This window comes from Paenibacillus sp. EB106-06-01-XG199, assembly GCF_058791575.1.
Genome location: NZ_JBYTDQ010000004.1, coordinates 1 through 115343, shown reverse-complemented (window position 1 = coordinate 115343; position 115343 = coordinate 1). Strand labels below are relative to the sequence as shown.

82 protein-coding genes and 1 riboswitch (1 of these 83 running past the window's edge) are annotated in these 115343 nt (G+C 49.5%); of the genes, 63 read left to right on the top strand and 19 right to left on the bottom strand.

Translation table 11 applies throughout. The features are described 5' to 3' along the window. The 12 genes from AC3WT9_RS15765 to AC3WT9_RS15710 form a co-directional block, all read left to right on the top strand. A protein-coding gene (locus tag AC3WT9_RS15765; RefSeq protein WP_341091221.1) for a sirohydrochlorin chelatase crosses the window boundary here: on the top strand, positions 1-1097 show its 3' portion. It extends 214 nt beyond the left edge of the window; 1097 of the gene's 1311 nt are visible here — the last part of the coding sequence; its start codon lies off the left edge, out of view; its stop codon occupies positions 1095-1097. 5 nt (positions 1098-1102) lie between these two features. Further along, the gene (gene cobK / locus AC3WT9_RS15760; RefSeq protein WP_342481415.1) at positions 1103-1888 is read left to right on the top strand and encodes a precorrin-6A reductase; all 786 of its coding nucleotides are present in this window, start codon (positions 1103-1105) and stop codon (positions 1886-1888) included. 44 nt (positions 1889-1932) lie between these two features. Beyond that, positions 1933-2607: a precorrin-8X methylmutase gene (locus AC3WT9_RS15755; RefSeq protein WP_341091223.1), complete on the top strand. Its 675-nt coding sequence runs from the start codon at positions 1933-1935 to the stop codon at positions 2605-2607. A gap of 484 nt (positions 2608-3091) precedes the next feature. Beyond that, entirely contained in the window at positions 3092-4192 is a 1101-nt protein-coding gene (locus AC3WT9_RS15750) for a cobalt-precorrin-5B (C(1))-methyltransferase (RefSeq protein ID WP_341091225.1), read from the top strand. Continuing rightward, the gene (gene cbiE / locus AC3WT9_RS15745; protein ID WP_341091226.1) at positions 4185-5414 is read left to right on the top strand and encodes a precorrin-6y C5,15-methyltransferase (decarboxylating) subunit CbiE; all 1230 of its coding nucleotides are present in this window, start codon (positions 4185-4187) and stop codon (positions 5412-5414) included. Before AC3WT9_RS15750 ends, cbiE begins: the two co-directional genes overlap by 8 nt. A gap of 968 nt (positions 5415-6382) precedes the next feature. Then, positions 6383-7075, top strand: coding sequence for a precorrin-2 C(20)-methyltransferase (gene cobI, locus AC3WT9_RS15740; RefSeq protein WP_492407777.1), 693 nt, complete (start codon positions 6383-6385; stop codon positions 7073-7075). Next, on the top strand, positions 7072-7875 hold the full coding sequence (cobM, locus tag AC3WT9_RS15735; protein ID WP_492407729.1) for a precorrin-4 C(11)-methyltransferase: 804 nt from the start codon (positions 7072-7074) through the stop codon (positions 7873-7875). The genes cobI and cobM overlap by 4 nt, the downstream gene beginning before the upstream one ends. Further along, entirely contained in the window at positions 7868-8983 is a 1116-nt protein-coding gene (locus tag AC3WT9_RS15730; protein ID WP_341091229.1) for a cobalt-precorrin 5A hydrolase, read from the top strand. The genes cobM and AC3WT9_RS15730 overlap by 8 nt, the downstream gene beginning before the upstream one ends. Then, positions 8976-10724 (top strand): cobyrinic acid a,c-diamide synthase CobB, encoded by a 1749-nt coding sequence (locus tag AC3WT9_RS15725; protein ID WP_342481417.1) that lies wholly within the window; start codon positions 8976-8978, stop codon positions 10722-10724. Before AC3WT9_RS15730 ends, AC3WT9_RS15725 begins: the two co-directional genes overlap by 8 nt. 220 nt (positions 10725-10944) lie before the next feature. After that, the gene (locus tag AC3WT9_RS15720; protein ID WP_341091233.1) at positions 10945-11826 is read left to right on the top strand and encodes an ROK family protein; all 882 of its coding nucleotides are present in this window, start codon (positions 10945-10947) and stop codon (positions 11824-11826) included. Positions 11827-12034: 208 nt separating this feature from the next. Further along, positions 12035-13051 (top strand): HRDC domain-containing protein, encoded by a 1017-nt coding sequence (locus AC3WT9_RS15715; protein WP_341091234.1) that lies wholly within the window; start codon positions 12035-12037, stop codon positions 13049-13051. 216 nt (positions 13052-13267) lie between these two features. Continuing rightward, a complete protein-coding gene (locus AC3WT9_RS15710) occupies positions 13268-13564 on the top strand; it encodes an immunity 53 family protein (RefSeq protein ID WP_341091235.1) in 297 nt (98 codons plus the stop codon). 96 nt (positions 13565-13660) lie between these two features. On the opposite strand, the gene corA is transcribed toward AC3WT9_RS15710, so the two are convergent. Then, positions 13661-14596 carry a magnesium/cobalt transporter CorA gene (gene corA / locus AC3WT9_RS15705; protein ID WP_341091237.1) on the bottom strand — a complete coding sequence of 312 codons (936 nt, stop codon included), beginning with the start codon at positions 14594-14596 and terminating at the stop codon, positions 13661-13663. A 425-nt stretch (positions 14597-15021) separates the two neighbouring features. Then, a riboswitch (SAM riboswitch) is annotated at positions 15022-15155 on the top strand. A 118-nt stretch (positions 15156-15273) separates the two neighbouring features. On the opposite strand from corA, the gene metA reads away from it, so the two are divergent. From metA to AC3WT9_RS15685, 4 genes are all read left to right on the top strand, one after another. Then, on the top strand, positions 15274-16191 hold the full coding sequence (gene metA, locus AC3WT9_RS15700; protein WP_341091239.1) for a homoserine O-acetyltransferase MetA: 918 nt from the start codon (positions 15274-15276) through the stop codon (positions 16189-16191). Positions 16192-16256: 65 nt separating this feature from the next. After that, positions 16257-17435, top strand: a complete 1179-nt coding sequence (locus AC3WT9_RS15695) for a PLP-dependent transferase (RefSeq protein ID WP_341091240.1) — start codon at positions 16257-16259, stop codon at positions 17433-17435. A 235-nt stretch (positions 17436-17670) separates the two neighbouring features. After that, positions 17671-18807, top strand: a complete 1137-nt coding sequence (mqnC, locus tag AC3WT9_RS15690) for a cyclic dehypoxanthinyl futalosine synthase (protein ID WP_038588354.1) — start codon at positions 17671-17673, stop codon at positions 18805-18807. Between the two features lie 266 nt (positions 18808-19073). Next, positions 19074-23453 carry a bifunctional 2',3'-cyclic-nucleotide 2'-phosphodiesterase/3'-nucleotidase gene (locus AC3WT9_RS15685; RefSeq protein WP_492407728.1) on the top strand — a complete coding sequence of 1460 codons (4380 nt, stop codon included), beginning with the start codon at positions 19074-19076 and terminating at the stop codon, positions 23451-23453. A gap of 176 nt (positions 23454-23629) precedes the next feature. On the opposite strand, the gene AC3WT9_RS15680 is transcribed toward AC3WT9_RS15685, so the two are convergent. Further along, complete coding sequence (locus tag AC3WT9_RS15680) at positions 23630-23812, bottom strand: transcriptional regulator (RefSeq protein ID WP_341091242.1); 183 nt, start codon at positions 23810-23812, stop codon at positions 23630-23632. A 192-nt stretch (positions 23813-24004) separates the two neighbouring features. On the opposite strand from AC3WT9_RS15680, the gene AC3WT9_RS15675 reads away from it, so the two are divergent. From AC3WT9_RS15675 to glnA, 14 genes are all read left to right on the top strand, one after another. Beyond that, positions 24005-24847, top strand: a complete 843-nt coding sequence (locus tag AC3WT9_RS15675; RefSeq protein ID WP_341091243.1) for an SPFH domain-containing protein — start codon at positions 24005-24007, stop codon at positions 24845-24847. Between the two features lie 12 nt (positions 24848-24859). Beyond that, the gene (locus AC3WT9_RS15670; protein WP_038588362.1) at positions 24860-25030 is read left to right on the top strand and encodes a type II toxin-antitoxin system antitoxin; all 171 of its coding nucleotides are present in this window, start codon (positions 24860-24862) and stop codon (positions 25028-25030) included. A 522-nt stretch (positions 25031-25552) separates the two neighbouring features. Then, positions 25553-27490 (top strand): threonine--tRNA ligase, encoded by a 1938-nt coding sequence (thrS, locus tag AC3WT9_RS15665; protein ID WP_341091244.1) that lies wholly within the window; start codon positions 25553-25555, stop codon positions 27488-27490. Between the two features lie 310 nt (positions 27491-27800). Then, positions 27801-28388 carry a 3D domain-containing protein gene (locus AC3WT9_RS15660; protein WP_445745020.1) on the top strand — a complete coding sequence of 196 codons (588 nt, stop codon included), beginning with the start codon at positions 27801-27803 and terminating at the stop codon, positions 28386-28388. Between the two features lie 126 nt (positions 28389-28514). Beyond that, the gene (locus AC3WT9_RS15655; protein ID WP_341091245.1) at positions 28515-28652 is read left to right on the top strand and encodes a hypothetical protein; all 138 of its coding nucleotides are present in this window, start codon (positions 28515-28517) and stop codon (positions 28650-28652) included. Positions 28653-28929: 277 nt separating this feature from the next. Beyond that, positions 28930-30018 carry a cell wall-active antibiotics response protein LiaF gene (gene liaF / locus AC3WT9_RS15650; RefSeq protein WP_341091246.1) on the top strand — a complete coding sequence of 363 codons (1089 nt, stop codon included), beginning with the start codon at positions 28930-28932 and terminating at the stop codon, positions 30016-30018. A 2-nt stretch (positions 30019-30020) separates the two neighbouring features. Further along, positions 30021-31058: a HAMP domain-containing sensor histidine kinase gene (locus AC3WT9_RS15645; protein ID WP_038588372.1), complete on the top strand. Its 1038-nt coding sequence runs from the start codon at positions 30021-30023 to the stop codon at positions 31056-31058. A gap of 3 nt (positions 31059-31061) precedes the next feature. Next, positions 31062-31715 carry a response regulator gene (locus AC3WT9_RS15640; protein ID WP_341091247.1) on the top strand — a complete coding sequence of 218 codons (654 nt, stop codon included), beginning with the start codon at positions 31062-31064 and terminating at the stop codon, positions 31713-31715. A 224-nt stretch (positions 31716-31939) separates the two neighbouring features. After that, positions 31940-33592 (top strand): S1C family serine protease, encoded by a 1653-nt coding sequence (locus tag AC3WT9_RS15635; protein ID WP_341091249.1) that lies wholly within the window; start codon positions 31940-31942, stop codon positions 33590-33592. A 124-nt stretch (positions 33593-33716) separates the two neighbouring features. After that, positions 33717-34406, top strand: a complete 690-nt coding sequence (locus tag AC3WT9_RS15630) for a response regulator transcription factor (RefSeq protein WP_492407727.1) — start codon at positions 33717-33719, stop codon at positions 34404-34406. A 2-nt stretch (positions 34407-34408) separates the two neighbouring features. Beyond that, on the top strand, positions 34409-35857 hold the full coding sequence (locus tag AC3WT9_RS15625) for a sensor histidine kinase (RefSeq protein WP_341091252.1): 1449 nt from the start codon (positions 34409-34411) through the stop codon (positions 35855-35857). Positions 35858-35915: 58 nt separating this feature from the next. After that, positions 35916-36872, top strand: a complete 957-nt coding sequence (locus AC3WT9_RS15620) for a 4-hydroxy-3-methylbut-2-enyl diphosphate reductase (protein WP_038588386.1) — start codon at positions 35916-35918, stop codon at positions 36870-36872. Between the two features lie 335 nt (positions 36873-37207). After that, positions 37208-38254 (top strand): 3-deoxy-7-phosphoheptulonate synthase, encoded by a 1047-nt coding sequence (aroF, locus tag AC3WT9_RS15615; RefSeq protein ID WP_341091253.1) that lies wholly within the window; start codon positions 37208-37210, stop codon positions 38252-38254. A gap of 285 nt (positions 38255-38539) precedes the next feature. Continuing rightward, positions 38540-39964 (top strand): type I glutamate--ammonia ligase, encoded by a 1425-nt coding sequence (gene glnA / locus AC3WT9_RS15610; protein WP_341091254.1) that lies wholly within the window; start codon positions 38540-38542, stop codon positions 39962-39964. A gap of 654 nt (positions 39965-40618) precedes the next feature. Here glnA and AC3WT9_RS15605 read toward each other — a convergent pair. Further along, the gene (locus tag AC3WT9_RS15605; protein ID WP_341091256.1) at positions 40619-41665 is read right to left on the bottom strand and encodes a LacI family DNA-binding transcriptional regulator; all 1047 of its coding nucleotides are present in this window, start codon (positions 41663-41665) and stop codon (positions 40619-40621) included. 361 nt (positions 41666-42026) lie between these two features. Between AC3WT9_RS15605 and AC3WT9_RS15600 the strand changes: the two genes are divergently transcribed. The 8 genes from AC3WT9_RS15600 (at position 42027) to AC3WT9_RS15565 (ending at position 51220) form a co-directional block, all read left to right on the top strand. After that, positions 42027-43394, top strand: a complete 1368-nt coding sequence (locus tag AC3WT9_RS15600) for an ABC transporter substrate-binding protein (RefSeq protein WP_341377831.1) — start codon at positions 42027-42029, stop codon at positions 43392-43394. 121 nt (positions 43395-43515) lie between these two features. Continuing rightward, positions 43516-44409, top strand: a complete 894-nt coding sequence (locus AC3WT9_RS15595; RefSeq protein WP_341097598.1) for a carbohydrate ABC transporter permease — start codon at positions 43516-43518, stop codon at positions 44407-44409. Next, entirely contained in the window at positions 44409-45245 is an 837-nt protein-coding gene (locus AC3WT9_RS15590; RefSeq protein ID WP_341091259.1) for a carbohydrate ABC transporter permease, read from the top strand. The genes AC3WT9_RS15595 and AC3WT9_RS15590 overlap by 1 nt, the downstream gene beginning before the upstream one ends. 29 nt (positions 45246-45274) lie before the next feature. Then, positions 45275-48013 (top strand): GH36-type glycosyl hydrolase domain-containing protein, encoded by a 2739-nt coding sequence (locus AC3WT9_RS15585; RefSeq protein ID WP_492407726.1) that lies wholly within the window; start codon positions 45275-45277, stop codon positions 48011-48013. 122 nt (positions 48014-48135) lie between these two features. Next, complete coding sequence (locus AC3WT9_RS15580; protein ID WP_341091262.1) at positions 48136-49020, top strand: hypothetical protein; 885 nt, start codon at positions 48136-48138, stop codon at positions 49018-49020. Positions 49021-49125: 105 nt separating this feature from the next. Then, positions 49126-50217: a 3-phosphoserine/phosphohydroxythreonine transaminase gene (serC, locus tag AC3WT9_RS15575; protein ID WP_341097599.1), complete on the top strand. Its 1092-nt coding sequence runs from the start codon at positions 49126-49128 to the stop codon at positions 50215-50217. A 160-nt stretch (positions 50218-50377) separates the two neighbouring features. Beyond that, positions 50378-50842: a tRNA (uridine(34)/cytosine(34)/5-carboxymethylaminomethyluridine(34)-2'-O)-methyltransferase TrmL gene (trmL, locus tag AC3WT9_RS15570; RefSeq protein WP_076113061.1), complete on the top strand. Its 465-nt coding sequence runs from the start codon at positions 50378-50380 to the stop codon at positions 50840-50842. 123 nt (positions 50843-50965) lie between these two features. Beyond that, on the top strand, positions 50966-51220 hold the full coding sequence (locus tag AC3WT9_RS15565) for an AbrB/MazE/SpoVT family DNA-binding domain-containing protein (RefSeq protein WP_341091264.1): 255 nt from the start codon (positions 50966-50968) through the stop codon (positions 51218-51220). Between the two features lie 363 nt (positions 51221-51583). Here the strand turns inward: AC3WT9_RS15565 and AC3WT9_RS15560 are convergent, their stop codons facing one another. Further along, complete coding sequence (locus AC3WT9_RS15560) at positions 51584-52651, bottom strand: phosphodiester glycosidase family protein (protein WP_492407725.1); 1068 nt, start codon at positions 52649-52651, stop codon at positions 51584-51586. Beyond that, positions 52648-53055: a hypothetical protein gene (locus tag AC3WT9_RS15555; RefSeq protein ID WP_341091266.1), complete on the bottom strand. Its 408-nt coding sequence runs from the start codon at positions 53053-53055 to the stop codon at positions 52648-52650. The genes AC3WT9_RS15560 and AC3WT9_RS15555 overlap by 4 nt, the downstream gene beginning before the upstream one ends. A 280-nt stretch (positions 53056-53335) precedes the next feature. On the opposite strand from AC3WT9_RS15555, the gene AC3WT9_RS15550 reads away from it, so the two are divergent. The 5 genes from AC3WT9_RS15550 to AC3WT9_RS15530 all read left to right on the top strand — a co-directional run bounded on the left by AC3WT9_RS15550 (position 53336) and on the right by AC3WT9_RS15530 (position 58170). Beyond that, on the top strand, positions 53336-53992 hold the full coding sequence (locus AC3WT9_RS15550) for a response regulator transcription factor (protein ID WP_038588414.1): 657 nt from the start codon (positions 53336-53338) through the stop codon (positions 53990-53992). Positions 53993-54058: 66 nt separating this feature from the next. Continuing rightward, the gene (locus tag AC3WT9_RS15545) at positions 54059-55276 is read left to right on the top strand and encodes an aminotransferase-like domain-containing protein (RefSeq protein ID WP_341377836.1); all 1218 of its coding nucleotides are present in this window, start codon (positions 54059-54061) and stop codon (positions 55274-55276) included. Positions 55277-55828: 552 nt separating this feature from the next. Then, positions 55829-56491 carry an HAD family hydrolase gene (locus AC3WT9_RS15540; RefSeq protein ID WP_341377837.1) on the top strand — a complete coding sequence of 221 codons (663 nt, stop codon included), beginning with the start codon at positions 55829-55831 and terminating at the stop codon, positions 56489-56491. Positions 56492-56679: 188 nt separating this feature from the next. Continuing rightward, positions 56680-57372, top strand: coding sequence for an ABC transporter ATP-binding protein (locus AC3WT9_RS15535; RefSeq protein ID WP_341091270.1), 693 nt, complete (start codon positions 56680-56682; stop codon positions 57370-57372). A gap of 24 nt (positions 57373-57396) precedes the next feature. Beyond that, a complete protein-coding gene (locus AC3WT9_RS15530) occupies positions 57397-58170 on the top strand; it encodes a hypothetical protein (protein ID WP_492407724.1) in 774 nt (257 codons plus the stop codon). A 3-nt stretch (positions 58171-58173) separates the two neighbouring features. Here the strand turns inward: AC3WT9_RS15530 and AC3WT9_RS15525 are convergent, their stop codons facing one another. Further along, positions 58174-59025 (bottom strand): DUF2161 family putative PD-(D/E)XK-type phosphodiesterase, encoded by an 852-nt coding sequence (locus tag AC3WT9_RS15525; RefSeq protein WP_341091272.1) that lies wholly within the window; start codon positions 59023-59025, stop codon positions 58174-58176. 231 nt (positions 59026-59256) lie between these two features. On the opposite strand from AC3WT9_RS15525, the gene AC3WT9_RS15520 reads away from it, so the two are divergent. The 3 genes from AC3WT9_RS15520 (at position 59257) to AC3WT9_RS15510 (ending at position 67209) form a co-directional block, all read left to right on the top strand. Next, positions 59257-61152 carry a PrkA family serine protein kinase gene (locus AC3WT9_RS15520; protein ID WP_038588431.1) on the top strand — a complete coding sequence of 632 codons (1896 nt, stop codon included), beginning with the start codon at positions 59257-59259 and terminating at the stop codon, positions 61150-61152. A gap of 436 nt (positions 61153-61588) precedes the next feature. Continuing rightward, positions 61589-66118: an S-layer homology domain-containing protein gene (locus AC3WT9_RS15515; RefSeq protein WP_492407723.1), complete on the top strand. Its 4530-nt coding sequence runs from the start codon at positions 61589-61591 to the stop codon at positions 66116-66118. A gap of 203 nt (positions 66119-66321) precedes the next feature. Next, positions 66322-67209 (top strand): AraC family transcriptional regulator, encoded by an 888-nt coding sequence (locus AC3WT9_RS15510; protein ID WP_492407722.1) that lies wholly within the window; start codon positions 66322-66324, stop codon positions 67207-67209. Between the two features lie 347 nt (positions 67210-67556). On the opposite strand, the gene AC3WT9_RS15505 is transcribed toward AC3WT9_RS15510, so the two are convergent. From AC3WT9_RS15505 to AC3WT9_RS15495, 3 genes are all read right to left on the bottom strand, one after another. After that, positions 67557-68951, bottom strand: coding sequence for a SpoVR family protein (locus tag AC3WT9_RS15505; protein WP_341091277.1), 1395 nt, complete (start codon positions 68949-68951; stop codon positions 67557-67559). Positions 68952-69175: 224 nt separating this feature from the next. After that, positions 69176-69439, bottom strand: a complete 264-nt coding sequence (locus AC3WT9_RS15500; RefSeq protein ID WP_341091279.1) for a hypothetical protein — start codon at positions 69437-69439, stop codon at positions 69176-69178. Between the two features lie 98 nt (positions 69440-69537). After that, positions 69538-70455, bottom strand: coding sequence for an ArsR/SmtB family transcription factor (locus tag AC3WT9_RS15495; RefSeq protein WP_076113071.1), 918 nt, complete (start codon positions 70453-70455; stop codon positions 69538-69540). A 367-nt stretch (positions 70456-70822) separates the two neighbouring features. On the opposite strand from AC3WT9_RS15495, the gene AC3WT9_RS15490 reads away from it, so the two are divergent. From AC3WT9_RS15490 to AC3WT9_RS15470, 5 genes are all read left to right on the top strand, one after another. Continuing rightward, positions 70823-72139 (top strand): ABC transporter substrate-binding protein, encoded by a 1317-nt coding sequence (locus tag AC3WT9_RS15490; protein WP_341091280.1) that lies wholly within the window; start codon positions 70823-70825, stop codon positions 72137-72139. 96 nt (positions 72140-72235) lie between these two features. Then, entirely contained in the window at positions 72236-73114 is an 879-nt protein-coding gene (locus AC3WT9_RS15485; protein ID WP_492407721.1) for a carbohydrate ABC transporter permease, read from the top strand. Between the two features lies 1 nt (position 73115). Continuing rightward, complete coding sequence (locus AC3WT9_RS15480) at positions 73116-73997, top strand: carbohydrate ABC transporter permease (RefSeq protein WP_341091283.1); 882 nt, start codon at positions 73116-73118, stop codon at positions 73995-73997. Between the two features lie 63 nt (positions 73998-74060). Further along, positions 74061-75857, top strand: coding sequence for a glycoside hydrolase family 2 protein (locus tag AC3WT9_RS15475; protein ID WP_341377843.1), 1797 nt, complete (start codon positions 74061-74063; stop codon positions 75855-75857). Between the two features lie 73 nt (positions 75858-75930). After that, the gene (locus AC3WT9_RS15470; RefSeq protein ID WP_341091285.1) at positions 75931-77046 is read left to right on the top strand and encodes a glycoside hydrolase family 88/105 protein; all 1116 of its coding nucleotides are present in this window, start codon (positions 75931-75933) and stop codon (positions 77044-77046) included. A gap of 148 nt (positions 77047-77194) precedes the next feature. Here AC3WT9_RS15470 and AC3WT9_RS15465 read toward each other — a convergent pair whose 3' ends face one another. From AC3WT9_RS15465 to AC3WT9_RS15455, 3 genes are all read right to left on the bottom strand, one after another. Continuing rightward, complete coding sequence (locus tag AC3WT9_RS15465; RefSeq protein WP_341091286.1) at positions 77195-77428, bottom strand: hypothetical protein; 234 nt, start codon at positions 77426-77428, stop codon at positions 77195-77197. A 387-nt stretch (positions 77429-77815) separates the two neighbouring features. Continuing rightward, a complete protein-coding gene (locus AC3WT9_RS15460; protein ID WP_492407720.1) occupies positions 77816-78829 on the bottom strand; it encodes a glycosyltransferase in 1014 nt (337 codons plus the stop codon). Further along, positions 78826-79797, bottom strand: coding sequence for a phosphodiester glycosidase family protein (locus AC3WT9_RS15455; RefSeq protein WP_492407719.1), 972 nt, complete (start codon positions 79795-79797; stop codon positions 78826-78828). Before AC3WT9_RS15455 ends, AC3WT9_RS15460 begins: the two co-directional genes overlap by 4 nt. Positions 79798-80022: 225 nt before the next feature. On the opposite strand from AC3WT9_RS15455, the gene AC3WT9_RS15450 reads away from it, so the two are divergent. The 5 genes from AC3WT9_RS15450 (at position 80023) to AC3WT9_RS15430 (ending at position 85397) form a co-directional block, all read left to right on the top strand. Continuing rightward, complete coding sequence (locus AC3WT9_RS15450) at positions 80023-80751, top strand: response regulator transcription factor (RefSeq protein WP_341091291.1); 729 nt, start codon at positions 80023-80025, stop codon at positions 80749-80751. Continuing rightward, complete coding sequence (locus AC3WT9_RS15445) at positions 80748-81683, top strand: sensor histidine kinase (RefSeq protein WP_492407718.1); 936 nt, start codon at positions 80748-80750, stop codon at positions 81681-81683. Before AC3WT9_RS15450 ends, AC3WT9_RS15445 begins: the two co-directional genes overlap by 4 nt. A 143-nt stretch (positions 81684-81826) precedes the next feature. Beyond that, positions 81827-82744, top strand: a complete 918-nt coding sequence (locus tag AC3WT9_RS15440) for an ABC transporter ATP-binding protein (protein ID WP_341091294.1) — start codon at positions 81827-81829, stop codon at positions 82742-82744. Continuing rightward, complete coding sequence (locus AC3WT9_RS15435) at positions 82737-83435, top strand: ABC transporter permease (protein WP_492407717.1); 699 nt, start codon at positions 82737-82739, stop codon at positions 83433-83435. Before AC3WT9_RS15440 ends, AC3WT9_RS15435 begins: the two co-directional genes overlap by 8 nt. Before the next feature lie 282 nt (positions 83436-83717). Next, positions 83718-85397, top strand: a complete 1680-nt coding sequence (locus AC3WT9_RS15430; protein ID WP_341091296.1) for an ATP-binding protein — start codon at positions 83718-83720, stop codon at positions 85395-85397. Positions 85398-85605: 208 nt separating this feature from the next. Here AC3WT9_RS15430 and AC3WT9_RS15425 read toward each other — a convergent pair whose 3' ends face one another. From AC3WT9_RS15425 to AC3WT9_RS15400, 6 genes are all read right to left on the bottom strand, one after another. Then, positions 85606-86451: a DegV family protein gene (locus AC3WT9_RS15425; protein WP_341091297.1), complete on the bottom strand. Its 846-nt coding sequence runs from the start codon at positions 86449-86451 to the stop codon at positions 85606-85608. Between the two features lie 202 nt (positions 86452-86653). After that, entirely contained in the window at positions 86654-87514 is an 861-nt protein-coding gene (locus tag AC3WT9_RS15420; protein ID WP_492407716.1) for an AraC family transcriptional regulator, read from the bottom strand. A 100-nt stretch (positions 87515-87614) separates the two neighbouring features. Then, positions 87615-89303, bottom strand: coding sequence for a glycoside hydrolase family 13 protein (locus AC3WT9_RS15415; protein ID WP_492407715.1), 1689 nt, complete (start codon positions 89301-89303; stop codon positions 87615-87617). A 301-nt stretch (positions 89304-89604) separates the two neighbouring features. Further along, complete coding sequence (locus tag AC3WT9_RS15410; RefSeq protein ID WP_492407714.1) at positions 89605-91923, bottom strand: glycoside hydrolase family 65 protein; 2319 nt, start codon at positions 91921-91923, stop codon at positions 89605-89607. A 295-nt stretch (positions 91924-92218) separates the two neighbouring features. Beyond that, a complete protein-coding gene (gene pgmB / locus AC3WT9_RS15405) occupies positions 92219-92881 on the bottom strand; it encodes a beta-phosphoglucomutase (RefSeq protein WP_492407713.1) in 663 nt (220 codons plus the stop codon). Between the two features lie 193 nt (positions 92882-93074). Further along, positions 93075-94112 carry a LacI family DNA-binding transcriptional regulator gene (locus tag AC3WT9_RS15400; protein ID WP_341091303.1) on the bottom strand — a complete coding sequence of 346 codons (1038 nt, stop codon included), beginning with the start codon at positions 94110-94112 and terminating at the stop codon, positions 93075-93077. A 659-nt stretch (positions 94113-94771) separates the two neighbouring features. On the opposite strand from AC3WT9_RS15400, the gene AC3WT9_RS15395 reads away from it, so the two are divergent. Then, positions 94772-102367 carry a pullulanase gene (locus AC3WT9_RS15395; protein ID WP_342481428.1) on the top strand — a complete coding sequence of 2532 codons (7596 nt, stop codon included), beginning with the start codon at positions 94772-94774 and terminating at the stop codon, positions 102365-102367. 92 nt (positions 102368-102459) lie between these two features. Here AC3WT9_RS15395 and AC3WT9_RS15390 read toward each other — a convergent pair whose 3' ends face one another. Then, positions 102460-104205: an alpha-glycosidase gene (locus AC3WT9_RS15390; protein WP_341091306.1), complete on the bottom strand. Its 1746-nt coding sequence runs from the start codon at positions 104203-104205 to the stop codon at positions 102460-102462. A gap of 781 nt (positions 104206-104986) precedes the next feature. Here AC3WT9_RS15390 and AC3WT9_RS15385 point away from each other — a divergent pair. The 6 genes from AC3WT9_RS15385 to AC3WT9_RS15360 form a co-directional block, all read left to right on the top strand. Then, complete coding sequence (locus tag AC3WT9_RS15385) at positions 104987-106324, top strand: sugar ABC transporter substrate-binding protein (RefSeq protein ID WP_341091308.1); 1338 nt, start codon at positions 104987-104989, stop codon at positions 106322-106324. A gap of 106 nt (positions 106325-106430) precedes the next feature. Further along, complete coding sequence (locus tag AC3WT9_RS15380) at positions 106431-107747, top strand: carbohydrate ABC transporter permease (protein ID WP_341091309.1); 1317 nt, start codon at positions 106431-106433, stop codon at positions 107745-107747. Then, a complete protein-coding gene (locus AC3WT9_RS15375; protein WP_341091310.1) occupies positions 107744-108589 on the top strand; it encodes a sugar ABC transporter permease in 846 nt (281 codons plus the stop codon). Before AC3WT9_RS15380 ends, AC3WT9_RS15375 begins: the two co-directional genes overlap by 4 nt. Before the next feature lie 197 nt (positions 108590-108786). Beyond that, positions 108787-110898, top strand: coding sequence for a methyl-accepting chemotaxis protein (locus tag AC3WT9_RS15370; protein ID WP_341091311.1), 2112 nt, complete (start codon positions 108787-108789; stop codon positions 110896-110898). Positions 110899-111093: 195 nt separating this feature from the next. After that, positions 111094-111792: a thioesterase II family protein gene (locus AC3WT9_RS15365; RefSeq protein WP_341091312.1), complete on the top strand. Its 699-nt coding sequence runs from the start codon at positions 111094-111096 to the stop codon at positions 111790-111792. Between the two features lie 156 nt (positions 111793-111948). Further along, positions 111949-115343 (top strand): non-ribosomal peptide synthetase (locus AC3WT9_RS15360; RefSeq protein ID WP_492407712.1); only part of this gene is annotated, 3395 nt, incomplete at its 3' end.

The following is a 115343-nucleotide window of genomic DNA, read 5'->3' as shown; positions in this document are numbered from 1 at the left end:
CGGCTGGCCATTCCAAGCTGGACATTCCGCTGGCCATGGACCAGGCGAAGCTAAAGTATCCGGGCGTGGAATTTGTGTACGGACGTCCGGTCGGCGTGCAGGAGCGGGCGGTGGATATTTTGCTGGACCGGATCGCAGAAGCAACTGCGTGGAGACAGCCGGACCAGCCGGAAGACAAGATGCTGACATCGGGGGGGAATGCGAATGACGCGGGTCCGTGGGTAGCATCTTCTGTCTCCGTAGCTGGCAATACAGGCATTGCTGCAGTTGAGATGAACACCTCGAAAGTGGAGGACAAAGACACCATTATTCTTGTTATGGGCCGTGGAGGCAGCGATCCTGATGCCAACAGTGATTTCTATAAGCTGACCCGCCTGCTGTGGGAAAGGACTGCTTATAAAAGCGTAGAGGGCTGCTTTATCGCCATTGCCAAACCCTCGCTGCCCGAGGGGCTGGAACGTTGTCTGGCATTGGGTGCGCGTAAAATTGTGGTGCTGCCGTACCTGCTTTTCACCGGAGTGCTGATGAAGCAGTTTTCTGATATCATCTCGCAGTTCGCTGCCGGGCATCCGGAGGTCGAGGTGGAGCAAGGCAGTTATCTTGGGTCTCACCCGCTGCTGTCCGACATGCTTGCGGAGCGAATTGAAGAGACATTGGAAGGCCAATCCTTCGCCAACTGCGATAACTGTAAATACCGTGTTGAGGCGGCCGCACACCACCATCACCACCACCACCATGGTGAGGAAGGTGATGAAGAGGAACACGGGCATCACCATCATCATGCGGAAGATCACGGCCATGACCACAGATATGATCATCATCATGGGGAAGACCACGGACATGATCACAGACATGATCATCTTCATGGAGAAGATCATAATCACGAGCATGAGTATCACCATCATGGTGAGGAAGATCATAATCACGAGCACGGGCAATGTGGGCATAATTATACGGCTCATGGGCATCAGTGCTGCAGCGGGCAGCATGCACAGGAGCATCACTCCGAGATGGGTACGGAAGGCAAGATACAGCCGCGTCAGCGGGACCTTTCAGTACAGACAGTATCTTCGGCCAAAGGACCGAAGGAATTCTGAACGCTATGATATTTATGTTGTGCGGAACGAGTGATGCCCGGGAATTAGCACTGACTTTTTCATCTCACGGATTACCGCTGGTGGCTTCTGTTGTAACGCCAAGTGCAGCGGAGCGGCTTGAAGCAGCCGCAATACGGACTGCGGTTGGCAGGTTGGACAGCCCGGGAATGATCTCCTTTTTGCAGGAGGGGAATTACAGTGTTGTAGTAGACGCAAGCCATCCCTTTGCACTTGAGGCGCATGCCAATGCAATGGCTGCTGCGGAAGCGCTGGGGCTGCCCTATTTTCGCTACGAGCGGCGAAGCCTTCATTATGACAGTCATCCCCGGTTGATCTGTGTAGATTCTTATGAAGCTGCGGCCCGCAAAGCAAAACAATTAAAAGGCTCGGTCATGCTGACCACCGGTGGGAAGACACTGGAGATTTTTGCGGAGCAGCTGCTCGGCGATCCGGAGGTACGCCTGACGGTCAGGCTGCTTCCCTGCCTGGAGAACATCGATAAATGCCTTGCGCTTGGGATAGAACAGCGGAATATTATTGGGATGCAGGGACCTTTTTCAAGGGGAATGAACGAAGCGATGTACCGGCAATACGGCACGCAGGTCATGATCACTAAGGAGAGCGGCGCAGAGGGATCTCTTGATGAGAAGCTGCATGCTGCACTGGATATGGGGCTATATGTCATTTTGATAACGCGTCCAGACACGCCTTATTGCGATTTTGGCAGTGTCTATCATGCAATGGATGAGATAGCAGGTGCGGTAAAAGCAGTACTGGCGGTGCATGAATGAAACGATGTAGAAACATCTATTGAATTATGAAAAGGGGAATGGGCGTGGACTTTGGGACGGATTTCAAACCGCTGACGGTGCAGCCGCAGGAAATTGAAAGCTTGAGCTTTCAAATGATCACGAAGGAACTGGGAGTACATTATTTTAACGCTATGCAGTATCCGGTGGTGCAGCGGATCATCCACGCATCTGCCGATTTCGAGCTGGGGCGGAGTCTGATGTTTCATCCCCGGGCGATTGAAGCGGGTATAGCTGCCATCCTGCAGGGCAAGCCGATCATTGCCGATGTGCGGATGGTAGAGGCCGGTATCGCCAAGGAAAGGATACATAAATACGGCGGAGATGTCAGGGTGCATATTTCCGACCCGGATGTCATCGAAGAAGCCAAAATGCTGGGGACGACCCGGGCAATTGTCGCGACGCGCAAAGCTTGCAACGAAGCCCCCGGCGGGATATATGTTATCGGCAATGCGCCCACGGCGCTGCTGGAGTTGATTCGTCTGGTAAAAGAAGGAGCGGCCCAGCCCGGACTCGTTATCGGCATGCCCGTAGGCTTCGTATCCGCCGCGGAATCCAAAGATGAGCTGCGCAAGCTGGACATTCCCTACATTACGAATATAGGCCGCAAAGGCGGCAGTACGGTCGTTGTTGCAGCGGTGAATGCCTTAAGCCTGCTGGCTGTCCGGCAGGATACTGAACAACAGGAATCTGGCCGGTAGCAGTAAAGGGTAGGTTTTTATACGAATAAAGAATAAATAAACATAGAAGTCGTGAACTAAGAAGAAAGAAGCCAAGTCAAGCCAGCCAAGCCAAGCCAAGTCAAGACAAGAAGAAGCGAATTAATGAGAGCCAAACAGAGAGTAGAACATGCACAGACCACAAGTGAAAAGTAACGCCAAGTAAGCACTAAGAAGTACTAAGAAGTACTAAGAAGTACTAAGAAGTACTAAGAAGTACTAAGAAGTACTAAGAAGTACTAAGAAGCACTAAGAAGCACTAAGAAGCGCTAAGAAGCACTAAGAAGCACTAAGAGCACTAAGAAGCACTAAGAAGCACTAAGAGCACTAAGAGCACTAAGAGTGCTAAGAGTGCTAAGAGTGCTAAGAAGCTAAGAAGCAGCAATAAGCACAGAAGCACAGAAGCACTAAGTTAAAATCTAGTGAACCAAGCAAGCCCATAACATACAGCAAAGAAGGGATCGGCATGACTGAGGAGACCTCTTCGAAACCTATGCGCCGGGGTTATACCACCGGCGCCTGTGCTGCCGCCGCAGCCAAAGGCGCGGCACTCCTCCTGATCACCGGTGATGCGCCGGAGAGTGTGGAGCTTTACTTGCCGGCGGGATTCCGGCATACCTTCGAACTGACCGGATGGCAGCGTCAGGATGATTCCATGGCAACCTGTGCCACGGTGAAGGATGCCGGGGATGACCCGGATGCCACTCACCGGGCCTGGATCGAGGCCACTGTTAGTTGGCTCGAACATCCCGGTGTGGAGATTGACGGCGGGCGTGGCGTCGGCAGAGTAACGAAGCCGGGGCTGCCGGTAGCGGTAGGAGAAGCCGCGATCAATCCGGTGCCCCGTCGTATGATTCTGGAAGCTGTATCCGAGGTGCTGGAAGAGCATAGCGCCGCCCGGGGACTGCGGGTGGTAATCAATGTGCCCGAAGGCGAAGCCATTGCGCTCAAGACACTCAATCCGCGCCTAGGCATCGTAGGCGGTATTTCGATACTCGGCACAAGGGGAGTGGTTACACCGTTCTCCACTGAAGCCTATAAGGCGAGTGTGGTTCAGGCGATATCGGTTGCAGCTGCTACAGGGAACAGGGGGCTGATCCTCACTACCGGCGGCAGCAGTGAAAAATATGCCATGGCAATGTTCCCTGAGCTTCCGGAGGAAGCTTTTATTCAGATGGGCGAATACGTGGGGTTCTCTCTCAGCCATGCCAAAGCTTATGGATTCAGCAAGGTGACGCTTGTCGGCATGGCAGGCAAATATTCCAAAGTAGCACAGGGAGCCATGCTGATTCACTCGAAAAATGCGCCGGTTGATTTCGGTTTCCTGTCCCAAGTAGCGTCCGAAGCCGGGGCTGACGAAGAACTGGTGCAGGAGATTGCTGCCGCCAATACGGCTTCGCAGGTTGTGGACATGATGACGGCAGCCGGGAATTACGCTTTTTTTGAACAATTATGCCTTCATGCCTGCAGACATTGCCTGATTCACATGAATGGGGAGATGACGGTAGAAATGGTGCTGATCACGATGAAAGGCCGAGTGCTGGGAAGGGCGGAAATCTGTGGCTAATGTAATTTATATCATCGGTATCGGCGAGGATGGCGCAGGCGGGCTGACGCCGGGTAGCTTGAGAAAAGTCCAGGAGAGTGAGGTACTGCTCGGCGGGGAGAGGCAACTGTCGTTTTTCAGCCGGTACGATGGGGAAAAGATCACGCTGCAGGGCGGGCTAAAGCCTTTTGCCGACAAGCTGGAGGGATTGTGGAAAGCGGGAAAACGTATTGCTGTGCTGGCTTCGGGGGATCCGCTGTTTTTTGGGATTGGCGGCTACCTTGCCAAGAGGTTCGGGCCGGAGCAGGTCGAAGTGATTCCGCATTACAGCAGTGTGCAGCTTGCTTTTTCCCGGCTGGGTGACAGCTGGCAGGATGCAGAGCTTATCAGTCTGCACGGCAGGACGATTAACGGGCTGGCCCAGCGGATTGACGGCAGGCAGAAGATTGCTCTTTTGACGGATGAAGTCAATACTCCTGCGCGGATTGCAGCTTACCTGCGGGAGTTTGGCATGATGGAGTATGAGGCTTATGTCTGCGAGCGGTTGGGCGGCCCGGAAGAGGTCTGCCGGTTCTGGGAACTGGAGGCGCTGGAGCTGGCGGAATTTGCGGCACTAAATGTGGTAATTCTGCGGCGGAAGCCGGGAAGTACGGTGGAGGTGCGGCGCGGATTCGCATATCCCGATGAGGTGTTCCAGCAGCGGAAGCCGGAAAAGGGCCTGATTACCAAACGGGAGGTCCGCGCTTTTGTCCTGTCGGAGCTGAATCTGTCCGAGGATGCGATTGTCTGGGATATCGGCTCCGGCTCCGGTGCAGTAGCGGTGGAATGTGCGCGGATTGCCCGTCTTGGCAGGGTCTATGCCCTGGAAAAAGGGGCAGACAATCTGCCCAACATTGAAGCCAACCGGCGGAAGTTTCGTGCAGATTTTGCAATTATCCATGACAAAGCCCCGCAGGGGCTGGATAAGCTTCCAGACCCGGACGCCGTGTTCATCGGCGGCAGCGGCGGTGAGCTGGCAGCTATAATTGCACATAGTGCAGCCCGGCTGCGGCCCGGAGGGCGGATCGTTGTGGGAGCCATCACGATTGAGACGCTGCATAACAGCATGGAGGCGCTGGCACTCGCCGGATTTGCTCCGGAAGTAACGATGCTGCAGGCCTCACGGGGCAAACCGATTCTTGGCATGACCCGGTTTGAAGGGATGAACCCCGTCTATGTGGTCAGCGGCCATAAGACGGTTTAACTGTTGAACGCTGCAGGGCAGCGGGAGATAGGTATGAGGGGTACAGCGGCTTCGGTGCGAAAAAGATAAAGTTGTGAATGCGGCTACGATGCGAAGAAGATAGCGATACGAAGACGATTAGACGGCTACGATGCGAAGAAGACATCAATACGAGGACGACTAGATAGCCACGGTGCGAAGAAGGTAACATCACGAAGACAGCTACGTGCAGAGGCGGACCCCAGCGACGTTATTTTATCAATGAGCCATAGTTTTCCAAGTAAACGGACCCCAGCGCCGCTATTTCCTCGCTTGGGCTGTATCATGGAGATAAATGATGCGAATAACGTCTCTGGAGTCCGAGAAGAGCGAAAAACAACAAGAAATCTGCAAATAGCGCCTCTCCAGTCCGCGTAGCTACCAGTTGCTCGGATCATAAGCGATGGACCAAGCATTCTGTGCCAGTCCTCCCCTTGAGAAACTGAGTGCTGCATCCAGCAGCTGCAAGGGAATCAACTGACTATCGTCCGGATATGCAATCGGCAATCTAAAGCGAAGCACATGGAATATTATTCCATATCTGATTTGTCACTACCAGATTTAGTCACTACCAGATTTAGTCACTAATAGCTTCAGTCCATACGTGCACCCGTGCGTGCCAAACTGAACTCTTGTATGCATTCCTGAGCCGCAAAATGCCATGCCGTACATACACGAAACTGTCGCAGCATAAATCCCCTCCTGCCATAGGTAGTGATGACCAAAGGATATATCCAAGTAAACATACAGCTCAATAAAAGGAGAAACTGGAGATGACAAACAATCAAGCGGAACCGCAGCTAGTACCCTCAAGCGGGCAGAATATTGCCGGTGAAGAGACAGCCCAAGCGATGGCCCAAACGGCTATGGAAGAGTATGAGTTTATTGACGGCCAGCTGGAGGCCGAGAATGTAATTGAGTCTAACGCTGCCTTGCTGGCTGTAGGTACCATGTATGGAGTGGGTGTCGGTCCCGGGGACCCGGAGCTGATTACGGTCAAAGCCTGCCGTCTGCTGAAAGAATGTCCGGTGATCGCCTATCCGGCTGCCAAAAAAGGCGGCAAATCCTATGCCCAGGAGATCGTCGACACCTATGTAAATGAGGACGAAAAGGTCATGCTGGGACTTGTGTTTCCAATGACCAAGGACCCTGTGCAGCTGGAGAACGGGTGGCACTGGACTGTAGAGCTGTGCTGGAATGAGCTGCGCCTTGGCAATGATGTTGCTTTTGTGACGGAGGGTGACCCCAATCTGTACAGCACCTTTATTCATCTGGCCCGTTTAATGCAAGAGCAGCATCCCGTTGTGCCGATTATATCGGTTCCCGGAATTTCTTCGGTGCTGGGTGCTGCTGCGGCACTCGAACAGCCGCTTGCCGACGGTGACCAGCGGGTGGGTATCATTCCGGCTACCGAAGACCGTGAGGCGCTGAAGGAAGCGCTGCTGCATCATGATACTGTAGTGTTCCTTAAGGTGGCGAAGGTGCTTGATCTGGTGCTGGAGGTGCTGGATGAACTGGGTCTTGGAGGAAAAGCGTCCGTTGTCACCAAGGTGACTTCTCCCTATGAGACCGTCTGGCGGGATGCCCGCGAGCTGCGCGGCTCGGATCTGGAGTATCTGAGTCTGATGGTGGTGAGCAAATGACGGAAGCACAGCTGGAACCTAAGGTCTACATCGTCGGGGCAGGACCCGGCGATCCAGAGCTGATTACCGTTAAGGGCAGCCGTATTCTGCGCTCGGCCGATCTCGTATTGTACGCCGATTCGCTGGTCAGTGAAGAGCTGATCTCCAGCGCCAAGCCCGGTGCTGAGGTGCTGCAAAGCTCAGGGATGGATCTGGAGCGACAGGTGGAGCTGATGGCAGAAGCAGTGCAGGCCGGCAAAAGCGTAGCCCGTGTGCACACAGGCGACCCCTCGATGTATGGAGCGATCCTGGAGCAGATGTCGCTGCTGAAGCTGTGCGGCGTCGGCTATGAGATCGTGCCGGGTGTCAGCTCTGTTTTTGCCTCAGCGGCGGCGCTTGGCGCGGAGCTGACGGTGCCGGAGCTGACGCAGACGGTCATTCTGACCCGTGCCGAAGGACTTACGCCCGTGCCCGAGCGCGAGCAGCTGCGCCGTCTGGCCAGCCATCACTGCACGGTGGCACTGTTCCTCAGCGCTTCACTGGCCGGACATGCGGCGGAGGAATTCCTCGCCGCCGGGTGGAGTCCGGACACGCCTGTAGCTGTGGTCAAACGGGCCACCTGGCCGGATCAGCAGATTCTGCGGACAACGGTAGAGAAACTGGAGGCTGACCTGCGTGAAGCGGGCATTACGATGCATGCGATGATTCTGGCCGGCTGGGCACTGGATCCCGGGCTGGTCGACCGTGATGCTCACCGCTCAAAGCTGTACGACAAGACGTTTACCCACGCCTGCCGGGAAGGGACCGGCAATCATGGATAAGAAATATGCGGCTATCGCCATTACACGTAACGGCATTAAGCTTGCACTGACGCTGGGGGAGCAACTGAGCGGTACCGAAGTGTTCTGCTACGCCAAGTACAGCGGGGAGCTTGAAGAGATACCGGGGGAACGCCGGATATTTGCTGAGCCCCTAAAAGAGCTGCTGCCGGTTCTATTCCGACGTTATGAGGCTTTGATTCTTTTCTTCTCGCTTGGCGCAGCGGTAAGATTAGCTGCGCCTTTACTGCAGGATAAAAAAACCGACCCCGCCATCATCGTGATTGACGAACGCGGAGAACATGTAATCAGCATGCTCTCCGGTCATTTGGGCGGGGCCAACAGGCTGACGCTGCAGATTGCCGGGCTGCTGGGCAGCCATCCCGTGATCACAACCGCCTCGGATGTTCAGGGGACGTTCGCGGCGGATTTGCTCGGCCGTGAATTCGGCTGGCGGCCGGAGAGCTTCACACACATGAAGGCGGTGAGTGCCGCCTTGGTGAACGGCGAGCGGGTAGCCTTCCTGCAGGAGCATGGGGAGTGCGGCTGGCTGCACCCTGGAGCGGCATTGCCCGAGCATGTGCAGCTCTGCGGGGATATGGCTGAAATGCGCGCGGCTTCCTTCAGCGCAGCAATTGTTGTAACCGACCGGCTGCTGAAAGCGCCGGAAGCGGCGGCTTTGCCGGAACGGACCGTAGTGTACCGTCCGCGCAGCCTGGTGCTCGGCCTGGGCTGCAACCGCGGCACTTCGGCGGCGGAGCTGGAAGCGGTGGTGGCGGAAACCCTTGCACAGCTGGGGCTGTCTCTCCTAAGCGTGCGAAACGCGGCCACTGCCGGGATCAAAGGCGATGAAGCCGGCCTGCTCGCTTTGTGCGCCAAGCACGGCTGGGAGCTGGCTTTATATCCGCCGGAGCAGCTGAATACGGTTCCGCTGGACCAGCCGTCGGAGATCGTATTCAAGGCGACCGGAGCCTATGGTGTTTGCGAGCCTGCAGCCCTTTTGTCTTCAGGTGCGAAGGATTTGCTTTTGCCCAAGAAAAAAAGCGGCAATGTGACGATTGCTGTGGCCAGGGTTATTTTTGACAGAGGGGAGGCAAATGCAGATGTATGAGCGGGAAGGAGACGGGCTTCCGTTGCAGCGGCGTGCCCGCATCCTTGTAGCCGGTACAGGTAGCGGTTCGGGAAAAACGACGGTAACACTTGGGCTGATGCGGGCGTTTGCCCGGCAGGGACTGAATGTACAGGGCTTCAAATGCGGCCCGGATTACATTGATCCGGCCTATCATGCCGCTGTCACCGGACGTTCACCCCGGAATCTTGATTCATGGATGACCTCAGGCGAGTATTTGCTGGAGTACTTTCTGCGCTCCTCAGCGGAAGCGGATCTTTCGGTGATCGAAGGGGTCATGGGGCTGTATGACGGCAAAGAAGCGACAGGGCTAACCGGCTCAACCGCCGAGATCGCCATCCTGACAGACAGTCCGGTATTGCTGGTGCTTGATGTCCGCAGCATGGGCCGCAGTGCGGCGGCAATAGTGCTGGGCTTCCAGCAGCTGGAGCCGCGCGTACGTATTGCCGCGGTTATTGTAAACCGCTGTGGGAGTGCCAGCCATTACCAGACGGTGAAGGCGGCGATTGAAGCCGCCTGCGGAATTCCCGTGCTGGGCTGGCTGCTGCGGGATAGCGGGCTCGACATTCCGGAGCGGCATTTGGGCCTGCTGCCTGCCGTTGAGCGGGGGGAGCTGGAGCCCTTGTTCGACCGTGCCGCCGATCTGCTGGCGGAGGGCACCAACCTCCCGGCGCTGCTGCAGCTTGCCGGAGCAGCGCCCCCGCTGCGGCATCCGCTCCTCTTACCGGAGATCTCGCTGGCAGAAATCCCCCCGTTTGGCAACCCGTCACAGGGCGGGACGTCCGCTGAAGACTACCCGGCGGCGGCGTCCGGTTGCCTGCGTGAAGATCAACCGGCAGGCATCGCGGAAACGGGATTGCCAACTAATCCTGCTCCCGATTTGCACCTTTCCGGGGGTGTGGTAGGTGAACGGGGAGCGGCTTCCGAGCGGCCAGACCAGCCGACAACCGGCAGCGAATCTAAGGCGGGATCCCATGCCGTATCTCCAAACAGCCATCTTCCCATCCCTCCGTCACTTGCGTCAGCCAGCCACGAGCCGCCAGTTCACCCCATCCCTCCGTCCCTTGAACCAGCCGGCTACCGCCCGTTTCTTGCCGTTGCCCGTGATGCGGCATTTAATTTCTATTACACCGACAATCTGGAGCTTTTGATTCGCGCCGGTGCAAGACTGACTGAATTCAGCCCGCTGCGCGGCGAGGGCATTCCGCCGGATGCGGACGGAATCTATATCGGCGGCGGGTTTCCCGAAGAGTTCGCTTCCGTGATTGCGGGGAACAAGGCTTTCCTGAACGGCATCCGGTCAGCTGCGGCGGACGGAATGCCGCTCTATGCCGAATGTGGCGGCTATATGGTACTGGCACGCAGTCTGACCGACCGCAGCGGGAACTTGCATGAGATGGCCGGGATTATTCCGGCTCATACGGTTATGCAGGAGCGTCGTGCGGCGCTTGGTTACCGGGAAGTTACCGCGATCCGGGACTGCCTGCTGCTGCTGCAGGGAGAGACGCTGCGCGGACATGAATTTCATTACTCCGTCATGAGTTATGACCATGGAGAGCCGAGGAACTTTGCGTATGAGAGCAAAGGGAGGGGCGGCAGCCAGCCGGAAGGTTATGTAAGCGGCAATGTGATGGCAGCTTATGCCCATATTCATCTGGCTTCTTATCTGCCGGCCGCCGCACGGTTTGTCGCAGCATGCCGGGCCTATCATGAACGTAAGTAAGCCAGATATTTACCAGCTGTGACAAAGGACAAAACAGCAGCTCCGTTAAACAGGGGATAGCGTGTGATGTCCTTTTTTTTCGGAAAACAGAACTATGTCAACCGCTTGTCATAACCCTGCAACCCACGTATAATAAAGGCAAGAGAGCGCTTTAATATTATATAACTACCGGTAGAGCCGGTTAACGGCCAGCCGTTCATGGAGAAGGGGGAACACTGCAGTGAAATTGTTGGGAGCGATTGAAGCAGGGGGAACGAAGTTTGTATGCGGAGTGGGGAATGAGGACGGGACGATAATCGACCGGGTCAGCTTTCCAACGACAACGCCCGAAGAGACGATGGGACTCGTGATCGACTATTTTGGCAATAAACAAGTCGGCGCCATCGGCATCGGCTCATTTGGACCCATTGATCCGGTGCCGGGAAGCCCTACGTATGGATATATTACGACGACTCCGAAACCTCACTGGGGACAATATAATCTGGTAGGAGCCGTAGGCGGACAATTCAATGTGCCGATCGGTTTTGATACGGATGTGAATGGAGCAGCGTTGGGTGAATACAAATGGGGAGCAGCTCAGGGGCTGGACAGCTGTCTTTATATTACCGTTGGCACAGGCATCGGGGCCGGGGCAGTGGTCGGCGGTGAGCTGATTCACGGCTTATCTCATCCTGAAATGGGGCATATTCTGGTGCCGCGCCATCCGGAGGACAACTTTGCCGGCTTTTGCCCTTATCATGGGGATTGCCTGGAAGGCCTGGCCGCAGGTCCGGCGATCGGCAGCCGTTGGGGCCAGCCGGCAGGCGAGCTGCCTGCGGATCACCCGGCCTGGGCCATGGAGGCCCATTATCTGGCGCATGCACTAATGAATTATGTGCTTATTCTGTCTCCGCAGAAGATCGTTATGGGCGGCGGTGTCATGAAGCAAAGTCAGCTGTTCCCGTTAATCCATGCCAAGCTGCAAGAGCTGCTGGGAGGTTATGTGCAGCATCCTGCGCTAAATGAAGGCATCGGCAACTATGTTGTTTCACCACAGCTCGGAGACAATGCCGGACTGTCCGGAGCGCTTGGATTAGCCAAAATGGCATTGGACAGAGCCTAACACAAAAAGAGATTGACTGTTCGGCAATCTATGGTATCCTAGGATTTAACAGTATAGCATTTAAGAGGGAGCACCTCTTTCACGTTCAGCGTGAGAGAGGTGCTTTTTGTGCGTTCAAGGGTCTGTATAGCAGCCGTGCTCTATAGATCGGAAGCTCCGGCGTTGACGCGATCATGCTTGCTGTAAGACGAGGAAGGTAGGGATCGGGATGCAGATCGTATTTATGAACCGGTTGTCGAGAATGTCAGGGGCAGACCAGGAGGCGTTTGCCCAGCTATGGATTGGCGAGGAAGAAGGCATTTGGAGTCTGGGCTGGCGCGATTTTTCCGGTGCCGAGGAGCTGAGCGACAACATTTGGTATGAGGGCGGCTCATGGAATGAGATGTTATGTGTATACAGGCATGAGCTGGCGGTAAAGATGGGGGACGGCTACCGTCCGTTAATCGACGGTGCATTCCATGAAGAAGAGGGTCTGAACAGCCGTAATCAGGAGCAGCTCAAGCTGCAGCATTACAGCGAACAGCACGCCAACGAAGCCATTTATGAGGAGCTCTGCGCCTGGCGCAGGGGCAGAGCATCCAGTGAACGCAAAGCGCCTTATATTCTGGCCAGTAACCGTCTGCTGCGGATGCTTAGCGCATTTCTTCCCCGCACGCGGGAGGAACTGCTGCAAATCCCGGGGGTCGGCGAGGGTAAGGCTTTGCAATACGGGGCCGAATGGCTGAACATTACTTCGGGAGCTTCGCGTGATCACAGTTATCCGCTGAGCTGGGTCAACGAGGCTGTTGAAGAGGAGGCCTTCAGCTCATGGCTTTATAAGCAGAAAGAGCTTAAGTACAAGAAACAGCTGGAACGGCTGCGGCTGCGGCGCATAGTGCTACAGGGAATTGAAAACGGCCTGGGAATGGAACAGCTCAAAACGACGAGCGGCGTTAGCCGCCGTGAAGTGCTCGAAGCGGTAGAAGAACTGGAGAAGGACGGATATTCCGTGGAGAAGCTGATTGAGCTGGAACTACAGGGAATCTCACCAAACGAGCAGGACAGTATATGGACCGCCTATGAACTGTTGGGCGATTCATTCCTGAAGCCTGTGCTGTATAAAGCGTACGGAGAGGAATTTTCACCTGTCGAAGGGCTCGATATGTATTATGAACGGCTGCGGCTGATCCGGATCCGTTTCCGGCGCGGTACGGAGAACGGAGTGGAAATGGCTACGGGGTTTTAGAATAAGGCTTTCGATGCCAAGGCGAAATGGAGTTGCCTAAGCGAAAGAATTGTAGCTAAGCGGGATTCCTCCCTTGCAGGAGAGAGTTCCGCTTAGGTTTTTTTCGATTTGTATTACAAAATATGCAAACAGGGTAATGAACATTAACCTTTAGGCAGATGATCAAAGGGAATTTGCGGATTGCCGCTGAACATATTTTGGATTGGAGCTGTATATATGAATGTTTTACAATGGCTTGAAGAGTGGTATTCACGGCAATGTGACGGAGATTGGGAACACAGCCAGGTTGTCAGTATTACGACACTTGATAATCCCGGGTGGTCTGTTGACATTTTTTTGGGAGGAACCGAACTGGAGGATAAAGGTTTTGAACTGCTGAATATTGACAGGTCGGATGTCGACTGGGTATACGGCAAGGTAAGCGATAATATTTTCCAGGGAAGAGGAGGAGTGAACAATTTAGAAGAGATCCTACAAATATTTCAGCAATGGGCAATGCTTAACGAAGATTAGAATAGATGCTATTCAGCTTCTTCTGAACAAAAAGACGAAGGCTTCCATTCCCTTGCGGTAACGGTGCCTTCGCCTAGCGTATTCGTCCGTTGTTGTTCATAGCCAATCCTTTTTGCGGAAAACAAACAGCATCCCGCAGCCGAGCGTCACCATAACGGCAATAACGCCATAGTAGCCGTACTCTGAATGGGTCTCGGGAATATTGTCAAAGTTCATCCCGTAGATCCCGGTAATTACGGTCAGCGGCATGAATATCGTTGTAATGGCTGTAAATACTCTCATAATTTCGTTGGCACGGTTGGCAATACTCGATTGGTACGCCTCGCGTAAGTTGCCCATAAGATCGCGGTAGGTCTCGAAGGTTTCAGAGATTTTGACCGCATTTTCATAAATGTCGCTAAAATACTTCTGCAGCTGGTCATCAATCAGGCGGAGGTCTTTTTTATTTAGGGTGTTGATAACCTCTTTCTGCGGTCCAAGCATCTTCTTCAACCAGAGTATTTCGCTGCGCAGACCGATAATCTCGCTAAGATGCGATTTCTTGGTATGCATAAGGATATCCTCCTCCAGCTTCTCAATCCGCACTTCAATCCGGTCGCCGACGGAAAAATAGTTATCCACGACAGTGTCGATCAGATGGTACAGGAAGCGGTCCGGCTCGCTGACCTCCTGCTCCCACAGGATGGGTTTCAGCACACGCAGTTCATGGATCTTTTGTTTGGTGACGGTAATAATGTAATGTCTGCCGAGAAACACGTTCAGTGCACGAAGGAAAATCTCCTCGTCATCGAAACGGATGCTGTTGACAACTATAAAATAATGGCTTTCATAAATTTCAATCTTCGGGCGCTGCTCCTCTTCGCTGAGGCAATCCTCAACGGCCAGGTCATGCAGATTGTATAAGGGCTGAAGCAGCTCCAAATCCTCAATATCCGCATCAATCCAGTAGAAGCCCTCTGTAGGGGCTGTCAGTGTTTCTTCAATATCCTCAATAGTTGTAAAAACTCCTGCGTTCACCTGCCGAATTTTCATCTGATTCACTCCTTCTGTCCCCAGTCTTCTCCAGGGATATGCTAATTAAAGCACAGAGAAAAAAATCAGCTTGGCCGGTGGTACAATCAACGAATAAGGCCAAATGACGTTTCGAGAGCATGAAGAAGAACTGCTCCCGCCGCCGGCAAGCTGATGTTAATCCTGTGTGGTAGCTCACTTTGCACGCTTAACTGCGCACCCGGGTCGCCTTCCATTCTTCTCTCACCTCTTCTTTTCGTCATTTATAGTATGAAACACTTGTCTAGTATAACGCCGGGGTATGCCTCTTTCAAGCAAAATTCTTTTCACTTTCAGGGGCTCTTTAGCATTGTATGGGCTTGACGAAAAGGAGGTTCATGATTTAAAGTGAATTTTAAGAAAAACAACGTTTGACATTTTAGATTTTTCTAACTGAATACAGCTAAATCTTATCAAGAGCAGGTGGAGGGACTAGCCCGATGAAACCCGGCAACCGGCGTGTGAACGCACGGTGCTAATTCTTGCGGAAGCTTTGCAGGGGATATTTGAATCCCGGCAGAAGTTCTCTGGCAGATGAGAGAGGCGCATATGACTGCAAATCTATGACCTTTCTCGCCCGAGAAAGGTCTTTTTTGGTTGTATTTTAAACACAAGCCGTATTAGCGGCACTCAAATTCAGTTAAGGAGTGGACACAACAATGCCAATTAAAATTCCCGACAGCTTGCCGGCCAAAGAGGTATTATCCGGGGAGAATATCTTTGTAATGGATGAAAGCCAGGCCTTCCACCAGGACATCCGCCCCTTGAGAATCGCTATTCTGAATTTAATGCCGACTAAGGAAACAACCGAAACGCAGCTGCTGCGCCTAATCGGAAACTCGCCGCTTCAGGTTGATGTGATTCTGCTGCATCCCAGCTCCCATACCTCCAAGAACACTTCGGCAGAGCACTTGAAGAGCTTTTATAAAACCTTTGACGAAATCAGCCACCGCCGTCTGGATGGATTAATTGTTACCGGCGCCCCGGTAGAACAGATGGAGTTCGAGGATGTGAACTACTGGGAAGAGCTGAAAGAAATCTTCGAATGGAGCAAACACAACGTTACTTCGACCATGCATATCTGTTGGGCTGCCCAGGCAGGACTGTATCACCACTTTGGAGTGCACAAGGTTAGCTTGGACGAGAAATGCTTCGGAGTTTTCCCGCACACCCTGAGCCATAATAACGTCAAGCTGCTGCGCGGATTTGACGAAGTGTTCCATGTTCCACATTCCCGCCATACCGACATATCCCGTGAGGATATCCTCGCTAATCCGGATCTGCAGATTCTGGCCGAATCGGAGGAAGCCGGAATTTATCTGGTAGCGACACATGACGGCAGACAGATTTTCGTTACCGGTCATTCTGAATATGATCCTTTTTCCCTCAAATGGGAGTATGACCGGGATGCAGCCAAGGGGATGGATGTCGCACTGCCGAAGCATTACTATCCAAAGGATGATCCGCAGCGCACACCGCCGGCCGTCTGGCGGGCCCATGCCAACTTATTGTTTGCCAATTGGCTCAATTACTATGTATACCAGGAGACCCCTTACGATATTGGTCCGATTATTTAAAAGAGAAGACGTTAGCTGCTTCACACCATATAGAAATGATTACACCACATTTAGGAGGCTTACAGATGGACGAGAAACTTAGGATTGAAAGCAGACTGGCGCAAATTGGCTCACAGGAAGATCCCGCTACAGGGGCAGTAAATTATCCGATTTATAATGCAACGGCATTCCGCCACCCTAGACTCGGACAAAGCACAGGTTTTGACTACAGCCGCACCAAAAGCCCAACCCGCTCCGTGCTGGAAGAGGCGGCTGCGGAGCTGGAATCAGGAGACGCCGGCTTTGCCTGCAGCTCCGGGATGGCTGCGCTGACCACAGTGTTTGCACTGTTCGGGCATGGTGACCATCTGGTGGTCTCGCTGGATCTGTACGGGGGCACATACCGGCTGCTGGAGCGGATTCTGTCCAAGTACGGGATCACAGCCTCCTATGTGGATACAAACGATCTTGATGCGCTGGAAGCGGCGCGCCTTCCGAATACGAAGGCTGTATTTATTGAAACCCCGACCAATCCGCTGATGATGATTACGGATGTGTCAGCCGTGTGTACGTGGGCCCGCCGGCAAGGACTACTCACAATCGTAGACAATACGCTGCTTACCCCGTTCTTCCAGCGTCCGCTGGAGCTCGGCGCGGATATTATTGTCCATAGTGCCACCAAATATCTGGGCGGCCATAACGATGTCCTTGCGGGTCTTATCGTTACCAAGGGCACCGAGCTGTCGGCAGAAATGGCCATTCTGCATAACTCTCTGGGTGCCGTACTTGCACCAAATGACAGCTACCAGCTGATGAAAGGCATGAAGACGCTGGCCCTGCGTATGGAGCGGCATGAGAGCAATGCGCTGGAATTGGCTCATTATCTGCTGGAGCACCCGGCTATTGCAGAGGTATTCCATCCGGGGTTGCCTGATCACCCGGGCTACGAAATTCAGAACCGCCAGTCCTCGGGCAACACCGGGATCTTCTCCTTTAAGGTAAAAGACGCCAGATATGTGGAGCCGCTGCTCCGCCATATCCGCCTGATCGCCTTCGCCGAAAGCCTGGGCGGTGTCGAGTCGCTGATGACCTATCCGGCGGTGCAGACCCATGCCGACATTCCGGTCGAAATTCGCGATGCCGTAGGCGTGGATGACCGCCTGCTGCGCTTCTCTGTCGGAATAGAGCATGTGAATGATCTGAAGAGCGATCTCAGCCAGGCGCTGGAAGCAGCGCGGATCGAGCTTGAGGAAGCTGCGAATTAAAGAAAAGCAGACGGATGATAAAGGTACCGGCAGCAGCGCCGCTTGATGGCTCTGCTGTTTTTTGCTCTTATTAGGAATGTAAAAACATGCCTGCCTCGGCTGAGGAATCACGTGTACGCAAAAAGTTTCTCAAGCCGCCCGGATTGTGATACGATGAAGAAACGAGCTTATTCAAATGTTATACAAATTTAATTCATCCATCATACTAAATGGGCTTAAGAGGAGGCTGCGAACGATGAGTGCGATAGATCTTATTCTGGATAAGACGCTGAAGGGCGAACGTCTTCAATTGGAGGACACTATCCGGTTGTTCGAGAGCAACGAAATTGAGAAAATGGGCGCTGCCGCAGATATTATTATGAAACGCTGGCACCCGGACCCGCTGGCCACATTCGTGATCGGCCGCAATATTAACTACACCAATGTGTGTGATGTGTACTGCCGCTTCTGCGCATTTTACCGCAGACCCGGATCCGAGGAGGGCTATGTGCTTCCCGATGAGACCATCTATCAAAAAATTGCCGAAACCATAGCCGTAAACGGCACGGAAATCCTCATGCAGGGCGGCACGAATCCGAATCTGCCGTTCAGCTACTATACGGATCTGCTGCGTGGCATTAAGCAGCGTTTCCCGGAAATTACGATGCATTCCTTCTCTCCGGCGGAGATTATGAAGATGAAGGAAGTGTCCGGCCTTTCTCTGGAAGAGGTAGTGCGGGAGATTCATGCCGCAGGACTAGATTCGCTGCCAGGCGGTGGAGCGGAAATTCTTGATGACCGTACCCGCCGCAAGATCAGCCGGCTGAAAGGCTCCTGGCGCGAATGGATGGACGTCATGCAGACCGCACATAAAATCGGCATGAACACGACCGCAACGATGGTTATTGGCCTGGGAGAGAGTATGGAAGAGCGCGCGCTTCATTTACTGCGTGTGCGTGAAGCTCAAGATGAGTGTATCGCCAATAAATATGACTCCGAAGGGTTCCTGGCCTTTATCTCCTGGACATTCCAGCCGGACAACACCAACCTGAAGCTGGACAGACAGACGCCGGAGGAATACCTGAAGACGGTAGCCATCAGCCGCCTTGTGCTGGATAATATCAAGAACTTCCAATCCTCCTGGGTAACGATGGGGCCTGAGGTTGGCAAGTTGTCCCTGCAATACGGCTGCAATGATTTCGGCAGTACAATGATCGAAGAGAACGTGGTTTCCTCAGCGGGTGCGACCTACAAGGTCAACATCGAGTCGATCACCCAACTCATCCGTGAGGCGGGCAAGATCCCTGCGCAGCGTAACACACGCTATGATATTCTGCGGACGTTCGAGGATGCCAATGCGAAGATCGACAATGATTTTGTCATGCAGAACTAGGAAGCTCCGCTGATATTCTAAGTTTAATAAACCTTCATAACAATGCGTTAGAGCACCTGTCCGTGTACTTGGAATTCACGGGCGGGTGCTTTTTGCTGTGTGCCTGCGTGGTGATAACTGACCAGTACTATGTCGAATCTACTAATAGTTTAAATTTTTACAAAACTATTTAATAGATTTGATAAACTTCGACAGATTCCTTAACTTTGTCATGATACACTTTTTGCGGTCGGTATAAAGTGACAAAGTGGGAGGATTATTAACTTATGAAAGTAACAAGATGGAACAAGCCTATCGCTTCAATACTGGCGGCCACGGTTCTTGGTGCGCAAGTGTTGGGGGGGATGTTTGCAGGTTCAGTTTTGGGAGCGGAAAAGGCTGAAGCCGCAGGTGCTGCTGCAGACTCCTCGCCCACAGTTAAACTGCGGCTTATGAGCACAACGGACGTGCATACAAATGTCTATGGCTGGGACTACTTCAAGAATGTTAAATCCTTGACGGTAGGTCTGGACCGCACGGCAACATTGGTCAAAACGGCCAGACAAGAGAATCCGAACAATCTTTTGCTCGACAACGGTGATTTGATTCAAGGCACTCCGCTTGGCACTTATATGGCAACCAAATCGGACATTATGACAAAGGCGGGCAAAATTCATCCGCTGATCGCAGCAATGAACGTGATGGGCTATGACGCAGCAACCTTCGGTAACCATGAATTCAACTACGGATTGGAGTATTTGGATCGGGTAGTTAATGGAAGCAAGGAAGACAGCGAAGCTACGAATGCTGATTTTAAATATGTGAATGCAAACATTTATATTGACGACCATAATGCGGATCCTGCAGATGACGTCAATGCCTATAAGCCTTATATCATCATTCCTAAGACGGTTACTGACAGCAGCGGGCAGACGCAGACAATCAAGGTGGGACTCCTTGGACTGGTAACACCGCAAATTATGGAATGGGACAAAGTGAATCTGGAAGGCAAATATATCACCAAGGATATTGCCGAAACCGCAGAGAAGTTCGTTCCCCAAATGGAGCAAGCGGGCGCAGATGTAATCGTGGCGATGGCACATACCGGATTTGATGCATCTGCCGTGAAGGGCGATCTTTCCGAAAATGACGTCAATGCGTTGAGCAAAGTGCCGGGTATCGACGCCATCACCTTCTCCCACAGCCACAAGGTATTCCCGACCAACGGGAATGACACCCTGCTGGATGCTTCTTTTAAAGATCCCGTGACCAAGCTGCCGTACAACAACGATAAAGCGGTCATTGACAATGCAAAGGGACACATCAATAATGTTCCTGCTGTACAAGCCGGCTACGGTGGTGCATACCTGGGCATCATCGATCTCTCGGTTGTCAAAGACGGAGACAGCGGCTGGAAGGTGGATAAGGCCAACTCGGAATCCTCCACACGTTCGATCTACCGCACAGAAAACAAAGTGAACATCGCAAATGTTGCTCCGGATGCCGAAGTGGATGCGGCGGTTGCTGCCGACCATGAAGCTACAATCGCGTACACTGGCCAGAAGCTGGGCGAAACTACGGCTCCGATGAACAGCTACTTCGCTATGGTACAGGATGATCCGACAGTACAGATCGTAACCTATGCGCAAAAATGGTACGTGGAGAATTACATCGCCACCAGCGCACCGGAATACAAGGATCTGCCAATTCTCAGCGTCGGGGCGCCTTTCAAAGCGGGACGAAATGGCCCTGACGAATACACCAAAATTGATAAAGGCGATTTGACGATCCGCAGCGCCAGCGACCTCTATCTCTATGACAATACGCTGAAAGCAATTTTGGTCAAAGGCAGCACAGTCAAAGAATGGCTTGAAATGAGCGCCGGTGCCTTCAACCGTATCAAAACAGGCATTTCGACGCCGCAGTCTTTGCTTAATCCTTCTTTTGCCGTGTATAATTTCGATGTAATTGACGGAATTAAATACCAAATTGATGTGACCAAGAACGCAAAGTACAAGCCGGACGGGACTATCAATGACGGAACTTCCAGCCGGGTGACGGAAGTCACCTATAACGATCAGCCGCTGGATATGAATCAGGAATTCGTCGTTGTAACGAACAACTACCGTGCCAGCGGCGGCGGCAACTTCCCAGGTGTGAAGGACTCGGTCATGATCCTGAATTCCCAGGAAGAGAACCGTCAGGTGCTGATGGATTACATTACCACTGCCGGTACAATTGATCCAACGGCTGACAACAACTGGTCGATTGCTCCGATCAAGGGGAATGTCAACGTTACCTTTACCTCTTCACCAGCTGCAGCAGCAGTGATGACCGGGAATATTACGGATACCGGTGAGCGTGACGGACGTGATTTTGAAATTTACAATTTGAAATTGAAGGAAACCACTCCTCCGCCTACCGGGGATGTCGAGGTTCACCTTCTCGGAATCAATGACTTCCACGGCCAATTGGATACAACTTCTATGGTGGGTGATAAAAAGGCAGGTACTGCAGCTGTGCTCGCCACCTATTTGAAAGAGGCGCGCGCGAAATATCCGAATTCCCTGCTGTTCCATAACGGTGACTCCGTGGGTGCATCTGCACCGGTATCCTCGCTTGAACGCGACGAGCCGACCCACGAATGGATGAACCTGATGAAATTTGATGTGGGAACCTTGGGCAACCATGAGTTCGATCAAGGTGTTGCGGCAATGAAAACACAAATTTTCGGCGGTGTGGACCCGATAAACAGCAAAGTTAATCATGCGGGTTCGGATTTTGATTACATCAATGCTAATGCAGTTGACAGCAAAACCGGAGAACCGATCATCACGCCTTACGTTATTAAGGAAGTTGGCGGTATCCAAATCGGCTTTATTGGCGTGGTTACCAAAGCGACGCCAAGCAAAGTATCCCCTGCCGGTACGGCTGGCGTGAAATTCCTGTCAGCTGAGGAAGAAGTTGCGGCGATTGAGAAATACGCCAAGGAATTGCAGCAAAAAGGTGTGGAAACGATCATTGTACTTGCCCATGATCCCGCTACAACTAAAAATGATGTGACCACTGGCGAAGCTGCCGATCTGGCCAACGCGCTTCCGGCCAACTCGCCGGTAGACGTTATCGTAGCCGGAGATAACCATGCGCTGGCTAATGGGGTTGTGAACGGCAAGCTGGTTGTACAGGCTTACTCTTACGGCAGCGCTTTTGAAGACATCAAGCTTGTCATTGATCCTACTACCCGTGATGTGAAGAGCAAAACGGCTGTAGTTACGACCACATTCCAGGAAAATATCACACCTGATGCCGAGACTCAGGCACTGGTGAATAAGTATCTGGCGCTTCATCCGGAGCTGACTCAGCCTGTAGGCACTACAGACGGAACGATTAACCGTAACGATGCCTACACCAAGGAATCCAATCTCGGCAACCTGATTGCCGATGCGATGCGCCAAGCCGATTTCGGTGACGGCAAAGGGACTGCTGATTTCGCCTTTATGAATCCGGGCGGCATCCGCGCCGACCTTCCAAAGGGAAATGTAGCATTTGGCGATTTGGCCAAAATCCAGCCGTTCGGCAACACGCTGGTGAAGCTTACCCTTACCGGCGAACAAATCAAAACGCTGCTTCAGCAGCAGTGGAACGTTAAAGCTGATGGAACGGTAGATACAAAAACACTGCAGATTTCTGGTCTGAAATATACGGCCAATATGTACCTGCCGGTTGCTGACCGTGTGGCCAATCTTACCAAGGCTGACGGAACCGCGATCAGCATGACTCAGAGCTATACGGCAGTAGTCAACAATTTCATGGCTGCAGGTGGTGACAATTACAGCGTATTGACGAAGGCAAGCGCAACTTTGCCGGGACCTATTGACCTTGATGTGTTCTATGATTACGTTGTGAAGACATTCAAGGGCGGTGCCATTACTGCGGCGCTTGAAGGGCGTATCGTCAATAATCTTACGGCTCCTAGCACAGGGGGAGGCGGTACATTACCGACAGCAACACCAAAACCTTCTCCAACAACATCACCAAGCCCGTCGCCTAGCGCAACACCTGCGCCGGCGGGAACTTCAGCGCCTAGTGCAACGCCGGTGCCGAGTGCAACAGCGGTTCCTGTATTTAAGGATCTGGGCAAGGTAGCCTGGGCACAGGAAGCGATCAGTGCTTTGGCTGCCAAAGGCATAGTCAAAGGCCTGGACGGCAATACTTTTGCTCCGGCGAAAACTGTGACCAGAGCAGAGTTTGTAACCATGCTTGTTCGTTCACTGAACCTTAGCACGCCAGGAAGTGCAACGTTCAAGGATGTTAAGCAAGGAACCTGGTATTCTGAGCCGATCTCCATTGCGGTGAATGCCGGTCTTGTAAAAGGCTCAGGAGATAACCGCTTTGAGCCGGGACGTGTAATTACTCGCCAGGAAATGGCGATTATGATTGCGGGTGCGCTTAAAGAGCAGCTGCCTTCCGTAGACAAGACTGCGGTTTTGGCAAAGTTCACCGACAAATCCTCCATTGCCTCCTATGCGCAGGAAGCTGTTGCACAGCTGACAGAGCTTGGAATTCTGAATGGGATGGATGACGCCAAGTTTGCACCGAAATCTAATGCGAACCGTGCTCAGGCAGCGGTGATCATCTACCGCATGCTGGAGAATAAAGCATCTTAATTTCAGCTTGTACCCGGATGTTCCGCCGGCTCTCTTAGAGAGCAGCGGAACATCTTTTTGTTTATTTCCTTTATAAAAAAGGCCCATGCGGTTATGCGCATGGGCCTTCCATTGTTTACTACGAGGATTATCCGGCAGAAAATTGATCTCTGCAAACTGCTGCGGCTGCTCAGGGATTACTTCACTGCAGCTTCCCACTTGCAGCGGATGGGGGAAACAATCGCATTTTCTTTCTTCAGCTCGGTGAAGGCTTTGTCAATGGCTTTGCGTTCCAGTCCCGACAGCTTTTCCACTTCACCTGCGCTAAGCGGGTTCGGCGAAGCTTTGATAATATCCAATACCTGTTCTTTAACACTCATGTTTTCCACTTCCTCGTTTGATTTTTTGTGTATCACATTAGCTTTGCTAGATTAGTAGTATAGGAAAACATGAGGAATAATGCAGTGATATTTTTGGGGGAATAGAAAAAGTACGCGAGAAAATGGATTTACATATACAACCAAAAGTGATATCATAATTATATCAAATACATATCTAATGGAGGTATCTTTATGAAAGAGAAAACACTGCGCCCGGTCAGCGGTTTCTGGGTTGTCGCTTTAATTGTCATTTGTCTAGGCGGAGGCATTTACGGTGCGTCTCAGGAGTATGTGGCAGTACCGCTCATCCTGTTTGCTCTAGCTGCTGTGCTGTGTACGAGTATTACAGTAGTTCAGCCTAACAAGTCAGTGGTAGTGACCTTCTTCGGACAATATGTCGGAACCATTTCAAGCAGCGGATTATGGGCAGTTATTCCGTTCAGCATTCGCAAGACGGTATCGCTTCGTGTACGCAACTTCAACAGCGTCAAGCTGAAGGTCAATGATGTGGAAGGCAATCCGATCGAGATTGCCGCTGTCATTGTGTTTAAAGTGATCAATTCGGCCAAGGCGTTGTTTGATGTAGATAAATATATGGCTTTTGTGGAAATCCAGAGTGAGACGGCTCTGCGGCATGTAGCAAGCAAGTATCCCTATGACAATTTCAACGAATCAGGAATGTCACTGCGTGCCAATGCGGATGAAATTGCCAAGGAGCTGGCAACCGAATTGCAGGAGAGATTGTCTTTATCCGGTGTAGAGGTCATTGAAGCCCGGCTGACTCATCTGGCCTATTCTACGGAGATTGCCAGCACGATGCTCCAGCGCCAACAGGCATCCGCTATTCTGTCTGCCCGCCAGATTATAGTGGAAGGCGCAGTTGGAATGGTCGATTTGGCCATCCGCCAGCTTAAAGAGAGCGGAGTCGTTGAGCTTGATGAAGAGCGCAAAGCAGCAATGATCAACAATCTGATGGTAGCGATTGTGTCGGAGCGCGGAGCGAGTCCGGTCATTAACGCCGGCTCGTTGTACTAGAGGCGGTTCATCATGGCGGCCAAAAAAAGCTTTCCGCTGCGGATCGATCCTGAGCTCCATGAGGCGCTGGAACGTTGGGCGGCAGAGGAATTCCGCAGCGTAAACGGACATATAGAGTACCTGCTGCGTGAGTCTTTGAAGCGTTCGGGCCGCTTGCCGGGAAGTAAACGCCGGGAAGAATAATACAGCTTGCAGAATTTCGGGCAGGCTGCAGGCTTGACGGAAGGTGAGGACAGATTTATAATTACTCCATAATTCACGTTATCAGCTCCGACAAAGATATGGACCGTTAGCTCAGGACCGCTTCAGAGAGAGGAAACAAGGCTGCAAGTTCCTCCGGTATCCGGCTTCCGATTTACCCCTTTGTAGCTGCGGTTATGAACTCCCGAAATGCTTCTTGTTGAAGACAGCAGCTGCGGGACAGTAAGAACCGCCGGTTCATGGCCGTTATTCCCATGCTGACGAAGGATGTAATCCCGTAAATGGCTGCTTTTTAATTTAAGGTAGTTAGCCGGGAGGAATCGAATTTGGGTGGAACCACGGGTGCAATCACTCGTCCCTTTGCGGGACGGGTGTTTTTTGTGTGCGTGGATCATTCCGTTCCGAAGTAAATGCTAACAAAACTTAAGCGTATGCTTCCGAAGTAGTTTTGTACGAAGAAAACTCAAGAAGTAAATGCTAACAAAACTTTTAGGAGGAACAACAATGTCAGTAAGTATCAAGCTACCGGACGGCTCGGTCCGGGAATACGCCGATGGCAGCAGCATCGATGATGTGGCCGCCTCCATTAGCAGCGGACTCCGCAAGAATGCCGCAGCGGGCAAAATGAACGGGATTGTCGTAGATTTGTCGACTCCACTGCAGGAAGACGCGCTGGTCGAAATTGTAACGCTGGATTCGCCTGAAGGCCTTGAAGTCATGCGCCACAGTACAGCCCACTTGATGGCCCAGGCGGTCAGACGTCTATTCGGCACAAAGGAAGTCAAGCTGGGAGTAGGTCCGGTAATTGAGGATGGCTTCTATTATGATATGGATCTGGAGCATCCGCTGAATCCAGAGGATCTGCTGAAGATCGAGAAGGAAATGGATCGCATCGTTTCCGAGAATCTGCCGATTGTGCGCAAAGAGGTTAGCCGCAAGGAAGCGCTGGATCGATTTGGCGAGCTGGGCGATCCTTATAAGCAGGAGCTGATCGAAGCGCTGCCTGAGGATAGCGTGATTACTATTTATGAGCAGGGCGAATTCTTTGACCTGTGCCGCGGCCCGCATCTGCCGTCAACTGCCAAGATCAAAGTGTTCAAGCTGATGAATGTGGCCGGTGCTTATTGGCGCGGCGACAGCAAGAACAAAATGCTTCAGCGCGTATACGGCACAGCCTGGCTTAAGAAAGCACAGCTGGACGAGCATCTGCATCTTCTCGAGGAAGCTAAGAAACGTGACCACCGCAAGCTGGGCAAGGAGCTGGAGATCTTTACATTCAACCAGCTGGTTGGACAAGGTCTGCCGATCTGGCTGCCAAAGGGCGCTAAGCTGCGCAGCATTCTGGAGCGTTATATTGTGGATCTGGAAGCAAGCCTTGGCTATCAGCATGTGTACACTCCGGTGCTGGGCAACGTAGAACTCTACAAAACTTCCGGCCACTGGGAGCATTATCAGGAAGATATGTTCCCTAAGATGACAATTGACAACGAAGAATTTGTGCTTCGTCCGATGAACTGCCCGCATCACATGATGATCTATAAGAGTTCGATGCACAGCTACCGTGATCTGCCGATCCGTATTGCCGAGCTTGGCATTCAGCATCGTTACGAAATGTCCGGCGCATTGACCGGTCTGCACCGTGTACGCTCCATGACCTTGAATGACTCCCATATTTTCTGCCGCCTGGACCAGATCAAGAGCGAGTTCACACGCGTGCTTGAGCTGATCAAACAGGTGTACAGCGATTTCGGGATTTCCGATTACCGGTTCCGGTTGTCCTACCGTGATCCTAAGGATACCGAGAAATATTTCCCTAACGATGAAATGTGGGAGACTGCTCAGCGGATGCTGCGCGAGGTTGTTGAAGAAGCGGGCCTGCCGTTCTTCGAAGCAGAGGGCGAAGCCGCCTTCTACGGTCCGAAGCTGGACGTTCAGATCAAAACAGTTCTGGGTAAGGAAGAAACATTGTCCACTGTGCAAATCGACTTCCTGCTGCCGGAGCGCTTTGAGCTTGAATATGTAGGCGATGATGGTCAGAAACATCGTCCGGTTGTGCTTCACCGTGGAATTCTCGGCACCATGGAGCGTTTCGTAGCGTTCCTTCTGGAGAATTTTGCCGGTTCGCTGCCGTTGTGGCTTTCCCCGCAGCAGGTGAAGATTATTCCGGTATCCTCTGCTTTTGACGAATATGCCAAAGAAGTGGAAGCGAAGCTGTTGAAGAGTGGCATCCGGGCTGAAGTGGATCTGCGCAACGAGAAGATGGGCTATAAGATCCGTGAAGCCCAACTGGAAAAACTTCCTTATATGTTCGTCGTCGGCGAGAACGAGATGAACGCGGGATCCGTCTCCATCCGCAAGCGCGGGGAAGGCGATATCGGTGCCCAGCCGCTGCAGGAAGTTATTGATTCCCTTGCCAAAGAGATCGCCGAGCGTGTAATTTAGTCACCTGATATGAACCTCTGTCATAAGCCCCGTGAAGCCGGAAGCTGGTGCTTCATGTATAAAATTTTGTGAAACGGGAAACCTTCGCTAATAGGGGGAGGTTTAACAAATGAACAAAATGGGCTTATGTCAGAGGTTTTGGTGTCTATTCGTTACCATCGTGCTTATGCTGGCTGCTGCGGATATCTATCCGGATTATGGACGCAAGTCGGTTGAGGCGAGCGGGACGGGAGACACTGCCAATCCGCTAAACGTCCGTACAACGGAGTCAGAGGCTTCTCAAAATACAAAGGTTTCAGATGATATTACAATGATCTCCAGCGGAGCATCCTCACTAGGCGGCGCCTCAAGATCAACACGTCCTGCCGCAATACAGGCGCCTCAGCCTGCGGAAGGAACGGAGGGGCGCAAGAGGAACAATGCTGCTTCCAAGCAGCCGGCCACCGTGCCTGTAGCTGCCCCAGCGCCCGAGCAGATCATCACTTCGCTGAAGGTTATGGCAACCGGCTATACGGCCGGATTTGAGTCTACAGGCAAAACCTCGAAGCATCCGCAATACGGGATCACGTATTCAGGTGTCAAGGTACGCAGGGACAAAAATGCCGTCTCCACCATCGCAGCCGACCCGAAGGTTCTGCCGCTGGGCAGCATCCTTTATATTCCGGGTTATGGCTACGCTGTTGTTGCAGATACCGGATCGGCGATTAAAGGACGGAAGATTGACTTATATTTTTCCACTACCAAGCAGGTGTATAAGGAGTGGGGCAAAAAATCAGTTGTGGTTCAGCTCATCAAACGCGGTAATGGAAAATGCACGGAAAGCATGCTGAAGAGTCTCAGCCGGGCGATCCAGACTTACAAGACCGTTCCTCAAGACCTGCTGGAGGAAATCGTTTAAAAGCAATTACAGACGTTTGGCAGCTTGATGTTTTTTTCACTTGGGTATGCATAATACAGCACTTCACTTCCCATAATACGGACTGGGGCAAAACACTTGCCTCTTCCGAAAAGGGAGGTGAATTCCGTGGCTAAAAAACCAAAGGTACAAGAAAACTACAAAACACCGAATGAAAAATACAATGCTGAGTTTGCTGTTGAGAATGAAGGCACAACAACGCAAAGCAACACGATCTCCAAACCGGTCCAAAAACCGCAGCAGTAATGCGGTGATGGACTCTGGGTTACATCTAAAAGCAATGAAACAGGCTGTCCCAATCACGCTCATAATGAGCTGAGGGGCAGCTTTTTTTTTGCGGCTTTAAAGAGTAGCCATTGAAATAATCCATGAAATTTCTTACTATTAATACCAATGGACTCCGTCCAGAGACTGAGGCTTATTTACTTCTCGCGCCGCTGTTCCCCGCACCAGTATTTCTGTAGACTAAGGCTATAAGAAACGGATGACATGATTGCTATAACAACTAAAGGGGAAATGGATTATGAAAAGAAGGTTCACCAGCCAGGTACTTGGCGGTCTGATCCTGATTGGACTCGGCGCGGTGTTCCTGCTGAGACAGATGGGTTATACCGATTTCAGCATAGGATCACTAATTTCTGACTACTGGCCGGTTATTCTCATTTTTATGGGTGTACAGCGTTTACTATCCACCGACGACCATCAATCTAAATTTTCATCAGCGCTTGGCGGATTTTTCTTTCTGGCGCTCGGGGTCTTTTTTCTGGGGCGCAACTTGGACTGGTTTGATGTTTCAGCAGGCGACTTCTTTAAATTGCTGATACCCGTCATGCTGATCGGCGGAGGACTGTTTGTGATCTTCAAGCCGCGCAATGCTACACCACCGGTACCTCCCGTTCCGCCAGCACCGCCAGTGCCGCCAAGCTTCTACCCGCCGGGCCAGGGTTCGCCGGATGCCCCGCCTCCAAAGCCGCTGGAGTCGACGCTGGATGAGCAGTTTGAGCAGAAGTTCGGCAAACCTGCCGGAGAGCGTGACTGGAATGAATATTTAAATAAAGACACTAATGAAGACGAGATTGACCCTAAGGATGGCCGTTTTCAATCGGCTGCGGAATCGCGCTGGCAGGAGAACCGGGAACGTCATGAACGCAGACGGCAGGAGCGCCAGGACCGGCATGCCCGTAGACACGGCGAGTGGCATGAGGAGTTTCACCAGACAGAGGATCATAAGGAAACGACTAACCGGTCTGCTTTTATCGGAGATGTCCATATGGGACGTGAGCATTTTCAATTGAAGCATACCAACATTTCGCAGTTTATCGGTGACACGGTGCTGGACCTGACCAATGCGCAAATTCCTTACGGGGAGACGAAGATTAATATTTCCGCGTTTGTCGGCGACATCAAAGTGTATATTCCGGATGATATGAATCTTGGGGTATCTGTGACCAGCAGTTCCTTTATCGGTGACATGCAGGTACTGGAGCAGTCCCGTAGCGGGTTTATGAGCAATGTGCAGTGCAAGACACCTTATTACAAGGAAGCAGGCAAAAAGGTTCGTATTAACGTGAGTGCTTTCATCGGCGACATTAAAGTCAAAACGGTAGGTTAAGGATGGGGACGATCTTTAGCAATACCAAATGGATGCTGCTTGTTTACTTCCTGCTCAGCGGAGGTTTGGCTGCCGGACTTGTGTATGCCGGAACATGCCTGGGTTATATCGAAGTTGTGGATTACCGCATGTGGGTGTACCTGTGTGTTGGGATTGTACTGTTCACCGTGGTTATCGGCTATGTGGCTGGACAGCGGATTCAGCGCCGGATCGATCATCTGGATCTGAACATGCTGCAGGTGGCCAAAGGCAATTTGTCTGTACGGATGCCTGAAAGTGATGATCAGTCCTTTGCGCGGGTCTACCATGAATTTAACATTATGATGGACACCGTGGAGAACAAGATGCAATTGCTGCAACGGCTAGGGGAACAGGAAGTGATTGAAAAAGAAAAGGCAGCGGAGAGCGCGGTACTGGAAGAGCGGAGGCGAATGGCCCGGGATTTGCATGATACGGTGAGCCAGCAGCTTTTTGCGATTCATATGTCCGCTTCTTCGCTGCCTAAAGTTCTGGAACGCAATGAAGAGCAGGGCCAGATCGTGATGAACCAGTTAATTACGATGTCCCAAATGGCGCAAAAGCAGATGAGAGCGCTGATTGCACAGCTGCGCCCGGTGGAACTGGAAGGCCGTAATCTGTTTGAAGCGCTGGAGAAATGGTTTCCGGACTATTGCCGCCAGAATGGGCTAAAAGGCGTGAAGGAGCTTGAACTGCAGGGCGAATTGTCGGAAGCGATCGAGCATCAGTTGTTCCTGATTATTCAGGAGTCGATGGCCAATATCGTCAAACATGCAGGAGCAAGGGTGGTCAGCCTGTCGTTACGCGAAGTGCCGAGGCAGGTCGTACTGAGCATCAGCGATGACGGTCAGGGCTTTGAGCATGTGCAGCACAAGCAGGGGTCCTACGGGCTCACCACGATGCGCGAGCGTGCGGAAAAGCTTGGCGGCCAAGTGGAAATTATCAGCCGCAAGGGAGCGGGAACGACGATCCGCGTACATATTCCAAAGTTTGTGCAGGGCTATCAGGAACAGGGGGAATAGAACATGAGTCTTATAAAAGTGCTGCTTGTGGATGATCATGATATGGTGCGGATGGGGCTCAAAACGTATCTGATGCTGGAGCCCAGTTTCGAGGTTATCGGCGAAGCGGCGAATGGCCAGGAAGCGCTGGAAATGCTGAAGGCCGGCGGACAGGAAGGTCTGCCTGATCTTGTGCTGATGGATCTGATGATGCCGGTGATGAACGGTGCCGAAACGACGAGGGCCGTCCTAGCCGAATTCCCCGGGCTTAAAATTGTCATCCTCACCAGCTTCCTGGAAGATGATCTGGTTGTTGACGCTATTGAAGCCGGAGCGGTCAGCTATGTGCTCAAAACAGTCTCGGCCGAGGAACTGATCTACGCGCTGCAAGGAGCGTACCGCGGCATGCCGGTCATGACCGGCGATGTCTCACAGGCGCTGACCCGCGGCATCCGCCAGCGGACCGTACAGGGGGATTCCTCCGGCCTAACCGAGCGTGAGAAGGAAGTGCTGCTGCTTATTGCCGAAGGCAAGACCAACAAGGACATCGGTGAGGAGCTGCATATCAGCATCAAGACGGTGAAGACACATGTCAGCAACCTGCTGATGAAATGCGAACTGGACGACCGCACACAGCTGGCGATTTACGCCCACCGCAAGGGCTGGGCGCAGGGATAAAGGAAATGGATTCATTACAGATGAAGCTTGATTATTATAAGATGTTGTTAAGGGCCGGCGCGGCAATGTGCGCGCGGGCCTTTTTGTTTTGTCTGAACCCTATTATCTTTTATCTCCGCTTAAATTGTTTTTAATGTGACCTTAAGGTTTAAAGTACAAAATAAGAACAAGAGAACAACACAATACTCCTTGTCGAACAGGCAAGGCACGGGAGGAACGTAAACATGGACGATAACAAAAACAACTTCAATCGTGATAATGAACCTTCACCGGATCGGGAATGGGATAATACTAAGAACATTGACAGCAGCAATGATAACCAATCAACCGATTCAGGATCCTCATACTACTATTCCTATGGACCTTTTAAATCTTTGAACAAAGACGAGATGAATCCGGATGATGTACAGCATTACAACCGGATGGAGTCGGAGCGGGTAGAGGTCACTCCTCCGCAGCCGATCAAACCGGCCCCTTACAGCACTTCACTTCGCACTACCGGGAATGACGGCGGTGGACGGGGCGGCAATGGCGGCAACGGTTCGGATGGCGGCAACGGCTGGCAGTATAACCGCAAGCCCCAGAGACCGATAAAAACCGCCTTGATTTCTTTCCTCGCCGGGATGGTCGTGCTGTCAGGCTCGATGTTCATGGCAGACCGCGGTAACTGGTTCACAGGTGGTGAACAGGCGGTAACAGCTACAGTGGCCAGCCCGGCAGCCAAGACGGCAGTCGGCAATGCCCATATTACTCCTTCGACGTCCACCACCGCACTTGTTACCGGGTCAGGTGATGTGTCGAGTGTAGTAGATGGAGTTGGACCGGCAGTCGTCAAAATCGAGACATTGGTCAAAACGGGCTCCGGCAGAAGCTCAACCAATCCAAACACGAGCGATCCGTTCTCACAATTTTTCTTCGGTGATCAATTCGGAGGCAGTGGATCTTCCGGGACGGACAGGAATTCCCAGTCGGAACCAGAGTCGGATTCATCCCAGCTAACTCCTTACGGTATTGGAACAGGCTTCATTTATGATTCGACCGGATATATACTGACTAACCAGCATGTTGTTGATAATGCAGATGTTATTCAAGTAACTGTTGATGGAACCACCAAACCTTATGAGGCGAAGCTGCTCGGCGCCAGCAAAGATCTGGATTTGGCAGTACTGAAGATCGAAGGGGCAGACTTCCCTACAGTGGCTCTTGGAGATTCCGACAGCATCAAGGTAGGCTCTGAAGTTGTCGCGATCGGCAACCCGCAAGGTTTCGATCATACAGTCACTGCTGGTGTGCTGAGTGCGAAGGACCGCAGCATTGATATTAACGAAGAAGACGGCAGCGGGACACGCAATTACAAAAACCTGCTTCAAACCGATGCATCAATCAACCCTGGTAACTCCGGCGGACCGCTGCTTAACATGAACGGCCAGGTTATCGGAATGAATGTTGCCGTTAGCACGCAGTCTCAAGGTATCGGGTTTGCCATTGCGGTCAACACCATCAAAGAGGTAGTAGACAAACTTGAAGCCAACCAGGAAATTCCGAAAGAACCTGTTCCATTTATCGGTGCCTCGCTCATGACCATTACAGATGAAGTGGCGAAGCAAATGGGTACTGACATCAAAGAAGGATCTGTGGTTGCTGAGATTGTCTTTAAATCACCGGCTTATTCCGCCGACCTGCGTCCTTATGACATCATTACAGGTGTGAACGGAACGAAATATGCAACCAGCCAGGATCTGATTACTTTTATCCAATCCTTGAAGGTTGGAGACAAGGTCACAATGAATGTGGTCCGTGACGGCAAAACGCTGGAGCTTCCGGTTACCATCGGCAACAAAAATGATTTTGACACCACCCAAACTCAGAAGCAGTAAAATACACCGGACGGTAAAGTGAACAGCGGAAGGGGGGAACCCTTCCGTTTTTGCTGCACAGGGCGCTGGGCCGCGCATTCATGCTACAATAGAGATAAACGATTTAGACAATGGGGGCTACTTGATGCGACCGAATATTCTAATTATTGATGACGATGAAAAAATTATATCCATGCTGCGCCGTGGTCTTGCCTTTGAGGGGTATGATGTAAAAACTGCGGCCAACGGGGCCGATGGACTGCGTGCTGTACTGAACAGCGATCCCGATGTAGTTATACTCGATGTGATGATGCCGCAGGTAGACGGGTTTGAGGTTTGCCGTCGTTTACGGGAAGGCGGAAGCAGTGTGCCTGTACTGATGCTGACAGCCAAGGATGAAATCGAACAACGGGTCAAAGGGCTGGATCTTGGAGCAGATGATTATCTGGTAAAGCCCTTTGCGCTGGAGGAGCTGCTGGCCCGGGTGCGCGCACTGCTTCGCCGCAAGAGCGAGCAGGGGGGCGGCGCAGATCAGGCAGTGTCGTATGAGGATATTACGCTGGATGTGGACTCGCGTGAAGTCACTCGCGCCGGCAAACGTCTGGAGCTGACGGCCAAGGAGTTTGAACTGCTGCATTTGTTCATGCAGAATCCGAAGCGTGTATTGTCCCGCGACCTGATTATGGATAAAATTTGGGGCTATGATTATAGCGGGGAGTCCAATGTGCTTGAGGTCTATATTGCCATGCTGCGCCAGAAGACGGAGGAGCACGGCGGCAAACGTTTGATCCAGACGATCCGGGGAGCCGGTTATATTCTAAGAGGTGACAATTAAACATGTCTATTAAATTGCGGCTGACAGCCTGGTATTCAGGGGTTTTGGCCGTTATGCTGCTGGCTTTATCAGCCGCAATTTACGGTTTCGTCTATTTCAATACTTATGGTGATTTGAAGGACCGGCTTAAACTGCAGGCACAGCAGGTTCAACCCGACATGGGCCTGAACAATGACGGTACTTTGGGGCCGGTGCTTAGAGGACCTGCAGGGCAGAGCTTATTTGCCCAAGTGTATATTTATGACCTGGAAAAGCTGATTCTCAGCACGAACATGACACAGATCAATTTGGAATTCAAATATCCTGCGAAAGATAACGTCCAGAAACAGCAAGGATTCTCTCAGTCCTATTATGGCGGGAATCCCTTTCTGATCTACCAGCAGGCAGTTGATGTTGCTACTAGCAGTGGCAATCACGCAGGTGTACTTCAGGTTGCTGTATATATTGGGGAACAAGTGACAATGCTGACCCGGCTCAAGAACATCCTGCTCGTCGGCTCCTTTGCCACGCTGATCGCAGCCTTCACCTTCGGCCTGTTCCTGGCCCGTAAATCCATGAGCCCGATCGGCATGGTCATTGAAGCTGCGAACGGAATTCAGACGGGAACCGATCTGAGCTCCCGCATTGAATATGACGGTCCGCCGGATGAAATCGGGCGGCTGATTGAAACGGTCAACAGCATGCTCGGGCGGATGGAGGGCTTCTATAAGGATCTTGAGGATTCGTATGCAACCCAGCGCCGGTTTGTATCCGATGCCTCGCATGAGCTGCGGACTCCGCTTACCACGATTCGCGGGAACATCGACCTGCTGCAAAAAATATGGGAGATGGAGCCGGGAGAGAGCAGAATGACCGAGGCGGAAATCCGCCAGCTCTCTATGGAGTCGGTGAAGGATATTGCCGATGAATCGCAGCGCATGAGCCGGCTGGTCGCGGATATGCTCTCATTGGCACGCTCCGATACCGGGCGGACCTTTGATAAGGAGCCGGTAGCGCTCGAGCCGATGATGACTGAGGTCGCCCGCCGGGCGTCCTTCCTGCCGCGGCAGGCGGAATGGTCTGTAGGGGCTATGGGGCATCTGAACGGTAAATATATTGTCGGCAACAAGGATTATCTGCAGCAGATGTTATTCATTTTTATCGATAATGCCTTCAAATACACACCTTCCGGAGTAGTGACGCTGGACGCTGTCTTTTATCAGAGCCAGGTGGGGATCCGCATCACGGATACCGGAATCGGGATGGACAAGGATGAGGTGCCGCATATCTTTGACCGGTTCTACCGGGCCGATGAGTCGCGGGGCATTACGGAAGGAATTGGTCTCGGGCTATCCATCGCCAAGTGGATTATTGATGAGCATGGCGGTTCAGTGGAGGTCGTTACCCGCCAGGGCGAGGGGACTACTTTTGTCATCTGGCTGCCCCTTCTCTTTGCTCCGCCGCTGGAATAGGGTATAATTAGGCAGGTCCTATTACAGCCGTCATTGACAGCAGAAAGCCGGTGAATTCATGGAAGTTATCAAAATATCTCCCCGGGGCTATTGCTACGGTGTCGTCGACGCCATGGTAATGGCACGGCAGGCCGCACAAAATCTTGATCTGCCCCGGCCAATTTATATACTGGGCATGATTGTTCATAATAGTCATGTTACCAATTCTTTTGAGGATGACGGAATTATAACTCTAGACGGGCATAACCGTCTGGATATTCTCGATAAAGTCGACAGTGGTACCGTTATCTTCACCGCACACGGCGTTTCGCCGGAGGTACGCAAGATGGCCCGCGCCAAGGGGCTGACAACCGTAGATGCCACCTGCCCCGATGTAACCAAGACGCATGACCTCATCAAGGAGAAGGCAGAGGAAGGCTATGAGATTATTTATATTGGCAAGAAGGGCCATCCGGAGCCGGAAGGCGCTGTCGGCATTGCCCCGGAGCATGTCCACCTGATTGAGAAGGAAGAGGAGATTGCAGGGTTATCTGTGCCTTCTTCCCGTATCGTTATTACGAACCAGACCACGATGAGCCAGTGGGATATTAAAAATATCATGAAAAAGCTGCTGGAGAAGTTCCCCGGCGCTGAGGTGCACAACGAGATCTGTATGGCTACCCAGGTACGGCAGGAAGCTGTAGCGGAGCAGGCTGGTCAATGTGATCTGGTTATCGTTGTTGGCGACCCTAGAAGCAATAACTCCAACCGTCTGGCACAGGTGTCAGAAGAGATCGCAGGCGTGCCTGCCCACCGTATTTCCGACGTGTCGGAACTGAATACAGAGTGGCTTAAGGGAGTGTCCAAGGTAGGGGTAACGTCCGGCGCTTCGACGCCTACACCGATTACGAAGGAAGTTATCAGTTACCTGGAGCAGTATGATCCGGCGCTTCCGGAGACATGGGAAATCAAACGTACGGTGAATATGGCGAAGCTGCTGCCTCCGGTGAAGAACAAGACTGCGAGCGCTACCTAAGGTTTACCCCGGTATTTGAACTTATAAATTGGGTGAAAATGAAGCACACAGATTCCGGCAGCGGAGCCTGTGTGCTCTTTGTTATTGGATGGATATCCCTTTAATTATTCCATACTGTACCAGCTGATTTTCCAATGTACACCAGAGAGATAGCTTCGTTATGCAAATAAATGGTAACTAGTGCAGCTGGGACCGTAATTGAAGGTTGACGAAAAGAACAAAATGCGGTAAAATCACTTTAGTGCTTAAAAGCGTACACGCGTCGTAGCGTGATAGTATTGTGCGATTTATAAGGTAACATTTGCTAAATAATTGCTTAAAAGGGGAGCTATAATATGATCGTTATTACATCCAATCAAACACCGCAAGAGCAGGTAAATGATATTATTGCCGTTATCGAAAAGGAAGGGCTGCAGGTTCATCTCTCCCGGGGGGCGGATCATACGGTTATCGGCCTGATCGGTGGTGTCACACCGAAGCTTGCCGAGCATTTGCGCCAGATGAAAGGTGTAGAGAACGTAGTGAAAATCTCCAAATCCTATAAGTTGGCGAGCCGTGATTTCCATCCGGAGGATACGGTTATCGATATCCGTGGCGTGAAGATCGGCGGGGAGAATCTTGTCATTATGGGTGGGCCTTGTGCCGTTGAATCCCCGGAGCAGATTGACGAAATCGCCCGGCTGGTGAAAGCTTCCGGTGGTCAAGTATTGCGTGGAGGCGCGTTCAAGCCGCGTACCGGACCTTACAGCTTCCAGGGTGTCGGTGTAGAAGGACTGACAATGATGGCAGAAGCCGGCAAGCGGCATGGTCTGCTGACCATTACCGAGGTAATGACACCGGAGTATGTGGATATTTGTGCAGAGCATGCTGATATACTGCAGGTGGGCACACGCAATATGCAGAATTTCGACCTCTTGCGCAAGCTGGGCACCTGCGGACGTCCTGTCTTGCTTAAGCGCGGCTTCAGTGCTACTTACGATGAGCTCCTCAATGCGGCTGAATACATTCTGGCCGGCGGCAACCGCGATGTCATGCTTTGTGAGCGCGGAATTCGCACCTTTGAAACCTACACCCGCAACACGCTGGATTTGTCAGCAATTCCGGTGCTTCAGAACCTCAGCCATCTTCCGGTGATTTCTGACCCGAGCCATGGTACAGGACGGCGTGAACTGGTTGCGCCGATGGCCAAAGCTTCTGTTGCTGCGGGAGCCAACGGGCTTATTATCGAAATGCATACCGATCCCGACAATTCCATGACAGGCGATGGGGTCCAGTCGCTGTTCCCTGAGCAGTTTGACACCCTGCTGAGAGATCTGGAGAAGCTTGCTCCGCTGGTGGGACGCAAGTTCTCGGAGTCTCTTGAGGCTGCCCCGATTCTTTAGTACAAGAAGCAGAAATCAGCCTTTAGGCCGTCCTCTTCTCCGCTTACGGGCGTAGGGAGAGGACGGTTTTTATGTATCGTATTGAATGAATGTGACATAGGAATTGAGAAAGTTGCTTTTTTCACTAAAGCGTTAGAATATCTTACATTGTCTTCAAAAATACCTGACATAAGCATTGACGATGTTAGGTTTGAGATTTATAATGACGACAGCAAAAAAATTATAAACAAGAACATTTGATACTGTGAGCGGCCTAATGTTCGGAAATTGGGGAGGTATATATTCATGTCGGTTGAAAAAGTGTTGCAGACGATCAAGGAAAACAATATCGAGTGGGTGGATTTTCGTTTTGTAGATTTGGGTGGACGTGCTCACCATATCTCATTGCCAGCATCCGCAGTGGAAGCAGAAACATTTGAAAATGGTGTTGCGTTTGACGGTTCTTCCATCAAAGGATTCCGCGGTATTGAAGAATCTGACATGGTAATGATGCCTGATCCAAGCACTACATATATCGATCCTTTTACAGCTCATCCGACGCTGAACATCATGTGCGATATTTTCACCCCTGATGGTGAACGTTACGAGCGCGACCCTCGTGGTATTGCAGTAAAAGCAGAAGAATTCCTGCAGGCAAGCGGTGTGGGTACAGCAGCATTCTTCGCACCAGAATCCGAGTTTTTTATCTTCGACGATGTGCGTTATGAGAGCGGAATGAACAGCTCTTCCTTCTTCGTAGATTCTGAAGAAGCGGCATGGAATACCAACCGTAAGGAAGAAGGCGGCAACCTTGCATTTAAAGTTGGCGTTAAAGGCGGATATGTTCCAGTAGCGCCGGTGGATTCCCAACAGGATATCCGCAGCGAAATGTGCCGTTTGCTGGCTGAAGCCGGACTTGAAATTGAACGTCATCACCATGAAGTAGCAACTGCAGGCCAAGCGGAAATCAACTTCCGTTTTGATACCTTGAAGAAAACAGCTGATAATCTGCTGACTTACAAATATATTGTGCAAAACACTGCACGCCAATACGGAAAAGTGGCAACGTTCATGCCTAAACCGCTGTTCGGCGATAATGGTAGCGGCATGCACGTTCACCAATCTATCTTTAACGGCGACGCTCCTTTGTTCTACGAAAAAGGCGCTTATGCCAACCTGAGTGAGATGGCCTTGCACTATATCGGCGGTATCCTGTATCATGCTCCGGCACTGATCGCGCTGACTAACCCAAGCACTAACTCTTTCAAACGTCTGGTTCCTGGTTATGAAGCACCGGTTAACCTGGTTTACTCCAAAGGAAACCGCTCCGCTGCTGTTCGTATCCCGGTAGCTGCTGTGACGCCTAAAGGCTGTCGCATCGAATTCCGTACACCGGATTCCACAGCTAACCCTTACCTGGCATTCTCAGCTATGCTGATGGCCGGTCTGGACGGAATCAAGAAGAAGATTAACCCGGAAGAAATGGGTTACGGTCCTCTGGACAAGAACATCTACGAACTGTCCGATGCAGACAAAGAAAAAATCCGCAGCGTTCCGGGCAGCCTGAGCGAAGCGCTAGATTCTCTGGAAGCTGATTACGAATTCCTTACTGAAGGCGGCGTATTCACTAAAGACTTCATCGATAACTATATCGCTCTGAAACGTTCTGAAGCTCAAGAAGTTGCGATTCGTGTACATCCGCATGAATACTCTCTGTACTTCGACCTATAAGACGAAGCTCTTGGTCAGGTAGCCCGCAGGTTAGATCGGGAGCCACCAAAAGAGTCTGTAACGATAAGGGGTGTCTCAAAAGCCATGAAATGGCTGCTTGAGACGCCCCTTATTTTGTGTTTCAGCCCAAAGTCTAAATTTATCAATAGGTAGTTTTTGCATTGGGAGATAGTCTTTGAAGATATTTTTGGCTGGGGCGAATCAGAATGAACAAGGCCTCTTTCGAAGAGATCGCCTGAAGAAGACTAATGATAAGAATAACCATGGTTGTTTTATACATTTTGCAGCTAATAAAAGTGACGTGCTAATAACGCAGAGATTAGCGCTATGTGGATTGCGCGTATAGATGCCGTTAAAAAGAAAATACATAAAAGTTGGACTACATCATGATGAAAGATGAAGGGAAGCATGGCGAACATGTTCTTCAGTCTCAGATTGCCGCTGATGATCAGGGTGCTCGTATGTATCGTATTAGTAGTAACGGCCGTCCATTGTTCTTTTTGTAGAATCTGCTCTTAAAACACAAAAGGGGCTGTCCCAAAAGCCATGAAATGGCTGGGATAGCCTCTTTGTTTTTAAAGCAGGATCAACGTTAGCACTTGGGTGGACGCTGCTGCGAACGGAGCGTTGTACCAATCGCTGATATGCCGCGTGTTATTGAGCCGTATTCAGGCTTCGCTCAGCTGCGCCGCAGGACTCCCGTACAACGAGCTCAGGCTCTACTACGATGAAGGAAGTTGTGCCCGACTGGCTGTTTATAAGGTCATAAAGCATCAGAGCGGCCAGGCGCCCTATCTTGCTTTTATTTTGTCTAATTGTACTTAACTTCGGCGTTGTATAATTGCAGGCTTCGATGTCATCACAGCCAATAAGCGCAATCGTATCGGGAATAGATAGGGATGCTTCTTTAAGGGCCCGGATTGCACCAATAGCAAGCTGGTCTGAGGCAGCAAATACAGCCCTTGGCAGATTTCCGCCAGCAATCATTCGGCGCATGGCTTCATAACCGCTGGCTTCGTAAAAGTTACTTCCATTGATGAACCATCGTTCGTTGATTGGCAATCCTAAATCCTCAATCGCTTTACGATAACCACTTTCGCGCATATTTGAGATGTCTGATTCCAGTGTGCTGCCGATATACCCAAGCGCTCGATAACCAAGTAAATAAAAGTGTTCTACTACTTTGGAGGACATTTTAAAGTTATCTGACATGATATAACCGGAGTTACCTCCGGATAGCTTTAAGTCAACGCCAATACAAGGGATAGGGCTATTATCCAATTGGGCGATGGAAGGTTCCAGCTCTTGTCCAGAGATGAGCACGCACCCGTCCACATTATAATGCTGACAACGGGCTAAATAGTCGTTGGTGTCACCGCTTTGGAACTTTTCGTTCGAGAAGAATAAAAGGTCGTAACCAAGCAGGCCCATTTGTTTTTTGAAGGCATTAAGCACTTCGACAAAAAAAGGATGAGTAAAATCAACGTTCAGCTTCCCGGCAAATATAACACCTATGAGATTTGAGGATTTAGTTGCCAATGTCTTAGCTGAATTGGAAGGGGTATACCCGGTCTCTTTTATAATCTGTAGAACTTTCGTTTTGGTATCTTCCGAAATTTCACTGTAGTTATTGATGATTTTAGAAACTGTCGAAACAGAAACTCCGGCTATTTTCGCTATATCTTTGATGTTATAGGCCATTTAAAGCCCCCCTTATTGTAAAAATGGCTCTTCAGAGGATAATAATGAGAGTAATTTATACAGTTTAAATGATGCGAATGTAAACTTAACGAAATAGTTTCGTTTATTATATTATAGCTGATAAAGGGTGGAGTCAATGGAATGTTGCATAAATCCTTAGGTATATCCAGGTTACAAAAGGATTTTCAGAAAAAAATCTAACTTTTTGAATATAAAAAAAACTCTTTACAAAGATTATTAACGATGCAATAATAAATTCAACGAAACCGCTTTCTGTAAATAATGGATCAGTGTTTCGTGGATTCAAGAATTGAAGGTTGTTTCGTAGAAAATGACACCAATTATCTAGGGGGTAACAAAAATGGTAAAGAAGCTTTCTGCAATTTTGTTGAGCTCAGCTATAATGCTCTCATTAGCGGCATGTGGAGGCGGCAATAACAACACGAACGGCGAAGCGAAAAATGCTTCGGGAACCGATAAGGCTTCTGGCGGCAAGAAGGTTATTAAGATCCTGCACTGGAAGCAAGAGAACATTAACAAAGCCATTACAGAAATTAACAAGAAGTTCGAGGAAAAGTATCCCGAGTACAAGGTTGAGTACACAACAACTGGTCCGGATGATGAATTCAAACAAGCGCAGAGAGCGAGAATTACAGCTGGTGACGTTGACGTTCTCGCCGATCTGTCCGGCATGAGACTATCTCCGAAAGACTGGACTCCAGGTGCTAAAGTGCCGGACTGGCAACAATGGATTGATTCAGGATTGATTGCTGATTTGAGCAGTGAAGCTTTCGTTAAGAATTACAATGCTAATGATATTGCTAAAGCCGGCACTTACAAGGATAAAGTGTATGCGATTCCAACCGGTAAAGTTGCAATGTCAGGTTTCTTCTATAATAAAGCAATATTCGAAGAAAATGGTTTGAGTATTCCAACAACATGGACTGAGTTCATTGGTCTGCTTGATACTCTGAAATCTAAGAGCATTGTGCCAATCGTTGTAGCAGGTAAAGACGTATGGCCTCTGAAATTGCCGGCGTTCGGTCTGCAGGCTAAGATTTTGGGCGGCGGCAACCAACAGCAATGGATAGAAGGCGTTTGGAAGGGGACTTCGGCGTTCAATGATGCTGAGGCTGTAGAAGTACTTGAGAAAATGAAGACGCTTCAGGATAAATACTTTATTGATGGTTTCCTGGGAATCGACTATGCAACGGCGCCATCGTTTTTCGCAACAGGAAAAGCGGCTATGATCGCTGATGGAACATGGGATGCGCCTACAATCGCTGCAGCAAACCCGGATTTGAAATTCGGATACTTCCCAATTCCGGCTACAGAAGATGCAGCCAAGAACAATTCTCTTGTCGGCAAATACGATGTAACCTGGTATGCAGCAGAGAAAGGCCCGAACAAAGAAGGCGCATTGAAATGGCTTGAGTTCTTCTCTGAAAAGGAAAATTACACGCAATATGTAAAAGCGGCAGGATTCTTGCCTACGCAAGACAACATTGCGACGGATAGCGAATTCATTGATAAAGAACTTGCTCCTTACATGACTGGCGACTTTGAACTTGCTTATGAAATCATGATGATTAACCGTGACAACGTTGGTGAGCACATTGCTGCTGAAGGCGTGCATACGGAGTATCTGGCTCCAGGCGGTGAATTCAAAACCGCTAAAGAGCTTGCAGATGTACAACAAAAAGAATGGGAAGCTGCTGCACCTAAATAAGCTGCTAGCCTGATAAACTGACATCTACAACATACTGTGCACCAACATGTTCTACGGATTCGGGGTCTGTTCAGTGCAGACCCCGATCATTTATTGAAATAGGATTGGGTAGGTGAGAGAAATGTATCCGTTTGGGAAAGGTTTAAAACGATATATCCCGCTTTTGCTATTAATGATTCCGCTATCATTGTACGTTATTTTCTATTTTGCCCCATCTATGATGACGGTCATCTATTCATTTACGGATATTACCAATGTTCCAGGCAGCAAGATGAATTTCGTAGGCCTTGACAATTATTATGATGTATTTTACTCCGGAAATTCAGGCGAGCGTGTGGATTCTATTATACGTACTATTTATTTCATGATCATTGTTACGATTATACAGAACGGTGTTGGACTTCTGATGGCTGTAGTCATCAACCAGAAGCTGAAGGGCGATTATTTCTATCGTGCGGTTTTCTTTTTACCGGTTGTGCTTGGTGTAGCGGTAGTTGCGCTGGTATGGGGCATGATGTTCGATCCTCTGAGCGGTCCAGTAAATCAAATGTATGATTCTTTGTTCGGTTATAAAGATATGTTCTTTGGAAGCTTTAGCCATGCGTTCGGTTATATCATATTCACGCAAATTTGGATGTACATGGGTTATTCGATGCTGATCTTCCTAGCGGGACTACAATCCGTTCCGAAAGATTTATATGAAGCCGGGTATATTGACGGAACTACGAAGTGGCAATCTTTCAAAAACATTACGTTTCCGCTTATCGCTCCCTCCTTCACGATTAATATAATCCTGTCAATTATCGGCGCAATGTCAACCTTTGATATTATTCTAGCCACTACAGACGGCCGCTTTAACACAAGAACGATGGCGTATGATGTGTATAAAGAGACATTCCGCGGTTCCCTGGAGATGGGGCTGCCTTCAGCGCTTTCCGTAGTACAGTTCCTAATGATTTTGGTGTTTGTTGTAATTGCTGTTAAACAAATGCGTAAGAGAGAGGTGGAGTATTAATGAAAGAATCCAAAACCGCCAAAACTCTCTCTTATATGCTGATTGCAGTATTGTTAGTTTTGTATATCCTGCCGTTGCTATTTGTAATTAACATATCCTTTAAGCCCTTTACTGAATATTTGCTGGACCCTATCGGTCTAGTGAAAAATATCCAATGGGATAATTACAAGGAAGCTTGGGTTCAGGGCAGTTTCTCTAATTATTTCTTAAACAGCTTGTTATATACAAGCGTTGCAACAGTGCTGACACTGATCGTATCGTTATTTGGAGCTTTCCCGGTAGCGAGAAATTATGTGAAGTGGAGCGGGTTTATTTATCTGTTCTTCTTGCTGTCCCAGTTCCTTCCGAATCCTATGGTCGCACAGTTTAAGTTAATGCTTACTATGAAGCAGGAGCTCGGTTTTGTGGGTTACGATACGAAGCTGGGTTATATTCTGCTGAAAACCGGCGGTACAGGCATCGTATTCATGATGTTCGTAGGCTATATAAAAGGAATTAGCCGTGAAATGGATGAAGCAGCCGGTATGGACGGTGCTGGTTACATTCGCTACTTGTTTCAAATTATCCTGCCGCTGATGAAGCCGGTAATTGCAACAGGCGTTATTCTAACGGCAATCAGCATCTGGAATGACTTCGTAGGTCCAGTCATGTATTTGCCTAGTCCGGAACATTACCCCATTACCTTCGGGCTTAAAGAATTCCGTGGCCAGTACGGAAATAACTGGCCTATGTTAGCGTGCGGTATTATGATCGTTTCTGCACCGCTTATCGTGCTGTACACCTTCATTCAAAAGTATATTGTTGACGGAGCATTGGCAGGTGCGGTTAAAGCTTAGGCAGATGTGTAAATGAGAGGATGAATACTATGGACCGTAACAAAATATACGGCTTCGAATTCACCGGTAACGATGGGGAATTCAGGCTTCAGAACCCGGATCGCAGCAGCTTTTTATACTTCCCTCTGGTAAATGAGGGAGGAATGATGTCTACTGTAACTCCAAAGCTTCACGGTCAGGCGACCACCGGGCATAATACATTTCTTACTCCGCCGTTATCGGTTGAGGACTTGCATACTTCACGGGCTTCACGCAACTTCTGGGTATATGCGGATGGAAAGGGAGCATGGTCTGCAACCGGTAACTCTGCTAAGCAAAATGCGGAATTCTATTCTTCTTCAGCTGACGAAGCCTTGCTGGAGGCGGGATTCTTATGGCATCGCATAACCCGCAGCAACGCTGTGATGGGCGTTAAGGCAGTGACGACCAGCTTTGTGCCAAGCGGTAATGATAAGATAGAACTAATGAAAGTAACGCTGGAAAATACAGGTTCAAAGACGCTTACACTGACGCCGACTGCTGTAGTCCCACTCTATGCCCGTTCTGCAGATGACCTGCGGGATCACAGACATGTGACTTCTCTGCTGAACCGGATATACACTTCGCCTTATGGTGTGGAGGTTCAACCGGCCCTTTCCTTTGATGAGCGCGGCCACCGCATAAACCATACCTCGTATGGGGTTTTTGGAGCGGAGGGTGACGGCAGTCAACCGGCAGGATTCTTTCCTGTTCAGGAGGAATTCATCGGAGAAGGCGGAAGCCTGGATTGGCCTGAAGCTGTTGTCCTTAATACTGCTCCGGACATTGGTAAAGGCGGGGGTGTGCAAAGAGAGGGCTACGAGGCGCTTGGCGGTCTGAGGTTTGATCCGGTATCCCTGTCTCCCGGTCAAAGCCATTCTTATGTAGTAATTATGGCCATTGAAAGTGAAAGAATAAATACTAATGCGTTGATTGGCAAGTACGGGACAGCTGAAGCCTTTGATCGCCTGCTGGAGGAAACGAAAGCCTTCTGGGCAGAGAAGGTGAATAGGGTACAATTTCAAACCGGTGAACCCGATGTTGACCAGTGGATGAAATGGGTGACAATCCAACCGGTGCTTAGAAGACTCTATGGCAACTCTTTCTTGCCGTATCATGATTACGGAAGAGGCGGACGCGGCTGGCGGGATCTTTGGCAGGACTGTCTGGCACTGCTTATTATGGAACCGGCAGAAGTGCGCAGCCTGCTGCTGAACAATTACGCCGGAGTAAGAATAGACGGCAGTAATGCGACTATTATTGGTCAACAGCCAGGTGAATTTATTGCAGACCGCAACAATATCCCCCGTGTATGGATGGATCATGGAGCGTGGCCGTTCCTGACGACGATGCTGTATCTGGATCAAAGCGGGGATTTGGACTTCCTGCTCCAGAAGCAGACCTACTTCCGTGACAGCTTTATGAGCCGCTGCAAGGAACGGGATGCATCCTGGAACACAACAGTTGGCAGTTCCCTTAGAACTGATTCCGGAGAGGTCTACGAAGGTACGATTCTGGAGCATATTCTGCTGCAAAATTTGGTTCCGTTCTATAACGTTGGCGAGCATAACAATATTTTGTTGGAGGGTGCTGACTGGAATGACGGGCTGGATATGGCGGCTGACCAGGGTGAAAGTGTAGCTTTTACAGCCTTCTATGCAAGTAATCTGAAAGATATTTCACAGCTGCTGCGCATCCTCAAACAATCCAAAGGTCAAGAAACCATTGAACTGGCGGAAGAGATGAAGCTGCTGTTTGATTCACTGGAGGAAAGTGTGAATTATGAGTCTGTATCAGCAAAGCTGGGAAGACTCGATCTTTACTATGCCTCAGCACCTAATAAGGTTAGCGGGAAGCGTATTGCTCTTGATACGGATAAAATAGCAGATGATCTGGAGAAGAAAGCCGCATGGATATTCAATCACTTGCGCAATAACGAGTGGTTGCAAAGTGAAAAGGGTGACGGCTGGTTTAATGGTTACTATAATAACGACGGTGAACAGGTGGAAGGCGAGTTCTCTGAAGGTGTCCGCATGACGCTTACGGGCCAGGTATTCCCAATTATGGGCCATGCAGCAGCGCCGGATCAGATTCCGCACATCATCTCTGCAGTTGAGCGTAACCTGCTGGATGCCAAAATCGGATACAGGCTCAATTCCAGTTTTGGAGGTATCCAGCAGAATCTGGGCCGCGCCTTCGGTTTTGCTTTTGGTCATAAAGAAAATGGAGCGATGTTCAGCCACATGACTGTAATGTACGGGAACGCGCTCTACAAACGCGGTTATGTGAACGAGGGTCATAAAGTTATGAAATCCCTTTACAGCCTAAGCTCGGACTTCGAAACGAGCCGGATTTATCCGGGTATCCCTGAATATATCAATGAACAAGGCAGAGGGATGTACACGTATCTGACTGGCTCGGCTAGCTGGCTGCTATTGACCATGGTCACTGAAGTATTTGGTGTTAAAGGCAAGCTTGGAGATCTGTTACTGGAGCCAAAGCTGGTAAAAGAGCAATTCGATACGGAAGGAAGAGCTTCGATTAATACAATTTTCGCGGATCGCGAATTTAAGGTGGTCTACAAGGCCGCAGGAAGCTTTAATTATGGAGAGTACCAAATATACTCTGTTTCCCTTAATGGCAGCGAGGTGACGCTTCAGCGCGTCTCAGGAGGTGTGGTGATTCCGCGTGCGGAGTTGCTCTCTCTGCAGACTGGGGAATGTCATCTAATCGAAGTGACATTAGCGTAATCTAGACAGGGAACAATCAAACGTCTGTACCGTTGCTTATTACGGTTGCAGGCGTTTTTTGGAAACATATGAGAGGTATGACTCCATTTCATTCTTGGTAAACAGAAAGGACGCGTTAATATATGGGTATCACGTTGTCAAATGATATTTTAACTGTTGAAATCGCTGATCTGGGAGCATATAAAGGAACCAGGTTCGACTGGACGGGCTTTATAACGCAGGTAACCCTGGAACAGGGGAAACATATGTTTTGCGTTCCGGAAAGCCTTGTGCCCGGGCAGGGTACTGGCGGTATTGGGCTATGTAATGAATTCAGCATTTCCCGGGCAATTGGCTATGACGATGCAGAAGTAGGAGAATGGTTTCCGAAGCCGGGAGTAGGGCTGCTGCAAAAGCAGGAAGATGCCCCCTATTTTTTTGCCGGAAGTTATCCGCTCATTCCCTTTGAGGTGATTGAAGAACACACTACAGATTCGGTTACTTATTCGGTGCAGCCGATGGAGTGCCGGGGATACAGCATGCTTTTAACCAAGAGGATCTCACTGGATGAAGACAGGCTGAACATCTCTTATACTCTGGAGAATAGGGGGTCTAAGGAGCTTCGGATAGAGGAATACAATCATAATTTTATTGGAATCAACGGTGGAAATGTCGGCTCAGGGTATGAACTGAGATTGCCGGGGATTGCCAGGGTAGAGCAGGCGGAGTCCAGCTATACGGAGGAATTGCTTAGCCTGACCGGGGATAAACTAAGCTGGAATAATGAACCTAATCGCTCCTTTTATTGTAAGCTTGGCGGTTGGGAAGCTGTTAGGGACTCCTTTTATTGGGAAATTACTCATCGGCCAAGCAGAGCTGGGATCAGGGAATACGGAAATTTTCAGCCGGACCGGATGGCGCTATGGGGCGAGAAGCATGTTATTTCGCCGGAAGTTTTTGCGGACATCAGCATTTTACCGCGTCACAGCAAGGATTGGAGCCGCAGCTATCAGTTTTTCACCATTTAAGCCTGGAGATTATACTTTCCATGTGAATAATTATACTTGATGGTGTGTTAGATTACTGCTATCATAATCTCTATCCATATTCGCAGGAGAGAAAGGGTGGGGGCAATTTTGAGCAAGAGAGCATACAATTTTAATGCAGGTCCGGCGGCGCTGCCGCTTGCAGTATTGGAACGCGCACAAGCGGAGTTTGTCGAATTCCGGGAAAGCGGAATGTCCATTATGGAGATGTCGCACCGTGGGGCGGTATACGAGTCCGTTCATAACGAAGCTCAGGAACGTCTGCTGTCACTCCTTGGCAATCCGCAGGGCTATAAGGTATTGTTCATCCAAGGCGGAGCAAGCACCCAGTTCGCCATGCTTCCGATGAACCTTGTCTCCGAGGGCCAAGTGGGCAGCTATGTCATGACAGGAAGCTGGGCAGATAAAGCCCTCAAGGAAGCCAAATTGGTTGGTGGCGCCCATGTCGCCGCATCCTCGGAGGACAAGAAGTTTCTGGCGATTCCAGAGCTTAGCAGCATCAAGGCAGCGGATAACGCAGCGTATCTGCATGTTACGTCGAATGAAACGATTGAAGGAACACAATATGCGGAGTTTCCGGATTCCGGCTCCATCCCGCTGATTGCAGACATGTCCAGTGACATTCTGAGCCGTTCCTTTGACGTGAATAAATTCGGACTGATTTATGCCGGCGCACAAAAAAATCTCGGACCATCAGGCGTAACTGTAGTTATCGCCAAGGAAGAGCTGATCGAGAAGTCGCCTTCCAATATCCCGACGATTCTGCGTTACGATACGCATTATAAGAACAACTCTCTCTACAATACGCCGCCATCCTTTTCTGTATACATGGTTAATGAAGTGTTAAAATGGATAGGGGAGCAGGGCGGGCTTGCAGGTATCGAAGTTAAGAACCGCGACAAAGCCGGGCTACTCTATAATCATATTGACGGCAGTGATGGTTTCTACCGCGGAGTTGCGGAACAAGGCAGCCGCTCCATCATGAACGTTACATTCCGGATGCAGTCGGAAGAGCTTGAGAAGCAATTCGTCAAGGCTGCCGAACAAGAAGGTTTTGTCGGTCTTAAGGGCCACCGCAGTGTTGGAGGCTTGCGCGCTTCCATTTATAACGCGGTTCCTTATGAGAGTGTTAAGGCGCTTACCGATTTCATGCAGCATTTCCGGCAAACTCAGGGCTAATGTATAAAAGCTTTTGAACCTTCCGCCTGCAGGCGGAAGGTTTTCTGCGTGACACACCACGCGCCGTGTATGATCTATAAGCGCCGCCCTCACCTTAGAGGATCTCCTTACTAACACATTATAGGGCTGTTAGAGCCTACAGAGAGGAAGCATTCACACTATGGCACTTCATATTGTGCTGGTAGAACCGGAAATTCCGGCGAATACCGGCAATATTGCCCGCACTTGTGCGGCAACAGGCACGCATCTTCATCTGGTTCGCCCCTTGGGCTTCCGTACCGACGACGCTACGCTGAAACGGGCAGGACTGGATTACTGGCACGCCGTAAATATCGAATATCATGATTCGTTTGGGGAAGTGCTGGAGAAGTATAAGGAAGGCCGATTTTTCTATGCTACAACCAAGGCCGAGAAGCGCTATACCGATTTTGCCTTTCAGGATGGGGATTTCTTCGTTTTCGGCAAGGAAACCAAGGGTCTGCCAGCCGATATTCTGGAAGCCGGGAAAGAAACGAGAATGCGCATGCCAATGAGCGATGCTGTCAGATCGCTTAATTTGTCAAACTCGGCGGCCATTATTGTCTATGAGGCGCTTCGCCAGCTAGACTTTCCACAACTTTTCTAAAAACGGACATGATTTTTTATTTATTTCAGCAGGATTCGACAATTGATTAACGAAATAGTTGAATAGTGCCGAAAAAGTAGTAGTTACTAATTATTAGTTGAACAGGAGAGGTGTAAGTTAGATATGAAACCTGCTGGCGTTGTTCGGAAAGTAGATCAGCTGGGTAGAATCGTTCTGCCTAAGTCCCTGCGTAAAAGGTATCAAATGAATGAAGGCGATCCGGTAGAAATTCTGGTACAGGGCGACCATATCATTCTGGAGCGTTACCGCCCCAAATGTGTATTTTGCGGATCAGTTGAAGGTGTAAGTGAATATAAAGATCGTTATATTTGTGCTGAATGTCTTGGGGAAATGACTCAACTTTCAAGACACGCCTAGAAATTACGCTTTCTCCTGCTGAAAGCAAGCAAATTTAATTGTACATAGTATGGCCGCAGCAGGGTGTCTGCCGTCCCATTACTAAAAAAAGCACCGCACAGATGTGCGGTGCTCTTTTTTGAAGCAGCGAATGCTTGGGTCCATCCAGGCTTTTTATAAGCCCTTGGTCTTATCGTCGTTGTAGGAGGAGGTTAGAATTCCGGTCAGGAACAGCAGAAATACCAGGGTTATGATCCAAAAGGTCAAGGAAAACGACATGCTGGACACCTCCATAAGGATCTGTATTCGTTATCCTGATTATAACCTGGTCTATATCAAAAACAAAAGAAAAATGTGAGATGCCGCACAGACAACTGGAAAAGGTTATCTGAAAAACAGGAAACTGGTTGGCACCTGGCGGAGATTCCCGTCCGATGGATTGTTAATAACCTTTCCTCTAAAGATCAGGGACGAAGATCCCCCGCCATCCAGATTGTAGGCATCGATCACACCCATGTTGTACAGCTTGTTCTGGATTTCCTCCAGCGTAGCACCGGAGTTGCCGTTTTCGTTGTAGCCGTCCGCCACGAGCACGAGAAGCTGATCATCCTTGTACTTGCCGATTACGGTGCGCGGGGCACGTTTGGGGCTCGTCTTCCACTTATCCGGGATCACCGTCTTGGTGTTGTTCTTCAACAGGACCGGGACAAAGGTGGCGCCGAACAGCGGCTCCAGCTGGTCGAGTTGTGTCCGGCTGAAGAATTTGCCGCCGATCAGCTGTCCTGATTTATTCAGGCCAACGAAGCTGAGATCCTTGTAACTCGGCTCGAATCCGTACAAATATTGGCCGCCTACAACGGTCGTGGACAAGGGATAACGTTTACCGCCCTTATCGGCAAACCCTCCGGCATTGATGCCGGCTGTTGCACCGTAACGGTTGACGGCGCGCATGGTGGTTTCAGCTCCGCCGGAGCCATCCTCGGCCAGGCTCATTTTCATGGCAGAAGCATCCTTCAGCTTGATTTTTAGGGCATAGGCTTTATAGTTACCGGGATTTAAGCGGTAAAGTTCGATGGTAATGCGTTCGCTGTTCACAATATCGGCAGGAATTCCCAGCCTGGCTGAAATTCTCCGGTTATAGATTAGCTCCGGGCGGGATGCCTGGGTTTTGGCGGTATTAACAATGGCATTCATCGCGTTTGTTGTTTGTTTGTAAAGCTGTGCACTGGCACCTATTGAATCTATGGTATAGGAAGCGGAGGCCTCGGCCAGCTTCAAATCATTCTTCAAAGAGGTTGTTAATTCAAGCGGCCCCGGGGCTGCAGCGAACTGTTCTGTGTTCAGCTTCAGGTCAAGCGGCGGCTGATACCACCACAGACAGAGCAATAACCCGAAGAAGGGAGCAGTCAGCAGCATAAAGAACCGGTTGACTCGTTGGACAGGGGTTCTCATTTCAGCAGATCCATCTCTTTCTTCAGGGCATCGAGTTGCTTGCGGACCTCGTTTAACTGGGTATACAGCTTGTTGCTGTTGTCTGTCTTGCTGCTTGCATTGTCTTTGGTAAAGGTGAGCAGTTCATTAAAGCTCTGAACGGTGCTCTGCAATTCCTTCACCTCTTCAGAGAGAACGGCGATTCGCGCTTCATAATCGGTCTTCAAAACGGTAAGCTGCTGCTGGCTTTGAGTGCCAAGTTCGCTCAGCACCTGCTGCTTTAGATGGTTGGTATAGCTGTACACGGCATAGAAGCCGAGCCCGATCATCAAAATCCAGAACAGTAAAAACCATTTTACGGAAGGGCCGCTTCTCGCTGCAGTACGGCGCGAGTGTACCGGGGTCGATTCCGCTAGCGGTTGCATTACATCACCTCAGGTTGTTTTTTTCAAGTCCCCATTCTATCAGACTTTTTGAGATTTCGCAAAAGTGAAAGAGAGTCGGAAAAAGGGAAAAAGTAATTGCATCCTGTTAAACTACTGCGATACAATTTCTATAGATTGGAATATCTGATGGGCGTATACAAGGTAAAAGAAGGAAGAAAGGATAAAAATGCAACCATCCTTGCATACGTAATAACTGGAAAACCCCGAGGCGTTGTTCACTCTGGGTAAATTATATAGATAGCAGGAGGTCAGGGAGTTAATGATGAAGGTGTGGCGGGGGATCATCGTGGGATGTCATCCCACAAGTATGCTTGGAACAAAATTGATTTTGGAGGAAGGGGGAGAGCTGGAAATTCTGGGGATGTATTCGACTTGGAACGAAGGCGTTTACAATGTGCGTGAAAGTCAGCCGGATCTGGTGCTGGCGGATTATCAGATGCCGGAAGGAAATGTGGAGAGCATTTTGCCGGAGATGAAGAGCAGTTCGCCAAATTCTCATTTCATCATCATGACGGAAGAAGAGGACAAGACTTTATTTCAGCCGCTGCTTGAGCTTGGGGCAAGCGGAATACTCTCCAAGGGAGCTTCTCCCCGCCAGTTGCTGCTGATGATTGACGGATTGCGGGAAGGTTTCCTCTCTATACCGTTTGACTGGATTGAAAAAGGATTTCGGCTGGCACCATCGTCACAGGGGCTGGATGGTGTCATGCAGCTGACCCAGACCGAGATGTTCATTATGGAGCGTATTGTGCAGGGAATCACTTATGATAAAATTGCACTTGAAATAGAGGTAAGCCGGCGTTCCATAGACAATTATTTGCGCAAAATTTATGTGAAGCTTGAAGTGTCGACGAGAGCGCAGGCTATCGAGAAGTTTGCTCTTTTCTCAAGGCAGAACAAGCAAATCTACGCATAGGACCACGCTAACGACATATTGCCGGCTGGGCTGGAATATTCTTGGTACCAGGGGAGGGGGGAACATATGAGATATGAGTTTTCTGCCCGCGCACATACCTTGCTGTCTTCACCGCTGTTGAGTATACGCACCAAGACGCGCCGGGGCACGTTGATTTCACTGGCGGAAGAGCTTCCGGCGGAAGAATTGTTCCCGTTGTCCTTGCTTGCCGAAACCGCGTCTACAGTCATCTCCGCAGATGCCGGGGCACTGCAGTACGGTGATCCGGAAGGGTACGGTCCGCTGCGGGAGTGGCTTACCGGGGATTGGCTGAAAGCCAAAGGTGTGGCTGTTGCCGAGGGCGGAGTTCTTCTGACAACGGGAAGTCAACAAGCCATCGATTTGCTGTCCAGGGTATACATAGATCCCGGAGACCGGGTTCTTGTAGAGAATCCCACCTCACCAGGCATTCTGCAGGCGCTCCGTATGCAGGGTGCGGTGATTATTCCTGTGCAGGGAGACAGGGACGGACTGCTGCCGGAGCATCTGCGTACCCAAATCCGGCAGCACCGGCCTAAGATGCTGTTTGCAACACCGAGCTTTACGAATCCAAGCGGTATTCTCTGGAGTCTGGCAAGACGCAAGGAGGTGCTGGAGCTGTGCACCGCCCATAACGTGCTGATTGTCGAAGACGATTCCTATGGTGATCTGCATTTTCAGCGTAATGGCCAGCATCCGTCCGTAAAATATCCGTCGCTTTATGCGCTGGAGAATGTAAGCGAGGGTGGACATGTGCTCTACATCGGTTCTTTCAGCAAAACGGTCGCGCCCGCTCTGCGGACGGGCTGGGCGGCAGGCAGCCGGGAGCTTATCGGCATGATGGCTGCCGCAAAGCAGATGGCCGACTGGCAGTCCAGCTCCCTAAATCAGCGGCTGCTGCATCATCTGCTGGATGTCACCTCTTTTGATCTGCGTGAGCATATTGCCCTCTTGAACCGGGAATACAATACCCGCCTCAAGCTAATGGCTGAACTGCTGAAGCGTCCGGCCTGGAAGAGCAGCACCTATAGTCTGCCGGAAGGCGGCATGTTTCTGTGGGTATCGCTGCCGGCTGGGCTGGATGCTATGGCACTGCTTAAGGCCTCGCTGGCTAAAGGCGTAGCTTTCCTGCCCGGCCCCCTGTGTTGTGTCAGCGGCGGCGGTAACCGCATCCGCCTCAACTTCAGCCATCCCGGCCGGGATGAGCTGCTGCTGGGCATGAACCTGATGAGTGAGGCCGTGACGGAGTTTACGGCCCGGAGCTGAGGGGAATGGGGTATTGATGACAACTGGGTTGATTGGTTAGAGTTTAAAGTTAGGGGTTGTAGTTTGTGACATATGCGGCTATGAGTAGCGTCTGCTGTATTTAGTACAATAGATTTCCCGTTTTTGGCAGTCTGATAGGATTCTGTTGCATTCTGTGCAGTAGAATTGGGCGAGAATGGGCTTTTTGGGTGAACGCGGGGGCGTGATCTCTACCCTATGAGCGAAATACGCGATAATTGCACTTTATACAGCTAAAACTCCATATGGATGGGCGAATGAGGAGATAGCTGCACTTCGTACAACTAAATAGATGTCATTCGGGCAAAACGGAAGGATTCGCCATTTTTAATTGTAGAGCATACAACTATATCTTTGAAACAACTATATTGCTCCCGAATAGCTGCACCAAATACACTTATCGAAACTCGAAGCAAGCAACCTAAACCAGCGTTCATACGTAGCAAACAACAATCAAGGGGTTGGCGGAGGTTGGCCGGAGTCAGCAGCAGATAACTCAATAATAAACGCGCTTAAGTGTGGAAGGGCAGGAAGATGGAAATTAAAGCGGTGCTCTTCGATCTGGATGGAACGTTATTGGACCGCGAGTCCTCTCTGGTCTCTTTTGTCCGCGATCAGTATGAACGATATCCACAATTTCAGTCTGTTCCTAAAGAAAAATTTCTGCAGCGGTTTGTCGAGCTGGATCAGAACGGTTATGTCTGGAAGGATAAAGTGTATCAGCAGCTTCTTGAGGAGTTTTCTATCCGGGAGCTAAGCTGGGCAGAACTTCTGAATGATTATCTGCATGGTTTCCAAGGACATTGCATCGGATTTCCTAATATGATGAGTATGCTTACAACATTAAAGGCAAACGGAATCAAACTCGCGCTGGTATCCAACGGCTATGGTCAATTCCAATATGATAATTTTCAAGCACTGGGAATCAGCCCTTTGTTCGATGAGGTGTTGATTTCAGAGTGGGAAGGTCTGCGCAAGCCGGACCCGGCGATTTTCCTTCGGGCATTGACGAAGCTAGGGGTTAAGGCGGAGGAAACGCTGTTTGTCGGCGACCACCCGGACAATGATATCCGGGCGAGCCGCGCCGCTGGCCTCAGAGCAGCATGGAAACAAAGCACACTATTTTCTACAGATATAGAGGCGGATGTAATATTTGAAGATCTTGAGGAATTAGTTCAGTATGTAATAATCGATTAAGATAATGGCAGTGTGCAGGCTAGTATTGGTGAAAAGGCAAGTCTTCCGGTATGGGGGGCTTGCTTTTTGTTTATGCAAATACATGGCATTTCAGCGCAGCTTGCAGGGATGTTTCGAGTACAGGAGTCTAATGGATTGGAATGTATATATATGGATATAAGAAAGACCGAATGAAGAGGAGGGGCAATGTGGGAAATGTACTGGAATGTGCGAATCTGACGAAAATGTATGGAAAAAAGGCTGCTTTAAACGGACTGAATCTGACAGTTCCCAAGGGAAGTATAGTAGGGCTGCTCGGGCCGAACGGGGCGGGAAAAACGACGCTTATGAAGCTGATCGTGGCTTTGCTGCGGAATTATAAAGGGACGATTACAGTCGGTGGACAACGTCCCGGTGTGGAAACGAAAAAGATTGTATCCTATCTGCCGGACAGAGAATTTCTGTATTCATGGATGAGTATTGAGGAGTGTGTTGATTTTTATTATCACGCTTTTGCCGATTTTCAGCGGGACAAGGCCTGCGGAATGATAGAGATGCTCGGATTGAATCTTAAAGATAAGGTGAAGTCCCTGTCCAAAGGAATGCAGGAGCGTGTGAGCTTATCGCTTACGTTTGCACGCCGGGCCCAATTATTCGTACTTGATGAACCCTTAGCGGCTGTCGATCCATCAACACGTGATAAAATCATGCAGATTATCCTGGATAATTTTGACCCTGACAGCTCCATTCTGATCAGCACCCACCTGATTCGCGATGTCGAAAGCCTGTTTACGCATATAGCGATTGTGGACGAAGGAAAAGTGCAGCTGCAGGGGAGCGTGGAGGAATTGAAACGGGAGTATGGCATGCCCATTGAAGATTTGTTTAAAAACATCGTTTAACCATTTGAGAAGGGGAGTAGTTACGTGATTCTAGTCCATCAATTTAAACTGGAGTGCAAAAGACATTTTGCAATGTTCGCCTCATTAACTGGATTAAGCTGCTTAATCAACCTGTATTTCCTGTTCAGCCCAGGCCAAGATCTGGCATTTCTGATTCTCACCGTAAACATGGTCATCGGCATTCTAATCCCGGTGTACATCTATGTGGATTATTACAAGGAATTCTTCACGGGTACGATGCCGGTTAATCATATGCTGCCTGTCAAGACTTCATCGCTGTTTCTGGTGAAATCGGCTGTTTTTATGCTCGGCACCATGGCGGTATGGTCGACGACATTGCTGGAGGTGTTTTTAAATCCTGATGGCTTATATCAGGCGAGGATTGCTGATTCGGCCAGTCCGGCGTTAGGAATCCTGTATCTGTTGTTGTCCAAGCTGTGCAGTATCCCTGCCGGACTGGCCTTAATAGGACTGGCGCTGGCTGCAGGCAAAAGACAACGCAAACCGTTATTAAGCCATCTCTGCATTGCTGTCCTGATTGTTGCGGTTGTTGCTGTCCAGTTCGCTCTGGTTATCCAGGACAGCTCGCACTGGAGCATAGGAACGTCGGCTAATGAGTCCTTCAAGCAATACGCCAATCTGCTGACGGTCAGTCCCATCTATCAGGAGCAGGCGGCCAATATTAACGATACGATCAGTTGGCAGTCTATTGGCATGAATCTGCTGGTCGCCTGTATTGCGGGCAGCGGGGCAGCCCTTCTGCTGAACGGACGGAAATATGAGCTGTACGGAAAATAAAGCTTAGGCTCGGCTTCCGGTGATGTTCGCATATTCGATCAGCGCCGCTGTTCCGGCGGCCGTGAGCGTGTAGCGGCCGCGCCCCACCCGGAAGAACCACCCATAGTAGTTCTTCTGCAGGAATGCGGCGGCGCCCGGCACGCCGCTTCTCTTGCGCAGCTCGGCGGGTGTGACGCCGAGCGGAGCTTTCGCCCGGCTGTCCGCAGCCGCCGGGCCTAAGGCAGACACAGCAGCGGCGTCCGCTGCTGTGTCTGCCCCTGGCGCGCCGCCGCGTCCGGCGCGCTTCCCGGCGAGGCCGGCCGCCGCAAGGGCGGCTTCGGCCTCTGCGGCCTGCAGCGCGAGCGCCACGCGCAGCGCCTTCTCGCGGTAGGCCGTCACGAGCTTGACGCGCGTGCTGCCGCCGGTGTTGTAGTCGCCGCTGCGCTCGCGGAACTCATAGAGCAGCCGCTCGCGCCGCCGTGTGCGGCTGCGGGGCTGGGGCGGCGCGTCGCCTGGCTCCGCGAGCACCTCGACCAGCGGTGCCTTGGTCTTGTAAAAGACCACAGTGATCAGCCCAAGGCCAAGGCGGCGGCATAGCCCGCTGAGTTCGCCCCAGCGCTGGTTCACCGCGCCTTTTTTGTCACGTACGCGCTCCACGGCGAGATAAACGTTGGGACTTAACCGCAGTCGTTCAATCCCCTGCAGCAGCAGGGCGAGGTTGAACGATTTTTTCATCTCCACGATCAGCGGCTGCTCCTCACCCTCACGCAGGCCAACCAAATCACAGGTCCGCACCTCGCCTTTGATGTCATAGCCTTGTCTCTCAAAAAAGCTCTTCAAAGGAGCATAAAGCTCCGTTTCATGCCTTACGGCCATATTTGTCACTCCTGTGTCCTAATGTTGCGTCCCCGCTGAATCAATGGCAAAGTGTCTGAATAAGCTTGGAGGACAAGCCCGCACTTTGTGCCGGTATTTTATAAGGGAAATCATGATTCTCTATTATAGCACAGCAAAAAAGAGGTAAACTATTCCCGGCTCGCCGCATAGGTATGTAATACACTTTTAAAGCTGTGGAGCAAGTAGGAGCGCAAGAGGAGGTAGCGAGCAATGGATATTTTTGAGCGTATAGCTTCGTATCGGGCTGAGAACGACCGTTTGGCGTGGAGCGGCACCTTCAAGGACTATATAGAACTGCTGAGAAAAGACCCCTCTCCCGCTAAAACAGCTCATTCCCGTGTATACGACATGATCAAGTCACACGGCGTAGAGGACATTAATGGACGCAAGCGGTATAAATTTTTTGAGCAGGAGATATTTGGACTCGACCGGGCGGTGGAGAAGCTGGTGGAGGAATATTTTCATTCTGCAGCCCGGCGTCTCGACGTACGCAAACGGATATTGCTGCTTATGGGACCAGTTAGCGGAGGGAAATCGACATTGGTTACGCTGCTGAAACGTGGCCTTGAGCAGTATTCGCGTACGGATGCAGGAGCGGTGTATGCCATTGAAGGCTGCCCGATGCATGAGGACCCGCTACATTTAATTCCGCTGGAGCTTCGCCCGGAGATCGAGAGAGAACTGGGTGTGCGGATCGAGGGCAATCTCTGCCCTTCCTGCCAAATGCGGCTGAAGAATGAATACCACGGCGACATCGAGCAGGTGAAGGTTGTACGGGTGCTGCTGTCGGAGGAGGAGCGGGTGGGCATCGGGACCTTCAGTCCGTCCGATCCGAAGTCGCAGGATATCGCTGACCTCACAGGCAGCATCGACTTTTCCACGATTACCGAATTCGGTTCGGAATCCGATCCGCGCGCGTACCGCTTCGACGGGGAACTGAACAAAGCGAACCGCGGAGTGATGGAGTTCCAGGAAATGCTCAAATGCGATGAGAAGTTTCTGTGGAACCTGCTGTCGCTGACCCAGGAAGGCAACTTTAAGGCCGGGCGCTTCGCATTGATATCGGCGGACGAGATGATCATCGCCCACACGAATGAAACGGAGTACAAATCCTTTATCTCCAACAAAAAAAATGAAGCACTTCAGTCCCGCATGATCGTCATGCCTGTACCGTACAACCTGAGAGTGTCGGAAGAGGAAAAAATCTACGCCAAGCTGATCGCCCAAAGCGACATGAAGCATGTGCATATTGCGCCCCACGCGCTGCGCGCCGCTGCGATTTTCTCAATCCTGACCCGCCTGAAGGAGAGCAAAAAGCAGGGGATGGACCTGATCAAGAAGCTGCGCATGTATGACGGCGAAGAGGTTGAAGGCTACAAGGAAGCCGACCTTAAGGAGATGCAAACCGAATATTTGGATGAAGGCATGTCAGGCATCGACCCGCGTTATGTCATCAACCGGATTTCCAGCGCCCTGATCAAAGGCGACCTGCAGTGCATGAACGCACTGGATGTGCTGCGGGCGATCAAGGATGGCTTGGATCAGCACCCTTCGATTACCAAGGAGGAGCGGGAACGGTATCTGAATTTCATTTCCATCGCCCGCAAGGAATACGATATTCTGGCCAAAAGCGAAGTGCAGAAGGCATTCGTATACTCTTTTGAAGAGTCCGCCAAAACGCTGTTTGAGAATTATCTCGATAACATCGAAGCCTTCTGCAACTGGGCCAAGATTCGTGATCCGCTGACAGATGAGGAGATGGAGCCGGATGAGCGGCTGATGCGCTCCATTGAAGAGCAGATCGGCATTTCCGAAAATGCGAAAAAAGCTTTCCGTGAAGAAATCCTGATCCGTATTTCCGCCTATTCCCGCAAAGGCAAAAAGTTCGAGTACAACAACCACGACCGGCTGCGGGAAGCGATCGAGAAGAAGCTGTTTACCGATCTCAAGGATATCGTCAAAATTACCACCTCCTCCAAAACGCCGGATGAAAGCCAGCTCAAACGGATCAACGAGGTATCCAGACGCCTGATCGACGAGCATAACTACTGCCCGATTTGCGCCAACGAGCTGCTGAAATATGTCGGAAGTTTGCTGAATCGGTGACCGCATTCATTAGGCACATTCTCCGAACAAGAAATCTGCAAGCTGCATACTTTTGTATGTAACTGCAACACTGCGGACTGCCATAAGGCGGTCCTTTTTGTGGTGTTTTTTTAAGTGAAATGTACTGCTGAACGTCCATTCAAAACGCTGAAGCAGACAACTGGCGCACGATACATGCTGAACTTGCCAAGGGGGCAACGGACCGTACAGCACAATATTTATGTACTTTGGGCTCATATACCCAGATTCGCGGACCATATAGTTCTTGTGATGCTGCAAATCTATCCGAAAGACACCAAAAATACATACAAAAGCCGACATTTTCATAGGAATATCAATTTTTTCTTATAGTCGAAATTTAGGAGATGATGTAATTTAATAGCGGATTGATCTTTTATTATCATTGGGGGGAAGAATGTTGTCGAAGAGGAAGATTTTGAAGAGAGGTTTTGCCTTATTACTCGTGATTTGTTTCACGATATCTCCGTACGCCTCCGTATTCGCCAGGACGGCTTCGGATATTTCCGGAAATTGGGCCGAACCGCTAATTAGCAAGTGGATGGAAAAAGGGTTCATCTCCGGCTATCCGGATGGCCGCTTTAAACCGGCCAATCCCATCACCAGAGCCGAACTGGTTTCATTAGTTAACAAATCCTTTGGATTTGTGGAGACCAAGTCCGTGGATTTCAAGGATGTGGCAGCTTCAAACTGGGTGTATCCGGAGGTGTTAAAAGCAAATGCTGCTGGATACATTAGCGGATATGGCAACGGCTCTTTTGGACCGGGCAACAAGGTTACCCGACAGGAATTAGCGGTCATTGTCAGCAAACTGCTCGGATTGGCTGCATCAGCAGATGCCAACTTCAGCGATACAGCAGATAGTCCGGCATGGTGCAAAGACGCCATCCGTGCAGTGCAGGAGAAGGGGATTATGCAAGGCTTTGCAGACAACAGCTTTCATCCGGGTGATGCGGCGACCCGCGCCGAGGCTGTAGTTATTTTGGATAGAGCTCTGGACATACATAATTCAGTAGTTAGCGTAACATACAGTACACCAGGGACCTATGGCCCTGAAGCAGGGAATGCCGCCACCCTTCAGAATGTTATCATCAACTCGCCGGATATTAAACTCCGGAATACGACGATCAATGGTAATTTACTCTTGGGAGAAGGTATAGCAGAAGGCGAAGCGGTCCTTGAGAATGTGATCGTCAAGGGGACGACTACTGTCTCCGGCGGTGGTGCTCACAGCATTCATTTTAACAAGAGCACTCTTGGCACGGTCATCATCGACAAAAAGAATGGCAGTGTAAGAATTGTGGCAGAAGGAACGACGACGGTTGCCAATCTGCAGGTTCAATCGGAAGCGGCGATTGAATCGATCACGGGGGCAGCTGTAGGTGCAGTAACCTTATCGAAAGAGCTGCCGGGAAATGCCAAGATAAGCTTGAAAGGCAGCTTTAAGGAAGTCAACATTCAAGCACATAATATTGCTGTAGATATTCCTGAAGGAACGATTCAGAGTCTAAACGTGGCTAAAGAAGCCACAGGCAATAAACTGAAGAATGAAGCCAGCATCACAACGATGAATATCAATACTGGCCTGGATGTTACAGGCAAAGGCAAAATTGACACTGCGGTCATCAATGCCGTAGGCATTACGATGGAAACTTCGCCAGTCAAGCTGGAAGCTGGTAAAGACAGCGGCTCCGATGTTAAGGTCAAGATTGGCGGTGTTGACAAGTCGGCTGTGACGCCATCACCGACAGCGGCAGGAAACGCTAATCCGGCACCGTCGACAACGGCAACCCCGACACCAGCCGCGACAGCCACACCAGCCGCGACAGCCACACCAGCCGCAACAGCAACGCCAGCCGCGACAGCCACACCAGCCGCAACAGCAACGCCAGCCGCGACAGCAACACCAGCCGCAACAGCAACGCCAGTGGCGACAGCAACGCCAGTGGCGACAGCAACGCCAGTGGCGACAGCAGCGCCAGTAGCGACAGCAACGCCAGTGGCGACAGCAACGCCAGCGGCGACAGCAACACCAGTGGCGACAGCAACGCCGGAGCCAACTGGAACACCGCCAGTATCGGGCGGCAATGTTAAGGGAAGTTTTACGTATGCAGACGGATCAATGGTTGGGGATGGAAAGCTGTATTTTTACAGGATGGAGAATAGAGTCGGAACTTCTTATAAGGTGGAGCTGGAGGACGGACGGTTTAGTATAGAGCTGCCGGACGGTCAGTACTATTTAAACAAGCTTTATATCCAGGAGAATCAAGAAACTATCGCTTTGTTCCATCCATTTAAGGTTGCAGATGGGAAGCTGGATTCAGGGATGCTGGAACTCAAGTTGTCTCCTAAATCGACAGGAACCATTCAATTTTCAGATGGCAGCACCATCAGCAATGGAAGCCTGAGTATCAGCAGTTCCAATACCAATCCTTCTTTAAATTACAGTGTTGATCTCCGGAACGGAGCCTTCAGTCTGTATTTGCCTGACGGCAATTATCAGGTCCATAGTTTATATAGTTCTGATATCCAAGAAAATATTGCATTGAACTATACGTTCACCATTACAGGAGGACACTCCACACCGAGTCCCCTAAGCTTTATAATACCTGCAGCTGTTACGGGAAAGTTCAAAAATTTCGACGGAACACCGGTTGCTTCCGGAACGATGAATGTGAGCCGGACGGATTCCGGCAACAATTCAAGCTATTTTGCCGGAATAAAGGAAGGACAATTCACTCTCTACTTACCGGATGGGGATTATCGTATCAATAATCTGTTTTCTTCGGATAATACGATGATGATGGGCGTCAACCAGACGTTCAGTGTGACCGGCGGCCAGACTAATCCGAGTCCGCTTGAAATTACGCTGCCGAAGCTGTTCAAGGGAACGTTAAGTTATTCAGATGGAAGTCCTCTAGGCGATGGTTCCGTGTTCGTGCTGAACACTGCAACAGGTGACAGGAATCCTAGCTACTCTTCCCAGGTGATTGATGGGCAATTTAAGGTCTACCTGCCTGACGGCACGTACCAGTTGAGTGAATTCCATAATGCAGATAATTCTGAGAGAATATCACTGGACTACAGCTTGACCATTGCGGGCGGTCAATCTACTCCTAATCCAATCAAGATTGTCGTTCCCAAGAAGCTTACGGGAACCATTGTAGATGGAGACAACCATCCGATTGATTCAGGGAAACTGTATGTGTACAGTACGACCAGTCCCAAAGTCCAGTATAATGCGGATATCAAAGACAGCAGGTTCGCGCTCTTTCTGCCGGACGGTACTTATCAGGCAGAAATGTTCTACGACGCACAAAACAAGAGGACCCCACTCAGCTATTCATTCACAGTAACGGAAGGACGTACTGTTCCAAGCACTCTATACATTGTCGTTCCTTCGGAAAATGTCGCAGGGACTGTAAAGTATTCGGATGGCAGAGATATTGAGGATGGTACGCTGCACATTACTAAGCGAAATATTTCAAATCCTATTTCTATCGATGCCCAAGTGGAAAAAGGATCTTTCAGGCTCTATCTTGAGGATGGAGATTATGAGATCATCAGTCATTATAGTAAAGACAACAAGGAATCGTTACTGATCTCCTATAAGTTCAAAGTAGTGAATAAGAAAAGCGTGCCTGCACCATTGTCTGTAGTTGTGCAGCTCAAGAACGTAACGGGGACGTTGCAATTTGAGGATAGTTCAACAATAAAGGATGGATTTCTGTCCATTACGGAAGAGACCACCCAAGCCTATGTAACGATTCAAGTGAAGGACGGGAAGTTTAGCTCTTATCTGCCTGACGGCAAGTATAAAGTGCACAGATACAACGTCATAGGCTCAGAGGGGAACATGTATCTCACCTACAACTTTACGGTAGCCGGAGGGAAACCGGTCCCAGCTCTGCTGGATATTAAACTCCCCAATTATAATGTAACAGGTACACTTAAATATCCGGACGGGTCTGCGGTTCCCGATGGCATATTGTTAGTCAGAGGTCAGACGGCAGGAGCCAGAGCTACTGTGGCTAAAGGACAATTTACGCTTACCTTGGCGCCGGGTAAATATGATGTGTACAGTTACAACGATTCAGCTATTCCGGCCTACTCGTTCGAAATTGTTGATAAGCAAATGAAAATCCTGGATATTACCATCCCTTTCAAGAGCGAGATTAAGGTAACCTATGCTGATGGTGCAGCACTTGGTATGAGCTACTTAAATATTAGCACTGATGGAGGGACATATACGAGCTACGGTACTTCTTCACAAAATGGCGTATTCAGTCTTTATCTTCCCGATGGAAAGTATAAGATATATAGCGTAACCGTTAATGATACCAGCAAGAATATTCCATTATATACTGGCATCACTGTAACAGATGGACATCTTTACCCGCAGCCGTATATTCTGAAGCTTCCTCCAAAAGTTTCGGGCTCAATCATTAATGCAGATGGAACACCAATTGCTAATGGAACAATCTTTCTCCACAGTGGGGGGAGCAGCGATTCTAAGCCATACTCTGCTATAATCAAAGACGGACAGTTCTCCTTGTATCTCCCGGAGGCTGACTACACAGTGGATAAATTTACTGACGAAGCCAATCAGAAGGACATTAAAATCTACTATTCCTTTAGTGTTGCAGCTGGACAGTCAGTGCCCAATCCACTTGTGATTACCGTGCCTGTGGAGTATTCCGGTACAGTTACCAAAGGCGGTAAACCTATGACTGGCGTTGTTCTATACTTGCATGACACTGACAACAACAACTCGTATTCAGGACAAATAAAAGACGGGAAATTCACCGTACTCTTGCCTGACGGAAACTACCAGCTCGATAGGGTCAATGACATGAATAACTTCAAGGATTATACGCTCAATCTGAAGTTCAAAGCATCAGCCGGAGTCGTAGATCCAGTGGACACTCTGAACATTACGATTCCTTAAGCAGATCTCCTGCACGGCAACACAATATGCTTACAAGCATCAAGCATCATATATACAACAGGCGAGCCTACGGTATACGGGGCTTGCCTGTTGTTTTTTTAACGTGTGCTGCCGAGCAGTATTCTTTAGCAAACGAGGAACAGCCCGCTTGCAAACTGCTTGTTATAATGAAATCACCGTACGGGGAAAGGCTGGGTGATTCATTGAATTACAGCAAGGATATTGAGAGATGTATCGATTATATTGAGGAAAATATTAAAGACAACCTGACTGCTGAGAAGATTGCCGCCGAGGCCGGATATTCGCTATATCATTTTAGCCGGGTATTCAGCCTGTGCAAGGAGATGTCTGTAATGGAATATGTACGGAGCCGGAAGCTGTCACTGGCAGCGGTCGAATTGTTCAGCGGGCGGAGAATTATTGATATTGCGCTGGAGTATGGCTTTGAGACGCCAAGCGGTTTTACCAAGGCGTTTCGTAAGGCCTATGGCTATAGCCCATCACAGTATGCGTCGCGTATGGACGGTTATCTTCAGGGCGGTTCTGTTGTCAAAATCGGAGGTTATTTAATGAATCCTGTTATTATGCATAAACCTGCCTTTAAGGTCGCTGGTTACGGTATTGAAACCAATGTGGCCGAAGGCAATTATACCAAGGGCATCGCTTCTTTCTGGAGCCATTATGAAGGAGAGAATCTGGAATCCAAAATGTATGAAATTCTCGCACCCCCAAGGCACGGAGAAGTCGGATTATGTGTTCCAGCTGCTGAGAGCGGAAACGCCACTTACCTGCTTGGCGTGATCGTTGACGATTTTAGCAAGGTGACCGATGAGATGCTGACAGTTGAAGTGCCTGAGGCAGCCTATGCGGTATTCACCACACCGCCCGTGGATACATCGGGGGATAAGGAGCAGAAGGATTTTGCTCAGGTGATCAAGAGTACCTGGAAATATATCTTTGAGGAATGGTTCAAGGACAGCGGGTATGTCTATGACGAAGGCAAGCTAGATTACGAGTTCTACGACGAACGCTGCCATTCCAGGGTGGATACGGTGATGGAGATTTATGTTCCGGTGAGGGCGCGACTATAAAAAAGTAATACGTTGGCAGGCAAAGGCTGCTTGGTGAATGGGCTTCACTGCGCGAATGTTTGGACTTCCGGCCGCTGTTAAGGTTGGATTTCTTGATTTGAGCCGCTGTGCAGCGGTGAAAATCCAACCTTAAAGGCGGACGCTATTGCTCCTGCAGTTCCAAAATTCTCTCCGTTACGCTCACCTCCACAGCCTTTGCCTGGTTATTATTCCTATTCTTAAGGTCGCTGTGGGTAGCGACCTTAAGAAAGCCCGCTCGCACTAAGTATGTGCTCGCGGGCCATTCCTTTTTTAGATCGCCTGCAGCTATGTGCAGGCGACCATACAAGCAGGGTAACACCAATCTACTATACAAACTTCCGTTGCACCTTTTTACCATCATAGGTAAAAAGGGCTTTTTTGTCTTCCACCACGGTTTGGAGGTGCACGGTCCGGCCCCAGAGGGCATAGATGTGCGGGAGCGTGCGTTCCAGGTATTTCAGGTCCAGCTCAATACTCTCGTAGCGGTGGGCGATCAGCAGTTCGCCATTGCGCTCGTAATCTGCGTCCTGAACAACAAGGTAGGGAGAGCCGCCGTTGACCCGGGCAAGCACAAGCTGGTCGCGTACATTTTCCCAGGCCTTGTCGGTAATTTTCCATTCCGGTCCTTTTTTCTCAAAGACATAGAGGTCGAGGTCATTGACCAGCTCTTTGGAGAGGTAACTGCGGATAAATGAAATGTCCGAATCCAGTTCACGTACCTCAAACATTTTGTCGCGGTCCCAGCGGCGTTCGATGTCTTCAAAGATTTTCAGCCCCAGATAGTAAGGGTTCAGGCTCTGGCGCGAAGGCTGCACGACCGAGGAATTGAGCTTCGAGTATTCAATGGTCTCCTCCGGAGTCAGGTCCAGCTCGCGCATGATCCGCTGATGCCAATAGGAGGCCCAGCCTTCGTTCATGATCTTGGTCTCCATCTGCGGCCAGAAATAGAGCATTTCGTCACGCAGCATCGTCATAATGTCGCGCTGCCAGTCCTCCAGCACGGTCGAATACTGCTGGATGAACCAGACGATATCCTTCTCCGGCTCAGGCGGGAAGGCCCGTTTTCCTGCGGTTTCCGCTGCCTGTGGCTCTGCTGAAGCCGGATCCAGATTCCATAGCTCGCTATAAGGACTTGGTGTAGCGGTACCGCCGGCTGGGGCATCCTTACGTTCCTTCATCTTGGCTTCCAGCAGATGGGTTTTGCCCAGCTTGCGCGGCTGGATCAGGCTGGGGTCAATATGCTCCTGTATGGCCAGTACGGAGTCAATGAAGCTCTCTACAGTATCCGTTCCGTAGGTCACCGAATAGCCGGCAATCCGGTCGGCAGTGGCTGACATGCTCTCGACCATATCCCGGTTGGACATAGAGAAGCGCATGTTGTTCTTGAAAAAATCGCAATGCGCCAGCACATGCGCGACGATCAGCTTGTTCTGGATCAGCGAGTTTCCGTCCAGCAGGAAGGCATAACAGGGGTTGGAGTTAATGACGAGCTCATAGATTTTGCTAAGTCCAAAATCGTATTGCGATTTCATTTTGTGAAACGTTTTTCCGAAGCTCCAGTGTCCAAATCGGGTAGGCATTCCATAGGCCCCGAACGTGTAAATAATATCGGCAGGACATATTTCATAACGCATCGGGTAAAAATCCAGCCCAAATCCGGTCGCAATCTCCGTGATCTCGGCAATCGCCCGCTCCAGCGCTTTAATCTCATCCCCGGGCATGAATCCATCGCTCCTTCCAGCTTGCTGTGTTTGCTGCAACCTATTCCGGCTAGACCGCAGAGGTTCCGTTAGATCGGTTCTGTTCTTCTTAATGTATATGGGAGGAGGGGAGGGAGTATGATGGTGGGAATCGGGAGTTGGATAAATAGACTTCATGTAAATTGGAGTATGTAATCGAAGGGTAAAAAAATAGCTTAACAATAAACAGTCAGTTTATTGTTAAGCTATTCTTCATCTGGATCGGTTCCCCAAAACACATAATGAGACATTCCAGTATTAGCAAAGTAACAAGCATCAACATACACTTCACGAAGATCTTCATCAATCCTATATATAATGATCACATTACCGATTAACACCCAGTAGTATCCGTTAAACTCAAAACCAGGGAAGTCAGAAACTCCATCAGCTTTGTATTTGGGCTCATCGGCCGATACAGACTTAGAACGCCTGAAGACGTTCATGGGGTCTACTTTATATTCCTTCATGCGGGTAAGAGATAATTCCCGTCCAGCAGGAAGACGTAACAAGGATTATGGGCAAGTATGTTAATTGCTAATTTGTCTCACTCACAATGTAATATTCATTATTCTGCTTCGGTGTAGAATATTTTAAGTAGAATATTCTGCGAATAATTTCCAAAGTGCTCCCCGAAAATAGTAAGTCCACCTTTGTTTTTAGAATTATCATCAATACTTATCTTCAACTTGATGAAGGGGGAATCTTCGATCTTTAAATTGGCAAGTGTAACCGATGATATTTTTTGACCGTCTATTCCAGTATCTTTCTTGGTGACTCTTAAATGTTTTAAAAGGCCGTACTGGCTTAGTTTGTTATCCCACCAGGTTGGTGTTAATTTTCCGCGCACATCTGAAAAATTTCCTGGAGCAGTCCAGGTGCCTAAAAAAACATCGTTTATATAAAAAGCGATATCACTTGGCCAATTATTGTTGGATTCAGGAAACTCTGAAGAAAGTTCTAAGGATAACTCTAATAATTCTGCAGTGAAATTTTTGTTAAAATCATTCGGAATAATATATTCAACGAAGCCCTCCGCAAACCAAAGTAATGAAGCATCGATCCGGTCATTGGATACGAATGCCCGTTGATCATCTAACTTTCCGATTACTTTAGTTTGGCTAGCTAATCCACATGTAGGGGTGACTGAAAAATTAGAATAGTATCCAAGCTTTATTTCATTAGTAATTACATTAAAAGGAAGATGAAGTTTTTTTGGTAAGTTGATGGCAATATGATCAACAGCAAGAATAAAATTCTTCTTTCTGCTATCGGTAACCTCTAAGTTTTCCTGGAGCTTGATTATCTTGGCGTCCTCTAGTAACCGGATATGGCGTGAAACGATAGCTTTGCTTAATTTTAGTTTTTTGGCGAGCTCACTGACATTAAGAGGCGTATGTAACAATAATTTGAGAATTGAAGCTCTTGTGTCAGATGCCAGTGCTTTCAAAACAGAAATACCATTCTCATCGAGTTCTAAGAACATATGTACCTCCTCACTCGGATTTACTACCTCATAAATCTAGCTTCTAGCGGCTGTTGAACATTATAACTCACATCTCGTACCCCGCCAATACTTTCCGTATCAGCTTACCAGTTACTTGAGGATTTAAGCTGCGAAAGTTGATAGAGCTAGGTGTGAAGTTCTAGAAAAATCAAGTGTTTAACATATTGTTAACTTTTTTGTTTACAATAAAAGATCTAGTTAAGCGGTGATTTTTTTTTGTATACCACAAAGTTGAAAATCAGGAATAACGTTGATACAAGCTTGAAAGAGCGTTTTCATCATGATAGTATTTGCTTGCTTGGACAAGTGAACAAAGAAAAATAAGTTAATTTGAGGAGGGTTTACTATGAAACACACGAAAAAGTTAACTATTATTGTTGCGGGACTATTAGTGGTTTCACTTCTTTCAGGGTGTGGGAAAACCAGTGATTCAGCTAGTAATGGTGGAAAAGAAAATGGCGGAAAAGAAGAACTTCGCATCAGTTGGTGGGGAGGGGATTCGCGCAATAAAGCCGTGCAAGAAGCTATAAGTAAATTTGAAGAAGAAAATCCTAATATTAAAGTTAAGGCAGAATTCGCCGGATATGCTGGTTATCAAGAAAAAATGACTACCCAATTGTCTGGAGGGACTGCTCCTGATGTTATTCGTTTAGATTCCATGTGGGTTGATCAATATGAAAATCAATTATCAGATTTGAAAGAGTTGGGTGAAGAACTGGGTCTTTCTAATTTTTCACAAAATGTGCTTGCGCCCTTAGAAAAGGACGGTAAACTGTTAGGTCTTCCCCTTTCAACTGTCTATAGACCATTACTATATAACAAAACGGTAACTGATAAATATGGAATTGAAGCACCCCAATCTTGGGATGATCTTTTTGCAATGAGAGATAAGTTGCCAGAGGATCATTATCCGATGGCGAATTTGGTAGGGTCAAAATATGCGTCCCCGATCGTATTTTTCTCAATTTTCGCACAGCAAACTGGACTTCCGCTTTCTGATGATAATGGAAATTTAAATTATAAAGAATCTGATTTTGAGAACATGCTATCTTTCTATCGCGAATTGGTAGAGAAAAGAATTATGCCATCCAAAAAAGAAGTGGATAACTCAGGGTCAATAGAAGGTGCGACAGCAACAGAAATCATGGAAGGGAAGTGGGTTAGCTTATTTGAGTTTACATCGAATACGAATACCATTCAAAATCAACTAAAAGAACAAGGCTTTGATTTAGAGGTAGCTGGCTTTCTTTCAATGAAGGATGAAAAATCTACTGGTGTCTGGACGAAGCCTGCCATGGTATATTCCATTCCTGAAAAAACAAAACACAAAGAAAGTGCTGCGAAGCTAATTAACTTTTTAATGAATAGTGAAGAAGCAAATAAAATTCAAATGCTTGAAAATGGTGTTCCCGACAGCAAAGCGGGAAAAGAGGTGCTTGAAAAAAACAATCTGATTACTCCGCTAACAGCTGAAATCACAAAATTAGGCGATGAAAAAAATGATAGCAAGCTTTCTACTATGTTCAAATGGGATACAGCAAAGTTGAATGATGTGTCACTGGATGTAATCACTAAGCTGGATTATGGTGAGGTCGATACGAAAGAAGCTGCAAAGGAACTGTATGCGGCTTACAAGGAACAAGAACAAAGCTTTAAAAAGTAAACATAAATGAACAACAATCATTTACCGCCCAAAATTATATGCATAAGTTTATTCCAGTTTTGGGCGTTAAATGTCACGAGAGGAATGCGAATAGCCATGAATAAAAATAGGTATACAGGCTTATTCTATTTAACACCATGGTTAATAGGGATTTGTTTCTTTGTAATCTACCCATTTATCATGTCATTGTATTACAGCTTTACAGACTACTCCCTGCTGGATGAGCCTGCTTTTATTGGACTGGATAATTATTCACGGATGTTTACAAGTGACTCCACCTTCTGGATATCGGTGAAAGCCACGATCAAATTTGTATTCTTTACCGTGCCTCTTAAATTAACATTTGCACTGCTTATTGCCTATATTATGAATGCTAAATTAAAGGGAATCGGATTTTTTAGAACCGCCTATTATATTCCATCTATTTTAGGTGCCAATGTAGCTATTGCAGTATTATGGCAGTTCTTATTTAAAAGTGATGGGTTAATCAATATGGCGTTAAATATGATCGGTCTGGAAAGCATCGGGTGGTTCTCTAGCGCAAGTGGAGCAATGTTTACTATTGTTTTATTACGTATTTGGCAGTTTGGTTCTGCAATGGTAATTTTTTTGAATGCGTTGTCGGAAATCCCGCAAGAATTATATGAAGCAGCATCCATTGATGGAGCTTCAAAGTTTAGACAGTTTTTTTCAGTGACAATACCCCAACTAACCCCAATTATATTCTTTAATTTAATCTTGCAGCTTGTGCAAGCCTTCCAAGAATTTGAGGGGCCATTCTTAGTTACGGGTGGAGGTCCAATGAAGAGCACCTACCTATTACCAATGTATATATACGATAGTGCATTTAAAAACTTTGAAATGGGATATTCTGGTGCTTTGTCCTGGGTGTTATTTATTATGATTATGATATTCACGGCCATCCTGTTCAAAACGTCAAGTAAATGGGTGTTTTATGCTGACGGAGGGAAATAACATGGAGCAAGCAATGAGAAACAAAAATAACAGAAGTGAGTACCATAAAAGAAAAATCGCTTTATATTTCCAATATTTCTTTTTGATAATAGGGACTTTAATTATGCTTTATCCGATTCTCTGGTTATTTGGGGCATCTTTTAAGAGTAATACAGAGATTTTTAAATCAATATGGTTTATGCCTAAGTCTTTTGATTTCACACCTTATATCGAAGGATGGAAGACTTCTAGCCAGTATACATTTGGAACCTACTTTTTAAACTCTTTTTTGATTGTAATTCCAAAAGTGTTATTAACTTTGATTTCTTGTATTCTGACTGCATATGGATTTGCAAGATTTAACTTTCCTATGAAAAAAGTGCTATTCCCGGTTATGATCGCTACTCTTTTTCTTCCAGGAATCGTTACTAGAGTACCGATGTATATTTTTTGGAAGAATGTAGATCTTTTGGACACTTATATCCCTCTAATTGCCAATTCTGCATTTGCTTGTGATACATTTTTTGTATATATGTTGGTTCAATTTTTAAGAACGATTCCCGGGGAGCTGGACGAGGCAGCAACAATAGATGGGTGTAACTCTTTTAATATTTTAATTAAAGTATTGCTCCCTATTCTTAAACCTACCCTTATTACAGTAGCTTTATTCCAGTTCATGTGGACATTTACTGAGTTTCAGGGTCCTTTAATTTATATTTCTTCAGTCGAGAAGTATCCTGTTTCAATTGCGCTTCGAATGGCGATGGATACGACATCTGTTGATTTTAGCTGGAATAAAAATATTGCTATGTCAATTATAGGTTTAATACCTTCGATTATTGTATATTTCTCTGCTCAAAAGCACTTTATTGGCGGTTCTACAGCAGGCGGAATTAAAGGATGATAACAGATAAAGAACTGACCAATGCAGCAAGATATGAATGAATAGGATAGGAGATGAAGATAGATGTCACATAGGATGGAATATCCGCGTCCACAGTTAGTTAGAGACGCATGGCTTAACTTAAATGGAGCATGGCAATTTGAATTTGATGACAGGAATGTTGGAGCTGCACAGCGATGGTTTGATCCAAGTGAAAATTTTAGTCAGACCATTCAAGTTCCATTTGCTTTTCAAACCCCTGCAAGTGGAATACACGATACCTCTTTTCATGACTATGTCTGGTATAAGCGTAATTTTACACTTGATCCAGGTTGGTATAAGAAGCGTGTTGTATTACATTTTGGTGCGGTAGATTATAGAGCTTGGGTTTATGTGAATGGTCATTATATCGGCATGCACGAGGGAGGACACACTCCATTTTCTTTTGATATTACGCATGCATTAACCGGACAGGAGGAACAGGTGACTGTTCAGGTTGAGGATCTTTCAAAGGATGAAACTATACCTCGGGGAAAACAGTTCTGGTTAGAGAAGCCAGATAGCATCTGGTATACCCGCACGACAGGGATTTGGCAGACAGTGTGGCTAGAGGCGGTAAACCCTGTTTATATTCATCAGGTGAAGTTTGAGCCCGATTTAGATCAAGGGAGCATTGGAATAGAAGTTAAATCTGAGGGATATGGATCAGAAGAATTAGATTTGGATATTCGTATTTCTTTTCGAGGAGTACCTGTTATTCAGGATCAAGTACGATTGTTGCAACCAATAACAAGTAGAATGGTAGATCTATTTGGTTTGAATATATTTCGAACAAACTTTCATCATGCCGGCTGGACATGGACTCCGGAAACTCCTAATTTGTTTGATGTTGAAATGAAGCTTTACGATCATGGGGTTGAGGTGGATTGTATACAATCGTATTTCGGCATGCGGAAAGTTCATACAGAGAATGGTATGGTCTATCTGAATAACAAACCTTATTATCAAAAGCTTGTATTGGACCAAGGGTATTGGCAGGAAGGATTACTTACTGCGCCAACGGATGAACACCTGAGGAAAGATATTGAATTAGCTAAAGAATTAGGGTTTAACGGTTGCCGTAAGCATCAAAAGGTAGAGGACCCGCGATTTTTATACTGGGCAGATCGAATAGGGTTCCTTGTATGGGGAGAATGTGCTGCCAACGCCTCTTTTAATAGTGATGCTGTAGCCCGGTTAACCAAAGAATGGATTGAAATTATTGACCGTGATTTCAATCATCCATCTATTGTTGCATGGGTTCCGCTAAACGAAAGCTGGGGAATTCCGATGGTGAAATCGAATAAGAAGCAGCAGTATCACAGCTTAGCCATGTATAGTCTTATTCATTCATTGGATGATACCCGATTAGTGATATCGAATGATGGATGGGAAATGACACTAACTGACATTTGTGCGCTACACAATTATCAGCATGGCAGAGCAGATGAGCCCGAAAAGTATGAAGAATTTAAGCGAATTCTTTCCACGAAGGAAACGATGCTTGCTTCAAAGCCATCAGCTCGCAATGTATATGCAGATGGTTACCAACATCGGGGAGAGCCAATCTTGTTAACTGAATTTGGTGGTATAAGCTATAAGGCTGGCGCTGACGATGGTTGGGGATATACCAGTGCACAATCTTCAGAGGATCTTGTTCTAGAATATGAAAGAATTATGAAGGCTGTATACGCTTCTAAGATTATTTATGGTTATTGTTATACGCAATTAACAGATGTTGAGCAGGAAATTAACGGTCTATTGGCATATGATCGAACACCCAAATGCGATATGTCGTTAATTAAAGAAATTAATAGTCAATGGCATCTACGGACAGTTTAGTATATACAGTCATAGGGAAGAATGCACAAGCTTGCTTTCGGAACATATTTAATGATAAGGAGTTTATGAATCCATGACAAATGAAATACTGCTTCAGAAAATTGAACTGGTAGTAGACAAGCTTATGAATCTGGGCGGTAGCGACTATGAAAAGGATAAAACTGTGGTTCAGGCCGATACAAAATTAGGGATTGTGCAACGGGATTTCGGAATTGAAGAATGGGACTGGCCTCAGGGCGTCGGTCTTTATGGTCTTTACAAGCTGCAGAAGTATTACAGCGATCACCGCTATATGGAATTTTTTCAAAATTGGTATTCCCGTAATCTAGAGGTTGGACTGCCTTCAAAAAACATTAATACGACAGCTCCTTATTTGGCTTTGGTTCTGCTCCTGGATCAACTTGAGCCTTCCAGCCAACTGAAACAGCTATGCCGGGAACATGCGGATTGGCTCGTTCATGAGTTGCCCAAAACCAAAGAAGAAGGCTTTCAGCATACGGTCACTGCCATTGGCAATCGGGATGGAGTTCACTTGCACAATGGACAGTTATGGATTGATACGCTCTTTATGGCGGTTCTGTTTCTGAACCAGGCCGGGCGCAAGTTTAACCGGCCGGAGTGGGAGCATGAAGCTGAACACCAGATTCTGCTCCATATCAAGTATTTGTTTGACAAACATACCGGCCTGTTCTTCCACGGCTGGAGTTTCGAACGCAATGATAATTTCGGCAGTATCTTCTGGTGCCGCGGCAATTCCTGGTTCACCTATGGTATCGTCGATTACCTGGAAACTTGCCAGGATACGATTAGCCCGGGTATCCGGAAATTTCTGGTTGATACGTATAAAGCTCAGGTCAATGCCTTGGTTTCACTCCAGGCAGCTTCCGGTCTTTGGCATACAGTCCTGCAGGACCGGGCCAGCTATGAAGAGGTATCCGGATCGGCCGCAATTGCCGCAGGTATTATAAAAGGCATTAAAGCCGGTATTCTGGATTCCTCATATCAGGCTGCGGCAGACAAGGCCATTCAGTCGGTATGTCAAAATATTAGCGGAGATGGAACCGTACTGAATGTGTCGGCCGGAACCGGTATGGGATTGGATAAAGATCATTACAAGAACATTACCCTCATGCCAATGGCATACGGACAGTCCTTGGCTCTTATTGCCTTGTATGAAGCTTTAAAATAAACCCTGCGTAAGCGCATTTATTCATCTCTTCTTGGATACAAATAGCCTAATCCTTGAGCATTTACGCCAAAGGATTAGGCTATTTTATCTTCTTTACCCAGTTACTCGTAAACCCGCACCTCAATAATCTCCGCATACTGGTCTTCCGTTAGTCGCCCCGATCATAAACGCGCAGGCGATCAGTTGTTACAACTTCGGCAAGTGTGTGCACATGCTTGCGCTTGTGATTGTCACTTCCTGCGGCGACTGCCGTCCAGTTGCCGTCCATGTAAGCTTCAATACGATAATCCTTGACGAGCGTTGGCAGGATTTCGTAAGGCGTGATGTGATGATGCAGGTTGATCAGGTCCTCATTCACATCATCATTGAAGGTGACATGCACCTGGCGGAGGGTAACCGGGGCGGTCCAGGCCAGCTCCAGCCGTTCCTCGCGGCTGGACGATGCTTTTCGTTCGTTGAGAGCTTATTTGAACACCCGACGATATGACTCGCAGACTTTGGGCTTGAAATTGAACTTGAGCTCTCAACTTTGAGCTTGAACTTGAATTTTGATTTTGATTTAGATCTGAAACCCAACCAAAAGGGAAAGTGACGGAGGGGAAGTTTGGAACTGGAGGAGCGAACGCGTCCGCCTTTATGGACCAATTTCTACCGCGATCAGCGGTTTGAAATCAGGAAATTGGTCCATAACAGCGGCCGGAAGTCCAAACATTCCACGCAGTCACGGCCGAACCCTAATGGATTTTTTTCAAGCTCTTTTGCTATAAGACTAGTACACAAACCTCCGCTGCGCCCAGTAGCTGAACAGGAAGATCGAAACCTCGGTCAGCAGCTTGGCGGCGACAAGCGGGATGATCAGCTTTTCATTGTAGAAATAGAGCAGCCCGTAATTGAACAGCAGCACGAGAATGACCAGCGCGAAGTATTTGGGCAGCGATTCATGGAGCCTGGACGCCTTGCCGCCGGTGAACACATATTTCCGGTTCATGGAATAGTTGAAGATGGAGCTGCACAATCTCGCGGCGGCGACTGACAGGAACAGGTTGTGGCTGAGACTCTGGAACAGGAACAACAGCGTGAAGTCGAGCAGGGCCGACAGCAGCGATGAAGTGCTGAACATTAGAATCGGCAGATAAATCCGGAAGGAGTCCACCAGAGGCCGGAAATGAGACGATTTATTATCTTCCAGATACACGGTATCAATATATTCCTCGGTAAGGGCATACCCCTCCCTATGGGCAGTCAGCAGCATGTTCATTTCATATTCAAACCGTTCCCCGGGAATCTGGCACAGCCAGTCAAGCATCGGGAAGGAGAAGCCGCGCAGGCCGGTTTGGGTATCATAGATTTTGGAGCCTGTAGTGAGGGAAAAGACTGCCCGTGTCACCGAGTTGCCGAAACGGCTGCGCAGGGGAATGGTTCCGCTGAACCGGCGGCTGCCCAGCACAATTTCGGGAGTGGCCTGGTGCTGGAGCACCTCGACAATCCGCTTAATGTCATGAGGCAGATGCTGGCCGTCACTATCCGCGCAAACTACATAGCCGGACAGTCCGGTCTCCTGGATATACCGGAAGCCTGTCTTCAGCGCGCGTCCTTTTCCCAGGTTGGTCTCATGCGTCAGGACAGTGCAGCCGAAGGCTTCGGCCATGTCGAAGGTTCCTTGGTAAGCCGGACCGCTCCCGTCATCTACAAGGACGATCGGTCCAAGCTGATACTCTTGCAGCTGCACAATTAACTCCAGCAGCCGTTTATCTGGCTCATAGGCCGGGATAAGGATCGTCATGAGGTTACACCCTCCTTGATATAAAGTATGTCGCTGACGCCGCGCTCCTGATTTTTGCCCAGCGGATTATTCACGACCCGTCCCATGAAATACATCGTGGATGAACCGCCGCCGTCCAGATTGTAGGCTTCGGTGGCTCCGAGATCCGACATCACATCAGCAAGCTCGGCAAGGGTCATGCCCCGGCTGTAGCCTTCACTTCGCCCGTCCACGACAACGAACACATAATGGTTCGGTGCGATCATGCCAATCGCAGTCCGGGGATTCGCATTCTGGATGGAGCGGTTACCGAAGTTGCTGTCGATTTTGACGCTGCTGGAATCACTGACGATGTTACCGTCCTGAATCAGAATCGGCCCGAAGGAGAGGGTATTGCTGGCTCCCTGCGCCAGCAGATCGGACGAAGAAATCTCTTCCTCGTCATACGTCTTCATGGTCCCGTCATCGAACAGCGCCATCGCATCCCGCACCGGATCATCCCGGTACACCGTTCCATTGCGGATAATGACCCCATCCTCGCGGAAGCCATAGTAATCGCCATTGACTGCAAAGATCGCATTGTTGCTGGAGGCAATCTCTGAGGTGTCCTCTATGATGTTCTTGCCAAAGCTGCTGTCGGCAAAAGCAGAGCGCAGGCTGCTTGCCTCCTTAAGCACGACATCAGCGACAAAATAAGTGATCTGGTCTGAACCGGACCCGGTCTGTACCTGGTCGATCTGGATCTGGATACCATCGCTGGAATAACTCCAGTCGTCGGAAGTCGCGTTAACCTCGGCTGCAACTGTGGTTGCTGCTGTGCTTACGCCGGCTGTGGCTGTGTCATCCGCTACGACGACTTCGACATGTTCGATCAAGTAACGGTCGGCCAGGCTATAAATCACCGTGCCGAGACTCAGGAGGACCACGATCATCACGATCAGAAGTTTGCGTTTGAAACTCCAGGGTTGTTTTTTTCTTATGTTCATCATTGAACCATCACCTCATCATGTAAGTTGTTAAGGTCATCATACCGGGGCTACCTTTAGTGAAACTGAAATAGTAACCGCACCGGACAATAGGTATACTTTGACCTGCAATTTAAAAAGGGCAAGCTGTGGATTACATATGACACTTGATTTTAGCTTTTGTATCAAGGAATCTATTGCTATACTTTAATAACAAGACGGTTATTAGAGCTGCTGGGAGGTTTAGTCATGACGCATCGTATACTGTTGGTTGAGGACGATGAAGATATTAGTAGAATGGTATTTTCTTATTTGGTAAAAGAGGGCTATGAGGTGGAGACTGCATTTGATGGTGAGGCAGCGGAAAAGCTTTTTCACCGCGGCGCCGCCTATGATCTGGTTCTGCTGGATCTGATGCTTCCGAAAAGAAGCGGCAATGATGTGCTGCAGACGATTCGCCGGGACAGTCTGGTGCCTGTGCTGATCATGTCGGCCAAGGACAGTGATGTGGACAAGGCGCTGGGCCTTGGCTTCGGCGCGGATGATTATATTACGAAGCCGTTCTCGATGATCGAGCTGGCGGCACGGGTGAAGGCGGCGATCCGGCGGGCGGGATATGCCGCTGCTGGAAGTCCTGTTCAGGAAACAGCTGCCGTTCAGGAGCGCGCCAACACGATAGCACTGCGTGGACTCACTGTCGATCTCGATAATTTCTCAGCGCTGAAGAACGGGGAAGAGGTCAAGCTGACGGCCAAGGAGTTCCAGATTCTTAAGCTGTTCGTGAGCAGCCCCGGCCGGGTGTACACCAAAGCGCAGATTTACAGCGTCGTCTGGGAAGATGATTATTACGGGGACGAGAATGTTATTAATGTACATATGCGCAGACTGCGTGAAAAAATTGAAGATGACCCGTCAAAGCCGGAATACATCAAAACGTTATGGGGCATTGGCTACAAGCTGGGGGATGTGCTGGAATGACCGCTTTTTTGAGTGTGGTTATCCTGCTGCTGCTGATCGTAATCCTCTGGCAGTACCTGCGTCTGCGGGGGCATTCCCGCCAGCTCGATTATATCCACACCAAACTTACGAGCATTGTTGACCGGGGCTCGCATGAAAGGCTGCTTCTGTTCAATAGCAACCCTCATCTGCAAACGCTGCTGACTGATCTCAACCGGCTGCTGGACGTCAATCACAAGGGAGCGGTCGAGCTGGCCAAGCTGGAGAAGTCTATGCGCAGCATGCTGGCGAACATCTCCCACGATCTGAAGACTCCGCTGACGGTGGTGCTCGGCTATATTGAAACGATTCTCCATGATGGGAATATAACGGAAGAGGAGCAGGGACATATTCTGCGGATGATTCATGCCAAAGCAGGAGAGGTGATCCGGCTGATGAACAGCTTTTTTGATCTGGCTAAGCTGGAGTCCGGGGATAAGCAGATCGCGCTGTCGCGGGTGGAGCTGGGCGAGGTCTGCCGGCGGAACATTCTTTCCTTTTACGATATCCTGAATGCCAAGGGCAGTGAGGTGGAGATCGGGATTCCGGATGAGGCGATGTACATGATGGGCAACGAGGAGGCGCTGGACCGGGTGCTGTCCAATCTGCTGTCCAATGCGATCAATTACGGGGATGCCGGAGGTGTGCTTGGACTCACCCTCTACAGCGCTGGAGACCAGGTGTGCATAGACGTATGGGACCGGGGCAAAGGTATCACCGAAGGGCATCAGGATAAAGTCTTCGAACGGCTCTACACGCTGGAGGATTCCCGCAACCGCGACTATCAGGGGAGCGGTCTTGGGCTGACCATCACCAAACGGTTGACGGAACAGATGAACGGCAGCATTACCTTACGCAGCAAACCTTACGTCAAAACGGTATTTACGCTTTCTTTTCGCAGGCTGACCTTCTAAAAACTATACTGGTCCGGCGGCTTAACCTGCGCTTACAGCTGCAGCTTAAGATTTTCGTAAGAATCAGGTAATAAAAAAGAAAATTCCGCTGTGTACAATAAGAACCAGGAAGACAAACGAAGAAGCCAAAGGGGATAACGGAAATGACCACCATACTGCGTACTTGGGATTTAACCAAAGAGTATCAAGGCAAAGAGGCTGTCAAAGGCGTGAATATGAATATCAAGCAAGGCGAAATCTACGGGTTCCTGGGCCCAAACGGTGCGGGCAAAACCACGGTGATGAAAATGATCACCAATCTGGTGAAGCCGACGGCGGGAGAGATTGAATTTTTTGGCGAGTTCATGACAAACCGTTCCTATGAAATGCTGAAACGTATGGGCTGCATTATTGAATATCCGGTATTCTACGACAAGCTGACCGCGAGAGAAAATCTCCAGCTGCACGGGGAGTATATGGGTTACTACGATGCCAAGGCCATGGAAGAAGCGCTGGAGCTGGTGAAGCTGAAGGGTGTGGACAAAAAGCCGGTCAAGCAGTTTTCCCTGGGGATGAAACAGCGGCTGGGCATTGCCCGGGCAGTCATGACGAAACCGGAGCTGCTCATTCTGGATGAGCCGATCAACGGGCTGGACCCCATGGGCATCAAGGAACTGCGTGAGGTGTTCCGCATGCTGAGCCGCGAATACGGAATGACGCTGCTGATCTCCAGCCATATTCTGGGTGAAGTTGAACAGGTCGCCGACACCATCGGCATGATCCGTGACGGAATTCTGCTGGAGGAAGTGGCGATGGATACGATACGCAGCCAGAACACGCAATACATCGAACTGATTACCGGAGAGAGCAGCAAAGTGGTGTATGTTCTGGAGCACAAGCTGGGACTCACCAACTTCAAGGTACTCGACCCGCGGACGATCCGCATTTATGATGCTGTACAGCAGCTTGAACTGAATAAAGCAATGGTAGAAGCGGGTGTGGAGCTGGAAAGCCTGAGTAAAAAGAATCATTCGCTGGAAGATCATTTTGTGGAACTGATGGGGGGTGAGGGCATTGCTTAAGCTGATACAACTGGAAATCCGTAAAAACAAACTGGCAGGCATGCTCAAAGGCGTTGCAATCGCCAACCTCGCAATTTTTGCTTTTATGCTGCTGCTTACTTACGTTGATGCTGAAGGCGGAGGTGGTGGCGGGGAATTTAATTCATATGCAGAGATGTTTTCCGGCCTGTATGTTTTGGTCAAGGCGACCTTTGTGGTGTTTGCTTCAGTTGTGCTGAGCAAGCTGGTTATTGAAGAGTATAAGAACAATACCATCACTTTGCTCTTTATGTATCCTATCTCCCGTAAAAAGCTCTTAGGTGCCAAAATTATCATTGTGTTCCTCTTTACACTACTCAGTATTTTTGTATCGGATGTTCTGATTAGCGCTCTTCTGATCGGACTTAACTCTTTCACCCATGCGATTCCGGGACAGATGGATTTATCTGTTATTCCTGGAGAGATGATCCAGATAGGGGCAGATGCGGTATATGCGGCAGGGATTGGACTAATTCCTCTATATATCGGAATGCGCAAAAAATCCGTACCAGCTACCATAGTTACTGCAGTATTGCTTGTCAGCATGATTGCCTCCAATCTTAGTGAGTTCCAGCCGGGCTATCTGGTAGGGCTCTCCATCTTCCTCAGTCTGCTTGGCGTAGTCATTGCTTATCTGTCGATCCGGAATATTGAACAGAAGGATATTGCGTAAAGGTAATCGGAAGTACAGCTTTGAGTGTTTTCATTTCCTAAGTTCCTCTGCGGTGAGGTTAAGGATGGTCCAACCATTCTTACTCATCTGCCGGAGGGACTTTTTTGCTGTAAAACCGCTTGGCATCAATGTTTTGATGGCGACCAACTGCGGTTTTTTTGCTATAATAGTTTATAATTCAGCAATTTTCGAGCGGAGTACAAATTAAAGTTACATATACAGTTTATCCGCAGTTTATGAATAGAAGGGGATACATGATTGAAGCAGCAGAGGAGGTGGGCTATGACTAAACAATGGTCTTTTATTCTGGATCGGGTACTTTCGGAAGAAGGTGCTTATAAGGCGTTATACGATCATCACCCCGACCTGATCATTGTGCTGGACAGGCAGGGAAACTATGTGGACAGCAACCGTGCCTTTGAAGTTGCTGCTGGCACAGATCCGGAACTTCACGAGCCACTGTCTGGTTTCCGGCCACAGCCTCCCGGAGAAGAGCATTTTGCTGCAGCGCTTGGAGGCATCGGCTCCGGCTTTGAACTGGAGGCGGATGAGAGCCGCGGAAGCAGCCCGGCTGCGGTTACGTATGTGCCGGTAAAAGCTGAAGAAGGTATCGCAGGTGTATTCGCTATTATCCGATATGACCAGAGCCGTGTTCTGCCTCTTCTGCTTCAGGAATGGTTCGGCAGGCTCCTGACCGGGGATTTTTCTCCTATGGAATACACGGATGGGTGGATACCTGGGTGTGAAGAGGAGCTTATAGAACTGGCTATGGTGGAGGAGCAGCAGAAGGCAGAGCTGGTGCTGGAGATGTCGGAGGACAGGCATCTTAGCCTGATATTCAACTCGATTGCAGCCGGAATCTTCGGGCTCGACACGTTGGGCCGGACCTTCTTTATCAACCGCGAGGGAGCAGATATGCTGGGGTATAAGCCCTACGAGCTGAAGGGGCTTCCTTTGATGGATGTGATTCATCACATCCGTGGAGACGGGTCAAGGTACCAGCAGCATGAATGTCCGATCTGGCAGACCCTGCAGGATGGTGTCACCCGCAGTAGAGGGGATGAAATCTTCTGGCGGAAGGACGGCACCAGCTTTTTTGTCAGCTACCGGATTGCGCCGCTTCTGCATAAAGGAATCATCTGCGGTGTAGTGGGCTCTTTCAGTGATATAACTAATGAACGGGAGATTCTCCGGGCCAAGGAATCGGCAGAGCAGGCGGCTCAGGCTAAGTCCGATTTCCTGGCGATGATGAGCCATGAGATCCGTACCCCGATGAACGGAATGATCGGCATGGCCGACCTGCTGCTGGAAACAGAGCTGGAAGAGGAGCAGCGCGGCTACGCCGAGATTCTGCGCAGCAGCAGCTACAGTCTGCTGCAAATTCTAAATGACATTCTCGATTTCAGTAAAATGGAAGCCGGCAAAATGCCGCTGCTGTCGGAGAAATTTGATCTGCGCGAAATGCTGGAGAGCATTATAGATTTATTCACCCCCAAAGCTGAAGAGAAAAATCTGGCGCTGCGCTGGTGGGCGGATACAAGCGTTCCGGCCATTGTGAAGACCGATCCCAGCCGCCTGCGCCAAATCATCGTCAACTTGGTCGGTAATGCGCTTAAATTCACGGAACGTGGAAGCGTAACCTTGTCGGTGAAGAACATTCCGCTGCCGGGTTCACCGGAATATCTGCTGGAATTTTCTGTCCGTGATACAGGAGTGGGAATTGCCGACAGCAAGCTGAATCTGCTCTTTCAATCCTTCTCGCAGCTGCATCCGTTCATTAACCGCAAATATGGCGGAACGGGACTGGGACTGGCCATCTGCAAGCAGCTCGTAGAGCTGATGGGCGGAACGATTTTTGTGGAGAGTGAAGAAGAACGGGGCTCGACCTTCCGCTTTATGCTGCCATTCGTCCATGAAGAAGCTGAATCAGAAGCAGAAGCGGGAATCACACCTTACCTGTGAACAAACCTTCTTTGTATTGAATGTTCGAACTGAATTAAACATAGGCATATCAAAAACCAGCAAGCTCCGGTTATCGGGGCATTGCTGGTTTTTTTGAAAATATAAGAATTTATATGCTTCGCGCTATAAATTATCCTTCTATTTCCCGCTGAAACGGATACCGTCCTTTTGAGGACGGCGAAGCCGTTTCCACATGGCTGTTCAATAGTTAGTGCATATACATGAGGCCAACAGTAGCGGGTCCGCAGTGGCTGCCAATGACACAGCCGGCATGAATAACGGCAATCTCTTCAACATCGGTCTGTTCACGCAGCGCCGCCACCAAAAAGTTGGCATCCTCTTCACCCAGTGTGTGGGCCACGATGAGCAGCTCCTTATCCATTTCCCCGGCATTGGCAAGGGCATGCTGGAGCATCTGTTCCACAGCTTTTTCTTTCTTGCCGCGAACTTTGCTCACTGGTACAATCGCACCGTCAATCAGGCGCAGTACAGGCCGGATCTTCAACAGGCTGCCGATAAAATTCTGCATACCTGAGCAACGTCCCCCCATATATAAGTAATCCAGTGTATCCACAACAAACTCTGCCTCCACCCGGTCACGGCATTGCTTCAGCATAGCGGCAATTTCCCTGCTGCTGTGGCCTTTGGCTGCGGCACGTGCCGCTTTCATCACTAGGAGCGCAATCCCTCCGCATAACGTCTGGGAGTCGACCACTTGAACGCGTCCTTCAGGAAATTCCCCTGCAGCCAGCAGGGCATTCTGATATGTAGAGGATAAAGAAGAGGAAAGACTGATATAGACGACGTCTCCTCCGCTGCTGATGACCGGCCCAAAGGCGGCCATGAAGTCGGCGGGCGAAGGTGCAGCGGTCTTCGGCAGTGCTCCATTTGCGGCGACACGACGATACACTTCCTCAGGTGTAATGTCTACACCATCCTTGTAGGTACCGTCTTGAAATACTACATACAGCGGGACGATGCCAATATCATACGTTTCCTTCCAGCCTTGCGGCAAATCGGAAGTACTGTCTGAAAAGATTTTTACGATAGACATGAAATTCTCCTTCACCGAATCTCGGATGACAATATGACATAATAGAATAAGCCATATAATCTGTTTATTATACCAAGCTATTGCCAATTCTCAAAATGAAAATTAATAGAGAAGGAGCTGGGAAATATACCAATCTCTTTACACGGTTGCTTCCGGCAAGGTTTAAACAAAAAGGACTACCCTAATCGGGTAGCCCAGTTGCTTATTTCTTCATCACCGGAATCCATACTTCACAGACATAATCCTCTGCATCCGGGTCGCCTGGTGGATAAAGCTCGAATTCCGGACCACCTGCATGCTCATAGCCGGTACCCGGGAACCACTCCTGGAAAATCCGCTGCCACACATTTTGAATCGCATGCGGCATGGGGCCGACTGAGGTGAATACGGCCCAGCTTGCAGCTGGAACCACCGCGGTTTCATAGCCTTGGGAATCCGTCTCCGGAGTACCTTCCACTCCGATCCAGTAGGACAGCCGTTCTTTCTCCATGTCCATACTCATACAGATGCCGAGCCAATCTTTGCCTGTGCCGATGTCAATCAGCTTATCCGAAGTGCCGTCCGCATTGCATTCATTCCAAAACTCAGGGATTCTGCGGAAATTCTCTCCCTCCCTGGTCGTAACCTCCATTGATTTGCCGATGACGGTAAATGCGTCTTTCTCCACGATTCTGTATTCCATTTCCTGATCTCCCTTCAATGATAGATGGAAGGAGAGGCGGGGGAATGCTTTGAGCTGTACACCCGGTTCACGCGCGGCAGAGGGGGTGAGTCCATGCGCTTTGCGGAACGCTTTGGCGAAGGCTTCCGGGGAGTCATATCCATATTTCAGCGCTACATCCAGCACCCTGACTTTGGAAATGGCCAGCTCCTGGGCGGCCAAAGTCAATCTGCGTTTACGGATATAGTCTGCCACCGTTACCCCTGTCAGCATGCCGAACATGCGCTGGAAATGAAAAGGGGAGACATGAGCCACCTTAGCCACTTCTTCTATGCGCAGGGGTTCGGTCATCTTGCTCTCCATATAATCCAAGGCATTTTTCATTCGGATCAGCCATTCCACGTTTGCCATCTCCCTTTTGCATTTATACTATCATGAGCCAGTCAACCAAGCCTGTTATTCTCTGCTCATTAATGACAGGTTAACACAAATCGGGTGTATGCTATAGACGAATTTGATAGACCCGGGCTTCATAAGGCCGCAAGGTTGCAAGGCTGGCAGCATCCGGCTCTCCCGGATAATTGCCGATAATGAGGCTGGTTACAGCCGCCAGCTCAGCAGGGAGATCAACCGGCTGCGGGTCAGCGCTGAAATTCAGCAGAATAAGCCACTGTTCATCGTCTAATGTCCGGGTATAGGCATAAATGTATTCATGCTCCGTCAGCAGCAGCTTATATTCGCCGTAAGCCATAATCTGATGTTCTTTACGCAAGCTAATCAGCTTCTGGTAATAATAAAACACGGAATCCGGATCAGCCAGTGCCTGCTCTACATTGATATCCTGGTAGTTCGGGTTAAGCTTCAGCCATGGCGCGCCTTGGGTGAAACCTGCATTTGCGGAGGCATCCCACTGCATTGGAGTACGGGCATTGTCCCGGCCTTTCGTGTGAATGGCCTGTAGAATCGTCTCATGCTCCGCGCCGCCTTCCGTGACCTTTTCCCGGTACATATTCAGGATCTCGATATCCTTATAGTCTTCCAGCACAGGGAATTTCACATTCGTCATGCCGATTTCTTCGCCTTGATAGATGTAGGGCGTGCCTTTCAGCGTATGCAGCAGTGTAGCCAGCATTTTGGCCGACAGAACACGGTATTCACCATCATTACCGAACCGGGAGACCATCCGCGGCTGGTCATGGTTATTCAGGTACAGGCTGTTCCAGCCGCGTTCGGCTAAGCCAACCTGCCATTTATGCAGAATGTCGCGCAAGCCTTTGAGGCTCCAAGGGGTGACATCCCATTTGCCGCCGGGACCGGAGTCCACATCCATATGTTCAAATTGGAACACCATCTGCAGCTCCTGCCGGTCTTCGGCTGTATACAGAATCGCATCCTCAACACTGGCCCCCGGAGTTTCACCAACTGTCATCACCTCATATTTGGAGAGGACCTCACGGTTCATTTCCTGCAAATATTCATGGACCCGCGGGCCGTTCATAAAATATTCGCCGCCACCGGCCAGTTCTCCCGGAGCCAGCCCCTCTCTGTGAGCGGAAGGCAGGCCTTCCACCTTGGAGATCATATTGATGACGTCCATCCGTAAGCCATCGACGCCTTTGTCGAGCCAGAACGCGATCATTTTGTAGAGGGCTTCGCGAAGCTGCGGATTCTCCCAGTTGAGATCCGGCTGCTTGCGCGAGAACAGGTGAAGATAATATTCTCCGGTAGCTTCATCCAGCTCCCAGGCCGGACCGCTGAAGATGGAGCTCCAATTGTTGGGCCGTTCGCCATTCGGTCCGCCGGGCCGCCAAATATAATAATCGCGGTAAGGATTGTCCAGGGAGGAACGGGATTCGGCAAACCATGCGTGTTCATCCGAGGAATGGTTGATCACAAGGTCCATCATCAGCTTGATGCCGCGTTCATGCAGTCCGGCCAGAAGCTCCTCCCAGTCCTTCAAAGTGCCGAACTCATCCATAATATCCTCGTAATCGCTAATGTCATAACCATTGTCGTCGTTGGGGGATTTATAGACCGGGGACAGCCAGACGACATCGACGCCAAGCTTCTGCAAATAATCGAGGCGGGAGATAATTCCTTGCAGATCCCCGATTCCGTCTCCGTTGCTGTCCTGGAAGCTGCGAGGGTAGATTTGATAGACTACGGCTTCTTTCCAAAAGGCTCTTTTCATTCTAAACGACTCCTTTGAGTGATTTTATAATGAAACCATAAAACTATATAAGATGAACTTGTAACCTAATTAGCAAGTAAGGTGGAGGGGAAGTTTGGAAGTGGAGGAGCGATAGCGTCCGCCTTTGTTTTCAGATTTCATCCGCAAAATTGGGTATTCAATATAGAAATCTGAAAACAACAGCGGCCGGAACTCCAAATCTTCCACGGAACCGTGACTACTGCTTAATTGATTTTGAGTTCATCATATATAAAAAACAACCCCGAAGGAGATTGAAGCCTTCGGGGCCAATTAACCGGAATTATGCCGTGACGGTGGAGCCTTCAGCAGTGACGCTGCTGAGTCCGTTCACAGTATACTCCTTGCCGTGAATCGTGATGGACGCCGGAATATCGGTTTCATTGACAACCGTAACCTGTACATCGGTAACAATGACTTTAAGCCGTGAGCCGCGGAACATGATCTTGAAGGAATACGAAGTCCAGTGTCCCGGGTTGGAAGGCTTAAGGATCAAGCGGTCTTCCTGAACGCGCAGTCCGCCGAAGCCATGTACAATCGACATCCAGGTTCCCGCCATGCTTGTAGTATGGCAGCCGTCTTCCGTGTCATTGTTGTAATTGTCGAGATCCAGTCTCGAAGTCCGCAGGTACATTTCATAAGCCTTATCCTTATACCCCAGCTCACAGGCAAGAATTGCATGGATACATGGGGAGAGGGAGGATTCATGCACGGTAATCGGCTCGTAGAAGTCGAAATTCCGTTTCTTGGTGTCCAGATCGTAACGGTCGCCAAGGAAATATAAACCTTGCAGCACATCGGCCTGTTTAATGAAACAGGAACGCAGAATGCGGTCCCAGGACCATTTTTGATTCAGCGGCAGATTCTCTGGCAGAACATCCTTCACCTGAATGATCTCTTTATCGAGGAAGCCGTCCTGCTGCAGGAAGATGCCGCGTTCTTCATTGGCCGGATAGTACATTTTGGCGATGATTTCATTCCATTGTGTGGTTTCGCTGTCCAGCAGCTCCAGCTTATCGGCAAGCTCTGCGTACCGGGAAGCCTCGTTCTCCTGCAGATAGGCCAATGCTTCCAGCGTGTATTCCATCGTCCAGGCAGCAATCCGGTTTGTATACCAGTTGTTGTTGACGTTATTCTCATATTCATTGGGGCCGGTTACGCCGAGCATCACATATTTGTCCTTGTGTGCCACGTAGTGAACGCGTTCTTCCCAGAAGCGGGAGATTTCCACAAGCACTTCAAGACCATATTGGCCGAGATAAGCTTTGTCCCCGGTGTAATTAACGTAGTTGTAAATCGCATAGGCAATCGCGCCGTTACGATGAATTTCTTCGAATGTGATTTCCCACTCATTGTGGCATTCTTCACCATTCATCGTTACCATTGGATATAGCGCACCTTTTTTATAACCAAGCTTAAGCGCATTTTCTTTGGCTTTTTCCAGATGCTTGTAACGGTAAATCAGCAGGTTGCGGGCGATTGAGGAATCCGCTGTACTTAAGTAGAACGGCACACAGTAAGCTTCTGTATCCCAATAGGTGCTGCCGCCGTATTTTTCCCCGGTAAAACCTTTTGGTCCGATGTTCAGACGGTCATCTTCACCGGTGTAGGTCTGGTTAAGCTGGAAAATGTTAAAGCGGATCGCCTGCTGTGCTGATACATCACCTTCAATGATAATGTCGCTTTCCTTCCATTTATCACCCCACGCAGTAGCCTGTTCTGTCAAAAGTGCGACGAATCCGGCTTCCTGGGCGCTTTGCAAGGCTGTCTGCGCAGCATCAACCAGCTGTCCCAGGCCGTAATTACGGGAAGTGACATTGGCAGCATATTTATAGATGACAACCTGATCGCCGGTTTGCACGGGGAGAGTTACCGTACTGCCCACATATTTCTCCTCTTCGGTGACTTCAGCTTCTGCAGTAAGCTTTTCGCCATTGACCAGAATATCAAAGGTAAATGCCGAGGTGACGTGAAAATCAAGTTTTTTCGTCTTCAGGGTGAGATATCCGCCGTCCGGCTCGCCTTTCTTCTCCACTTCGTTCCAGAATTTCTCGTCATAGTTGGCATCCTTGTTCTTGATGTCGCCGTCAAGGTAAGGGGTAACGGTAAGCTTTCCGGCAAAATTCACCGGAATGATCGAGTAGCGGATCGCACCGATCTCATGGCGGGCCATACTGACGATACGGATACTTTCCACCTTAACTTCCTTGCCGTCCTCAAGAGTGGCGGTGAAGCTGCGGGAAAGTGTGCCTTCCTTCATGTTGAGCACCCGGCGGAACTCAGTAACGGTGCAGGTAGCCAAATCCAGCGGTGTGCCGTCGATGTCGATGTTAATGCCAATCCAGTTGGTGCTGTTCAGCACTTTGGCAAAATACTCCGGATAGCCGTTTTTCCACCAGCCGACCCGGGTTTTGTCCGGATAATACACACCGGCCATGTAGCTGCCTTGCAGGCTGTGTCCGCTGTATTGCTCTTCAAAGTTGGCTCTTCCGCCCATATATCCGTTTCCGATGCTAAATACGCTCTCAGAAATTTCTTGGGTCTGGGGATCGAAGGATTCTTCAATGATTGACCATTCATCAATTTTTAAATATTGCTTCATTATTACCGGCTCCTTTTTAGGTGGGGATGTTATAAATGGAACTATGAGTTCGACTATACAGGTTACGTGCTGGCTGCCCCTCAGGCGAATGGATGTTACGATCGCTGTTGTCCCCGGATGCTCGGAAATGGGATTATTGGGCAAACATCCGGGGACAAAGACGAACGCAGGGTCTTCTTCGAAGGTCCGTCCGCCTTCACTGCTGCTCAGCGTAACTTTGTTCTCACATATAGTTCTGGTAAATAGAGTAGGGTAAAAGAAAATTCACAGGGTTTCTGATAGGTATTAATGTTCGTCAAACCGCTGCAAAAGATTCCCGCAATTCCGCTAGCGCGATCTGCTGGAGAGAAGGCACAACGATGTTCGCTGCCCCCAGTGTTGCAGGAGAACCGATGCCTACGCTGCGCATACCGGCGCGGGTGGCAGCTAGGATTCCGGCCTCGGCGTCCTCAAAAACCACGCAGTGCTCAGGGGATACGGCGAGTGCCTGAGCCCCCAGCAGGAACACTTCAGGATCAGGTTTGGCCGCGCTGGTATGGGTGCCGTCGATGATCGCATCGAAATACGGTGTCAGACCGGTGTTATTCAAGATGGTCATCGCGTTTTTGCTGGCGGAGCCAAGGGCGACTTTGATGCCGGCTTCCCGGCATTCCTTCAGAAAGCCCAAGGCACCGGGCAGAATCTCCGAGCTGTCCATCTTGGCGATGTATTCGACATAACGGTTGTTTTTTTGCTCGGCCAGCCGGGCTTTTTCTGCCTCGTCCAGTGAAAGTCCGCCGATTTCCAGCAGGATGTCCAGGGATGCGGAGCGGCTTACGCCTTTAAGGCGTTCGTTATCCTGTTCAGTGAATTCAAATCCAAGGTTTTCCGCGAGTTCTCTCCAGGCGATAAAATGATATTTGGCAGTGTCGACAATTACACCGTCCAAATCGAACAGGCAGGCTTTAATTTCTGACATGTTAATCCTCCTAAAAGTTTTGTAAGCACAGCTTCCTAAAATCGACTTCGTACAAAACTCACTTCGAAAGCATAAACTTAAGTTTTGTAAGCTATTTTGACGGATATATTGTGTTTTATAAGTAGCGCAAACGTTTGAACAAAGTTCGAAAAAATAAATGAAGCATTTTTGCTTCATTTATTCTTGTACTAGGTCATTTCTTCCCTGGAGCATACATAGACGACTCTCTGACGATCAAGCGGTGGGGAATGACGAAACGGTTCGTATATCCGGCCTGATTACCCGGCTTCTGGATGCTTTGAATCAGCACTTGGGAGGCCGTATAGCCAAGATGATAAATTCCGATGTCAATGCTGCTGATCGGCGGGCTGGACAGTTCCGATAGCGGAATGTTGTTAAAGCTGACAATCGCCAAATCTTCCGGAACCTTGTATTTCAGTTCATTCAGTCCTCGCAATACTCCGAAAGAGACCATATCATCCACTGCAACAAGTGCCGTTGGACGGTTCGGAAGATTCATGAAGAATGACATCGCCCTATATCCGCTATCCTGCAGAAACTCGCCCTCTACAATCCACTCTTCACGCATCTCCAGGCCACTGCCCAGCATGGCTTTGCGGTATCCTTCGAGGCGGTCGCGTGAAACGATGAGGTTCGGCGGTCCGCTGACAAAACCAATACGTTCATGGCCCATGGAGATTAGGTGGTTTGTAGCGTCGTAAGCGGCCATGACATTATCATTATCCACGGATAAAATATCCTCATAGCGGTCGCTTCGCCCAACAAGCACGAAGGGGTAGCCGCCTGATTCCAGAAAATCAATAACCGCATCATCTTTGCGTGAATACAACAGAATAACGCCATCTACACGGCGGCCCTTCAGCAGGCGGGAAACAGCTTCAAGCTCTTCCTTTTCGTTTGCTCCGGAGCTAATCAGCACATCATAACCCGATCGGCTCGATTGAGTCACAATCCCGCGGATTAATTCCATAAAAAACAGATTGGAGAACAGTTCTTCAGCTGGTTTCGGTAAGATGATGCAAATGCTGTTAGTGGTCTTCGAAACGAGGCTTTTAGCCATCATATTCGGAGTGTAGCCCATTTCCTCCATAATCACTTTGACCTTGCGGGAAGTTTCTAGGCTGATTCTGGGATGACCTGACAACACCCGGGATACAGTGGAGGGAGAAACTCCCGCTTTCTTAGCCACGTCCTTGATGGTAACTGTCATAGAAACCTCCTCATGGAACCGTTTGCTTTACAAAGTAATATTAATCGAAGTGCTGTAAATTGTAAATAGACAAAGTCTTTCTAGAGGTCCTTTAGAGCCGATTTGGGAATAAGGACTAGAACCTTCGCTTAAAATTTGCACATTTCCACAAATGAAATGGGGAAATATAAGAAATATTTGTATTTTGATGTAAAAGTGCTGCCGGGTAAGCTGAAATGTAAAGCCATAAAATGCGCAAACGATTTTTCTTTATAACTCTTACGTTACATATGTTTATTTTATTGATGATGCAAATCTGTGCAAAAAATAGCATTACTGCAGACCCATTAGTATGAACTCTCAGTCCCGGCTGACGGGTGGTTTAGCAATTTATTTTTTGGGTTGACAACAAGTTGAGACTAAGATTAGTATGTTAAACAAGGAATAAAAGCGCTTACAAGCGCTTATTTTGTGCAACATATCTAATGCACAAAATAAAGTTTTCAGGGAATGAGTAGGTTTGATATTTTTGCAAACGTTTGCGCAATGACTTCGAATTAAAATCTATAAGGGGGTGTCATTCCATCAGGCTTTAGAAGCATGAAATGTTGGATCAAGGAATAAGAAATCAGTGTTTTCTCTGTTCAGGAATCAAATGCAAATATGGGGGGATTGAAGGAATGAGATTGGCTTTATGGGGTAAAAAGGCTTTTGCCATTAGTATGATCCTTATTCTTGTGTGCTCTTACTTTACAGGGTACACGGCAAAAGTGGATGCTGCCACATCCAAAGTCGTGCTTGTAGGCGACCTCCAGTCAGAATTGTCTGCTGGTTCAGGGCAAGCGGATGACTGGTCACCAGATGCAACAGTCACTCAGATGACCTATACAAACAATGGTACTTATGTCTTTACAGGCACGCTGCCGGCAGGGACCTATAAGTACAAGGTAGCCCTTAACGGCACCTGGGACGAAAGCTATGGATACAGCAGTTATACCCATACTGAAGGAACTGATGACGGCGGCAACATCGTGATTACGTTGGCTGCTGAAACAACGGTTACCTTCTATTTCAACGAGATTACCAAAAAAATTGCCGACTCGACGTATTACTCGCCAATCGCAGACAACAGACTGCCGCGGCTGGTGGGTACTCTGCAAAGTGAGCTTGGCGATGCGGGCGATTCCTCGCCAGCCGACGCGAAGACGACATTGTCCGATCCGAACTTTGACAATGTGTATGAGCGGACGGCTGATCTTCCTAAAGGCGACTATTCGTACAGCGTCTTTGTGCCGGGAGCAACCCCGCAGGAGGATAAGTTTTATCCTGAGCATGAACAGGCCTTGAATCTGCCGGCGGATCTGCCGGTCACCTTCAAATACAACGCGGCGGATCATGTCGTCAGTGCCAAATTTACGGCTCCGGTTGTTCCGGGTAACAATGCCCCTGTACCGGATGGGCATCTGCGGGTTCACTACCAACGTACAGCCGGTGATTATGCGGAGCAGGGTTTATGGCTCTGGGATGATGTAGCTGCACCTTCCTCCGGGTGGCCTGCGGGTGCCACGCCATTCCCTGAAGGTCAAACTGATTCTTATGGGGCGTATACCGACGTGCCGCTTAAGGCAGGAGCCCAAAAAGTCTCCTTCTTAGTTGTCAACCGCAACAATCAGGCCAAAGACGGCGGCGACAAGCTGTTCACAATCAATACTCCGCAAGCGAATGAAATCTGGATCAAGGAAGGTTCGGATCAGGTGACGCCGTATGAGCCGGCAGTAATTCCTGCAAATACCGTCCGGATTCATTACATGAGAAGCGATAATCAGCAAAGCCAGTATGGTTTATGGCTGTGGGATGATGTCGCAACAGCACCGGTTAACTGGCCGTCGGATGCTGCTACGTTTCTCCCTGAGAATGTGGACCGCTTCGGTGCGTATATCGATATTCCACTGAAAGAAAATGCCAAGAAAATTGGCTTCCTCATCGTTAACCCGACAAATGAGGACAAGGACGGCGGCGATAAAGCTTTCAGCCTGCTGGACCGTTACAATCAGCTGTGGGTAAAAGAAGGGGATAACAATGTCTATGTTTCTCCGTTCGGGGAACAACCGGTAGGACTCGTGTCGGCTGAAGTACTATCGACCAGTAAAATCCTTCTGGGCTTCACCTTAACCGACGGTTTAGATGCTGCTGCATTAAAAGCTGGAATTACCGTCAAGGACAAAGAAGGTACAGCTATCCCGGTAAATGCAGTAACCATTAAGAGCCCGACTTCCATTGAGGTGGATACAGCAGCTTTTGATCTGGGTAAAACACCGTTGAGTGTATCTTTTTCCGGCAAAACGGTGTCCGCTTCCGGCGGCTGGAGAATGATCGATGAAATATACAATTATACTGGGGACGACCTTGGGGCTGAGTATAGTGCGGCTGAGAAGTCGGCCACGCTCAAGTTATGGGCTCCTTTGGCCAGTTCTGTTGTAGCAAATGTGTACGATAAGAGTGATGCTGCCAAACTTGTCGGCCATATCAGTCTGATTAAGGGCGAACAAGGCGTTTGGTCTGCGAAGCTGAAGGCGTCTGATTTAACTGGCGCTCCCGGGGAGTCAGATGTAAGCGGATACTATTATCAATATGAAGTTACCAATGACGGGGTTATGAAGCAGGTGCTTGATCCGTACGCCAAGTCCATGGCCGTGTTCACTGTGGATACCACAGGTGCTGCGGGCGCTGGCGGAGATACAGTGGGTAAAGCAGCCATCGTTGACCTAAGCCGGACCAATCCGGCTAACTTCCATAAGGCAGATATCGCCGGTTATGAACAACGCGAGGATGCCGTCATTTATGAAGTCCATGTCCGTGATTTCACGTCGGATATTTCAATCGAAAGCAGTCTGGGCGGCGAACGCTGGGGCTCCTATGCCGCTTTTGAGAAGAAGCTGGATTATATTAAATCTTTAGGCGTAACCCATATTCAGCTGATGCCTGTAATGGCATGGTATAACGGCGACGAGACGAAGATGGGGCAAAGAGAAAGTGAATATTCAGCGCAAAATAATCAGTACAACTGGGGATATGATCCGCATAGCTACTTCTCCCCGGATGGCGCATATTCACAGAATCCTGCCGATCCAGAACTGAGGATCAAGGAGCTTAAAGGGCTTATCGACGCAGTGCATGAGGCCGGGATGGGCGTCGTTCTGGATGTTGTATATACCCATATGGCGAAGAAGGAATTCTTGAACGATATCGTGCCTAATTATTATGCGTTCCAGGATGCAAACGGCAACTTTATCGGCGGTTTCGGCAACAACCTGGCGACAAACCATAAAATGGCGGAGAAGCTGATGGTGGATTCCGTCAAGTACTGGTTCAGTGAATACAAAATCGACGGCATGCGCTGGGACATGATGGGCGATGCCACGGCAGATGCTGTGCAGGCTGCCTATGATGCCGCAGCAGCCATTAACCCGCAGGCGCTGTTCATCGGCGAGGGCTGGAAAACGTTCGGCGGAGCCGCTTCCGATCCTTCTCTTGCAGGTAAAGGCGCGGATCAGGATTGGATGAATAAGACGGATAGTGTCGGCGTATTCTCCGATGAATTCCGCAATGAATTGAAATCAGGTTATGGTTCGGAAGGTGAACCGAGGTTTATTACGGGCGGGGCACGTTCCATTGAGGCGATACTGGACAATATTAAAGGCCAGCCGTCCAATATCCCGGCGGATGATCCGGGGGATATCGTGCCGTACATTGAAGCCCATGACAATCTGACACTGCATGATGTAATTGCGCAGTCCATCAAGAAGGATCCGGCAATTCCCGGGAACGAGCTGGAAATACAGAAGCGGATCAGGCTCGGCAACATGCTGGTATTCACTTCCCAGGGTACCTCCTTCCTGCAGGCAGGCCAGGAGTATGGACGCACCAAGCAGTGGAAGGCAGATACTATTCCTGAGCAAAAAGCTACAGAGCTAAAGGACGCAAACAATAATTCATTCGGGTATTTCATTCATGATTCCTATGATTCATCGGATGCGGTCAACATGTTCGATTGGTCCAAGGTAACCGATGAAGTGAACTTCCCGGTGCAGAACATGACCAAAGATTATACCTCAGGCCTCATTAAGCTGAGAAAGTCTACAGATGCATTCCGTCTGGGCGACATGAGTCTGGTGGATTCTAATGTCAGCCTGATTCCGGCGCCGGAAATGCAGGAGACCGGTCTTGTGATCGGGTACAAGAACAAGGCCACTGATGGTACCGGCATCTATTATGTGTTCATGAATGGCGACAATGTATCCCGAACGCTAACACTTTCCGAGGATTTAACAGGCGGCAGCGTACTGGCCGACGATGACGAAGCGGGTACTGAAGTTATCCCTGCTGCAGCCCAGTCCGGTTTTGCATTAACGGCTACGTCCATTGAACTGCAGCCGTTGACTGCTGTAATTATCAAGATGGATGCCGCAGCAGCTGTGCTGAGTTCTCTGGAAACGGACAGCAGCAGCTACTCCCTGCAAATTGGCAGCACACATCAATCGGCTGTATATGCCAAATATGATGACGGCAGCAAACGTTCGGTTACGAATACTGCCACTTATATTTCCGATAAACCGGAAGTGGCTGCCGTTACAAGCAAAGGTCTCGTAAGGGGGCTCAAGGCTGGAACAGCCAACCTTACCATTACCTATGGCGGAAAAACAACGAAGGTAACCGTGAAGGTAACGAAAGAGCCGGTGGATAGCAAACGTTATGTCCAATTGACCTATGTCCGTGACGACAAGGAATATACGGATTGGAATCTCTGGATATGGAACACTGGAGTTAAAAATGATCAAATTGATTTCACAACGTTTAAGGATGGTAAAGCCAGTGTTCTGATTGAGGTGGCGCCAAATGCCACAAGCGTGGGCTTCGTACTGCGTAAAGGAACGGACTGGAATACAGGCAAACAAGACTACCCGGATGATCGTGTTATTCCGCTTACCCCGGGTGAAAATTTCACCAAGGTCATTGTGACCAGTATGGTGAAGGAGCTTGACATCAAACCGGTTATTAGCGGTCCAGTCATGAAAGACGGGACGATTACCTTCAAGTACCGTGATGACGAGCTTTTCCGCGGCGGCAACCTGGAATCTATCAGCGAGGCCAAAGTGAAAGTAAACGGCAAAGAATACCCGATGGTGTATGATCCGTCGAGTGAGTGGTTCAGTTATGAACTGACTGGCGTGGAGGAAGGAACGTATAAGTATACCTTCCTGATCACTAAGGATGGAGTTACTGAAGAACTCACCGATCCGAAAAATACGGTGAACGGTGAATCGGTTGCCGTATATCATCGTCCAGTCGTTACAGTCAGTGCAAAAGTACAACCGGAAGCTGTTACATCGAGTGAAAATGCAATTGTGACGGTCAGTGCAGCCTCCGAAGAAGCTGTAACCTATAAGCATGGATTCATGGATCTGACTGTCATTGGGGGTCCAAGCGAAGTGAAGCTCGATACCGGGCTCATGAAACAGACCATTGCGGTGAAGGATACCGTAGCTGCGGGCATCAAAACCATTCCGGTCACGCTTATTGACCAATACGGAAATACGCATAAAGGCAGCGCCTCCATTGAAGTGAAAGCCAGAACCTATACGGGAGCCAAGCTGGATTTCGATTGGGATGAGGCACGGATCTATTTTGCCCTGACCGACCGCTTCAAGGATGGTGACCTCACCAACAATGAGAACGTCGATAAAACACATCTTGAAGCCTACCACGGCGGAGACTTCCGCGGGATGATCAACAGTCTGGACTACCTTCAGGAGCTAGGGATCAACACGCTCTGGATCTCGCCGATTGTCGACAACATTGATTTCAATAAGGGGGTTGATTTCGGCGGTACGCAGCAGGCTTACCATGGTTATTGGGCCAAGGATTTCACCCAGCTGGATGAACATCTTGGCGATATGGCGACCTTCCGCGAACTGATTGAGAAGGCACATGACAAGGGTATCAAAATCATGGTTGACGTTGTGCTGAATCATGCAGGCTACGGTTTGGAAGCAGAGGATAACTATCCGGCCGTTACCGCAGAGGATAAAGCGCGCTTTGACGGCATGCTCCGTACGGACAATGTATCGGCCGATACTGACCCGATCAAGGGCGAGCTTGCCGGCTTGCCGGACTTCAAAACGGAAGATCCTGCAGTTCGCGCAAAAATTATTGAGTGGCAAACGGGCTGGCTGGATAAGGCACGGACAGCTCGCGGCGATACGATTGACTATTTCCGTGTGGATACCATTAAGCATGTGGAAGATACGACATGGAAAGCATTCAAAAATGCGCTGACAGCAATTGACCCCGGCTTCAAGCTGGTCGGTGAATATTACGGCGGCACCATTGATAGCGACGGTGGCATGCTGCAAACCGGGCAAATGGACGGCTTGCTGGATTTCGGCTTTAAGAATGCGGCGAGAGATTTCACGAACGGCAAAATCAGTGATGTGGATGCTTACCTTCAGGACCGTGAATCGAAGATTGACAATACCCGGATGATGGCTCAGTTCTTGAGCAGCCATGACGAGAACGGCTTCCTGTCCGACTATGTGGACGGGGACAAAGGCAAGCTGAAAATCGCTGCCGCTCTGCAGATTACAGCTAAAGGACAGCCAGTTATTTACTATGGTGAAGAACTCGGACGTTCAGGCAGAAATGCCGGAGACATGTCGAAGGGAGAATTCAGCGAAAATCGTTCGGATATGCCGTGGGATCAGCTTACTGCTGAGCAGGGTCTTCACGACCACTATCAGAAGCTGCTGAATATCCGTGCCAAATACTCTGCGGTATATGCCAAGGGTACACGTACGAAGCTGGCAGGTTCGGATGAACTGGGATATTTGGCTTTTGACAAGCAGTACGGTTCCCAAAATGTTGTGACGCTCATCAACACCAGCACGAAGGCTGTAACTGCAAGTATTCCAGTGCCGTACACAGCATTTGCTTCTGTAATAGATGAGTACAGCGGCAGAACATATGCCGTATCGTCCGACCGGAAAGTAACGCTTGAGATCCCGGGCAGAGATGAGGGAGGAACCGTTATTCTAGCGGTGGTATCTGATGGAACGCCGGGACCCGTACCCACTCCGGCACCGGCACCAGCACCAACGCCAACAACCACAACTGCAGATCCGCAAATTATTGGGGTAGACAGCTTGAAAAATGGCAAGGACGGCAAGGTAGAGGTGCAGGTTGCTGCCGGTAAGCAATCGGTGCTCTTACCGATTCAGGCAGCGGAAGTCCTCGGAACAAATGGCTTGGTACTCCATATGGGCGGGCTTTCTGTAACTCTGCCGAGTGCAGTGCTGAGCGGGATTCAAGGAAGCTTGACCGGGACTGAGGGGGAGGGGGCGCACATTCTGTTCGCAACCAGTCCGCTTCAAGGCATGGCGGCAGACACCTTCCTGGCCGGGCTGAAGCTGCAGGATACCAGAGTGACCGCTGCATCGGATGTATATGAGTTTACACTGCATATTGTCAAAAAAGACGGCACCCGTATTCCGGTTACGACCTTTAAAGCGCCGGTTACGCTTGCTTTCAAGATTACCGGCAATCCGGATAAAGAGCTGCTCGGTATCTATGTTCTGGGCGATAGCGGAAGTGTGGCATACGCGGGTGGAGCCTTGAACGGGAATGTCATTACGGCACAAGTTACGCATTTCAGCAAATATGCGGCACTTGAGCTCGACAAGACCTTTAAGGATGTTCCGGCAGCCAATTGGGCGGCAGCGGCAATTAAATCGCTTAGCGCCAAACAAATCATTACGGGTGTTACCTCTTCCGAATTCAAACCAAAGAGCAATGTCAGCCGCGCGGAATTTACCGCACTGCTGGTTCGTGCGCTTGGTGTGACTGCGGAAGGTCAGGCTGCATTCGCTGATGTGAAGCCTGCTGCCTGGTACTCTTCGTACGTGGCAACAGCGGTCAGTCAGGGAATTGTGACGGGACGAAGCCAAGAGAGCTTTGCGCCAAATGCTGCCATCAGCCGCGAGGAAATGGCCGTTATGGTTATTCGTGCGCTGGAAGTCAAACAAGGTCAGAAGGTTGAGGTGGCCTCCGGGTCAACCCGGTTTGCAGATGCTGCCGGCATCAGTGCCTGGGCGGGCTCTTATGTAAATACCGCTGCAGAGCTGGGGTTGGTGCAAGGAAAAGCCGGTCATAAGTTTGCTCCCAAAGAGCTAATGACCCGCGCTGAAAGCGCACAAGTGATTTACAATCTGCTTGACGAATAAATAGCCATATAACGAAAACGGCACTCTTCATCGCGAAGAGTGCCGTTTTTTATTTGTGAATGATATCTCGTCTGGATTGAAGTGATGGATTGTTATACTATCGCCTTAATGACGGTATAGCCGTATGCTGGCAGCTTAACGGAGAGCTTGCCTCGCTCAGCGCGCAAGGATTCGCCGGTGAACAGGTTCTCCCATTGACGTTCTTCTACGCTAATGTGGAAGGTCTGGCCTGTCCCTTCTGTGTTCATCAGTACGATGATAATATCATCGCCAAGACTGCGTTCATAAGCCAGCTTGCTGCCCTGCGGGGCCGCCTCCAGGAAGGTGAGGGCGCCGGTGCGGAGTGCAGGATGGCTGCCGCGGATCTCGATCAGCTTGCGGAAAAAGCTGAACAGCTCGCGGTCCTGCTTCTCGGGATCCCACTCCATGCATTTACGGCAGCCCGGATCGCCTTCGCCATCCATGCCAATTTCAGCGCCGTAGTAGATGCACGGCGTGCCCATAAACGTGAACTGGAACAATGTGGCCAGTTTCAGCTTCTTCTTGTCTCCTCCGGCCACAGTCAAGAGGCGCGGCGTATCGTGGCTGTCCAGCAGATTGAAGGCCACTTCGCTGGCCTGCAGCGGATAACGCGACAGCTGCTTGCCGATGGCATTGGCAAAACCTTCGGCATCAAGCGCACCGGAGATGAAGAAGTCAATTACGGCATCGGTGAACGGATAGTTCATTACTGCGTCGAATTTATCGCCTTCCAGCCAAGGGGCGGATTCATGCCAGATTTCACCCAAAATATAAGCTTCGGGATTCGCGCGTTTTACCACTTTGCGGAAGTCGCGCCAGAATTCATGATCCACCTCATTGGCAACGTCCAGACGCCAGCCGTCAAGGCCGACCTCACGAATCCAGTATTCAGCCACATTCAGCAGATATTCCTTTACTTCGGGATTCTCTGTATTCAGCTTTGGCATCAGGGGTTCGAAGGCAAAGGAATCATAATTCGGGATGTTGTCCACCACCTGCAGTGGAAACTCGCGGATATGGAACCAGTCTTTGTAACGGGAGTTTTCCCCGTTCTCCAGTACATCAACGAAAGGGGCAAAGGTTCTGCCCGCATGATTGAACACGGCGTCCAGGAGCACACGTATGCCGCGTTCATGGCAGGCATCGACGAGTTTTTTGAGTGTCTTCACATCACCGAAATGCGGATCAACCTTCATATAGTCCTCTGTATCATACTTATGGTTGGTAGTCGCCGCGAAGATCGGAGTGAAATAGATGCCGGTAATGCCAAGCTCGGTCAAATGATCCAGATGGTCAATGACTCCTTGAAGATCTCCGCCGAAGAAATTTTCCGGTGTAGGCGTACCGCCCCATGGCTGCACATTCTCGGGATTCAGACTGGGATCACCGTTTGCAAAGCGCTCCGGAAAGATCTGATAGAAGACAGCGTCCTTCACCCATGCCGGTGGTGCGAACACATCTACAGGGTTTATGTACGGAAATTCAAACAGCCGGTTCGGATTCGCCGGACGTTCTGTCTGAAAGTCGCTTTCCGTCATCCAGATCCGCTCATGACCTTGTTGCAGCAGGAAACCGTATTTCAGCCTGCGGTACAGGGGAACCGACTCACATTCCCAATAATCAAACATCGCATCCGAAGTGAAAAGCTTCATCGGAATCAATTCTTTGGTAGTATCCCAGGCATATTTATCGCCGGCCCAGGCGAATACCTCTGTCAAATCTCCTTTTTTGGCACGTAGACGAAGATGAATGGTTTGGCGGTCATAGGCATAAGACCAATTCAAGCGCGGACGGTGGTATACAGCTTCTAATAACATGATAATTCCTCCTAAAAAGTTGGTTTGTCTTGTGGAATCCCAATGCAGAACTAAGACGGTGCATTATGCGCAATTTGCATGAAGTGGATATATAAGGAACTTAAGGGGTGATATACGGACATGTGCCCGCGGTGCGCAAACATTGTGCCACGATTGCACAATATCGCCCTTACATTCGCCCATAGCAAAGAGGCACAACCGCCGCCGAAGAGATAGTTCCGAGGTTGTACCTGTGTCAAGTAACATTGCCTTTTAGTTATAAAAGAACAAAGGGCGGATGCTTCTGCTGCTTCCAGCAGATCAAGCTGCTCATAATGGTTTGGATTATAGCACGGAATAAATAGCCGTTCAATACTATTGTTCAAACCATTGCACAATTATTCACTTGCGATCAGGCACTTTTACGGTGATCTAATTTTCAAAAGATTCATTACAGAAGATAAGTGCGGCTATAAATTGTTAATGAAAACAAATAATTAAGTAGAGACTGAAGAAAACAAAAGGAAATAAGAGTAATCTTGCGAATAAGGGATATATTGTATTGTGACCATGGATAATTAGCCGAAAATGGACGAATATACCATGTGCAAACGTTTTAACAATTAAGATTCCTGTTGTATTATAAATTAAGTAATGAAGCGCTTTCTAGAACTTGACTAAAGCGGATACAGAAGGTTGGAAGAATAAAACAGACATTTTTTTTGGATCTTCTGAAATCGTTTGCGCAAGTTCTGCAGGATCATTGTTGGCAAGCGTACACAAATTAGGAGGGGTTAAAGCAATGAAGTTGAAAAAGCTTATGGTTCTCACCGCCGCAGCGTCAATGGCACTTTCTGTTACTGCCTGTGGATCTAGCAACAACGGAAATAACGGGGGCAGCAACTCAGCCGCAACGAACGCACCATCAGAAAGCACGGCTCCGGCCGGAAACGCAGGCACAGACAACACTGGCGCCGAAACCGCACAAATCACCCCAGAAGATGGCGCAACCCTGACCGTATGGGAAAGTAAGGAAGAAAGAGCCTTTACAGACGCAATTGCGAAGGAGTTCACTGAAAAATACAAGGTTCCGGTAAAAATTGAAGAGTTGTCACCGGTGCAGCAAGTTACCAAGCTGTCCCAAGACGGTCCTTCCGGTTTGGCTGCCGACGTTGTTCTGATTCCGCATGACAACCTGGGCAGAGCAGCAAGCGCACAGCTTTTGCTTCCAAACGATGTGTTCGAGAAAGAAACAGTAAAGAACAATACAGAATCCTCGATTACCGGTGCCAGCTATGACGGTCTCCTGTACGGCTACCCGCGTGCAGCTGAAACTTATGCTTTGTACTACAATAAGTCTCTTGTTACTGAAGCGCCTAAGACCTTTGATGATGTACTCGCCTTCGGCAAAACCTTCACCGACAAATCCAAAAACCGGTATGGAATCATGTGGGAAGTCGGCAACATGTATTTCGACTATCCGTTCATCGCTTCCAACGGCGGTTATCTCTTCGGGGATAACGGCACGAACAAAGACGATATCGGGATCAATACCGACGGCGCAATCCAAGGCTTGAGTGAATTTAAGAAACTGAAAGAAATTCTGCCAATCAACAGTGGCGATATTAACCCGGATATTAAGCGCAGTCTCTTCAACTCCGGCGATGTCGCAATGGATATCAACGGACCTTGGGAACTGGCCGGATACAAAAAGGCTCTGGGCGATAATCTGGGACTGACACCGCTGCCGACTGTCGGTGGAAAGACTGCCATCTCCTTGGCCGGCTTCAAGATCTTCGCGGTTAACGCGTATACGCAATATCCAAATGCCGCTAAGCTCTATGCTGAGTTCGCTTCCAGCAAGGATGCCCAGCTTAAGCTGAACAAACTGGTCGGATCGATTCCAACCAACTTGGAGGCTCTGGAAGATCCGCAAATCAAGGATGACCCTTATGTATCCGTTTTTGCTGAACAGGCTAACAACTCCCAGCCAATGCCTTCCATTCCTGAAATGGGCAATGTGTGGAGTCCTGTAAATGCAGCCCTGCCGGAAATCTGGGACAAAGGTGTAGACCCTAAGACTGCAATGGACAAAGCAGCCCAACAGATCAAAGATCTGAACAACGGCGCTTCGAAGTAAACATCCGCAGGTCTATTCCAACAGTATATTTATGAAATCAAATCACCCGCCGCCTGGTAGCGGCGGGCGATTCTCTGATTTCCCAGGAGAGGAGAACGGAAGGGAAATGCAGCGACACCATACTAGAACAGCAACGATACTGTCTACATTATTTATGGGATTGGGACAAATATATAACCGCCAATTTATCAAAGGTTTTATTTTTTTGATTGTAGAGGCATTAAGCTTAACTTACTTTATTGAGAAGCTGGGACGGGCGTTCTGGGGTATCGTTACCTTAGGGACAACCTCCCAACATTTTGAGAAGGTCAAAGGGATTGCCAAGTTGGTCAAAGGTGATCATTCTATATTTATTCTAATTCAGAGTTTGATTACAATTATATTCTTTGTTCTGTTTCTGCTTGCGTGGTATATGAACATTAAAGATGCCCGAAAGACTGGAGCTGTACGGGACGCAGGCCGTACTCCGGCTACATTTAAACAGAGCATCCGTTATATCCTCGACTACAAGTTTGCGCAGACATTTCTTATCCTGCCGTCTGTAGGTATTCTGTTCTTTACAGTAATGCCGATCATCTTCATGATCATGCTGGCGTTTACGAACTATGCTGCGCCTAACCATATGCCTCCGGCCAAGCTGGTAGATTGGGTTGGCTTTGAAACATTCCGTAATCTGGTGGTACTTAAATCATGGAGCCAGACCTTTTACGGGGTACTTACTTGGACTATTACATGGGCGATCTTGTCCACGGTTACTACCTATTTCGGCGGCATGCTGGTCGCGATGCTGGTCAGCCAGCAAGGCATCCGTTTCAAGGGCTTCTGGAGAGCCATTCTGATTGTTCCATACGCTATTCCGCAGATGATCTCCCTTCTGCTCATGCGTAACCTGTTCAACGGCCAGTTTGGTCCGATTAACCAATATCTAAAATTTTTCGGGCTCGGTGGCCTTCCTTGGCTAACGGATCCATTCTGGGCCAAAGTAACGGTTATCGTGGTTAACTTGTGGGTCGGTATTCCGGTATCCATGCTGCTGATTATGGGGGTTCTGACAACGATTCCGCGCGATATGTATGAAGCGGCCGAAGTGGATGGGGCGACCAACTACCAGAAATTCCGCATCATAACATTGCCTATGGTGCTGTTCTCGACGGCGCCTACACTGATTGCCCAGTTTGCAGGTAACATCAATAACTTTAATGCGATCTTCCTGTTAACAGCCGGTAATCCCCCAAACGGGGATTATCAGTACGCCGGTTCCACCGACTTGCTCGTGACGTGGCTTTACAAGCTCACGCTTGACCAGAACAAATATAACATGGCATCTGCGGTCGGAATCATTATCTTCTTGATCGTAGCCAGCTTCTCGCTTTACAATTACCGGCGGTCGAAATCATTCCAGGAGGAGGACATGATCCAATGAGCGGAGTAAATATTAAAAGAAAAATACGTCTCGGATTAAGTTATTTAGCGTTGCTGATTCTGTCTGTTGCAGCACTCTATCCTGCCATTTGGATTCTGTTATCGTCGCTGCGGCCGGGCAAATCCCTTTACAGTAAAACGCTGATTCCTGAAACGTTTACGCTTGAACATTACCGGGCGCTATTCTATGATAACACCCTGCTGTTCCCTACCTGGTGGCTTAATACGTTTAAGATTGCCTTGTTCTCAATGATCCTGGGCGTTTTCTTGACATTGCTTACAAGCTATGCAGTTTCCCGGTTCAGATTCAAGACGCGCAAGACCACCATGTCCGGACTGCTGGTGCTTGGAATGTTTCCAGGCTTCATGAGTATGATTGCCATCTATTTGCTGCTGAAAGAGTTTGATCTGCTGGATAAACATTTGGCTCTGATTATCGTATATGCAGCCGGTGCTCCGCTAGGCGGGACACTGATCGCGAAAGGGTTCCTCGATACGATACCGCGTTCGCTGGACGAAGCTGCCCGCATTGACGGAACAAGTAACTTTGGAATCTTCTGGAGAATTATTCTGCCTCTGTCGAGACCGATGATTACCTACATGGCGCTTACGCAATTTGTCGGACCGTGGGTTGACTTTATCTTTGCAAGACTCATTCTGCGGACCAAGGATAAATGGACCGTTGCCGTCGGTATGTGGGACATGGTGGATTCGAATCAGAACTCCAATTTCACGACTTTTGCGGCAGGCGCTGTACTGATCTCTATTCCGATCATGATTCTCTTTGGCTTCCTGCAAAAATTGCTCGTCGAAGGGTTGACTGCCGGGGCGAGCAAGGGGTAATCTGGCCCTTTGCCAGTTTGCACGATTTAACGAAAACAAGGTACAGCCTTCATTTGACTGCGAAGGGTGTACCTTGTCTTATGTATTTTTATTTAATTTATGGGGTTATTCAAGGACTACAGCTGGGTACCTGATTAGGCTTTAAGGATAAAACCCACTAATGTGGCGTTATTTTATTCTATGGGGAGAGTAGACTTATGAAAGGGCAACGAAGCCTGCATCTGCAATCGGTTGGCGTCAAATTATTCATAATCCTGTTCAGCACCATTCTGTTGTTGTCCTCCGTGCTTGGTTTGACTTCTTATTACGCCGCCAAAGGTATTATTACCGATGAAGTAGCTGCTGCTTCATCGCAAGCGATTGTCCAGGCAGCTGACAAACTGGATTTCCTCTTTGTCGAGTATGAAGCGCTCTCGCGGCAATTTGCCGTGGATCAGGCGCTCAAGGCAGATCTGGAGGCGGTAAATGATCCGGGTATCGGGATCGTGGCTAAGGTTGCCGCCGAAGGGCGTATCCGCAGCAAGCTGGATGCAGTCAAAGGCTCCGATGAGCGTCTATTGGGCATCCGGCTTGTTTCCCGCAGCCTCGCCGAAGTTGAATCTTATACAACCTCGGGCGTTACGGGGATCCGCACCGATGAGGGGATCCTGGCGAGATTCAAGCAGATTGACGAGGCCAAGGGTAATCCAGTGTGGTTCCCGGTCCGGCCGACGGGCTTCTTCGATACATACTCTGAAGCTTCTCTCACGATGGGACGGCTTCTGCGCAATATGCAAAATCCGCAAGCGGAATATTATATGCTGATTGAGATCAAGCGAAGCTCTCTCAACGACATATTAGCGAATCTGCGCATTGGAGAAGACGGTGAACTGCGCATCCTTGATGCTGACCGAAAGGTTGTGTATGCGAAGGATGATGCTCAACTGGAGCAGACCTCATTCATCAAGCCGTCGAGGGCAGAGGTCGAGCCGCAGGCGGCCCAAGAATTGGATCGTTCCTTTATGGCAGACGATGAAGCCGGAACGGAGCAACTGGCGGTGTACCAGCCGCTGACCACAGGTGGTTGGACACTGCTTGGCTATGCGCCGGTCAGTGATTTCACCAAGTCGGCCGACCGCCTGTTGTACATTACACTGCTCGTAGTATTCGCGGCGGCACTGATTGCTCTCTTGATCGGCTATGTGCTGGTCCGTCTGATTGGCCGGCCGCTCGGTAAGCTGGCCCGGCTGATGGAGGAAGGGGAGCGAGGCAACCTTAATGTTCGTACCAACTTCAAGGGCCGCGATGAAATCGGCCGGCTTGGGCATAGCTTCAACCGGATGATGGAGCAGATTTCCATGCTGGCCGGCCAGAGCGGCGCTTCGGCGACAGAGGTTCTGGCGACATCCGAACAGCTGGTTCATGCTTCGGCAACGATCTCGGACCACGCCCGTGAGCTGGCGGTAGCCACGGATGAAATTGCCCAAGGTGCTGCCAGTCTGGCGGCGGAAGCCGAGAGCAGCAACCATGATGTGGAGCTGATGGGCGGCAAGATGCATGAGGTGGACCAGATTAACCGGGTAATGGATGCGGCAGCCGAGAAAGTGATCGCGGTCAGCGAGCAGGGAGCGGCGCTAATGAAGACACTGGTTGCACAAAGTGAGTCGACGGTGGAGATGATGCGGCTGATTGAAGAGAATTCGGCCAAGCTGCAGGAAAGCACTCATTTGATCCGCAATATTCTGGCGCCAATGATTGCCATGAACAAGCAGACCAATATTCTGGCGCTTAATGCTTCCATTGAAGCAGTCCGTGCCGGAGCGGCCGGCAGAGGCTTTATTGTTATCGCCGACGAAATCCGCGCCCTGGCCGGCCAGTCCAGCCAATCGATTGCCTCAGTCTCGCAAATTACGGAGGAGATCGGGCGGAGTATCGAGGACACCGTCAAGGTGGTGGGCGAAGCTGTGCCGCTGTTCAGCGAGCAGATCGGCTCGGTGCGGGAATCGTCCCAGATTTTCGCGGCTGTACGCAAGGAAATGGAAGACTTCATTGAATATCTGGGTCAATCGTCGGCTGCGGTTTCTGAGTTGACCATTTTCCAGGCACGTCTTGGCGAGTCGATGGGTAGTGTCCGTTCTGTGGTGCAGCAGACCAGTGCATCTACAGAGGAAGTGGCGGCAATGTCTTCGCGGCAATTGACAGTAAGCGGCGAACTGGTGGCGCTGTCCAAGCAGCTGGAGGAACTGGCAGAGAGCTTGAAGCAATCGCTGATTTCTTTTCACGGACAAGCTGAAAATCCGCAAGCGGACAGCCCGGAACAAATGCAGTAGAGTTGTTCCGAAGAACCTCAAAATTAGTTGTGTATCTTTCCAGGCAGGCAGCGGATAGCAGAATTTCAGCACAAGTTGCCACATATCAAGAAACCTCCAACCCCGCTGATGCGGGCTGGAGGTTTCTAGTCTGGATATCCTCAGTTAATTGGGGTTTTCTTTTCAATTATTAATAAAACATGAAAGAGATGGACTATGAAATTATTCTGTATACCTTATGCAGGTGGTTCGGCCTTCTTCTACAGTCAATGGTCAAGCTACTTAAACGGAATCGCTGAGATTATTCCTGTGGAGTTGGCTGGCAGAGGCAGGAGAGTGCACGAGCCGTTTTATCGATCCTTTGAAGAAGCAGTTGAAGATATTACGTCGCTTATTCTGCCGCAATTAAGTGGAGATCCCTATGGGATTTTCGGGCATAGCTTGGGGGCAATTCTTGCCTATGAAACGATTCATCAACTGAAAAGTAGGGGGTATAAGGAGCCTGATGCCGTTTTTTTCTCAGGAAGATCTGCCCCGCATGTACCAGACAAGGATGAAACCATCGTTCACACGCTCCCGGATGAAGAGTTTAAGCGGCACTTAATGGAATTAGGCGGAACGCCGCCGCAGTTTTTTGATAATACGGAATTGATGGATCTTTTTTTGCCTATTATCAGGTCGGATTTCCGGTTGTCAGAGACTTTTATGTTCAAAGAGAGAAACAGTAAACTCGGGTGTGACGTCTACATATTCTTCGGTTGCAAGGATGACACCCTGGCAGGAGATATAGAAGAGTGGGACCAAGTTTCTGATAACGCTTGCAAGTATGTTGGTTTTGATGGAGATCATTTTTTTATTCATAGTCATTCGCAATTTGTTATAGAGGCTCTTATGAAGGCTCTCAATTTCCGCTAATCGCAGCAAGATGTGTTTTTACAACAAGAACCTATAATCCAGGCCAATCATCATACTGCCTAATTCGACCTCACTTTCTCAGATTGGTTTGCGGTTGCCTTCAGAAGCATGCAGTTCATTCAGAGTCAGCATAATTAATGAGGGGGACTTACTTGTATGAGACCGTTAAGCGGGTGCAAATCTGCATTTCCATTAACGCACGCACAGAAGAGAGTTTGGATGATGGAGCAGCATTATCCCGACACTTCGCTCAATAATATAACGCTGTATTTTATTTTTAAAGGAGAAGCGAATTTAGATTGGATTGAAGCAGCCATCCACTATAATCTTAGCAACCACGCAGGCTTTGGATTGCGAATCTCCCGCAACCAGAACGGTGAGCCCTATCAATATTATGTGCCCCATCATAAAACCCCGTTCCCACTAATCGATTTCAGTACTTCAAATAACCCTAATGAGGCGCTTGAGCTTTGGACGCAGCAGCAGGCGGCAATCCCCTTCCAATTTGAGAATAACCCTTTATATTACGTAGCCCTCTTCAAAATCAGTGACGATGAGTGCGGATATTTAATCAAGGCACACCACATCATTGCTGATGGATGGTCAGGGCAAGCATGGCTTCAGGATACACTGGCAATTTATGAAAAGCTGGCGAAAGGCGAAAACAATCCGGTTGGCAGATCAAGCAATTTTCTTGAATTTGCAGATCATGAAGATAATTATTTAAGGACTAACCGGTACATTAAAGACAAGAAGTTTTGGTTACACCGTTATCAGGACTATGAGTCCCCTACGGTTATGGGAACTTCCAAAGGGGTCACCGGCGATTCGGCTGGAACACGGAAATCATTCCTGCTGAACAAAGAGCTTTCTGACCGGATCAGGGAAAAACTTGATGAGAACCGGGTTTCACTAAACGCCTGGTTTGTCTCGTTAATGCTCGCCTATGTGAATCGGACGACAGGGCAAAGCGACTTAGTCATTGGGACTCCGGTCTTAAACCGTTCCGGAGCGAAAGAAAAATCTGTAATTGGTATGTTTGCCAGTACAATGCCGCTTCGGGTTCAAGTCAACGCTATGCAGAGCTTTGACTCGTTTAGCAGGGAAGTACAGCAGGAATTGATGTCATGTTACTTTCATCAAAAATATCCATACGATAATCTGGTGCAAGAATTAGAACTGCGTAAAAGGGGAATAGATCAGCTGTTTTCTGTTGTTGTAAATAATCTTGGCACCAGACTTGTGACGAATTTGGCAAACCTGACTGTAAAAGCGAACGAGGTTTACAATGGGCATCAATTTTATCCATTTCAGCTTATGATTAAAGACTGGTCTCTGACGGGTGAACTCGAATTGGCTTTTGATTACAAAGCTGACCATTCGGATGGAATTGTAGAACAGATATTTAGCTCTTTTACTGTCATGCTTCAGGATATCCTTGGGGAGCCTAGTCGTATGATTCAAGATATCCGTCTATTGGATGAAGTGGGGACCCGTCAGCTTACAGTTGGATTCAACGATACGGCTGCGGAGTATCCGCGGGAAGCAACGATTCACGGTCTGTTCGAGGAGCAGGTGGAGAAGACGCCGGATGCGGTAGCGGTAGTGTACGGGGATCAGCAGCTGACCTACGCGGAGCTGAACGCACGGGCCAACCAGCTGGCGTGGACACTTCGCGGGCAAGGTGTAGGGCCGGAGCGTATCGTGGCGATTATGGCGGAACGCTCGCTGGAACTGATTGTAGGGATCTATGGCATCCTGAAGGCCGGCGGGGCGTACTTGCCGATTGATCCGGCTTACCCGAAAGAGCGCATCCAATACATGCTCGGGGACAGCAGCGCGGAAGCGCTGCTGATTGACGCTGGCCTTGATCCATGCGGATTTGAAGGCGCGGTCATCGAGTTGACTTCCAGAAGACAGGCACAATCCGAGGCCAACCCGCCGCTAGAGCTGGATTCCCGGCATTTGGCGTATGTGATGTATACCTCGGGGACCACAGGCAACCCGAAAGGGGTCATGATGGAGCATCGCGCGGTCATTAACCGCCTGGAGTGGATGCAGAATTGGTACCGCATCGGAGAAGAGGATGTCATTCTGCAGAAGACGCCGATAACATTCGACGTTTCGGTGTCGGAGCTGTTCTGGTGGGGTATGACCGGGTCCAAGGTCTGCATGCTTTCGCCTCAGGGAGAGAAAGATCCGGCGGTGCTGGCCGAAACCATAGAGCGTCACGGGGTCACGGTGATGCATTTTGTGCCGTCGATGCTGAGCGTCTTCCTGGAGCAAGCCGGGCAAACGTTTAGCCCGGAGAAGCTCGGCAGCTTGCGCCGGGTATTTGCCAGCGGAGAAGCGTTGAAGCCGCAGCATGTGGCCGGGTTCTACAAGTTAATGGAAGGGAGCGGAGCCACGCTTCACAACCTGTACGGGCCGACGGAAGCAGCTGAGGTTTCCTATTTTGATTGCATGCCACTCGTCGCGGAAGCGGCGGTGCCGATCGGCAAGCCGCTTGCCAATACGCAGCTGTACATTGTAGGTGACGACTTGCAGCTGAAGCCGATGGGCATTGCTGGTGAGCTGTACATCGCGGGGGACGGTCTGGCGCGGGGTTACTTCAACCGGCCGGACCTGACGGCGGAAAAATTCGTGGACAACCCGTTCGAGCTGGGGACGCGGATGTACCGGACCGGGGATTTAGCAAGATGGCTGCCGGACGGCAACGTGGAGTACCTGGGCCGGATCGACCACCAAGTGAAGATCCGCGGCTACCGGATCGAATGCGGGGAGATCGAAGCACAGCTTATGGCGCATGCGCAGATCCGCGAAGCGGTGGTCATGGCCCGTGAGGATGAGCAAGGACAGGCGTACTTGTGCGCGTACCTCGTAAGTGATGAAGCGGTTCCGGTATCGGAGCTGCGGGCGCAACTGGCAACACAGCTGCCGGATTACATGATCCCGTCCTACTTTGTGGAGCTGGAGAAGCTGCCGCTGACCCCTAACGGCAAAGTCGACCGGAAGGCGCTGCCAGCGCCGGACCGGGAGGCGAACAGCGAAGGCTATGAAGCGCCGCGGGATGCGCTGGAGACGCAATTGGCGGAGTTGTTCGCAGAGGTGCTGGGGGTAAACGAAGTCGGCATCGGGGACTCGTTCTTCGAGCGCGGTGGTCACTCGCTGAAAGCGATGACTTTGGTGTCGCGCATACATCAGCAGCTGGCGGTGGAGCTGCCGCTGCGGGAGCTGTTCGCGCGTCCGACGGTGAGGGCGTTGGCGGACTATGTGCGCAGCACGGAGGAAAGCGATTACGGCCGGATCGAGCCGGCGGTAGCGCAGGTTTCGTACCCGCTGTCTTCGGCGCAGCGGCGGCTATACGTGCTGCATGAGGTGGAGCCGGAGAGCACGCGCTACAACATGCCGGGGGTCATGGAGCTAACAGGGCAGGTGGATGCGGATCGGCTGGAGGAAGCGATTCGCTCGGTCATCGCCCGTCACGAATCGCTGCGCACGTCGTTCACGTGGATCGACGGCGAACCGAGACAACAGGTACATGAAGACGT

Excerpts from the sequence above, each read along its gene's own strand:
- AC3WT9_RS15380 (WP_341091309.1), top strand. The coding sequence starts at position 106,431 with ATGCAGCGACACCATACTAGAACAGCAACGATACTGTCTACATTATTT.
- AC3WT9_RS15505 (WP_341091277.1), bottom strand. The coding sequence starts at position 68,951 with ATGCCCGGGGATGAGATTAAAGCGCTGGAGCGGGCGATTGCCGAGATC.
- AC3WT9_RS15385 (WP_341091308.1), top strand. The coding sequence starts at position 104,987 with ATGAAGTTGAAAAAGCTTATGGTTCTCACCGCCGCAGCGTCAATGGCA.
- AC3WT9_RS15525 (WP_341091272.1), bottom strand. The coding sequence starts at position 59,025 with ATGGCCGTAAGGCATGAAACGGAGCTTTATGCTCCTTTGAAGAGCTTT.
- AC3WT9_RS15370 (WP_341091311.1), top strand. The coding sequence starts at position 108,787 with ATGAAAGGGCAACGAAGCCTGCATCTGCAATCGGTTGGCGTCAAATTA.
- AC3WT9_RS15460 (WP_492407720.1), bottom strand. The coding sequence starts at position 78,829 with ATGACGATCCTTATCCCGGCCTATGAGCCAGATAAACGGCTGCTGGAG.
- AC3WT9_RS15400 (WP_341091303.1), bottom strand. The coding sequence starts at position 94,112 with ATGACAGTTACCATCAAGGACGTGGCTAAGAAAGCGGGAGTTTCTCCC.
- liaF (WP_341091246.1), top strand. The coding sequence starts at position 28,930 with ATGAAAAGAAGGTTCACCAGCCAGGTACTTGGCGGTCTGATCCTGATT.
- cobM (WP_492407729.1), top strand. The coding sequence starts at position 7,072 with ATGACGGAAGCACAGCTGGAACCTAAGGTCTACATCGTCGGGGCAGGA.
- AC3WT9_RS15480 (WP_341091283.1), top strand. The coding sequence starts at position 73,116 with ATGGAGCAAGCAATGAGAAACAAAAATAACAGAAGTGAGTACCATAAA.
- aroF (WP_341091253.1), top strand. The coding sequence starts at position 37,208 with ATGATCGTTATTACATCCAATCAAACACCGCAAGAGCAGGTAAATGAT.
- AC3WT9_RS15425 (WP_341091297.1), bottom strand. The coding sequence starts at position 86,451 with ATGTCTATCGTAAAAATCTTTTCAGACAGTACTTCCGATTTGCCGCAA.
- AC3WT9_RS15645 (WP_038588372.1), top strand. The coding sequence starts at position 30,021 with ATGGGGACGATCTTTAGCAATACCAAATGGATGCTGCTTGTTTACTTC.
- AC3WT9_RS15715 (WP_341091234.1), top strand. The coding sequence starts at position 12,035 with ATGCAGATCGTATTTATGAACCGGTTGTCGAGAATGTCAGGGGCAGAC.
- AC3WT9_RS15565 (WP_341091264.1), top strand. The coding sequence starts at position 50,966 with ATGAAACCTGCTGGCGTTGTTCGGAAAGTAGATCAGCTGGGTAGAATC.
- AC3WT9_RS15560 (WP_492407725.1), bottom strand. The coding sequence starts at position 52,651 with ATGAGAACCCCTGTCCAACGAGTCAACCGGTTCTTTATGCTGCTGACT.
- cobI (WP_492407777.1), top strand. The coding sequence starts at position 6,383 with ATGTATGGAGTGGGTGTCGGTCCCGGGGACCCGGAGCTGATTACGGTC.
- metA (WP_341091239.1), top strand. The coding sequence starts at position 15,274 with ATGCCAATTAAAATTCCCGACAGCTTGCCGGCCAAAGAGGTATTATCC.
- AC3WT9_RS15495 (WP_076113071.1), bottom strand. The coding sequence starts at position 70,455 with ATGTTCTTAGAACTCGATGAGAATGGTATTTCTGTTTTGAAAGCACTG.
- AC3WT9_RS15710 (WP_341091235.1), top strand. The coding sequence starts at position 13,268 with ATGAATGTTTTACAATGGCTTGAAGAGTGGTATTCACGGCAATGTGAC.
- AC3WT9_RS15390 (WP_341091306.1), bottom strand. The coding sequence starts at position 104,205 with ATGTTATTAGAAGCTGTATACCACCGTCCGCGCTTGAATTGGTCTTAT.
- AC3WT9_RS15750 (WP_341091225.1), top strand. The coding sequence starts at position 3,092 with ATGACTGAGGAGACCTCTTCGAAACCTATGCGCCGGGGTTATACCACC.
- AC3WT9_RS15695 (WP_341091240.1), top strand. The coding sequence starts at position 16,257 with ATGGACGAGAAACTTAGGATTGAAAGCAGACTGGCGCAAATTGGCTCA.
- AC3WT9_RS15485 (WP_492407721.1), top strand. The coding sequence starts at position 72,236 with ATGAATAAAAATAGGTATACAGGCTTATTCTATTTAACACCATGGTTA.
- AC3WT9_RS15445 (WP_492407718.1), top strand. The coding sequence starts at position 80,748 with ATGACCGCTTTTTTGAGTGTGGTTATCCTGCTGCTGCTGATCGTAATC.
- AC3WT9_RS15625 (WP_341091252.1), top strand. The coding sequence starts at position 34,409 with ATGTCTATTAAATTGCGGCTGACAGCCTGGTATTCAGGGGTTTTGGCC.
- thrS (WP_341091244.1), top strand. The coding sequence starts at position 25,553 with ATGTCAGTAAGTATCAAGCTACCGGACGGCTCGGTCCGGGAATACGCC.
- mqnC (WP_038588354.1), top strand. The coding sequence starts at position 17,671 with ATGAGTGCGATAGATCTTATTCTGGATAAGACGCTGAAGGGCGAACGT.
- AC3WT9_RS15725 (WP_342481417.1), top strand. The coding sequence starts at position 8,976 with ATGTATGAGCGGGAAGGAGACGGGCTTCCGTTGCAGCGGCGTGCCCGC.
- AC3WT9_RS15660 (WP_445745020.1), top strand. The coding sequence starts at position 27,801 with ATGATCTCCAGCGGAGCATCCTCACTAGGCGGCGCCTCAAGATCAACA.
- AC3WT9_RS15550 (WP_038588414.1), top strand. The coding sequence starts at position 53,336 with ATGATGAAGGTGTGGCGGGGGATCATCGTGGGATGTCATCCCACAAGT.
- AC3WT9_RS15585 (WP_492407726.1), top strand. The coding sequence starts at position 45,275 with ATGGACCGTAACAAAATATACGGCTTCGAATTCACCGGTAACGATGGG.
- AC3WT9_RS15670 (WP_038588362.1), top strand. The coding sequence starts at position 24,860 with ATGGCGGCCAAAAAAAGCTTTCCGCTGCGGATCGATCCTGAGCTCCAT.
- AC3WT9_RS15395 (WP_342481428.1), top strand. The coding sequence starts at position 94,772 with ATGAGATTGGCTTTATGGGGTAAAAAGGCTTTTGCCATTAGTATGATC.
- AC3WT9_RS15520 (WP_038588431.1), top strand. The coding sequence starts at position 59,257 with ATGGATATTTTTGAGCGTATAGCTTCGTATCGGGCTGAGAACGACCGT.
- AC3WT9_RS15365 (WP_341091312.1), top strand. The coding sequence starts at position 111,094 with ATGAAATTATTCTGTATACCTTATGCAGGTGGTTCGGCCTTCTTCTAC.
- AC3WT9_RS15680 (WP_341091242.1), bottom strand. The coding sequence starts at position 23,812 with ATGAGTGTTAAAGAACAGGTATTGGATATTATCAAAGCTTCGCCGAAC.
- AC3WT9_RS15580 (WP_341091262.1), top strand. The coding sequence starts at position 48,136 with ATGGGTATCACGTTGTCAAATGATATTTTAACTGTTGAAATCGCTGAT.
- AC3WT9_RS15555 (WP_341091266.1), bottom strand. The coding sequence starts at position 53,055 with ATGCAACCGCTAGCGGAATCGACCCCGGTACACTCGCGCCGTACTGCA.
- AC3WT9_RS15475 (WP_341377843.1), top strand. The coding sequence starts at position 74,061 with ATGTCACATAGGATGGAATATCCGCGTCCACAGTTAGTTAGAGACGCA.
- AC3WT9_RS15730 (WP_341091229.1), top strand. The coding sequence starts at position 7,868 with ATGGATAAGAAATATGCGGCTATCGCCATTACACGTAACGGCATTAAG.
- cobK (WP_342481415.1), top strand. The coding sequence starts at position 1,103 with ATGATATTTATGTTGTGCGGAACGAGTGATGCCCGGGAATTAGCACTG.
- AC3WT9_RS15635 (WP_341091249.1), top strand. The coding sequence starts at position 31,940 with ATGGACGATAACAAAAACAACTTCAATCGTGATAATGAACCTTCACCG.
- corA (WP_341091237.1), bottom strand. The coding sequence starts at position 14,596 with ATGAAAATTCGGCAGGTGAACGCAGGAGTTTTTACAACTATTGAGGAT.
- AC3WT9_RS15545 (WP_341377836.1), top strand. The coding sequence starts at position 54,059 with ATGAGATATGAGTTTTCTGCCCGCGCACATACCTTGCTGTCTTCACCG.
- AC3WT9_RS15500 (WP_341091279.1), bottom strand. The coding sequence starts at position 69,439 with ATGAAGGAATATAAAGTAGACCCCATGAACGTCTTCAGGCGTTCTAAG.
- AC3WT9_RS15430 (WP_341091296.1), top strand. The coding sequence starts at position 83,718 with ATGACTAAACAATGGTCTTTTATTCTGGATCGGGTACTTTCGGAAGAA.
- AC3WT9_RS15605 (WP_341091256.1), bottom strand. The coding sequence starts at position 41,665 with ATGGCCTATAACATCAAAGATATAGCGAAAATAGCCGGAGTTTCTGTT.
- trmL (WP_076113061.1), top strand. The coding sequence starts at position 50,378 with ATGGCACTTCATATTGTGCTGGTAGAACCGGAAATTCCGGCGAATACC.
- AC3WT9_RS15450 (WP_341091291.1), top strand. The coding sequence starts at position 80,023 with ATGACGCATCGTATACTGTTGGTTGAGGACGATGAAGATATTAGTAGA.
- glnA (WP_341091254.1), top strand. The coding sequence starts at position 38,540 with ATGTCGGTTGAAAAAGTGTTGCAGACGATCAAGGAAAACAATATCGAG.
- AC3WT9_RS15490 (WP_341091280.1), top strand. The coding sequence starts at position 70,823 with ATGAAACACACGAAAAAGTTAACTATTATTGTTGCGGGACTATTAGTG.
- AC3WT9_RS15600 (WP_341377831.1), top strand. The coding sequence starts at position 42,027 with ATGGTAAAGAAGCTTTCTGCAATTTTGTTGAGCTCAGCTATAATGCTC.
- AC3WT9_RS15415 (WP_492407715.1), bottom strand. The coding sequence starts at position 89,303 with ATGAAAAGAGCCTTTTGGAAAGAAGCCGTAGTCTATCAAATCTACCCT.
- AC3WT9_RS15375 (WP_341091310.1), top strand. The coding sequence starts at position 107,744 with ATGAGCGGAGTAAATATTAAAAGAAAAATACGTCTCGGATTAAGTTAT.
- AC3WT9_RS15675 (WP_341091243.1), top strand. The coding sequence starts at position 24,005 with ATGAAAGAGAAAACACTGCGCCCGGTCAGCGGTTTCTGGGTTGTCGCT.
- AC3WT9_RS15455 (WP_492407719.1), bottom strand. The coding sequence starts at position 79,797 with ATGATGAACATAAGAAAAAAACAACCCTGGAGTTTCAAACGCAAACTT.
- AC3WT9_RS15630 (WP_492407727.1), top strand. The coding sequence starts at position 33,717 with ATGCGACCGAATATTCTAATTATTGATGACGATGAAAAAATTATATCC.
- AC3WT9_RS15685 (WP_492407728.1), top strand. The coding sequence starts at position 19,074 with ATGAAAGTAACAAGATGGAACAAGCCTATCGCTTCAATACTGGCGGCC.
- AC3WT9_RS15410 (WP_492407714.1), bottom strand. The coding sequence starts at position 91,923 with ATGAAGCAATATTTAAAAATTGATGAATGGTCAATCATTGAAGAATCC.
- AC3WT9_RS15440 (WP_341091294.1), top strand. The coding sequence starts at position 81,827 with ATGACCACCATACTGCGTACTTGGGATTTAACCAAAGAGTATCAAGGC.
- pgmB (WP_492407713.1), bottom strand. The coding sequence starts at position 92,881 with ATGTCAGAAATTAAAGCCTGCCTGTTCGATTTGGACGGTGTAATTGTC.
- AC3WT9_RS15590 (WP_341091259.1), top strand. The coding sequence starts at position 44,409 with ATGAAAGAATCCAAAACCGCCAAAACTCTCTCTTATATGCTGATTGCA.
- AC3WT9_RS15595 (WP_341097598.1), top strand. The coding sequence starts at position 43,516 with ATGTATCCGTTTGGGAAAGGTTTAAAACGATATATCCCGCTTTTGCTA.
- AC3WT9_RS15470 (WP_341091285.1), top strand. The coding sequence starts at position 75,931 with ATGACAAATGAAATACTGCTTCAGAAAATTGAACTGGTAGTAGACAAG.
- AC3WT9_RS15620 (WP_038588386.1), top strand. The coding sequence starts at position 35,916 with ATGGAAGTTATCAAAATATCTCCCCGGGGCTATTGCTACGGTGTCGTC.
- AC3WT9_RS15540 (WP_341377837.1), top strand. The coding sequence starts at position 55,829 with ATGGAAATTAAAGCGGTGCTCTTCGATCTGGATGGAACGTTATTGGAC.
- AC3WT9_RS15640 (WP_341091247.1), top strand. The coding sequence starts at position 31,062 with ATGAGTCTTATAAAAGTGCTGCTTGTGGATGATCATGATATGGTGCGG.